Origin of the sequence: Paraburkholderia sp. CI2 (genome assembly GCF_014201055.1) — a bacterium.
Classification (GTDB): Bacteria; Pseudomonadota; Gammaproteobacteria; order Burkholderiales; family Burkholderiaceae; genus Paraburkholderia; species Paraburkholderia tuberum.
The window spans coordinates 1-115,343 of the sequence record NZ_JACHDL010000026.1 but is presented as its reverse complement, the minus strand read 5'-3'; the positions used below and the strand labels follow the sequence as shown (position 1 = coordinate 115,343).

99 protein-coding genes and 7 pseudogenes (1 of these 106 running past the window's edge) are annotated in these 115,343 nt (G+C 63.0%); 64 read left to right on the top strand and 42 right to left on the bottom strand.

Translation table 11 applies throughout. The annotated features are described in order from the left end of the window. The 4 genes in view from HDG32_RS28980 to HDG32_RS28965 are tightly spaced (at most 54 nt apart) and all read left to right on the top strand, a layout consistent with a single transcriptional unit that may run on beyond the window. A protein-coding gene (locus HDG32_RS28980; RefSeq protein WP_184072564.1) for a thiamine pyrophosphate-binding protein crosses the window boundary here: on the top strand, positions 1-745 show its end. The gene continues 1,019 nt to the left of window position 1, outside the view; 745 of the gene's 1,764 nt are visible here — the last part of the coding sequence; its start codon lies beyond the left edge, outside the window; the stop codon is at positions 743-745. Between the two features lie 24 nt (positions 746-769). Next, positions 770-2,017 (top strand): formyl-CoA transferase, encoded by a 1,248-nt coding sequence (gene frc / locus HDG32_RS28975; RefSeq protein ID WP_184072562.1) that lies wholly within the window; start codon positions 770-772, stop codon positions 2,015-2,017. A gap of 9 nt (positions 2,018-2,026) precedes the next feature. After that, on the top strand, positions 2,027-2,842 hold the full coding sequence (locus HDG32_RS28970) for a fumarylacetoacetate hydrolase family protein (RefSeq protein WP_184072560.1): 816 nt from the start codon (positions 2,027-2,029) through the stop codon (positions 2,840-2,842). A gap of 54 nt (positions 2,843-2,896) precedes the next feature. Further along, positions 2,897-3,742, top strand: a complete 846-nt coding sequence (locus tag HDG32_RS28965; protein ID WP_260336635.1) for an NAD(P)(+) transhydrogenase (Re/Si-specific) subunit beta — start codon at positions 2,897-2,899, stop codon at positions 3,740-3,742. 90 nt (positions 3,743-3,832) lie between these two features. Here HDG32_RS28965 and HDG32_RS28960 read toward each other — a convergent pair whose 3' ends face one another. Next, on the bottom strand, positions 3,833-4,153 hold the full coding sequence (locus tag HDG32_RS28960; RefSeq protein ID WP_184072558.1) for a hypothetical protein: 321 nt from the start codon (positions 4,151-4,153) through the stop codon (positions 3,833-3,835). A 96-nt stretch (positions 4,154-4,249) separates the two neighbouring features. Then, entirely contained in the window at positions 4,250-5,197 is a 948-nt protein-coding gene (locus HDG32_RS28955; protein WP_018424728.1) for a LysR family transcriptional regulator, read from the bottom strand. 368 nt (positions 5,198-5,565) lie between these two features. Between HDG32_RS28955 and oxlT the strand changes: the two genes are divergently transcribed. From oxlT to HDG32_RS28940, 3 genes are all read left to right on the top strand, one after another. Next, positions 5,566-6,918, top strand: coding sequence for an oxalate/formate MFS antiporter (gene oxlT / locus HDG32_RS28950; protein ID WP_184072556.1), 1,353 nt, complete (start codon positions 5,566-5,568; stop codon positions 6,916-6,918). A gap of 30 nt (positions 6,919-6,948) precedes the next feature. Then, complete coding sequence (locus tag HDG32_RS28945; RefSeq protein ID WP_184072554.1) at positions 6,949-7,932, top strand: LysR family transcriptional regulator; 984 nt, start codon at positions 6,949-6,951, stop codon at positions 7,930-7,932. Positions 7,933-8,024: 92 nt separating this feature from the next. Beyond that, positions 8,025-9,476 carry an aldehyde dehydrogenase family protein gene (locus tag HDG32_RS28940; protein ID WP_184072595.1) on the top strand — a complete coding sequence of 484 codons (1,452 nt, stop codon included), beginning with the start codon at positions 8,025-8,027 and terminating at the stop codon, positions 9,474-9,476. An 85-nt stretch (positions 9,477-9,561) separates the two neighbouring features. Here the strand turns inward: HDG32_RS28940 and HDG32_RS28935 are convergent, their stop codons facing one another. From HDG32_RS28935 to HDG32_RS28920, 4 genes are all read right to left on the bottom strand, one after another. After that, positions 9,562-10,539: a 2-dehydropantoate 2-reductase gene (locus HDG32_RS28935; protein ID WP_184037253.1), complete on the bottom strand. Its 978-nt coding sequence runs from the start codon at positions 10,537-10,539 to the stop codon at positions 9,562-9,564. 272 nt (positions 10,540-10,811) lie between these two features. Beyond that, positions 10,812-11,432 (bottom strand): LysE family translocator, encoded by a 621-nt coding sequence (locus HDG32_RS28930; RefSeq protein ID WP_026226576.1) that lies wholly within the window; start codon positions 11,430-11,432, stop codon positions 10,812-10,814. 97 nt (positions 11,433-11,529) lie between these two features. Next, a complete protein-coding gene (locus HDG32_RS28925) occupies positions 11,530-12,111 on the bottom strand; it encodes a hypothetical protein (RefSeq protein WP_184072593.1) in 582 nt (193 codons plus the stop codon). 268 nt (positions 12,112-12,379) lie between these two features. Next, positions 12,380-13,021: a YigZ family protein gene (locus tag HDG32_RS28920; protein ID WP_184072552.1), complete on the bottom strand. Its 642-nt coding sequence runs from the start codon at positions 13,019-13,021 to the stop codon at positions 12,380-12,382. 113 nt (positions 13,022-13,134) lie between these two features. On the opposite strand from HDG32_RS28920, the gene HDG32_RS28915 reads away from it, so the two are divergent. Beyond that, positions 13,135-13,761 (top strand): LysE family translocator, encoded by a 627-nt coding sequence (locus HDG32_RS28915; RefSeq protein ID WP_184072550.1) that lies wholly within the window; start codon positions 13,135-13,137, stop codon positions 13,759-13,761. 111 nt (positions 13,762-13,872) lie between these two features. Next, positions 13,873-14,502, top strand: a complete 630-nt coding sequence (locus tag HDG32_RS28910) for a 2-hydroxychromene-2-carboxylate isomerase (RefSeq protein ID WP_184037244.1) — start codon at positions 13,873-13,875, stop codon at positions 14,500-14,502. Positions 14,503-14,518: 16 nt separating this feature from the next. Here HDG32_RS28910 and HDG32_RS28905 read toward each other — a convergent pair whose 3' ends face one another. Further along, a complete protein-coding gene (locus tag HDG32_RS28905) occupies positions 14,519-14,773 on the bottom strand; it encodes a DUF2866 domain-containing protein (RefSeq protein ID WP_184072548.1) in 255 nt (84 codons plus the stop codon). Between the two features lie 342 nt (positions 14,774-15,115). Here HDG32_RS28905 and HDG32_RS28900 point away from each other — a divergent pair, with 342 nt between their 5' ends. Continuing rightward, entirely contained in the window at positions 15,116-16,231 is a 1,116-nt protein-coding gene (locus HDG32_RS28900) for a diguanylate cyclase (RefSeq protein WP_184072546.1), read from the top strand. 27 nt (positions 16,232-16,258) lie between these two features. Here HDG32_RS28900 and HDG32_RS28895 read toward each other — a convergent pair whose 3' ends face one another. After that, positions 16,259-17,998, bottom strand: a complete 1,740-nt coding sequence (locus tag HDG32_RS28895) for a penicillin-binding protein 2 (RefSeq protein ID WP_184072544.1) — start codon at positions 17,996-17,998, stop codon at positions 16,259-16,261. A 321-nt stretch (positions 17,999-18,319) separates the two neighbouring features. Further along, the gene (locus tag HDG32_RS28890; RefSeq protein WP_184072542.1) at positions 18,320-19,861 is read right to left on the bottom strand and encodes a methyl-accepting chemotaxis protein; all 1,542 of its coding nucleotides are present in this window, start codon (positions 19,859-19,861) and stop codon (positions 18,320-18,322) included. A gap of 551 nt (positions 19,862-20,412) precedes the next feature. Between HDG32_RS28890 and aepX the strand changes: the two genes are divergently transcribed. From aepX to HDG32_RS28875, 3 genes are read left to right on the top strand one after another with little or no spacing between them, the layout of a single operon-like run. Beyond that, complete coding sequence (aepX, locus tag HDG32_RS28885; protein ID WP_184072540.1) at positions 20,413-22,143, top strand: phosphoenolpyruvate mutase; 1,731 nt, start codon at positions 20,413-20,415, stop codon at positions 22,141-22,143. After that, positions 22,140-23,303, top strand: a complete 1,164-nt coding sequence (gene aepY, locus HDG32_RS28880) for a phosphonopyruvate decarboxylase (RefSeq protein ID WP_184072538.1) — start codon at positions 22,140-22,142, stop codon at positions 23,301-23,303. Before aepX ends, aepY begins: the two co-directional genes overlap by 4 nt. Before the next feature lie 23 nt (positions 23,304-23,326). After that, on the top strand, positions 23,327-24,394 hold the full coding sequence (locus HDG32_RS28875) for a 2-aminoethylphosphonate aminotransferase (protein WP_184072535.1): 1,068 nt from the start codon (positions 23,327-23,329) through the stop codon (positions 24,392-24,394). A gap of 45 nt (positions 24,395-24,439) precedes the next feature. Here the strand turns inward: HDG32_RS28875 and HDG32_RS28870 are convergent, their stop codons facing one another. The 9 genes and pseudogenes from HDG32_RS28870 to HDG32_RS36770 all read right to left on the bottom strand — a co-directional run. Then, positions 24,440-24,592 (bottom strand): hypothetical protein, encoded by a 153-nt coding sequence (locus tag HDG32_RS28870; RefSeq protein WP_184072533.1) that lies wholly within the window; start codon positions 24,590-24,592, stop codon positions 24,440-24,442. Between the two features lie 129 nt (positions 24,593-24,721). Then, positions 24,722-25,429: a PIG-L deacetylase family protein gene (locus HDG32_RS28865; protein WP_184072531.1), complete on the bottom strand. Its 708-nt coding sequence runs from the start codon at positions 25,427-25,429 to the stop codon at positions 24,722-24,724. A 289-nt stretch (positions 25,430-25,718) separates the two neighbouring features. Further along, entirely contained in the window at positions 25,719-26,444 is a 726-nt protein-coding gene (locus HDG32_RS28860) for an alpha/beta fold hydrolase (protein WP_184072529.1), read from the bottom strand. 143 nt (positions 26,445-26,587) lie between these two features. Continuing rightward, positions 26,588-27,511 carry a LysR family transcriptional regulator gene (locus HDG32_RS28855; RefSeq protein ID WP_184072527.1) on the bottom strand — a complete coding sequence of 308 codons (924 nt, stop codon included), beginning with the start codon at positions 27,509-27,511 and terminating at the stop codon, positions 26,588-26,590. Positions 27,512-27,600: 89 nt separating this feature from the next. Beyond that, positions 27,601-28,188, bottom strand: a complete 588-nt coding sequence (locus HDG32_RS28850) for an NTP transferase domain-containing protein (protein ID WP_184072525.1) — start codon at positions 28,186-28,188, stop codon at positions 27,601-27,603. 131 nt (positions 28,189-28,319) lie between these two features. After that, positions 28,320-30,533, bottom strand: coding sequence for a xanthine dehydrogenase family protein molybdopterin-binding subunit (locus HDG32_RS28845; protein ID WP_184072523.1), 2,214 nt, complete (start codon positions 30,531-30,533; stop codon positions 28,320-28,322). After that, the gene (locus HDG32_RS28840) at positions 30,530-31,531 is read right to left on the bottom strand and encodes a xanthine dehydrogenase family protein subunit M (protein ID WP_184072521.1); all 1,002 of its coding nucleotides are present in this window, start codon (positions 31,529-31,531) and stop codon (positions 30,530-30,532) included. The genes HDG32_RS28845 and HDG32_RS28840 overlap by 4 nt, the downstream gene beginning before the upstream one ends. Positions 31,532-31,542: 11 nt before the next feature. After that, a complete protein-coding gene (locus HDG32_RS28835; protein WP_184072519.1) occupies positions 31,543-32,265 on the bottom strand; it encodes a (2Fe-2S)-binding protein in 723 nt (240 codons plus the stop codon). A gap of 269 nt (positions 32,266-32,534) precedes the next feature. Beyond that, a pseudogene (locus HDG32_RS36770) lies at positions 32,535-32,621 on the bottom strand (formate hydrogenlyase); the annotation flags it as partial. A 200-nt stretch (positions 32,622-32,821) separates the two neighbouring features. Between HDG32_RS36770 and xth the strand changes: the two are divergent. Continuing rightward, positions 32,822-33,630, top strand: a pseudogene (gene xth, locus HDG32_RS28830) (exodeoxyribonuclease III). Between the two features lie 96 nt (positions 33,631-33,726). Here xth and HDG32_RS28825 read toward each other — a convergent pair. Both HDG32_RS28825 and HDG32_RS28820 read right to left on the bottom strand, forming a co-directional pair. Next, positions 33,727-33,993 carry a CsbD family protein gene (locus HDG32_RS28825; RefSeq protein WP_013091250.1) on the bottom strand — a complete coding sequence of 89 codons (267 nt, stop codon included), beginning with the start codon at positions 33,991-33,993 and terminating at the stop codon, positions 33,727-33,729. 181 nt (positions 33,994-34,174) lie between these two features. After that, entirely contained in the window at positions 34,175-34,858 is a 684-nt protein-coding gene (locus HDG32_RS28820; RefSeq protein ID WP_184072517.1) for a Pr6Pr family membrane protein, read from the bottom strand. Positions 34,859-35,154: 296 nt separating this feature from the next. Here HDG32_RS28820 and HDG32_RS28815 point away from each other — a divergent pair, with 296 nt between their 5' ends. Then, complete coding sequence (locus HDG32_RS28815; protein ID WP_184072515.1) at positions 35,155-36,567, top strand: DUF2252 domain-containing protein; 1,413 nt, start codon at positions 35,155-35,157, stop codon at positions 36,565-36,567. Between the two features lie 35 nt (positions 36,568-36,602). On the opposite strand, the gene HDG32_RS28810 is transcribed toward HDG32_RS28815, so the two are convergent. Next, a complete protein-coding gene (locus HDG32_RS28810; protein ID WP_184072513.1) occupies positions 36,603-37,436 on the bottom strand; it encodes a polysaccharide deacetylase family protein in 834 nt (277 codons plus the stop codon). Positions 37,437-37,710: 274 nt separating this feature from the next. On the opposite strand from HDG32_RS28810, the gene HDG32_RS28805 reads away from it, so the two are divergent. The 6 genes from HDG32_RS28805 (at position 37,711) to HDG32_RS28780 (ending at position 42,729) form a co-directional block, all read left to right on the top strand. Further along, a complete protein-coding gene (locus tag HDG32_RS28805) occupies positions 37,711-38,475 on the top strand; it encodes an SDR family oxidoreductase (protein ID WP_184072511.1) in 765 nt (254 codons plus the stop codon). A 102-nt stretch (positions 38,476-38,577) separates the two neighbouring features. Further along, positions 38,578-38,853, top strand: a complete 276-nt coding sequence (locus HDG32_RS28800) for an oxidoreductase-like domain-containing protein (RefSeq protein WP_090809369.1) — start codon at positions 38,578-38,580, stop codon at positions 38,851-38,853. A 41-nt stretch (positions 38,854-38,894) separates the two neighbouring features. Continuing rightward, the gene (locus HDG32_RS28795; RefSeq protein ID WP_184072509.1) at positions 38,895-39,764 is read left to right on the top strand and encodes an NAD-dependent protein deacetylase; all 870 of its coding nucleotides are present in this window, start codon (positions 38,895-38,897) and stop codon (positions 39,762-39,764) included. A gap of 56 nt (positions 39,765-39,820) precedes the next feature. After that, positions 39,821-40,429, top strand: coding sequence for a DUF938 domain-containing protein (locus tag HDG32_RS28790; RefSeq protein ID WP_184072508.1), 609 nt, complete (start codon positions 39,821-39,823; stop codon positions 40,427-40,429). A gap of 278 nt (positions 40,430-40,707) precedes the next feature. Continuing rightward, positions 40,708-42,117, top strand: coding sequence for an NADP-dependent phosphogluconate dehydrogenase (gene gndA, locus HDG32_RS28785; RefSeq protein WP_184072506.1), 1,410 nt, complete (start codon positions 40,708-40,710; stop codon positions 42,115-42,117). A gap of 276 nt (positions 42,118-42,393) precedes the next feature. Then, positions 42,394-42,729, top strand: coding sequence for a DUF4148 domain-containing protein (locus HDG32_RS28780; protein ID WP_184072504.1), 336 nt, complete (start codon positions 42,394-42,396; stop codon positions 42,727-42,729). A gap of 154 nt (positions 42,730-42,883) precedes the next feature. Here HDG32_RS28780 and HDG32_RS28775 read toward each other — a convergent pair whose 3' ends face one another. Next, complete coding sequence (locus tag HDG32_RS28775; protein WP_184037119.1) at positions 42,884-43,204, bottom strand: hypothetical protein; 321 nt, start codon at positions 43,202-43,204, stop codon at positions 42,884-42,886. Positions 43,205-43,434: 230 nt separating this feature from the next. Between HDG32_RS28775 and HDG32_RS28770 the strand changes: the two genes are divergently transcribed. The 3 genes from HDG32_RS28770 to ltaE all read left to right on the top strand — a co-directional run bounded on the left by HDG32_RS28770 (position 43,435) and on the right by ltaE (position 45,893). Beyond that, a complete protein-coding gene (locus HDG32_RS28770) occupies positions 43,435-43,746 on the top strand; it encodes a cupin domain-containing protein (protein WP_184037116.1) in 312 nt (103 codons plus the stop codon). Between the two features lie 149 nt (positions 43,747-43,895). Continuing rightward, a complete protein-coding gene (locus tag HDG32_RS28765; RefSeq protein WP_184072502.1) occupies positions 43,896-44,699 on the top strand; it encodes a peptidoglycan DD-metalloendopeptidase family protein in 804 nt (267 codons plus the stop codon). A 186-nt stretch (positions 44,700-44,885) separates the two neighbouring features. Further along, positions 44,886-45,893 (top strand): low-specificity L-threonine aldolase, encoded by a 1,008-nt coding sequence (gene ltaE, locus HDG32_RS28760; protein WP_090809383.1) that lies wholly within the window; start codon positions 44,886-44,888, stop codon positions 45,891-45,893. Positions 45,894-46,034: 141 nt separating this feature from the next. Here the strand turns inward: ltaE and HDG32_RS28755 are convergent, their stop codons facing one another. Continuing rightward, the gene (locus HDG32_RS28755; protein WP_184072591.1) at positions 46,035-47,405 is read right to left on the bottom strand and encodes an MFS transporter; all 1,371 of its coding nucleotides are present in this window, start codon (positions 47,403-47,405) and stop codon (positions 46,035-46,037) included. Between the two features lie 778 nt (positions 47,406-48,183). On the opposite strand from HDG32_RS28755, the gene HDG32_RS28750 reads away from it, so the two are divergent. Further along, complete coding sequence (locus tag HDG32_RS28750; RefSeq protein ID WP_184072500.1) at positions 48,184-50,637, top strand: glycogen/starch/alpha-glucan phosphorylase; 2,454 nt, start codon at positions 48,184-48,186, stop codon at positions 50,635-50,637. Between the two features lie 113 nt (positions 50,638-50,750). Here the strand turns inward: HDG32_RS28750 and HDG32_RS28745 are convergent, their stop codons facing one another. Next, positions 50,751-51,140, bottom strand: coding sequence for a DUF6232 family protein (locus HDG32_RS28745; protein ID WP_184072498.1), 390 nt, complete (start codon positions 51,138-51,140; stop codon positions 50,751-50,753). Positions 51,141-51,389: 249 nt separating this feature from the next. Between HDG32_RS28745 and HDG32_RS28740 the strand changes: the two genes are divergently transcribed. The 4 genes from HDG32_RS28740 (at position 51,390) to HDG32_RS28725 (ending at position 57,639) form a co-directional block, all read left to right on the top strand. Next, positions 51,390-51,713, top strand: a complete 324-nt coding sequence (locus HDG32_RS28740; protein WP_184072496.1) for a type II toxin-antitoxin system RelE/ParE family toxin — start codon at positions 51,390-51,392, stop codon at positions 51,711-51,713. A gap of 830 nt (positions 51,714-52,543) precedes the next feature. Next, positions 52,544-54,916 (top strand): type VI secretion system Vgr family protein, encoded by a 2,373-nt coding sequence (locus HDG32_RS28735; RefSeq protein WP_184072494.1) that lies wholly within the window; start codon positions 52,544-52,546, stop codon positions 54,914-54,916. Between the two features lie 6 nt (positions 54,917-54,922). Next, positions 54,923-57,166, top strand: a complete 2,244-nt coding sequence (locus tag HDG32_RS28730; RefSeq protein WP_184072492.1) for a M23 family metallopeptidase — start codon at positions 54,923-54,925, stop codon at positions 57,164-57,166. Then, positions 57,163-57,639, top strand: a complete 477-nt coding sequence (locus tag HDG32_RS28725; RefSeq protein ID WP_184072490.1) for a hypothetical protein — start codon at positions 57,163-57,165, stop codon at positions 57,637-57,639. Before HDG32_RS28730 ends, HDG32_RS28725 begins: the two co-directional genes overlap by 4 nt. A 93-nt stretch (positions 57,640-57,732) precedes the next feature. Here HDG32_RS28725 and HDG32_RS28720 read toward each other — a convergent pair whose 3' ends face one another. Then, positions 57,733-59,085 (bottom strand): IS4 family transposase, encoded by a 1,353-nt coding sequence (locus HDG32_RS28720; protein ID WP_184072589.1) that lies wholly within the window; start codon positions 59,083-59,085, stop codon positions 57,733-57,735. 120 nt (positions 59,086-59,205) lie between these two features. On the opposite strand from HDG32_RS28720, the gene HDG32_RS28715 reads away from it, so the two are divergent. The 9 genes from HDG32_RS28715 to HDG32_RS28675 all read left to right on the top strand — a co-directional run bounded on the left by HDG32_RS28715 (position 59,206) and on the right by HDG32_RS28675 (position 69,043). Then, positions 59,206-59,697, top strand: a complete 492-nt coding sequence (locus tag HDG32_RS28715; RefSeq protein ID WP_184072488.1) for a hypothetical protein — start codon at positions 59,206-59,208, stop codon at positions 59,695-59,697. Continuing rightward, entirely contained in the window at positions 59,694-60,317 is a 624-nt protein-coding gene (locus HDG32_RS28710) for a hypothetical protein (RefSeq protein ID WP_184072486.1), read from the top strand. Before HDG32_RS28715 ends, HDG32_RS28710 begins: the two co-directional genes overlap by 4 nt. Beyond that, a complete protein-coding gene (locus HDG32_RS28705; protein ID WP_184072484.1) occupies positions 60,314-60,718 on the top strand; it encodes a hypothetical protein in 405 nt (134 codons plus the stop codon). Before HDG32_RS28710 ends, HDG32_RS28705 begins: the two co-directional genes overlap by 4 nt. Positions 60,719-61,361: 643 nt before the next feature. Beyond that, positions 61,362-61,622 carry a PAAR domain-containing protein gene (locus HDG32_RS28700; protein ID WP_184072482.1) on the top strand — a complete coding sequence of 87 codons (261 nt, stop codon included), beginning with the start codon at positions 61,362-61,364 and terminating at the stop codon, positions 61,620-61,622. After that, positions 61,622-62,938, top strand: coding sequence for a hypothetical protein (locus HDG32_RS28695; RefSeq protein ID WP_184072480.1), 1,317 nt, complete (start codon positions 61,622-61,624; stop codon positions 62,936-62,938). The genes HDG32_RS28700 and HDG32_RS28695 overlap by 1 nt, the downstream gene beginning before the upstream one ends. After that, on the top strand, positions 62,904-66,467 hold the full coding sequence (locus HDG32_RS28690) for an ImcF-related family protein (protein WP_184072478.1): 3,564 nt from the start codon (positions 62,904-62,906) through the stop codon (positions 66,465-66,467). Before HDG32_RS28695 ends, HDG32_RS28690 begins: the two co-directional genes overlap by 35 nt. Continuing rightward, positions 66,464-68,323 carry a type VI secretion system baseplate subunit TssF gene (tssF, locus tag HDG32_RS28685; RefSeq protein WP_184072476.1) on the top strand — a complete coding sequence of 620 codons (1,860 nt, stop codon included), beginning with the start codon at positions 66,464-66,466 and terminating at the stop codon, positions 68,321-68,323. Before HDG32_RS28690 ends, tssF begins: the two co-directional genes overlap by 4 nt. Beyond that, positions 68,323-68,838, top strand: a complete 516-nt coding sequence (tssJ, locus tag HDG32_RS28680) for a type VI secretion system lipoprotein TssJ (protein ID WP_184072474.1) — start codon at positions 68,323-68,325, stop codon at positions 68,836-68,838. Before tssF ends, tssJ begins: the two co-directional genes overlap by 1 nt. A gap of 58 nt (positions 68,839-68,896) precedes the next feature. Then, positions 68,897-69,043 carry a hypothetical protein gene (locus HDG32_RS28675; protein ID WP_184072472.1) on the top strand — a complete coding sequence of 49 codons (147 nt, stop codon included), beginning with the start codon at positions 68,897-68,899 and terminating at the stop codon, positions 69,041-69,043. A 270-nt stretch (positions 69,044-69,313) separates the two neighbouring features. Here HDG32_RS28675 and HDG32_RS28670 read toward each other — a convergent pair whose 3' ends face one another. The 6 genes from HDG32_RS28670 to HDG32_RS28645 all read right to left on the bottom strand — a co-directional run bounded on the left by HDG32_RS28670 (position 69,314) and on the right by HDG32_RS28645 (position 74,176). Next, entirely contained in the window at positions 69,314-69,913 is a 600-nt protein-coding gene (locus HDG32_RS28670; RefSeq protein WP_184072470.1) for an LUD domain-containing protein, read from the bottom strand. Continuing rightward, positions 69,910-71,283, bottom strand: coding sequence for a lactate utilization protein B (locus HDG32_RS28665; RefSeq protein ID WP_184072468.1), 1,374 nt, complete (start codon positions 71,281-71,283; stop codon positions 69,910-69,912). Before HDG32_RS28665 ends, HDG32_RS28670 begins: the two co-directional genes overlap by 4 nt. Further along, positions 71,280-72,023 carry a (Fe-S)-binding protein gene (locus tag HDG32_RS28660; protein WP_184072466.1) on the bottom strand — a complete coding sequence of 248 codons (744 nt, stop codon included), beginning with the start codon at positions 72,021-72,023 and terminating at the stop codon, positions 71,280-71,282. The genes HDG32_RS28665 and HDG32_RS28660 overlap by 4 nt, the downstream gene beginning before the upstream one ends. 38 nt (positions 72,024-72,061) lie before the next feature. After that, positions 72,062-73,051 (bottom strand): cytochrome d ubiquinol oxidase subunit II, encoded by a 990-nt coding sequence (cydB, locus tag HDG32_RS28655; RefSeq protein ID WP_184072464.1) that lies wholly within the window; start codon positions 73,049-73,051, stop codon positions 72,062-72,064. A gap of 14 nt (positions 73,052-73,065) precedes the next feature. Further along, the gene (locus HDG32_RS28650) at positions 73,066-73,461 is read right to left on the bottom strand and encodes a cytochrome ubiquinol oxidase subunit I (RefSeq protein WP_260336634.1); all 396 of its coding nucleotides are present in this window, start codon (positions 73,459-73,461) and stop codon (positions 73,066-73,068) included. A 199-nt stretch (positions 73,462-73,660) separates the two neighbouring features. Beyond that, positions 73,661-74,176 carry a hypothetical protein gene (locus tag HDG32_RS28645; RefSeq protein WP_184072462.1) on the bottom strand — a complete coding sequence of 172 codons (516 nt, stop codon included), beginning with the start codon at positions 74,174-74,176 and terminating at the stop codon, positions 73,661-73,663. Between the two features lie 475 nt (positions 74,177-74,651). Between HDG32_RS28645 and HDG32_RS28640 the strand changes: the two genes are divergently transcribed. Next, positions 74,652-75,131 carry a response regulator gene (locus tag HDG32_RS28640; protein ID WP_184072460.1) on the top strand — a complete coding sequence of 160 codons (480 nt, stop codon included), beginning with the start codon at positions 74,652-74,654 and terminating at the stop codon, positions 75,129-75,131. Positions 75,132-75,220: 89 nt separating this feature from the next. On the opposite strand, the gene HDG32_RS28635 is transcribed toward HDG32_RS28640, so the two are convergent. Next, the gene (locus tag HDG32_RS28635) at positions 75,221-75,892 is read right to left on the bottom strand and encodes a response regulator transcription factor (RefSeq protein WP_184072458.1); all 672 of its coding nucleotides are present in this window, start codon (positions 75,890-75,892) and stop codon (positions 75,221-75,223) included. Positions 75,893-76,454: 562 nt separating this feature from the next. Here HDG32_RS28635 and HDG32_RS28630 point away from each other — a divergent pair. Next, entirely contained in the window at positions 76,455-76,841 is a 387-nt protein-coding gene (locus HDG32_RS28630; RefSeq protein ID WP_184072456.1) for a DUF3331 domain-containing protein, read from the top strand. Here the strand turns inward: HDG32_RS28630 and HDG32_RS28625 are convergent. Continuing rightward, positions 76,757-77,725 carry a PAS domain S-box protein gene (locus tag HDG32_RS28625; RefSeq protein ID WP_184072454.1) on the bottom strand — a complete coding sequence of 323 codons (969 nt, stop codon included), beginning with the start codon at positions 77,723-77,725 and terminating at the stop codon, positions 76,757-76,759. The two genes, HDG32_RS28630 and HDG32_RS28625, sit on opposite strands and share 85 nt — an antisense overlap. 511 nt (positions 77,726-78,236) lie before the next feature. Here HDG32_RS28625 and HDG32_RS28620 point away from each other — a divergent pair. Further along, the gene (locus HDG32_RS28620; RefSeq protein WP_184072452.1) at positions 78,237-78,617 is read left to right on the top strand and encodes a hypothetical protein; all 381 of its coding nucleotides are present in this window, start codon (positions 78,237-78,239) and stop codon (positions 78,615-78,617) included. A gap of 212 nt (positions 78,618-78,829) precedes the next feature. Here HDG32_RS28620 and HDG32_RS28615 read toward each other — a convergent pair whose 3' ends face one another. Together HDG32_RS28615 and HDG32_RS28610 are read right to left on the bottom strand one after the other, a co-directional pair. Next, complete coding sequence (locus HDG32_RS28615) at positions 78,830-80,962, bottom strand: ATP-binding protein (RefSeq protein ID WP_184072451.1); 2,133 nt, start codon at positions 80,960-80,962, stop codon at positions 78,830-78,832. After that, complete coding sequence (locus HDG32_RS28610) at positions 80,959-82,110, bottom strand: substrate-binding domain-containing protein (protein ID WP_184072449.1); 1,152 nt, start codon at positions 82,108-82,110, stop codon at positions 80,959-80,961. Before HDG32_RS28610 ends, HDG32_RS28615 begins: the two co-directional genes overlap by 4 nt. A 496-nt stretch (positions 82,111-82,606) precedes the next feature. Between HDG32_RS28610 and HDG32_RS28605 the strand changes: the two genes are divergently transcribed. Further along, positions 82,607-82,990 carry an ATP-binding protein gene (locus HDG32_RS28605; protein ID WP_260336633.1) on the top strand — a complete coding sequence of 128 codons (384 nt, stop codon included), beginning with the start codon at positions 82,607-82,609 and terminating at the stop codon, positions 82,988-82,990. Positions 82,991-83,689: 699 nt separating this feature from the next. Here the strand turns inward: HDG32_RS28605 and HDG32_RS28600 are convergent. Beyond that, positions 83,690-84,166, bottom strand: a complete 477-nt coding sequence (locus tag HDG32_RS28600) for a hypothetical protein (RefSeq protein ID WP_184072447.1) — start codon at positions 84,164-84,166, stop codon at positions 83,690-83,692. Between the two features lie 696 nt (positions 84,167-84,862). Between HDG32_RS28600 and HDG32_RS28595 the strand changes: the two genes are divergently transcribed. Further along, positions 84,863-85,273 carry a response regulator transcription factor gene (locus tag HDG32_RS28595; protein WP_184037318.1) on the top strand — a complete coding sequence of 137 codons (411 nt, stop codon included), beginning with the start codon at positions 84,863-84,865 and terminating at the stop codon, positions 85,271-85,273. A 60-nt stretch (positions 85,274-85,333) separates the two neighbouring features. Here the strand turns inward: HDG32_RS28595 and HDG32_RS28590 are convergent, their stop codons facing one another. Together HDG32_RS28590 and HDG32_RS37315 are read right to left on the bottom strand one after the other, a co-directional pair. Next, positions 85,334-86,005, bottom strand: coding sequence for a response regulator transcription factor (locus HDG32_RS28590; protein WP_184072444.1), 672 nt, complete (start codon positions 86,003-86,005; stop codon positions 85,334-85,336). Positions 86,006-86,472: 467 nt separating this feature from the next. Then, on the bottom strand, positions 86,473-86,691 hold the full coding sequence (locus tag HDG32_RS37315) for a hypothetical protein (protein WP_409340058.1): 219 nt from the start codon (positions 86,689-86,691) through the stop codon (positions 86,473-86,475). Positions 86,692-87,204: 513 nt separating this feature from the next. On the opposite strand from HDG32_RS37315, the gene HDG32_RS28585 reads away from it, so the two are divergent. The 12 genes and pseudogenes from HDG32_RS28585 to HDG32_RS28530 form a co-directional block, all read left to right on the top strand. Continuing rightward, positions 87,205-87,630, top strand: a complete 426-nt coding sequence (locus HDG32_RS28585; RefSeq protein ID WP_184072442.1) for a hypothetical protein — start codon at positions 87,205-87,207, stop codon at positions 87,628-87,630. 17 nt (positions 87,631-87,647) lie between these two features. After that, the gene (locus HDG32_RS28580; protein ID WP_184072440.1) at positions 87,648-88,007 is read left to right on the top strand and encodes a hypothetical protein; all 360 of its coding nucleotides are present in this window, start codon (positions 87,648-87,650) and stop codon (positions 88,005-88,007) included. A 690-nt stretch (positions 88,008-88,697) separates the two neighbouring features. After that, positions 88,698-88,979 carry a hypothetical protein gene (locus HDG32_RS28575; protein WP_184072438.1) on the top strand — a complete coding sequence of 94 codons (282 nt, stop codon included), beginning with the start codon at positions 88,698-88,700 and terminating at the stop codon, positions 88,977-88,979. A 424-nt stretch (positions 88,980-89,403) separates the two neighbouring features. Beyond that, the gene (locus HDG32_RS28570; RefSeq protein WP_184072436.1) at positions 89,404-90,768 is read left to right on the top strand and encodes a lyase family protein; all 1,365 of its coding nucleotides are present in this window, start codon (positions 89,404-89,406) and stop codon (positions 90,766-90,768) included. 319 nt (positions 90,769-91,087) lie between these two features. Beyond that, positions 91,088-92,173 (top strand): efflux RND transporter periplasmic adaptor subunit, encoded by a 1,086-nt coding sequence (locus HDG32_RS28565; protein WP_184072585.1) that lies wholly within the window; start codon positions 91,088-91,090, stop codon positions 92,171-92,173. Continuing rightward, positions 92,170-95,343, top strand: a complete 3,174-nt coding sequence (locus HDG32_RS28560) for an efflux RND transporter permease subunit (protein ID WP_184072434.1) — start codon at positions 92,170-92,172, stop codon at positions 95,341-95,343. Before HDG32_RS28565 ends, HDG32_RS28560 begins: the two co-directional genes overlap by 4 nt. 2 nt (positions 95,344-95,345) lie before the next feature. After that, positions 95,346-96,809: an efflux transporter outer membrane subunit gene (locus HDG32_RS28555; protein WP_184072583.1), complete on the top strand. Its 1,464-nt coding sequence runs from the start codon at positions 95,346-95,348 to the stop codon at positions 96,807-96,809. A gap of 380 nt (positions 96,810-97,189) precedes the next feature. Beyond that, on the top strand, positions 97,190-97,636 hold the full coding sequence (locus tag HDG32_RS28550; RefSeq protein WP_184072432.1) for a hypothetical protein: 447 nt from the start codon (positions 97,190-97,192) through the stop codon (positions 97,634-97,636). Between the two features lie 431 nt (positions 97,637-98,067). Beyond that, the gene (locus HDG32_RS28545; protein WP_184072430.1) at positions 98,068-99,255 is read left to right on the top strand and encodes a PAS domain-containing sensor histidine kinase; all 1,188 of its coding nucleotides are present in this window, start codon (positions 98,068-98,070) and stop codon (positions 99,253-99,255) included. Next, positions 99,243-99,698 (top strand): response regulator, encoded by a 456-nt coding sequence (locus HDG32_RS28540; protein WP_184072428.1) that lies wholly within the window; start codon positions 99,243-99,245, stop codon positions 99,696-99,698. The genes HDG32_RS28545 and HDG32_RS28540 overlap by 13 nt, the downstream gene beginning before the upstream one ends. Beyond that, the gene (locus HDG32_RS37095; protein ID WP_184072426.1) at positions 99,698-101,611 is read left to right on the top strand and encodes an ATP-binding protein; all 1,914 of its coding nucleotides are present in this window, start codon (positions 99,698-99,700) and stop codon (positions 101,609-101,611) included. Before HDG32_RS28540 ends, HDG32_RS37095 begins: the two co-directional genes overlap by 1 nt. 168 nt (positions 101,612-101,779) lie before the next feature. Then, positions 101,780-102,036 (top strand): annotated as a pseudogene (locus HDG32_RS28530) (IS5/IS1182 family transposase); the annotation flags it as partial. A gap of 242 nt (positions 102,037-102,278) precedes the next feature. Here the strand turns inward: HDG32_RS28530 and poxB are convergent. Together poxB and HDG32_RS28520 are read right to left on the bottom strand one after the other, a co-directional pair. After that, a complete protein-coding gene (gene poxB, locus HDG32_RS28525) occupies positions 102,279-104,000 on the bottom strand; it encodes a ubiquinone-dependent pyruvate dehydrogenase (protein WP_184072424.1) in 1,722 nt (573 codons plus the stop codon). A 497-nt stretch (positions 104,001-104,497) separates the two neighbouring features. Next, positions 104,498-105,187 (bottom strand): annotated as a pseudogene (locus tag HDG32_RS28520) (alpha/beta fold hydrolase); the annotation flags it as partial. Positions 105,188-105,331: 144 nt separating this feature from the next. Here HDG32_RS28520 and HDG32_RS28515 point away from each other — a divergent pair. Continuing rightward, a complete protein-coding gene (locus HDG32_RS28515; RefSeq protein WP_184072422.1) occupies positions 105,332-106,279 on the top strand; it encodes a GlxA family transcriptional regulator in 948 nt (315 codons plus the stop codon). A 29-nt stretch (positions 106,280-106,308) separates the two neighbouring features. Here the strand turns inward: HDG32_RS28515 and HDG32_RS36750 are convergent. After that, positions 106,309-106,497: pseudogene (locus HDG32_RS36750) on the bottom strand (PLP-dependent aminotransferase family protein); the annotation flags it as partial. Between HDG32_RS36750 and HDG32_RS28510 the strand changes: the two are divergent. Next, a pseudogene (locus HDG32_RS28510) lies at positions 106,462-106,947 on the top strand (sodium:solute symporter family transporter); the annotation flags it as partial. The pseudogenes HDG32_RS36750 and HDG32_RS28510 sit on opposite strands and share 36 nt — an antisense overlap. 150 nt (positions 106,948-107,097) lie before the next feature. Then, positions 107,098-108,282: an acetyl-CoA C-acyltransferase gene (locus tag HDG32_RS28505; RefSeq protein WP_184072420.1), complete on the top strand. Its 1,185-nt coding sequence runs from the start codon at positions 107,098-107,100 to the stop codon at positions 108,280-108,282. A gap of 129 nt (positions 108,283-108,411) precedes the next feature. Here the strand turns inward: HDG32_RS28505 and HDG32_RS28500 are convergent, their stop codons facing one another. Beyond that, positions 108,412-108,930, bottom strand: a complete 519-nt coding sequence (locus HDG32_RS28500; protein WP_260336632.1) for a glutathione binding-like protein — start codon at positions 108,928-108,930, stop codon at positions 108,412-108,414. A 402-nt stretch (positions 108,931-109,332) separates the two neighbouring features. Between HDG32_RS28500 and gltS the strand changes: the two genes are divergently transcribed. From gltS to HDG32_RS28470, 6 genes and pseudogenes are all read left to right on the top strand, one after another. Then, on the top strand, positions 109,333-110,535 hold the full coding sequence (gltS, locus tag HDG32_RS28495; RefSeq protein ID WP_184072418.1) for a sodium/glutamate symporter: 1,203 nt from the start codon (positions 109,333-109,335) through the stop codon (positions 110,533-110,535). Between the two features lie 42 nt (positions 110,536-110,577). After that, positions 110,578-111,447 carry a class I SAM-dependent methyltransferase gene (locus HDG32_RS28490; protein WP_184072416.1) on the top strand — a complete coding sequence of 290 codons (870 nt, stop codon included), beginning with the start codon at positions 110,578-110,580 and terminating at the stop codon, positions 111,445-111,447. Between the two features lie 101 nt (positions 111,448-111,548). Next, entirely contained in the window at positions 111,549-112,010 is a 462-nt protein-coding gene (locus HDG32_RS28485; protein WP_184072414.1) for a hypothetical protein, read from the top strand. Positions 112,011-112,132: 122 nt separating this feature from the next. After that, entirely contained in the window at positions 112,133-113,137 is a 1,005-nt protein-coding gene (locus HDG32_RS28480) for an AraC family transcriptional regulator (protein ID WP_184072412.1), read from the top strand. A 212-nt stretch (positions 113,138-113,349) separates the two neighbouring features. Then, entirely contained in the window at positions 113,350-115,152 is a 1,803-nt protein-coding gene (locus HDG32_RS28475; protein WP_184072410.1) for an acyl-CoA dehydrogenase, read from the top strand. Positions 115,153-115,223: 71 nt separating this feature from the next. After that, positions 115,224-115,343: pseudogene (locus tag HDG32_RS28470) on the top strand (electron transfer flavoprotein subunit beta/FixA family protein); the annotation flags it as partial.

The window sequence follows — 115,343 nt, the reverse complement described above, 5'->3', positions numbered from 1 at the left end:
CGATCCGGGCGCGATTCTCGCCGCGGTGCTGCAGGCCGCGAGCGGTCGTATCAAGGACGACAAGCGTCAGGCGCGCCGCAAATGGATGGCGCAGTTGCGCGACGCCGAAGCGAGCGCAACCGAAAAACTGATGCCGCTGTTCCGCTCGAACAGCACGCCGATTTATCCGTATCGTGTCGCGTACGAACTCAACGAGTTCCTGTCCGACGACACCGTCTATATCGGCGACGGCGGCGACGTCGTGACGATCTCCGCGCAAGCGGTGCGCCCGCGCCGCCCCGGCCAGTGGATGGACCCCGGCGCGCTCGGCTCGCTCGGCGTCGGCACCGGCTTCGCGCTCGCGGCGAAGCTCGCGCACCCGCACAAGGAAGTGCTCTGCTATTACGGCGACGGCTCGTTCGGCATGACCGCGTTCGACATGGAAACCGCGAACCGCTTCGGCGCACCGTATCTCGCGGTGATCGGCAACAACTCGGCGATGAACCAGATCCGCTACGGCCAGCTTGCCAAATACGGCGAAGAACGCGGCAACGTCGGCAATCTGCTCGGCGACGTGCCGTTCAGCAAATTCGCCGAAATGCTCGGCGGTTATGGCGAGGAAGTGCGCGATCCCGCGCAGATCGCGAGCGCGCTACAGCGTGCGCGCGAAGCGATTCATCGCACCGGCCGCTCGGCGGTGGTCAACATCTGGGTCGACCCGCGCGAGTACGCACCGGGCACGAAGAACCAGACCATGTACAAATAACCCTCATCGTTCAGGAGATACGACATGGCCAAGGCACTCGACGGTGTGCGCATCCTCGATTTCACGCATGTGCAATCGGGGCCGACCTGCACGCAATTGCTCGCATGGTTCGGCGCGGACGTGATCAAGGTGGAACGGGCAGGCGCGGGCGACATCACGCGCGAGCAGCTGCGCGATATTCCCGACGTGGATAGCCTGTACTTCACGATGCTCAATCACAACAAGCGCTCGGTCACGATCGACACCAAGCATCCGGAAGGCAAGCAGGTGCTCGAAGCGCTGATCCAGAAATGCGACGTACTGGTCGAAAACTTCGCACCGGGCGCGCTCGACCGGATGGGCTTTACGTGGGAGCGGATTCAGGAATTGAATCCGCGCATGATCGTCGCCTCGGTGAAGGGCTTCGGTCCCGGTCCTTACGAGGACTGCAAAGTCTATGAAAACGTCGCGCAATGCGCGGGCGGCGCTGCGTCGACCACCGGCTTCGACGACGGGCCGCCGGTCGTGACCGGCGCGCAGATCGGCGACAGCGGCACGGGGCTGCATCTCGCGCTCGGCATCGTCACTGCGCTCTATCAACGCACGCATACCGGACGCGGCCAGCGCGTGCTCGCGGCCATGCAGGACGGCGTGCTCAATCTGTGCCGCGTCAAACTGCGAGACCAGCAGCGGCTCGACCGTACCGGCGTGATGAAGGAGTATCCGCAATATCCGAACGGCACGTTCGGCGAAGCGGTGCCGCGCGCGGGCAATGCGTCGGGCGGCGGCCAGCCGGGCTGGATTCTGAAATGCAAAGGGTGGGAGACCGACCCCAACGCCTATATCTACTTCATCACGCAGGCGCCCGTGTGGGCGAAGATCTGCAACGTGATCGGCAAGGAGGAGTGGGCCACGGACCCCGACTACGCGACGGCGCCCGCGCGCCTGCCGCGCTTGAAGGAGATCTTCGCCGAAATCGAACGCTGGACGATGACGAAGACCAAGTTCGAGGCGATGCAGATTCTGAACGAATACGACATTCCGTGCGGCCCGATCCTGTCGATGAAGGAAATTGCCGAGGAGCCGTCGCTGCGCAAAACCGGCACGATCGTCGAAGTCGATCATCCGAAGCGCGGCAAGTATCTGACAGTGGGCAATCCCATCAAGCTGTCCGACAGCCCGACCGACGTCGAACGCTCGCCGCTGCTTGGCGAACATACCGATGAAGTGATGGCCGAGCTCGGTTATTCGGCCGAGCAGATCACGGCGCTGCGCACGGCGGGCGCAATCTAGGAGCGAGGCATGCAGACGTGGATGCGGTTCATGTCGGGCGACAGCGGCATCGTGTTCGGCCGTGTCGAAGGCGCCTATCTGCACGAGTACGAAAGTCTCGCGCAGCCGGTGCCGACCGGCGCAGTACTGTCGCTGCGCGCATTGACGCCGTTGGCGCCGTGCTCGCCCGGCAAGATCGTCGCGCTGTGGAATAACTATCACGCGCTCGCGGCGAAGCTCGACAAACCCGTGCCCACGCATCCGCTGTTTCTGCTGAAGCCGGCGGCGTCGGTGATCGGCGCGGGCGAGCCGATCCGCCGGCCGCGTCACTACGCGGGCAAGATCGTCTACGAAGGCGAACTCGGCATCGTGATCGGCCAGCGTTGCCGCGACGTGGATGCGCAGCAGGCGGAGGCGGCGATCTTCGGCTACACGCTCGTCAACGACGTCACCGCCGCCGATCTGCTTAACGAGAATCCGCATTTTCCGCAGTGGTGTCGCGCGAAGAGCTTCGATACCTTCTGTTGCCTGGGTCCGGCCATCGTCTCCGGTTTCGACTGGCGGGCGGCGCGCCTCCTGACCACGCTCGACGGCGCCGAGCGTCAGAACTATCCGCTCGCCGATATGGTCTTTTCGCCGGCCGAGCAGGTGAGTCTGATATCGCAGGATGTGACGCTCGAACCCGGCGACGTGATTGCGTGCGGCACCTCGGTGGGCGTGGGGTCGATCAAGGACGGCGCAACGGTCTCGATCACGATCGATGGGATAGGCACGCTGACCAATACCTTGAGCGCGGCGCAGCGCGACGAGCCACGGCGATCGGGCGATACCGCGAACGTCGGTTGACGAGGGCCGGACCTCGCGGCTCTTGCCTTTTCATCGCATCACGGAGAATCACGCATGCCGCAAGCCTGTGGAAGTGCCGTGTGGATGGACCTGTTGTTGCTGCTCGCCGTGACTGTCATCGCTGCGTTGGTTGCGGTGCTGATGGTGGCGTTGGCCGCGCTCTCGCGACGACAGTTCGGCCGACGTTCGGCGCAGCGGCATTCATGCGTGCGCGAACGCGATCTGACACGCAGGCCCCGGATGCTTGCATTGCTTGGCGGCGGGATCGGTTTGGCGGTCGCGTCGACAGGCTTTACGCGCTACCTGTTGGCAGCGGCGCGCGAGAACAGCGAACGCATCGAACTGTTTGCCGCCGTGTTGATCGGCGCGCTGCTCTTTGCGATCTCGGCGATTGCGTTCTGCAAGCTGCGCGGCGCATTGCAACTCGAGGCGGTCGCGCGGCCGGGACATCACGTCGTCAATCTGTTTGCGCTGTTTTTATGCGGATGGCTCGGTTACGGCTTCGTCACTGAACAGGCACAGCCATTCGGACTCGCGGCATTGCTCGCGACGGGCGCGCTGGCGTTGGCAATGGGCGTGCATCTGATGCTGAGCCGCGAGTACTCGGCCGATCCCGCTCACGCGGCGAATCGCGTCAGTTGCGCAGCGCGCATGTATGCCTTCGCCGCGCGCAGCGATGGCCTGGCGATCGGCAAGCCGGGCCTGCTCGCGAACATCGAGTGGCATGGCGGGGAAGAGCAGACGTGGGCGCTTCGCGATGTCACGCCGGCGATGATGCGCGTGAGCGCCTGTGCAGATAGTCGGGATGGGCGTGATGGCAGACGCGGCAACGGCCGCCAGCGCGACTGTGCACGCCAATGCGTGCACGAGCGGCCGGTTCATTTCACTACACGTCGCTGATCAATGATGCATGCGCCGCCAGGAGAGCTGATTGCCAATAGCGAAGACGGCGGGACGATGATCCCGCCGCCCGAGTCTTTTTCGATGCTTCTAGTCGCCCACGGCCGCGGCGAATTCGCTGTAGTACTGCGTCTTCCTATGCAGAATCAGTTGCGCGAGAAAATCGGCATCGTACGCCCGATGCAGGTGGCTGTGATAGCGCTCGATATAAGCGGTGATTCGCGCCAGCTCGCCATTGAACTCTTTCAGCATGTCGAGCGTCGCACGGTCCCAGCGAAACCGCAGCCCAAGATCGCTGAACGCGGCATTGTAGGCGCTCAGATGCGCATCGTCGGGTTGGTCTTCGTGATCCGCCGCCGCTGTGCGAGCGTTGCGTGTACTGATACGGGATTCAACCGGAGCGTGGTTCATGATCGGCCTCCTCGGCGCGCAAGTGAAAGAACTCGCTTGCAGCATAGAAGTCGCGATCGATTTGCAATAGTTAAAGTTTTATTGGCTTTCCATAGCCTACGGCTTATGCACGCTCAGTTCCTTCACGCGGGTGATCTTTTCGATCAGATTGGCGCCTTCCTCCATCAGGAAGCGTTTGAAGGCGACGGCAACCGGTGGCAGACGCTTGTTCTTCCGATGCACGACATACCAATTGAGCATGACCGGAAAGGTTTCGACGTCGAGCACGACCAGATGACCCAGTTGCAATTCGAGGCTGATCGTATGGGCGGACAGAAACGCGATGCCCATGCCGGCGATGACCGCCTGCTTGATCGTCTCGGTGCTCTTGATCTCCATCGCAATCTTCAGATTGGACAGCCGGCCGGCAAAACCTTCTTCCATCGAATTCCACGTGTCCGAGCCGCGTTCGCGCACGATGAACGCTTCGTTCGCGAGTTGACTGAAGCGGATATTGCGCTTGTGCGCAAGCGGATGAGTGGGCGCCGCGACGATCACGTACGGGTGCGGCGCGAACGGTTCATTGGTCGCGTCGGTTTCGTGTGGCGGACGCACCATGACCGCGAGGTCGGTCTGATTGGTCGCCAGTTGATGAAGCAGTTCTTCGCGGTTGTGTACCGCGAGATTGAGATCCACACCCGAATAGCGACGCGTGAATTCGGCGAGAAGGCGCGGAAAGAAATAGTCGCCCGCGCTAATCACCGCAACATTCAGTTTGCCGCCGGAGACGCCCTTCAACTGGCTCATCGCTTCGTCGACTTCATGGAACTGCTGCATGATCGCGCGGCTGTAGTGGAGCATTTCCGTGCCGGCCGGCGTCAGATAGATCTTCTTGCCGAGTTGCTCGAACAGAGGCAGCCCCGCATGTTCCTCGAGTTGCCGGACCTGGGTGGAAACGGCCGGCTGAGTCAGATGCAATTCCTCCGCGGCGCGCGAAAAACTCAGGTGGCGCGCTACCGTTTCAAAGACCTTCAGTTGCCGCAGAGTTGCATTGCGCATCGTCATGGTCGATGTATAAGGAAACGTGAATCAACATAATAACAAACTTTAATTATGAGTAATTCAGCAATGACCCTAGCATGAAACCTATAACAAGCCGAATAGCCGCTGTAATACGCGGGTTAACGCATAGATATGTGGTGTGGGGGACTCAATGGCGAGAATAAGCTGTAATGCTTACCGGCTGAAACGTGGTTCTGGTCGGAATAAAGCAAGAATTATAGAAGACGAGTTCGGGGGATCTGCGGAAACACAAAAGCGTCAATTGAGATTTTTCCCGAATAGCGGAGTTCTCGGGCCATAACGATAAGGCGGGACACATCCAGCGCGGCGCGTAAGCCGGCTGCACTAAATAAATAGTGGAGACAAGGCTCATGAACGATATCACCCAGCAATCGACGACCCGTATGTCCTGGCGCAACCGATGGTGGCAACTCGTCATCGGCATGGTATGCATGGCGCTGGTGGCGAATCTGCAATATGCGTGGACGTTATTCGTGGCCCCTATGCATGCGCGGCATCACTGGAGCGAGGCGTCGATCCAGCTCGCGTTCTCGATCTTCATTCTGACCGAGACGTGGCTCGTGCCGTTCGAGGGCTGGCTCGTCGATCGATTCGGGCCGCGCCCGGTGGTGGCAGCCGGCGCGGTATGCGCGGGTTTGTCGTGGATTCTCAATTCGCATGCGACCACGCTCGGCATGTTGTATTTCGCGGCGGTGATTGGCGGGATAGGCGCGGGCGGTGTGTATGGAACATGCGTCGGCAATGCGCTCAAATGGTTTCCCGACCGGCGCGGTCTCGCTGCGGGTTTGACGGCAGCGGGCTTTGGCGCAGGCGCGGCGCTGACGGTGATTCCGATTGCGAACATGATTACGCGCCGCGGCTATGAAGAGACGTTCCTGTTCTTCGGCATCGTGCAAGGCGTCAGCATTCTGCTGCTCGCGATGCTCCTGACGCGGCCGATCTTGCGTCAGCCAGGGGTACGCAAGAGCCGCTTCGCGGTGTCGAAGGTCGATTTCACCTCGCGCCAGATGATCAGAACGCCAGTGTTCTGGGTGATCTACGCGTCGTTCGTCGCGGTCGCGGCGGGCGGCTTGATGGCGACCGCGCAGATCGGCCCGATCGCGAAAGACTGGGGCATAGCGCGCATTCCGATGACGGTCTTCGGCGCGACGTTGCCGCTGCTGACCCTCACGCTGTCGATCGACAATATCTTCAACGGCTTGACGCGTCCGCTGTCCGGCTTCATCTCCGACAAGATCGGCCGTGAAAACACGATGTTCGTGATCTTCATCGGCGAGGGGCTCGCGTTGCTCGGCATGATGCAGTTCGGCAGCAATCCGTATGCGTTCATGGTCTTTGCCGCGCTGATCTTCCTGTTCTGGGGCGAGATCTTCTCGATCTTCCCGGCGACTTGCGCCGATACGTTCGGCAGCAAGTACGCGGCCGCCAATGCCGGCACGTTGTACACCGCGAAGGGCACGGCCTCGTTGCTGGTGCCGATCGCGTCCGTACTCGCGGCGACGGGCGGCTGGAGCCTTGTCTTCGTCTTTGCCGCCGTCATCACGATCGCAGCCGGCATTTCCGCGAAGTTCATCCTCGAGCCGATGCGCACGCGTTGGATCGAATCGCACAACGAACCACCTCAGGGCGCGCTGGCCGTCGCGGGTCATGGCAATGGCAATGCGTCGCGAATGAGTCACTGGCCCGAACAGTCTGGCGAATAACGTGAGCGTCGCGCGCCCGGAACCGATGCCATGAATGTTTCGCTGCAGCAGCTCAAGGTATTCGTCGCGGTCGCGCGCGAGCGCAGTTTCACGCGCGCGACGCGCGAGTTCGATCTGACGCAGTCGGCCGTGAGCCGTTGCGTGCGTGAACTGGAAGACGCGGTCGAATTGAAGCTGTTCGATCGCACGACACGCCAGGTCGAACTGACGAATGCGGGTGCGAGTCTCGAGAGAAGAATTGGCCGGCTGCTCGACGAAATCGAGTTGACGCTGCTCGAAGAGCGCGCTGCTTATGACGGACACACGGGCGTCGTCTTATTCGCGAGTAATCCGGTGTTGTCATCGGGCTGGGTGCCGCAGGCTTTGGCGCAGTGCGCGTCGGTTTTTCCCGAACTGGTCGTATCGGTCAAGGATCAGCCTCAAAGCAGCGTACTGGCCGGTGTCGAGCAGGGCGAGGTGGATTTCGGCGCGGTCTGTGTGACTGCACCTGTCGATAGTCCTCTACTGCACGCGCAGGTACTTTTCACTACGCCACTGCATGCGGTGCTTCCATCCGCGCATCCGCTAGCGCGGCAAGACAGCATCGGATGGCACGCGTTGCGCGAATGTCCGCTGATAACGCTGAATGCCGATACTGGCGTGCGTGCCGCGCTCGCCCCGGTACTCGCCGCGAACGGATCGAAGCGCCGGCCGTTGCAGGAACTCGGACACGTTGCGACGGTAGCGCGCATGGTCGAATTGGGACTGGGTGTCGGCGTATTGCCTGTCGATGCGCATTGGCCTTCGCCGGGCGCTTCGTTGGTGAGTCGTCCGCTGGTCCCCGAAACGGCATTGACGACGGTACTCGTGCACCGCAGAAATCGCTCGCTTCGTCCCAATGCGGCTGCTGCGTGGGCGCAGTTTGTCGCGTCGACGACTGATCATTCGCCGATCGCGAACGAAGCGCCTGCCGCAGCCGCGACGCAAAGCTTCAACTGGCGGTCTGTGCGGCAAAGCCTGTTGCCGGAACCTTAGACAGGGGTCGACCAAAAAGCTTGCGCGACGCGCGGCATTCGATCGATGCGCCGTCAGTCAACCACATAACGTCCTACTCAAGGAGCTTCATGATGGAAATCCAGACCGATCTCAGGCACCATGATCTGCTGATCGACGGCAAGCGCATGCCGCCGGGCAGCGGGGAATATTCCGTCGACATCAACCCCGCGACCGAAGAGCCGATCGCACTGGTGGCGCAAGGCAGCGCCGCCGACGTCGATGCCGCGGTGCGCGCCGCGCGCGGCGCATTGAAAGTATGGAATTCGATTCGGGCCGCCGAACGCGGGCGCATCCTGCAACGTCTCGCGGGCCTGATGCGCGAGAACATGGAAGAACTCGCCGCGCTCGAAAGCCTCGACGGCGGCAAGCCGATTGCCGCGGTGATGCGTCAGGACGTGCCCGCCGCGATCGATACCGTCGAATACTACGCAGGCTGGTGCGACAAGATCAACGGCCAGGTGGTGCCGACGCGTCCCGATGCATTGACCTATACGCTGCGCGAACCTGTCGGCGTGGTCGCCGCAATCGTGCCGTGGAATTTTCCGCTGATGATCGGCATGTGGAAGATCGCGCCCGCGCTCGCATGCGGTTGCACGCTGATCGTCAAGCCCGCCGAGATCACGCCGCTCACCGCGTTGCGCATCGGCGAGCTGGCGCTCGAAGCGGGCGTGCCGCCGGGCGTGCTCAACATCGTCACCGGCAAAGGCAGCGTGGTGGGCGACGCGATGGTCTCGCATCCCGGTATCGACAAGGTCACGTTCACCGGTTCGCCTTCGGTCGGACGAGGCATCCTGCAGGGCGCGGCGGGCAACTTCAAACGCGTGACGCTGGAACTCGGCGGCAAGTCGGCCAACGTGATTTTTGCCGACGCGAATCTCGACAATGCGGTGCGAGCCGCGGCGTCGGGCGTGTTCTTCAATACGGGGCAAGTGTGCTCCGCCGGGTCGCGGATACTCGCGCATCGCGACGTGTATGACGAAGTGGTCGAGCGTCTGGCCACGCGCGCGAAGTCGATCAAGGTCGGCGACCCGTCGCTGCGCGAAACGTCGATGGGACCGCTGATTTCGGCCGCGCAGATGAAGACCGTATTGAGCTATGTCGACACGGGACGCTCGGAAGGCGCATCGCTCGTGACGGGTGGCGCGCGCGTCGGCGATCGCGGCTTTTTCGTCGAGCCAACCGTGTTCGCGAATGTCGAACACGAAATGCGCATTTCGCAGGAAGAAATCTTCGGGCCCGTGGCGAGCGTGATCCGTTTCAACGACGAAGCGGACGCGATCCGAATCGCCAATGGCACGTCGTACAGTCTCGCGGCAGGCGTGTGGAGCGCTGACTTGAGCCGCGTGCATCGCGTGGCGCGCGACCTGAAGGCGGGCACGGTGTGGATCAACACCTACGGTTATACGGACGTGCGTTTGCCGTGGGGCGGTGCTGGCGATTCGGGCTTCGGTCGCGAGCATGGCGATGTCGCGATCGAGAACTTCACGGAACCGAAAGCGGTGTGGGTGGCGATCGATCAATAGCGGCAAATGCGAAAAAGGATCGGATGCATGGCATCCGATCCTTCAGGTCGTGTTGCAAGACGAAAAGGAATTGACGAGTACTCGGTCAATTGCCCTGCAAAGCCATCTTCTCGCGCAATTTGATCAGTGCGAGCACGACGTCGATAGTGGGTGTCGGTTCGGCAACGAGTCGCCCCATTTCCTGCACGACGGTCAATAAAGGATCGATTTCCATCGGCCTGCGGTGCTCGAGATCGACGAGCGTTGATGTCTTGTGCGCACCGACCGCACCCGCGCCATCAATACGCCTTTCCACATCGACGCGAAAGTGCACGCCGAACTGATCCGCGATTCGCTTCGCTTCGAGCATCATCGTGCGTGAGACCGCGCGCGTGCCCGGGTCACTCGTGAGCACATCGAGCGTTGCATGCGTCAATGCGCTAATCGGGTTGAAGCACAGATTACCCCATAGCTTGAGCCAGATTTCGTCACGAATGTTGTCGCGAATCGGCGCTTCGAAGCCGGCCGCCTGCATGATCTCGTGCAATTGCTGAATGCGCGGGGTGCGCTCGCCACTGGGTTCGCCGATGGGAAACTTCTTGCCGTACACGTGTTTGATCACCCCCGGTTCGACGATCTCCGCCGCCGGATAGAGTACGCAGCCAATCGCGCGCTCGGGTCCGAGCCTGGTCCATTGCGAACCGTCGGGGTCGACGCTCGTCAGCCGAGTGCCGGCAAAGCGCCCGCCGTGCTGATAGAAGTACCAATATGGAATGCCGTTGACGCCGGTAACGATCGCCGTGTGCTTGCCGAGTAGCGGTTGCATGGAATCGACCACGCCAGGCAGCGAATGCGCCTTCAGCGTCACGATGACGAAGTCCTGGACGCCGAGTTCGCGTGGATCGGACGTGCAGCGCACCGGCGCGCTGAACGTTTCGCCATCCATGATGAGGCGCGCGCCGTGTTCACGCATCGCGGCCAGATGCGGGCCGCGCGCAATGAAGCTGACGTCCGCGCCGGCGCGTGCCAATTGCACGCCCATCAAACCGCCAATCGCTCCCGCTCCGAAGATGCAGATCTTCATGATGTCGCTCCGTGACGATGAAAAAGCCGTTCGCCCAATGCCGCATTGCAGTCATTCGCGGCCGGTCACGGTTCGAGCATAAGGTGGCGCGACGAATGCTGATAGTTAAAGTTTCTCCGTCGATGTATTAGTTATTCGTTATGAAAAGACCGCGACGTGAATGCTGCTTCGACTGTCGGAGAGCCTAGGGCCTGTTCACGCTCCCCTGTTTTAAAAAAACCTTCTGGCGGCCAGCGCAAGCCCGTTATTAGCGTGAACAGGCCCTAGATACCTCAGCCGCGCCGAACCAGCAGAAAACTCACGCCGATTGCCGCGAGAAATCCGCCGCAGCAGCGATTGAACCAGCGGCGGATCTGCGCGCGCATCAGCCATTTGCCGAGATACATGCCGGCCCACGAATACAATGCAATCGCCACCCATTCGAGTACCAGAAAGCTCGCGCCGAGCGCGGCGAATTGCGGCAGTATCGGCTGCGCGACGTCGACGAATTGCGGCAGGAATGCGGTAAAAACCAGAATCGCCTTCGGATTGCCCGCCGCCACGAAAAACTCGTGCCGGGCGATGCGCGAGAGCGCGGCCTCCTGGGGTTGCGATGTATCGATTGCGGGTGCGTCGCTGCGCCACAACTGGATCGCGAGCCAGATCAGATAAGCGGCGCCCGCGAGTTTGATCGCCAGAAAGATCCACTCGGACGCATGCAGCACGACCGCGAGACCGGTCGCGGCGAGTGCGAGCATCATCGCGAAGGCGAGCAGCCGGCCGCTGCCGCCGACGAACGCTTTCATGAAGCCATGACGCGCGGCCACGTTGATCGAAAGCAGGTTGTTGGGCCCGGGTGCGAGGTTAATGGCGAAGCAGGCGGGTAAAAAGAATAGCCAGGCGGTAAGGGACATGACGGCTTGCATTCCGAACGGGAGATCACGATGCACCGCGCGCGATGCGTTACCGGGATTGTAGCGAAACCGCGCCGCGCCTCGGCTGGCCGCGTGCTCAGTTCACCGCCTTGATAAAGCCTGGATCGCCAATCAATGTATCGACGCTGAGCTTGACCGTGTCTTCGATCGCGATCGTGTTGCTGGTGAATTTCGGCGACTTCTGCTTCACGGTGCGCGTGGTCGTGTACATGACTTTTTTGGTCGCCGCATCGATAACCACGTAGTGCATCTTCAGCGTCCACAGCGCCGGCGAGCGCGTATCGTCCACCGTGAAGGTTTCGATGCTGCCGCTGAGCACGCGTTTGTTGTCGTCGATACGAAAACCGGCCACTCGCAGACTATTCGCTACGCCATTGCGCACCACGAGGCTGACGTCGTCCTTCAGCACGAGCCCGGTCATCCCGGTATTTTCGATGCGGTTCGGCGAGATATGACCGTCGCGCGTGGGCAGATACGCGAAGTCGCGTGCAGGGGCGACGCTGAGCGAGCCGGTGCCGTGGGTCCTCGTGTGCGTTGCGCTGGCGCTGCTGTTCAGGCCGAACCATGACCAAGAGCACGCGGACAGCAGCGTGGGCAGCAGTATGGCGCCGCAGCCCTTGAGCACGACGGCTCTCAACGGCGAACGCGCAGCAGCCATGCGGGAGAAAGCGGCGATCGAAGTCAGAGGAGTTGCCCTTTTCAGTGGAGTCATCCCGGTGAAGAACAGCATGGTAGCAGCGAACCGGACCGTCGAACCTTCAAACGGGCTCCGGGCGCTCCTTGCCGATCCGGGCAGCAAGCCTCGCATCGGGGCTGGCAGCCCGCCCATCATAACGGGCCGCGTTAGCGATGGACGTCGAGGCCACGCCCGAAGCGCTTTCGAGATGTTTTCGGAATTGCCCGCGTCAGGCCCGGACCTGAGCCGTTCAGAAAAAGCCCGCCTTTCCTTGCGTGATATCGATCAGCGTTGCCTTGGCGTCGTCGAGTGCGTTGGCGGGCACGCGCATCGTCATCTTCACCAGCATGCCGTAGGCGCTGTCCACGAGCGCATAGCCTTCGGCGTCCATCCATCGACGGACTTTGGCTTCGTCGGCATAACTCACTTCGACGCCCAGCAACACCTGGGCGATCCTCTCGACGCGCGGCGCGTCGAGCAGCGCGGACGCGATCGCATCGGTGTACGCGCGCACCAGACCGCCCGCGCCGAGCTTCACACCGCCGTAATAGCGCACGACCGCCGCAAGCACGCCATCCAGATCGTGATGCCGCAGTACTTCGAGAATCGGCCGACCGGCGGTACCGGACGGTTCGCCGTCGTCGGACATGCCGGACTGGCCGCCCGCGAGCAGCGCCCAGCACACATGCGTCGCGGCAGGATGTTCGTCGCGCAGACGCTGCAATTCGGCCATCGCGGCATCGCGATCGGCGACCGGGATCGCATGCGCGATGAAGCGGCTCTTGCGAATCTCGAGTTCCGCGCTCAGCGGCGCGGGCAGGGTATAGGTGGGCAAGGCGGAAACGTCGGTGGATGAAATGAAGCACGCGGTAGGCGGCGCGATGTCCGTCATGGTAACGGATCGTCGGTGCCAGCGAGGCGCAAGGGCCGCTTCGCGGGTTCGTCTACAATGGTCCGCTGAACGCGCGCCCGTCATATCGACCCCGCGCGTCGCAAGGAGACGACATGCTTGACCTATCCACGTTGGGGACGTTCGTTGCCGTCGTGCTCGGGCTCTTTCTGATTCCAGGCCCGGCCGTGCTGCTAGTTTTGACGCGCACCATGCACGGCGGACGTAAAGCCGGCATTCTGACCGGTCTCGGTATCGCAGCGGGTGATTTCGTGCATACGCTGGGCGCCGCGGTTGGCCTCTCCGCGCTGCTGATGACGTCCGCGCTGGCCTTCAATGCGGTGAAATTCGTCGGTGCCGCGTATCTCGTCTATCTGGGCATTCGCGCGTTGCGCGAAAAGCAGGCGAGTGCGCACCTGCCGGTCGTCGCGCCGGTGTCGGGTTCGAAGGCGTTCTTGCAGGCGATTCCCGCCGAAGTGCTGAACCCGAAGACCGCGCTGTTTTTCCTTGCGTTTCTGCCGCAATTCGTGCGCCCCGAACATGGCTCGACGTTTCTGCAGTTCGCGACACTCGGGCTGATTTTCGTTGCCATGAGCGCGCTTTACACGACGCTGATCGTCCTGACGATGCGGCCGCTGGGCAAACTCGTGAAGCGTTTGACGTGGTTGACGCGCTGGCGGAACAAGCTCATCGGTGTGCTGTTCATTTCGCTCGGCCTGCGCGTGGCAGTGCAAACACGCTGAGTCCGGAAGCGCGAGTTCAGGACGACGCCTGCAGGATCAGCCACCCAACGACGCGACGGTTAAGCATTGCAAGGCCACGATGCCATGGCACGCGCGATTCAGGAGACAGCGATGAATGAAGACGCAACTTCGACGGCGCGCGCGATCGAGTTCTGGTTCGACTTCGGCAGCAACTACAGCTATCTGAGCATGATGCGGATCGAAGCGTTGGCGGCCGCGCGCAACGTGACGATCGTCTGGCGGCCGTTTCTGCTCGGTCCGGTATTTCGCCAGCTCGGTTTCGACAACTCGCCCTTCGTACTGCAGAAAGAAAAAGGCGCGTACGTGTGGAAAGACATGGAGCGTCAATGCCGCAAATACGGCATTGCGCTCACGCGCCCCAGCAGTTTTCCGCGCGCGGCGCTTCTCGCGATGCGTGTTGCGCTGCTGGGTGCGAACGAGCCGTGGATCGGTGCCTGGTGCCGCAAGATCATGCAGTTGAATTTCGTCGACGACCGCGACATCGGTTCAATCGATGTCGTCAGTCACGCGCTCGACTCGCTTGGCTTACCGGCGCAGAGCGTGATCGACGCCGCGCAAAGCGACGCGAACAAGCTCCGCTTGCGCGAGCAGACCGAACGGGCCATCAATAAGGGGATTTTCGGTGCGCCGACGTTTTTTGTCGGCGGGGAGATGTTCTGGGGCAATGACAGGCTGGAGGACGCGTTGGACCACTGCGACGCGATCGCGGCGCGTCATTGAACGTCAGCGGGAGCGCTTAATCAGCCTGCTGGCAGAAGCGCCGACCCGGCACGTGAGAGACCACGGCCTGGGCGATTTCGAGCGGAGTACTTTCGGCGGGAACGACGCGACGGCTCGGTTCGGGCGCGTGCTTCATCGTCCATTCGACGAGCCGGTATGAACGGCCCCAGGGCGGTTGCAGCGGATCGGAGACCTTGCAGGAATGAATCTGGCGAGTCCATTGATGGCCGGGCATCGCACGCAGGTGTTCGACTACCATCTCTTCAACCATGATTTACCTCCTTCTTGTGCGCGTAACCGTTTTCGGTCGCGCTTCTGGCACCCCTCAAGAAAAAGCGCCGCCGATGTTCTGGCGGCTCAACAGGGGATGTGCCACATACTTGCAGGGAACAATTAAGCGAAACTTAAGAACCGCAATCATTACGCAAACGGATCTCACTGCGTGTAAGCGAATGCAAGTGAATGCAAGCCAGAGCTGACAACAGTGGGCACGAACGCCCGCAGGCCGGCCGACACGTCGCGAGCCTGCCCTCAAGACCCCGGCGGATCGGCCGTTATCAGTAGAGTTGGGGCGTCGACCCCGCTTCGCCTTCAGGGCCGCCCTACTGATACCGTGACGAATCTCGCCCAAACGCCGCTTTCCGAGCGCCTTCGCTCGCTCGTCGACACCGTGCAGCACAACGAGCGCACGTTGCGCCGCTTCCAGAACGTCGAGTTGCGGTTGATCGGCGCGCAGGATTTCGGATCGTTTCTCAATACGTTGTTCAGCCATCTGCCGCGGGAGTTCTCGCTCGCGAGCGTGGTGCTGTGGCTCGACGAGCGCGCGCCAATGCTGCTCGAACTGCTCGAGCCGGGCAACCTGCGCGCGCTCGATCATGCGCAGTTGAAGACGTCGCGCGAGGGCGGTCTCGTCGCGCAATCCTTGTGCGAAGACGATCGGCCGTGGCTCGGCCGCCCTGGCGAACTCGACGACGACACGCGCCGCGCGTTCTTCGGTGCCGCGCCAGCTCACGTGCCGGCCAGCGCGATCCTGCTGCCGCTCGCCGCGGGCACGAGCGTCAGCGGCTATCTATGCCTCGGCAGCGACGACCCCGCGCGCTTCGGCGCGGGCATGGCCACCGACATTCTCGAGCGCTTCGCGAGCATCGTCACCGCGAGTCTCGACAACGTCGCGCATCGCGAGCGGCTCAGGCAGCTCGGCATGACCGACTCGCTGACCGGCCTCGCGAATCGCCGCTATTTCGACGAACGGCTGCGCGAGGAGTTGATGCGCGCGGCCCGTTATCGCGTGCCGGTCGCGTGTCTTTTCATCGATATCGACGGTTTCAAGCGCATCAACGATAACCACGGCCATCAGACCGGCGACCGCGCGCTCGCGGCGGTGGCCGCCTGCGTGCGACAGCAGGTGCGGCTTGGCGACACCGTCGCGCGCTATGGCGGCGAGGAGTTCGCCGCGCTGCTGCAAGGCGATCGCAGCGACGCGTTGACCGTCGCGGAACGCGTGCGGCGTGCGGTCGAGAATCTCGACGTGCGCGACGAGCACGGCGAGCCCATTGCATTGACCGTGTCGATCGGCGTGGCCGGGCGTGTGGTCGCCGTCAGCCCGGCCGAGGCGATGTCGCTCGGTCAGGCGATGATGGACGAGGCCGATCGCGCGATGTATCAGGCCAAGCGCAACGGCCGCAATCGTATCGAGGCGCAGGTCGATGCGCTCGATGAGCAGGGCTGATCGATCGCAACTAACACTAACTACGCGTCACACTCCTGCCGCATCCGGCGGCACCCCGAGCAGCTGCAACGCGCCGCCCATCACGCCGCTGAACACCGGTCCAGCGACCGTGCCGCCATAGAACGCCTTGCCAGCCGGATCGTCGATCATCACGGCGACGATCAGGCGCGGATCGCTCATCGGCGCCATGCCGACGAACAGCGCGCGGTAGCGGTTCTTCGCGTAGCCCGCGCCGATCTGCTTGCGCGCGGTGCCGGTCTTGCCGCCGACGCGATAACCCGCCACGGTCGCGGCGCGTCCGGTGCCGCCGTCGCCCGTGGCCATTTCGAGCATGTTGCGAATCGCGCGCGCGGTGCCGGGCGTCGTGACCGATTCGCCGCGGTCGGCGAACGACGCGGGGCCCTCCGCGTCGAGCGGCTCGCGCAGCAGGCTCACGCGCCTCAGCGCGCCGTCGCCCGCATAGGCGGTGTAGACCTGCGCGATTTGCAGCAGCGATACCGACAGCCCGTAGCCGTACGCCATCGTGGCCTGTTCGATCGGGCGCCAGCGCTTATATGGCCGCAGCTTGCCGGCGGCCACGCCAGGGAAGGGCAGCTCGGGCTTCAGACCGAGCCCGTATTGCCGATACTTGGTCCAGATCGTCTCGGCCGGCAGATTCAGCGCGAGCTTTGCCAGCGCGATATTGCTCGACTTCTGCACCGCCTCGGCGACCGTCATCGCGCCATGATTCGACGTGTCGTGAATCACGGCCGGGCCGATCCGATACCAGCCGGGCGCGGTATCGATGATGCTCTGCGGCCGCACCTTGCCTTCGTCGATCGACAGTGCGACGACCAGCGGCTTGATCGTCGAACCCGGTTCGAACGTGTCGATCACCGCGCGGTTGCGCAACTGCCGGCCGGACAGGTGCGTGCGGTCGTTCGGATCGAAGCTCGGGTAGTTGGCGAGCGCGAGGATCTCGCCGTTGCGCGCATCGAGCACGACCACGCTGCCCGCTTCGGCGCGGTGCTGCGCGATCGCCGCTTTGAGCTGTGTGTACGCGAGTTGCTGGATGCGCCGGTCGATCGTCAGCTGGATCGTGGCGCCGTTGCGCGCGGGCACGAGCGGCCGCGTCTCCGAGATCACGCGGCCGAGCCGGTCGCGGATCACCTCGCGGTGGCCGGGCACGCCTTGCAACTGCGCATTGGCGGCGAGTTCGACGCCTTCCTGGCCGTTGTCCTCGATGTCGGTGAAGCCGACCACGTGCGCGGCCGACTCGCCCTCGGGATAAAAGCGTTTGGTGTCGGCGATCTGCGTGATCCCGGCGAGCCCGAGGCGCGACAGATGCCCGGCAGTGTCGGCATCGACCTGGCGCTTGAGCAGCACGAAGCTGCGCTCGCCGTTCAGACGCCGACGCAGTTCCGCGAGCGGCAGATCGAGCAGCTTTGCCAGCGGCGCGAACGCGCTTTCGTCGACGAGCTTCGGCGTGGCCCAGATTTCGTAGGTCGCGAGACTGACCGCGAGCATCGAACCATTGCGATCGACGATCCGGCCGCGCGTCGCGTCGAGTTCGAGCAGGCGCTGATAGCGCTTCTGCCCTTGGTCGACGTAGAAGTCCTGATTCACGACCTGCACCCAGAACGCGCGGAGCGCGAGCGTCGCGAACGCGCCGGACACGAGCAGCACGACGAACTTCGAGCGCCACGCGGGTAGTCGCGCATCGAGCAGCGGGTTCTTCGCGGCTAAGGCATAGGGATCGGGCGACGGTGGTTTTTTCTGGCGGTTCATGGCGGCGGGCAGCGGACCTCACGTACTTTCGATTGAACGAGGCCGCCAAAGCCATGAGGCCTGGCGGCAAGGACTGTCGCCGGGCCGATTGTAAATAAAACGTAATTTAAATGCGAGGAGTGTGAAAGGAGGCGTGTTCGAGCTGGAGCAAAGGCGAGCCGAGCCGAAGCTTGATAACGAAAAGCCGCGCGGACTTGCAAAATCCGCGCGGCTGATTCGTTCGATTGATGCGTCGACTCCGACGCGGCGTGTTGAATAGGCGCTCCCTGCCTGTGGGGCGCCTTCTTTTTTCGCGCCCGTTGCGGGCGCGGCGGGGCAAGCTCAAGCCGGCAACGCGAAACTCGCAATCGCGTCGCGCAACACGCCGACCTGGTCCTTCAGCGAATGCGCGGCGGCCGCGGCCTGTTCGACCAGTGCCGCATTCTGCTGCGTGACCTGATCCATCTCGCCGACCGCGCGATTGACCTGTTCGATGCCCGCGCTCTGCTCGCGCGACGCGTGGCTGATTTCTTCAAGGATCTCGTTGACCCGCCGCACCGACTGCACGATCTCGCCCATCGTCGCGCCCGCGTTGGCGACCAGTGACGAGCCGGTCTCGACGGTATCGGTCGAGGTTTCGATCAGCGCCTTGATCTCCTTGGCGGCCGTCGCCGAGCGCTGCGCGAGGCTGCGCACTTCGGCCGCGACCACCGCGAAGCCACGGCCCTGTTCGCCGGCGCGAGCCGCCTCGACGGCGGCATTCAGCGCGAGGATATTGGTTTGGAACGCGATGCCGTCGATCACGCCGATGATGTCGCCGATCTGCCGCGAGCTCGCGGTGATCTCGCCCATCGTGCGCACCACGTCGTCGACCACGCGGCTGCCGCGCGTCGCGACGTTCGCTGCGTCGCTCGCGAGTTGCGCAGCCTGGGTCGCGCTGTCCGCGTTCTGCTTCACGTTCACCGTCATCTGATCCATGCTCGACGCGGTTTGCACGAGCGCCGCCGCCTGCTCCTCGGTGCGCTGCGACAGGTCGGTGTTGCCCGCTGCGATTTCGTTCGCGCCGACGTTGATGTTCTCGGTGCCCTGGCGCACGCGCGAGACCGTGTCGACGAGTCCCGCCTGCATCGTGCGCAGCGCATGCAGCAGGCTGCCGCTGTCGTGCGGCTCGATCGGCACCGGCGTCGCGAGGTTGCCTTGCGCCATCAACCGTGCGTGCTCGACGGCCACTTCGAGTTCGCCGCCGAGCGAGCGGCGGATGCTGCGCAGCACGATCAGCATCACGGCCGTTGAGAGCGCACCGAGCGTGACCGTGATCGCGAGCCAGCGCAGCAGGCTGCGGTAGAACGCGCTTTGCACGTCGTCCATGTACATGCCGGTCACGAGGTACCAGTCCCACGGCGCGAAGTGCATCGAGTAGCTGGTCTTCGCGACGGGCTGCTCGCTGCCGGGCTTGGCCCACAAATAATCGACGAAGCCGCCGCCGTCGTGATTGCCCGAGTTGACGATATCGACGAACAGATGATTGCCGGCCGGATCGGTGAACTGCGCTAGGTTCTTGCCGATCAGTTCGGGCTTGATCGGATGCATCAGCATGACCGGCTGCGAGTCGTTGATCGACAAATAGCCGTCCTTGCCGTAGCGCATCGCGCCGAGCGTCGCGAGCGCCTGCTTTTTCGCGTCGTCCTCGGACAGCGCATGCTGCTGGGAGAGCGAGTAGTAGTGGCCGACGACGTGGTTTGCCTCTTCGATCAACGAGCGCAATTGCTCGCGTCGGTCCGAGATCATCGATGCGCGGTTCTGCCACGCGCCGAACGCGCCGATCAGGATCAGGCCGACCCACAGAACGGCGATCATGGACGCCAGTTTTCGGTTCAGAGTCATAGCGATGGGAATAGGCGTTTTGGCCAGTAGGGTCCATTGAATTGCGGTCGGATGCCGCTCGCTGTGTTTACGGCGGGAAATGGCGTTGATCGAGGCAGGGAAAACCCGCTGTTCGACATCGCTATTCGTCCGATTGATAGGCGAATTTATTGAGCGTTTTAAGCGGCGTTCCATGCGCACAATTCGAAAAAGACTTTTGTGCATCATTCGCGAATCTGAATTAACTGGCGATTATCGGTAAATCTCAGCGATTGAAAAATGCGCGAGAAAATCGATATGAAAAATGCCTGCGCTGGCCTGCGTAAAACCTGCTGAACCCAATCCAGGAAGGCTCGCACCAACATCCCACAAAACGCCAATCAAATCCAAAAAATCCCGTTAAATGGTCACACATGCAAAAAACAACACATTTTTCCACTTAAGCGCAACCACGAAAGACCGCTGAGACCTTCAAAGACTCGTCATAAAAAATTCCGCTATAGTCGCCCTTTTCCGATTGCCAGCCTGGCATCGAAGAACGCCAATAAGCCCGCCACCAGGAGTCCCGAAGAGTGAATGCACGCGATCCCGCTTTCGTTTCCCAGTCCCGCAGCGCGCGCCTGCGCCAGATGCTCGTCAGCAGCGAACTCGAATTCATGATGGAGGCGCATAACGGCCTGTCCGCGCGCATCGTTCGCGAAGCTGGGTTCAAGGCGATCTGGGGCTCGGGCCTCGCGATCTCCGCGCAGTTCGGCGTGCGCGACAACAACGAGGCGAGCTGGACGCAGGTGGTCGATACGCTCGAATTCATGGCCGACGCGAGCGATCTGCCGATCCTGCTCGACGGCGACACCGGCTACGGCAACTTCAACAACGTGCGCCGCCTCGTGCGCAAGCTCGAACAGCGCGGCATCGCCGGCGTGTGCATCGAGGACAAGCAGTTTCCGAAGACCAACAGCTTCATCAACGGCGAGGCGCAGCCGCTTGCCGATATCGACGAATTCTGCGGCAAGATCAAGGCGGGCAAGGACTCGCAGAACGACGAGCATTTTTCGATCGTCGCACGCGTCGAGGCGCTGATCGCGGGCTGGGGCATGGACGAAGCGCTGCGCCGCGCGCAAGCGTACGCCCAAGCTGGTGCCGATGCGATCCTGATTCACAGCAAGCTGTCGCGCCCCGACGAGATTCTCGAATTCGCGCGCGAATGGGCCGGGCGCGCGCCGCTCGTGATCGTGCCGACCAAGTACTACAGCACGCCGACCGAGGTGTTCCGCGAAGCGGGCATCAGCACCGTGATCTGGGCGAACCATCTGATCCGCGCGGCGACCTCGGCGATGCAGGCCGTCGCGAAGGAAATCCATTCGAGCGAGACGCTCGTCAACGTCGAGGACAGCATCGCGGCCGTCAACGAAATCTTCCGTTTGCAGAACGCCGACGAATATTCGGAAGCCGAAGACCGCTATCTGTCGAGCGGCCGCGCGGCCGGCTCGGCCGTCGTGCTCGCCGCGAGCCGCGGCAAAGGCCTTGAAGCGGTGACCGGGGACCGTCCGAAGGTGATGCTGCCGATCGCCGGCAAACCGCTGCTGCGCGGGCTTGTCGACGCGTTCAAGAAGCAGGGCGTCAACGACATCACCGTGGTCGGCGGCTATCGCGCCGACGCGATCGATACCGCGGGCATCCGCCTCGTGGTCAACGAGCAGCACGCGCAGACCGGCGAGCTTGCCTCGCTCGCGTGCGCACTCGACCACCTGACCGGCGACACGGTCATTTCGTACGGCGACCTGCTGTTTCGCAGCTACATCCTGCGCGATCTGGTGGAAAGCGAGGCCGCGTTCAGCGTGGTCGTCGATTCGTCGCTGATCGATGCGGAGAACGCGAGCGTGCGCGATTTCGCGTGGTGCTCGGCCGCCGACGACCGCGGTCTGTTCGGCAACAAGATCGTGCTGCGGCATGTCGCGAGCGGGCGGGAGCAGTCGTCGGCGGCGGGCGTCGCCCCAGTGCCGCATGGCCGCTGGGTGGGTCTGCTGAACGTGCGCGGCGCGGGTCGCGAGCGCCTGCGGGCGGTCATGCGCGAGTTGCGCACGCGCGACGATTTCGCGTCGCTCGACATGCCCGCGCTGCTGAACGCGTTGATCGAAGCGGGCGAGTCGATCGAGGTGCAATACGTGCACGGCCACTGGCGCGGCGTCAACGATCTCGACGATTTCCGCCTCGCGGGCGACTTCGCGCACGCGCAGGCGCCGTTCGCGACGGCCGTCGGCGGCGGGGCGACGACGAACGATGCACACGGAGGCGCGCAATGATCGAAGCAGCACAGTTCGTCGAGGCGGCGCGCGAGCGCGGTTTCGACTGGTACGCGGGCGTGCCGTGCTCGTATCTGACGCCGTTCATCAACTACGTGCTGCAGGACGAATCGCTGCGCTATGTGTCGGCTGCCAACGAGGGCGACGCGGTCGCGCTGATCGCCGGCGTTACGCTCGGCGCGAAAAACGGCCGGCGCGGCATCACGATGATGCAGAACTCCGGGCTCGGCAACGCGGTAAGCCCGCTGACGTCGCTGACGTGGACCTTCCGCCTGCCGCAACTGCTGATCGTCACGTGGCGCGGCCAGCCCGGCGTCGCCGACGAGCCGCAGCACGCGCTGATGGGCCCGATCACGCCGGCGATGCTCGACACGATGGAAATTCCGTGGGAGACGTTCCCGACCGAGGCCGACGCGATCGGTCCGGCGCTCGATCGCGCGATCGCGCACATGGATGCAACCGGCCGTCCGTACGCGCTCGTGATGCAGAAGGGCAGCGTTGCGCCGTACGAACTGAGGGACGGCGGCGCGCCCAGGCGGCGCACGCCGGTCGAGCCTCGCGCGCGGTTCCGCGACAGCGCCGCGAACGAACTCGCGACGCGCCACGACGCGCTGCAAAAGGTGATCGCGCATACGCCGCTCGACTCGACGGTGGTGCTCGCGTCGACCGGCTTTTGCGGCCGCGAACTCTATGCGATCGACGATCGCGCGAACCAGCTATACATGGTCGGCTCGATGGGCTGCGTGACGCCGTTCGCGCTCGGCCTCGCGCTCGCGCGCCCCGATCTGCGCGTGGTCGCGCTCGACGGCGACGGCGCCGCACTGATGCGCATGGGCGTGTTCGCGACGCTCGGCGCGTACGGCCCGTCGAACCTCACGCACGTGCTGCTCGATAACGGCGCGCACGACTCGACCGGCGGCCAGGCGACGGTATCGTCGCAGGTGTCGTTCGCGGGCGTGGCGGCCGCGTGCGGTTACGCGTCGGCGGTGGAGAGCGACGATCCTGCGATCATCGACGAGCTGTTCTCGGCGCCGCCGCTCGACGGGCCGCGCTTCGCGCGCCTGACGATCCGCCGCGGCACGCCCGACGGCCTGCCGCGCCCGACCATTACGCCGCCCGATGTGAAGACGCGCCTGATGCGCCACATCGGCGCGATCTGAACCCAACGCCAACAGGAGCGCCCATGCTGCTGCTCAACCCCGGCCCGGTGACGCTCACCGAACGTGTCCGCAACAGCCTGTTGCAGACGGATCTGTGCCATCGCGAGAGCGAGTTTTTCGATCTCCAGGAAGAGGCGCGCACGCGTCTCGTCGACGTGTACGAGCTCGACCCGAACGAATGGCAGGCAGTACTGATGACCGGCTCCGGCACGGCCGCGGTCGAAAGCATGACGGCCGCGCTGGTGCCGCACAACGGCAAACTGCTGGTCGTCGAAAACGGTGTGTACGGCGAGCGTATCGCGCAGATCGCCGCGCAATACGGCATCGCGCACGAAGCGCTGAAGCACGACTGGATGGACGCGCCCGATCTGGCGAAGATCGCCGAACGGCTCGACGCCGACAAGTCGTTCACGCACGTCGCGGTGATTCATCATGAAACGACCACCGGCCGTCTGAACGACATCGCGGCGCTCGGCGCCTTGTGTCGCGAGCGCGGCCTGCGTCTGCTGGTGGACGGTGTCAGCAGCTTCGGCGCCGAAACGATCGATTTCGCGGACGCGAGCCTCGACGCGCTCGCCGCGACCGCCAACAAGTGCCTGCATGGCGTGCCGGGCGCGTCGTTCGTGCTGGTGCGGCGCGCGGCGCTCGCACGCGCGGCGAGCCGCACCTACTACCTCGATCTCGCGCGGCTCGCGCGTTTGCAGGATCAGCGCAACACGCCGTTTACGCCGTCGGTGCACGCATATTACGCGCTGGTCGAGGCGCTGCGTGAGCTCGCCGACGAAGGCGGCTGGCGCGCGCGTCACGCGCGCTATGCGGCGCTTGCCGAGCAGGTGCGCGCTGGGCTGGCGGCGCGCGGCATCGACAGTGTGTTGCCGGCCGGGCAGTCGTCGGTGGTGTTGCGCGCGTACCGCTTGCCCAACGGTATCGCGTATCCGCAACTGCACGACGCGCTGAAGGCGCGCGGCTTCGTGATCTATGCAGGACAGGGCGGGCTGTCGGCGGAGCTGTTCCGCATCTCGACGATGGGCAACATTCACGCGGCCGATATCGACCGCCTGCTGCAGGGCTTCAGCGACTTGATGCGCTGACGCTGCGCCGAGCGGCGCGCCGCGACCGCGCCGCTCGCGGCTCCCTTACACCGGATCCTTGTCCGGCGGCCCGTCAGGCCGCTGCGGCTCCTCGACATGATGCCCCGGCGACGGCGGCACGAGCGGGTCGGCTTCCGGGTCGCGGTTCGGATCGGCGTTCGGGTCGGGAATCGGGCTGGTGTGCATGTCGTCGCTCATTGCGTCACCCTTGCGGTTGAAATGCGCGGGTCCGGCGCAAGCGGCTTGATACCGCCGATGTGTGCCGCCGCGTCGGCTATCTGTCTTCAAGCGTAGGCGCTCGCCGCGCTTCCTGCTCGCTCCTTTTTGCTATTTCTTCGCGCGTTTGCGGCCGACGCTGAGCTGCCAGTAGCGCTCGGTCGCGAACACGTCGTCGTAGTTGCCGGCGCCGAACGCCCGCAACTGGCTCGCGTACGCGTTGACCGCTTCGCGTTTCAGATGCGCGCGGCGCTGCACGTCGATCGTGTGGCCCGCGCTCGGCGTTGCCGGCGTCGCGACGATGCCGCGCTGCGCGAGATCGGCGAGTCGCGCCTGCACCGCGCCCGGCGTGAGCCGGTGAATCGCTTCTTCGTAACCGAACCAGTCCAGATGCGTGAGCCGCGGCAGGATCTCGCAGCACGCTTCGAATACCCGCGCGTGATCGTCGTGATGCAGGCCAAGCGGCATCAGCAGCGTGTTCACGGTCGTGCGGTAAATCGTTTCCTCCAGCGCCGCGGCCATCTGGCTGATCGACGGCGAGTCGGCGTACTGGCTGTCGCGAAACGGCATACGCAGCGGGATCGCGTCGAGCACTTCGAGCGCGCGGTTGTCTTCGATCGTGCGTTCACGGACCGCTTCATGGGCGTTCGCGAAGCCCGCTTTTTCGTCCCACTCCGTGTGCATGTCGTGTTCGGGCGGCGCGGCGAACACGGTGCAGACAGCGGCATCGGGATGGGCGGCGAGCAAGGCGCCGCAACTGAAGACGGCGTCGTCGAAATGGGGCGAGACGATGAAAAGGCGTGGAGTGGTTTCGCTCATGGGCTTGCGTGTGGGGATTCGAGGCGTGACGGATGAGGCATCGAGGCTGCCGGTCGTCAAGGCGCCGCGTGCGCAAAAAACGTGACGTCACCTCAGCTTAGGCGCAATTGGCGCGGCTTGCGCGCGAAACTTGCGGGGCGCAAAGCGCGTGCCTGAAAGACCGCGGATCGAACTTTCGATCCGTCCATCCAGTGACGGTCGTGGCTTTCCGGCTCGTCGCGCGCCGCCGGCAGGGGCCCTTGAAGCGCACGTTTTTTGTGTACTTCGCGAATTCTCCGAACACGAGTCCTTATAGCGACGCTCGCTCCAGAAACTTTCTGATCTCGAGAGAATAGGCGCCTGGGTGCGAAAACCTGAACATGTGACCGGTGCGCGGCATGACGACTTCCTGCGAACCCTTGATGCCGTTCAGCAGGACCCCCGCGGCTTCTTTGCCGATCAGCCTGTCTTCCTCGGGAGTCAGGATCAGCGTGGGGACGTCGATCCTCTTCAGCAAGGCCGTATAGTCCGTCTTCTCGATCGAGCGGATGCGATTGACGTAGGCCTTATGCGACGTCTCCCTGATGAAGAAGTCGCGGCTCTTTCTGGTTGACCAGGGTATCTCTCCCTCCGCGTCAAACGACGAAGCCAACTGCGCTGCGTGGAAGGAAAGAGTTAGCTGTCGATAAAAGAGTCCGGGGAAGAACGGTGCAAGCGCCGCCAGCGTCTTGAGCAAGGGCGAAGCGATCGGGCTCCTGGCAAAACCACCAGAGAGCACGAGGCCTTTCAGGCCCTTCGGCTGCCGCGTCGCAACCGCGATCGAGCAGACCGCGCCATACGAATCGCCAACCAACACATAGCTCTCGAGGTCCTTCACCTGGTCAGCGATGAAGTCAGCCAACGTTTCCAGCTCGCACACGTCATCCGGCAAACGAAGTGTACGCATCGGGCGACCCTGCAAGCAGGTCAACTGGTTGAGCTGCCACGGAGCTCCTGCGAAGCAAGGGATCATGACCAGGGTGGGGTCTGTTCTCATGGGGTACTCCGAGCGGTTGAATAATCGACAACCGAACTCTATGTGGCCCGAGGTATTCGATCCAATGGCATTTACACAGCATGTCGATGCACGAGATTCATGGCCTCCATGTCGCTGCAACCGCGGCAAGCCCCTGCCGATGTTCAGTGGGCGATCATCATGTTGGTAATCCACTGAACGGCGGGTTCGTTGGCGCGCCCTCGGGCTCGAATCACAAGCACCTCCCAGCTCGGTAACGCCAGGGGGAGCTCGAAAAGACTCAGTTGCGCGGGATCCTGCATCCGGAGTGCGACCCGCTCGGCGATAACCGCAATCGATTGCGAAGCGCCGACCATGAAAGGAGCAGCCAGAAAGCTGGGGCAAGTCGCGCTCACCTTGCGGGTACGACCGACGGCCTCCAGCGCATCGTCGACAGCGCCTCGCGTATCGCCGCGCGGCGAGACCAGAATGTGCGGCAGCCGAGCGAAGTCATCCAGTTCCATGTGCAGCTTCTTGCCTCGCTTGACCAGAGCCGGGTGCCCCTTGCGCGCAATGCCGACGAAACGCTCCGTGTGGACAAGCTGGCAATCGAAACGCTGCGGGATCTGGGCAAAGGAGCCGGACCCTAGCACGATGTCGAGATCGCCGGCGTCCAACATGCGCAGCGCGGATTCGCTATCGGCCGGCCTGAGCCTCAGCACGACACCCGGCGCAGCGGCCTGGACCCCGGCCAGAACGGGGGCGATGACGGTCAATATGGCGTGATCAGTGGCTGCCACCGAGAGCATCGCTTGCACGCGAGCTGGATCGAACGGGCCACGTGGACTGGCGACGAGCCTGACCGACTCGAGCACCGCCGCCACTCGCGGCATTAATTCGATGGCCAGCGGCGTCGGCTCGATCCCGCGGGGGTGACGAATGAACAGCTGATCAGCAAAGGCAGTACGCAGCCTCGATAAGGCGTGGCTGGTGGCGGACTGGGACAAATGCAGTCGTTCGGCGGCGCGGCCGACGTGCCTTTCGGTCCAAAGTGCCTCAAGTACAACGAGCAGGTTGAGATCGAAACGCGTCAAATCCAGGGGCTTCATGCCGTATCAGTGTTCCTTTCCTTGTCCGGCAAGATTCTCGATGTCGACCGGCTGCGGGCAGCCAGTCTCGGCGAGGCTGATGTTGGCGGCTAGAGCGTGCGCAAATCGTCCGGCGTGTCCACGTCGCGCAGAATGCCGGGATCGTCGACGTCGATGCGCGTCAGCGCGTGTGACCTGAGCAGTGCTTTCGCGCCGGTGTCGCCGTCCAGCGCGAGTAGCGCGTCGCGATGCTCGTTGCCGAAGCCGACCGGATGGCCGCGCTGGCCGTCGTAGAACGGCGCGACGAGCGGCGCGCCGTTGTCGAGCGCGCGGGCTACCGCTTCGATCGTCGGAACCGCAATGCGCGGCATATCGGCGAGCGCGACGATCCAGCCCTCGGCGTCGTCGCTCGCTTCGATACCGGCGGCGAGGCTCGCGCCCATGCCGCGCTCGGCGCTCGCCGCAAACACGACATCACAGCCGGCATCGTTCAGCGCGCGGGCGAGCGCGTCGGAGCCCGGCCGCACGACAGCGAGCACCCGCGTCACGACCCGCAGCAGCCGATGCGCGGCTTCATGCGCAACCGGCTTGCCGTCGGGCATACGTGCGAGCAGTTTGTTGTGCAGCCCGTGCGGATCGAAGCGCGAGCCGAGACCGGCGGCGAGCAACACACCAGTGGCGAGCGAGGCGTAGGCCATCGGCGGATACCGGTAGACAGGAATGCCCCCGATTGTGCGATGCAACGGGGCGCGAAGCAAGCGGCAAGGCACGCCCGATGGAAGCCGCCCGCCGCTTTCGCTTTCACTCCAATTCCGGCACTGCCGCCGGTTCAGGTCCGCACCACCTTGTCCAGCGTGATCGGCAGATCGCGCACCCGCACCCCGGTCGCGTTGTACACCGCGTTCGCGATCGCGGCCACCACGGCCGTGATGCCGATCTCGCCGATACCGCGCACGCCGAGCGAGTTGATATAAGGATCGGGCCGGTCGATGAAGGTGATGTCGAGCGTGCCGATATCGGCATTCGCCGGCACGTGATACTCGGCGAGGTTCGCGTTCGTGAAGCGTCCGAAGCGCGCATCGAGCGTGCTTTCCTCCTGCAGCGCCGCGCCGATGCCCCATACGATGCCGCCCATCATCTGGCTGCGCGCGGTCTTCTGGTTCAGCACGCGGCCGACGTCGTACACCGCGACCACGCGCGGCACGCGGATCGTGCCGAGCTCGGCATCGACGTGGACCTCGACGAACACCGCGCCGAACGAGTGGAACGAGTACTTCTGCTTCTCGTCGCCGGGCTTCACGGTCGCGCTCGCCTCGATCGGCTTGCCGCCCGCGCGCGCGATGATCGCCGCGGCCGGATCGCGCTTGCCCGGTTGCGAGCGGCTCACGACCCAGCCGCTTGCGACGGTGACGTCATCGAGCGGCAGGCCATGCACGGGCGACGCCGCATCGGCAAGCGCCAGCGCGATCAGCTGGCTGCGCGCCTGGCTCGCCGCGTCGCGCACCGCAGGCGATACGCTCGCCGCCGACTGCGAACCGCCCGAGCCCGGCGCGCGCGGCAGCGACGAATCGCCGAGCGCGAAGTGGATCTGCTCGGGCGCGAAGCCGAGCGCATCGGCGGCGACCTGGGTCATCACCGTATAGGTGCCGGTGCCGATGTCCTGCGTGCCCGATGCGACCACCGCGGTGCCGTCCGGCAGAATCTGCGCAAGCGCCGACGCCTCGCTGCGGTTGGCCGGATAGGTCGCGGTCGCCATGCCCATGCCGATCAGCGTGTTGCCGTCGCGTCTCGAACGGGGCGCGTGCGGGCGGCGCGACCAGCCGAACTTCTCGGCGCCGACCTGATAGCACTCGCGCAGCGACTTGCCCGACCACGGCTTGTGCTCCTGCGGATCGCTGTCCGCGTAGTTCTTCAGGCGCAGCGCGAGCGGGTCCATCTTCAGCGCGACGGCGAGTTCGTCCATCGCCGATTCGAGCGCGAACGAGCCGGTGGTTTCTCCGGGTGCGCGCATGAAGGTCGGCGTGCCGACATTGAGTTGCACGAGCCGGTGCGTCGTTATCTGGTTGGGCACCGCGTACAGCATGCGCGTGACCATGCAGCAGGTCTCGGTCCAGTCTTCGATCATCGACGTGTTCGAGATGCTGTCGTGACGCATCGCGCTCAGCGTGCCGTCATGCCGCGCGGCGATCACGAAGTGCTGCTCGGTGCGCGGCCGCGCGCCGACCGGGCCGAACATCTGCGGGCGGTCGAGCGCGAGCCGCACGGGCCGCCCGGTTTGCCGCGCGGCCATCGCGCACAGCGACACGTGCGACCACGACGAGCCCTTGCAGCCGAAGCCGCCGCCGATCAGCGGCGAGATCACGCGCACGTCGGACACAGGGATGGCGAACGTCTTCGCGAGCACCTGCGCGGCGCCGCTCACGCCCTGCGTCGAGTCGTAGACCGTCAACTGCGGGCCGTCCCATTGCGCCATCGTTGCGTGGGGCTCCATCGGGTTGTGGTGCTCGATCGGCGTCGTATAGGTCGCTTCGATATGCACGTCGCCGCTTTGCATGCCGTCTTCGAAGCTGCCGCGCTGCGTGTCGGTCTGGCGGCCCTGCGGCTTGTCCGGCGCATGCGCGTGCGCCTTCGCCTGCTCGAAGTCGAGCGCCGCGGCGCCCGGCTGATAGGCGATGCGCAGCTGGCGAGCGGCATCGGCCGCATGTTCGAGCGTATCGGCGACGACCACCGCGACCGGCTCGTTGCTGTAGTGCACTTCGTTATCCTGCAGAAGCGACAGATGCCGGCCGGCCGGCGGCGCGAGCGCGGGCCGGCCGCCATTCGGCAGGCGCGGCGCGTTCTGGTAGGTCATCACGAGCAGCACGCCGGGCACGGCCTCGGCGCGGCTCGCATCGATCGACGCGATCGTGCCGGCCGCGATCGTGCTCGTCACGAGCACCGCATGCGCGAGGCGCGCCCCGGGGAATTCGGCTGCATAACGCGCGTCGCCGGTCACCTTCAGCAGTCCGTCGACGCGATCGAGCGGTTGTCCGATCAGATTCATGCGATACCTCCGGCGTTGCCGGCTGCCTGATTGACCGCACGCACGATCGCGCGCTGCGCGAGCTGCACCTTGAAGGCGTTGTCGTGGCGCGGCTGCGCGCCGCTCAACGCGGCCGCGGCGGCGTTCTTCAGCGTGGCCTGGCTGAGCGGCTGGCCGCTCAGCATCTGCTCGGCCACGTTCGCGCGCCATGGTTTATGCGCGACGCCGCCGAGCGCGATGCGCGCGCTCTGAACACGCTCGCCGTCCATCTGCAACGCGGCCGCGACCGATACGAGCGCGAACGCGTAGCTCGCGCGGTCACGCACCTTCAGATAGTGCGAATGCGCGCTGAACAGCGGCGGCGGCAGATCGACCGCGGTGATCAGCTCACCGGCCTGCAAGGTGGTATCGACATCGGGCCGCTCGCCCGGCAGCCGATGGAAATCGGCGAACGCGATCGTGCGCTCGCCCTTGGGACCGCTCACGCGCACCAGCGCATCGAGCGCGGCCAGCGCGACGCTCATATCCGACGGGTTGACCGCAATGCATTGCGGGCTCGCGCCGAGGATCGCATGCGCGCGGTTATGGCCGTCGAGCGCCGCGCAGCCGCTGCCGGGCAGGCGCTTGTTGCACTGCGTGAACGCGGTGTCGTAGAAGTAGCCGCAGCGGGTGCGTTGCAGCAGATTGCCGCCGACCGTCGCCATGTTGCGCAACTGCGCCGACGCGCCCGCGAGCAGCGCTTGCGACAGCAGCGGGTACTGCTCGCGCACCAGCGCGTGATTGGCCGCGTCGCTGTTGCGCACCAGCGCGCCGATGCGGATGCCGCCGCCGGCCAGCGTCGTCACCGAGTCGAGGCCGCCGATGTGCGTGATATCGATGAGCCGCACCGGCCGCGCGACGCCGCCCTTCATCAGATCGAGCAGGTTCGTGCCGCCGCCGATGAATACCGCGCCCGGCTGTTGCGCGGCGCGCACCGCGCTGGCGACGTCGCCGGCGCGTTCGTAGGAGATCGCATCCATGTCGGTCTCCGTCAGGCGTTGTCGTGCGCGGCGCGGACCGCGGCGACGATGTTCACGTACGCCCCGCAGCGGCAGATGTTGCCGCTCATGCGTTCGCGGATTTCGTCGTCGGTGAGCGCGGCGGGACGCGCGCGCACGTCGGCGGTCACGGTGCTCGCCGTGCCGTTGCGGAATTCGCCGAGCAGGGCGGTCGCCGAGCACAACTGCCCGGGCGTACAGTAGCCGCACTGGAACGCATCGTGTTCGATGAACGCGGCCTGCACCGGACTCAACGCGCCGTTGCTCGCGAGTCCTTCGACGGTCGTGATGTTCTCGCCTTCGTGCATGACCGCGAGCGTCAGACACGAGTTGATGCGGCGGCCGTCGACGAGCACCGTGCAGGCGCCGCATTGACCGCGGTCGCAGCCTTTCTTCGTGCCCATCAGACCCGCGTATTCGCGCAACGCGTCGAGGAGCGTCACGCGCGGTTCGAGCTGCAGCGTGTACGCGCGGCCGTTGACGGTCAACGTGACGGGGCGCGGCGGCACCACGGGGTTGCTTGGCGGCGCGGGTGAGGCGGGCGCCGGCGCTTGCGTTTGCGCGCGCAGATGCGGCGCCGCACCGATCGTCGCGGCGGCCGCCGCCGATTGCAGGAAGCGACGTCGTGACAGTTGGGAAGGCGTGGTGGTGGGCTCGGCGGTGGACTCTGATGCGGGGGCGTCCCCGCAATGCTGACATTCTGCAGGCATGGTCATGACGATCTGTTGACTCCACTGAAAGGTCAATGCAGGCCGACGACGCGTCGATGTCCAACGCATCGCGTTGAAACAAAACTATTGCGCAGCAATTTGAATGCCGTTGCAGCTAACACGGTATTAAAAACTCGCTGCAAGCGCAAAGCCGATCTGCGCAATAAAGGCAGGCCAATATGCGCAATGACCGCGATGGAGCCCGGCTGGAGCCGCGCAAACACGGGCAAAAGTTGCACGTTGCAACGGGGAAAATGCGAAATCGACCTCCGGGCTCAACGCGCCCGGCAGGCTGCGAGGATGCCTCGCAGCAAATCGATCGGCGGCGGCGGACATCCGGGGATCGTCAGACTTACGGGTAGCTTCACCGCAGATGTCGACAGGTTTGAACTGGATGGAAAATGTCCGCTTTGCGGGTGATAAATTTGGAACTGGCCAACCGGGCCAAAATGGAGTCGATGCTATGAGCAAAACCGATCGGGGATAACACCCTGATTGCCGCGTGTTCGCGGGCGACCGAGTATCGCGACGTCGCGGAGCAATAGGCGAGGGAGGGATGATCATGGCGAAGCTGCGCATTGCGACGTTCAACATCAACGGTATCCGCTCGCGGCAGGCGGCGCTATTGCACTGGCTCGAGCGCGAGGCGCCGGACGTCGTGTGCCTGCAGGAACTGAAGGCGGTGGATAGCGCATTTCCAGTCGACGCATTGCGCGACGCCGGTTATGGCGCCGTGTGGCAAGGCCAGAGCGCATGGAACGGTGTGGCGATTCTGGCCAAAGGCGACGCACCGCTCGAACGTCGGCGCGGTCTGCCCGGTTTCGAAGACGACACGCATAGCCGTTACATCGAGGCCGCGGTCGGCGGCGTGCTGATCGTGTGTTTGTACCTGCCGAACGGCAATCCGCAGCCCGGCCCCAAGTTCGACACAAGCTCGCGTGGTTCGATCATCTGATCGCGCATGCGGCGCAGCTCTACCAGAGCGGCCACCCGGTCGTGATCGCTGGGGACTTCAACGTCGTGCCGACCGACGAAGACATCTACAACCCGCGCTCGTGGCTAAAGGACGCGCTGCTGCAGCCGGAGAGCCGCGAGCGTTATCGCAGGCTGCTCGCGCAAGGCTGGACCGATGCGCTGCGCACGCATTTCGGCGACGAACGCGTGTACACGTTCTGGGATTATTTCCGCCGTCATTGGGATACGAATTCGGGGCTGCGCATCGATCATCTGCTGCTGAGCGCCGACCTCGCGCCGCGCCTGCGCGATGCGGGCGTCGACCGTTGGGTGCGCGGCGAACCGCATGCCAGCGACCACGCGCCGACGTGGATCGAACTGGAAATGGGCGCCGGCCGCAAGAAGAAGAGCGGCTAGTGAAGCGGCGGGCGATCCGCTTGCGGCGGATCGCCCGCTTTGGCGCGACTGCTGCGCCCTGTTGATCGGCGCCTATGATCCGGCGCCGTGCCTGCTTCAGTCGTAGTCGCGACCGCCGCGCGACCACAGCGCGCCCATCACGAACCCGGCGAGAGCAACCACGGCCAGCGTCGTGAACGGGTTTTCGGCCGTCGTATCGCGCACGAGGCTCGTCGTATTCGCGCATAACTGCTGCGCCTTGCCGCTCAATTCGCGCGCCTTGCCCGCCACCTGCGCGCTGGTGTCGCCGACGGCATCGCCGACCGCGCTTTGCACCTTGCCCGCGACTTCCTTTACCGCGCCTGCCGCTGAATTCGTATCCATATGCATCGCTCCTGTTGTCATATTTACGTGCGGACCCGCTGCAATTGCAACGCGCTCGCACAAGGGCGCCGCGCAAGCCGTGCCAGTGCGGCGTGAGCCTGCGTCAGTGACGAAAGGCGCGCAAGAAGTGCGCCCGGCGACGGGACGCCATGCATCCGGCCAAACGGGACGTGCTCGAACATCATCGTCGACGCCCGAAATTGATGCCGACGAACACGGCCAGCAGCATCAGAAAACCGCCGAACAGCAGCGCGGCATTGACGAGCACCTGGCGCAGCCCGAGCGTTTCGACGTCGATGAACGGATACGGATAAAAATCCGACAGGCTGCCGCGCCAGAACGTGATGCCGAGATAGGCGAGCGGATAGACGAGCCACAGCGGAGCGTGGCGCAACCGCAGATGAAAACGCGGCACGAACAGCACCCAGTAGAGCGCGGCGAGCATCGGCAGCACGCTGTGCAGCGACTCGTTGAGCAGGCGCCGGTACGGCGACAGCGGCCACAGTCCGCGCAACAGCAGGTTGTACGCGAGGCCGACGAACACGATGTACGCGACCACCGCGGTCACGACCGTGGGCTGCCGGAAAAAGCGCACGAGCGGCGAGCGATGCTTCCACAGCACGATGCAGGTGAAGCAGAGCGCACTGGCGAGCACCGTCAGATTGGTCAGGTAGCTGCTCATGCGCGCGAGCGCGTCGAACACGGTGAGCCCGCGCGCGAGCGAGCGATCGATCGTGAGGTCGGCTTGCGCGAGGATCGCCATCCACGCGATCAGCGCAATGACCGCCGCCAACGTCAGCGACGACACACTGGGCGTATGCAGCGGCAGCTCGGGCTCGCGCTGCGGAGCGAGGGTAGGGCGCATGCGCTCGATTCTACGCGCGGTGCGCGCGCGGCTGCATGGGCTTTCGCGCCCACGCGCGCCGGCGTTGGCAAAATACTACGGCGTACTACGCGAGCTACTGGCTGGCTGTACTGGCTGGCTGTCAAGCGGGTTGCAAGCTCGCCGCCACGGCTGCAAGCGCCGCGCTCACTGGCGGCGATTCATCGTGTGTTTCGACCCGTTATGATCGCGGCTGCAGCCCTCGATGTTAACGACGCCGTGCGCGGCAAGCAGTCTCTGTCAGCGCCGGCTCAAGACTCGCCAAACGGAGAGAAAGCATGAAAGCCAGCACCATTGCCGAACGGGAAGCTCGCGGCCGCGCCGCGCGCGAGCATTCGAAACGCTCGAGTCACCGGGCGGTCGGCGAGTTGCACCGCGATCCGATCGAGCTGCTGAAACAGAGCAGCGCGGAGCGCGTCGAGAATCTGGTGCCGCTGCGCTATGGGCGCATGGCTGCCTCGCCGTTCTCGTTCTTTCGAGGCAGCGCGATTCTGCAGGCGCACGATCTGAGCAAGGTGCACGACACCGGCCTCACCATGCCGATCTGCGGCGACGGCCATCTGATGAATTTCGGCGGCTTCGCAACGCCCGAGCGGCAACTGGTCTTCGACCTGAGCGACTTCGACGAAGTCTCGATCGGCCCGTTCGAATGGGACCTGAAACGCCTGTGCGCGAGCCTCGTCGTGGCCGCGCGCCAGATGCGCCTGAGCCGCGGCACCGCCGAGAGTCTGGTGATGACCGCGGTCGGCTCGTATCGCGATCGTGTCGCGCAATATGCGCAGTTCGGCGCGCTCGACCTGTGGTACGACCGCATCACGTTCGACCGCATGGCCGAGATCGCACTGACGCCCGAGCGTCGGCGCGCGGTGCGGCGCGGCATGGAGAAGGCCGCGAGCCGCACGCATGAAAGCCTGCTCGAAAAAATGGCCTCGTTCGACGGCAATCGTTGGACCATCCACGATGCGCCGCCCGCGCTGTTTCACGTGCACGGTGCGAACACGTTGTTGACGGCCGAGGAAACCGAAACCTACCGGACCGGCAACGTCGACAAGATGGTCGAGCAAGTATGGGACGAGTACCGCAAGACGATGTCGCACGATCGGCGCGAACTGCTGGATCAGTTCACGAGGCACGACGTCGTGTTCAAGGCGGTCGGCGTCGGCAGCGTCGGCACGCGTTGTCTGGTCGTGCTGCTCGTCGATCACATGGGCAAGCCGTTGTTCCTGCAATTGAAGGAGGCGCGGCCGTCGGTCATCGCGCAGTTCTACAGGTCGCCGGCGGTCAAGCATCAGGGCGAGCGCGTCGTGCAAGGACAGCGGCTGCTGCAGGCCGCGAGCGACGTCTTCCTCGGCTGGGGGACCGGGCCGCTCGGGCGGCATTTCTATTTCCGCCAACTGCGCGACATGAAGCTGTCCGCGAATATCGAGCTGTTCGACAGCGATCTGCTCGACGGCTATGCGCGGCTATGCGGCTGGATCATGGCGCGCGCGCATGCGAAGGCGAGCGGCGAGGCGATCGAGATCAGCGCGTACATCGGCCGCGGCGACCAATTCGGCGAAGCGCTGAGCGGCTACGCGAGCGCCTACGCGGATCAGGTCGAGCGCGACTACGACGTGTTCATCAAAGCGTGCCGCGACGGCAAGCTCGAAGCGCGCACCGACGAGGACATGGCGGCGGATTTCCGTGTGTAGCGCTGCGTGCGCGTGGTGTCGCTTCGCGCGCACCGTCACGCATCGGCGCGCGCTTCGCGCAGCGTGACGAAACGCAGATGGCGCTCGCGCGCCGCTTCGATCACGCTCGGCAGCACCGCGAGAATCAGCGGCTGGCCTTCGATCGTCAGCGCGGCGTTGCCATCGTGCAGCAACAGGATGTCGCGCGCGGCGAGACCATCGAGCAGCCGCCGCGCAACCACGTGAGGGTCACGCTCGCGCGTATCGTAGCCGCGCCGTGTCCAGGCCGCGAGACGCAGGTCGAGCTTGCGCAGCACCGGCTCCAGGAAGAGGTTGCGCAGGCCGGCGGGCGCGCGGAAAAACATCGGCCGCGCGCCGCTGACGGTTTCGAGCGTGCGTTGCGCGGCGGCGATCTCGCGCGTCAACGCGCGCGGAAACGTGACCGAAAACGTATGCACGTGCACCTGCGAGTGATTTTCGAGCCCATGCCCACGCGCGACGATCTCGCGCGCGAGTTGCGGATAACGCTCCACCTTCGCGCCGATGCAGAAGAACGTCGCGCGCACGTCGAACGCGTCGAGCAGATCGAGCACTTGCGGCGTGACGGCGGGATCGGGACCGTCGTCGATGGTCAGCGCGATTGCATCCGCGTTGCGCGGGTTCGCGGGCAGGCGGGTCCAGTTGGGCCCGAGCAGGGTGGTGCGCGGCAATAGTCCGGCGATCGTGAACAGCGCGTGGTTCGCGACGATCGTGGCGAGCCACCATGGCCACGCGGCCGGTGCGACAGCCACGCCGATCAGCACGATCACGTGCCAGCCGATCGTGCCGTTCAGCAGTGCGGAGTTGCGGCTACGCGGCCAGCGGCGCGGCGGATTCGGGCATTCATTCATCGAAGGTGCTTCCAGTACGCCTTCCTCCGTCCCGGGAAGGACGTGAGTCTTGCGCGATGCGCAACCGCGAACGATACCACTGTTGCGCTCGTCGACGAGCCGCGTTCGGCGGCCACGTACCCCGGTGAAAGCGCCGTGAAAGACGTCGCGCGGTTTGCGATCGCCGATTCGCTGTTGTATGGTGCGGGGCGAAAAGAGTCGCGCGTGTCGATGGCGATCGGACCGATCGCCGCAACAAGCTCGCGTCGCTACCCAACACAACAGGAGATGCGTGATGTCGGAAACAGGAAACGGGAAAGTGGTGCTGGTGACGGGCGCGGGCAGCGGCATCGGCCGCGCGTGCGCACTGACGCTCGCGCAGCACGGCTATAGCGTGGTGCTCGCCGGCCGCCGCCAGGCCGCGCTCGACGCGGTCGCGCAGGAAGCGCGGGCGCTGCGCGGCGACGCGCTCGCGGTTGCGTGCGACGTGACCGACGCCGACAGCGTCGCCGCGCTTTTCGACACGATCCGCGCGCGCTTCGGCCGGCTCGACCTGCTGTTCAACAACGCGGGACGCAACGGCTCGCCCGTCGATCTCGACGAAGTGAGCATCGACGAATGGCGTTCCATCGTCGATACCAATCTGAACGGCGTGTTCCTGTGCACGCGCGCGGCGTTCGGCCTGATGAAGACGCAGAATCCGCGCGGTGGCCGCATCATCAACAACGGCTCGATCTCCGCGCATGCGCCGCGTCCGAACAGCGCCGCGTACACGGCGACCAAGCACGCGATTACCGGACTCACGAAGGCGGTGTCGCTCGACGGCCGCAAATACGACATCGTGTGCGGTCAGATCGACATCGGCAACGCAGGGACCGAGATGGCCGCGCGAATGGCGCGCGGCGTGCCGCAAGCGAACGGCGAGATCGCGGTCGAGCCGCTGATGGACGTGCAGCACGTCGCCGACGCGGTGCTGCATATGGCGAGCCTGCCGCTGTCGGCGAACGTGCAGTTCATGACGATCATGGCGAGCAAGATGCCGTTCGTCGGGCGCGGCTGAGCGGCGCGCAGCACCGGCTCACAACGCCGGGGCGGGGAGCGGGGCGCGCGCGTTCAACTTATACTGGGCGCTCCGCCGTCTTTCCACGCAAAGCAAGCCGCCGTGCCCCGCGCCACACCCAGCGACGACCCGCCGCCGCAGCCGCCCGTGCGGCCCGATCTCGACGACTGCTGTCATAGCGGCTGCACGCAGTGTGTGTTCGATCTCTACGATGAAGCGCTGGAGCGCTACGAGCTCGCGCTGGCTGCGTGGCACAAGCGGCAGGCGCAGAAGGCGCGGCCAGCGCGGCGACCGGACACGCAGGGCGCGAAGTCGAAACCGCAAGCCGACGCGCGTCGCTCGACACCCACGCGCGGCAAACCGAGCCCTCGCCGCTGATTCGCGCACGAATTCGCGCCCGATCGTCCACCGTCTCCGTTATGACCGACCTTCAGCTCACGCCGACCGAATCTCTCACCGATCCGCACACGCTCGACGATCTGCATCGCTTCGTGCAGCGTCATCCGCGCCTGTTCGTGCTGACCGGCGCGGGCATCAGCACTGACTCCGGCATCCCCGGCTACCGGGACGACAACGGCGCATGGAAGCGCTCGCCGCCGATCACGCTGCAGGAGTTCCTTGGCACGCCGGCGATGCGTCAGCGCTACTGGGCGCGCAGCATGGTCGGCTGGCCGCTCGTCGCGCGCGCGCAGCCGAATGCCGCGCATGTCGCGCTCGCGCGGCTCGAAGCGGCCGGTCACGTGCCGACGCTGGTCACGCAGAACGTCGACGGCTTGCATCAGCGCGCGGGCAGCCGCGACGTGATCGAGCTGCATGGCGGCATCGACGGCGTCAGTTGTCTCGACTGCGGCATGCAGCACTCGCGCGCGGCGATCCAGCAGACGCTCGAAGCCGACAACCCCGCTCTGCTCGACGTCACGGCCGAAGCCGCCGCCGATGGCGACGCGCATCTCGAGTGGCACGATCTCGGCGGTTTTCGCGTGCCGGCATGCGTGAACTGCGGCGGGTTGCTGAAGCCGTCGGTGGTGTTCTTCGGCGAGAACGTGCCGAAGGCGCGCGTCGAAGCGGCGTCGCATGCGCTCGATGCGGCCGACGCCGTGCTCGTGGCCGGCTCGTCGCTGATGGTGTATTCCGGCTACCGCTTCTGCGTGTGGGCGCAGCGCCAGGGCAAGCCGATCGCGGCGATCAACCTCGGCCGCACGCGCGCCGATCCGCTGCTGTCGCTGAAGGTGGCCGCGCCGTGCGGCGATACCTTGAGCGCGCTCGCCGGTCTGCTGGCTGGCGATTGAGAATGAGTAGATCCCGTGGATCACCGTCAAAACCTGAGGAACACCCAGAGCCGACCATGACCGACTCCCGGCAACATTCGCCATCCGCCGAACGCAATCGCGAACCGATCCTCGCCGTGCTGCGCGAGGCCCTGCCGGCGAGCGGCCGCGTGCTCGAAATCGCGAGCGGCACCGGTGAGCACGCGATCTGCTTCGCCGGCGCGCTGCCCGGTCTCGACTGGCAGCCGAGCGATGCCGATGAGGAGGCGCGCGAGTCGATTGCGGCGTGGACCGCGCACGCGGGGCTCGCGAACGTGCGCGAGCCGCTCGCGCTCGACGTGCATCAGCCGGACTGGGGCGTCGATGCGCTCGACGCCGTCGTCTGCATCAACATGATCCACATCTCGCCGTGGAGCGCGGCGCAGGCACTTTTCGACGGCGCGGGGCGGCGCCTCGTCGACGGCGGCGTGCTCTATCTATACGGTCCTTACCGGCGCGGCGGCGCGCACACGGCGCCGAGCAACGCAGCGTTCGATCAATGGTTGAAGAGCCGCGATCCCGAATGGGGCGTGCGCGATATGGAAGCGGTCGTCGCGCTCGGCGACACGGCGGGGCTCACCTGCGAACGGGTGGTCGCGATGCCCGCGAACAACTTCAGCCTGGTGTTCACGAAGCGGGCAGGGTAGCGGGTGCACCGACGGGCCGGGCATTCGTCCACGCCTTGCGCCAAACCTCGGTCCGATCCCAAACCGAACCCGCCGCGCAAACGCCGACGCGCGCACAATACCTGTCGTCACGCGCAAACATGAGCACGACATGAGCACGACATGAGCACGAGCAACTGGCGTGCTTGCCCCCTCCCAAGCGGCAAGCGCGCATTTCTTTTATCCTTTTACCCTCGACGCCGCGCCGCCGTTCTCATGGCGCGGCGCCACGACATTTTTTTGGACTCTGGAGAATTCAAATGGGCAAACAGGCAATCGGCGTGGTGGGGCTGGCGGTCATGGGCCGCAATCTGGCGCTCAACATCGAGAGCCGCGGCCACGCGGTGTCGGTCTACAACCGTAGCCGCGCGAAAACCGACGAACTCATCGCCGAATTTCCGGACCGCAAACTGGTGCCGGCTTTCACGCTGGAAGAGTTCGTCGACTCGCTCGAAAAGCCGCGCCGCATTCTGATGATGGTCAAGGCCGGCGAGCCGACCGACGCGACCATTGCCTCGCTCAAGCCGCTGCTCGAAAAAGGCGACATCCTGATCGACGGCGGCAACACGCCTTTCACCGACACGATCCGCCGCAACCAGGAACTCGCGAAGGCGGGTCTGCATTTCATCGGCACCGGCGTGTCGGGCGGCGAGGAAGGCGCGCTGAAAGGCCCGTCGATCATGCCGGGCGGTCCGCGCGACGCGTACGACCTCGTCGCGCCGATCCTCACCGAGATCGCCGCGAAGGCGCCGGACGGCGAGCCCTGCGTCGCGTACATGGGACCGGACGGCGCGGGCCACTTCGTGAAGATGGTGCACAACGGCATCGAGTACGGCGACATGCAGCTGATCGCCGAAAGCTACGCGGTGTTGAAGCAGGTCGTCGGATTGTCGAACGAGGAACTCGGCAAGGTCTACACCGAGTGGAACCAGGGCGAGCTCGACAGCTATCTGATCGAAATCACGTCGAAGATCTTCGGCAAGAAGGACGACGAAACCGGCAAGGACCTCGTCGACGTGATTCTCGACCGTGCCGCGCAGAAGGGCACCGGCAAGTGGACCAGCCAGAACGCGCTCGATCTCGGCGCGCCGTTGCCGCTGATCACCGAGGCGGTGTTCGCGCGCGTGCTGTCGTCGCTGAAGACGCAGCGCGTGGCCGCGAGCAAGGTGCTGGAAGGTCCGCAGGCGAGGCCGCTCGAAGGCGCGAAGGACGCGTTCATCGAATCGGTGCGTCGCGCGTTGTACTTCAGCAAGGTGATCTCGTACGCGCAGGGCTTCGCGCAGTTGCGCGCCGCGTCGGAAGAGTACAACTGGGATCTCGACTACGGGACGATCGCGAAGATTTTCCGCGCGGGCTGCATCATCCGCGCGCGCTTCCTGCAGAAGATCACCGACGCCTATTCGAAGGACAAGGCGCTCGCGAACCTGCTGCTCGACCCGTACTTCCGCGACATCGCGAAGAACTACCAGGCGGGGCTGCGCGAAGTCGTGGTGGCCGCGGTCAACGCGGGTGTGCCGGTGCCGGCCTTCGCGTCGGCGATCGCGTATTTCGACGCCTACCGCTCGGAGCGTCTGCCCGCGAACCTCGTGCAAGCGCAGCGCGACTTCTTCGGCGCGCATACGTTCGAACGCATCGACAAGCCGGGCAGCTTCCACGCGCAGTGGAGCTGAGCGGTTGAAAAAACGGCCCGACGCGCCATGGTGACAGGGCGCGCGGGGCCGTTGCTCCGTTTGGATCGGCAAGGAAACGCCGCATTATTACCAAATGTCTTGCGGGTTAAACGCGGACTCAAAGAATGCCCAAATGATTATTGCGACGGCAGCAATAGAGTTTCACTGGTTTAAGGGTTTGCCCTAGATCGAGACACCTCTAAACTTGTTTTCGATCGCTGAGGGATAAGCAGAAACCCGAAGCGCACCACACAACAAGTCCTTTGGAGGTTAATCATGAAGACCCTGATTTCCGCTGTTGCTATCGCCACCGCCCTCTTTGTTCCGGTCGCGTCGTTCGCTCAAGCGAGTCAGCCGGCGACCCGTGCTCAGGTTCGCGCTGAACTGATTCAACTCGAAAAGGCCGGCTACAACCCGAGCGCCAGCGACGTGAACTACCCGGCCGACATCCAGGCAGCGCAAGCACGCGTCGATGCGCAACGCGGCACGGCCATCGCGGCCAACCCCGCAGACACCAGCGGCTACGGCGCTCCGGCCGCCGGCACGTCGCAAGCTGGCCACGCTGTCATTCCGGCGAAGGCCAACCGTGACTCGGTGTACTTCGGCAACTGATCGCAGTAGAAGTCCGCAGATGTAGTGGGTAGTTGTAGTGCGCTGTAGACGCCGCTTCGTGGAATAGCGCGAACGCGGCGGGCAAGAAAAAACGCCATCCAGTTCGATCGGATGGCGTTTTGTCGTTTACGGCGCCGTGCTGCGACGGTTCCCGTCAATGCAGCGTTCGCTGCCGCCGGCCGATGTCATCGAACAGCGCGCGGCTCGGCTCCAGCGCGAGCAGCCACGATTCGTCGTAGTCGCTCAGGTTGTCGAGCGCCTCGCGCAGCCGTTCGAGCGCCACCGCAGGCAGCTCGACGCTCGCCTCGACCCCGCTCGACAGTCCCGCGATGCTCGCCAGTTGCACGAGCGCATCGGCGGCCTCGGCGACGTCGGCGGCGAAGATCAGATGCGTGTTCAGCAGTTCGACGAGGCCGGCAGACGCCGCCACATCGTCGACGTTGAGTTGCACGGCCAGAAAGGTGGCTTTGTTCATCCTCGATTCCTCCCAGAATCCCAACGTTGTCGTGAGCTGCTCCGCGCGGCTTGACTGAGTATAGGCGATGGTCGATCACCTGCAATGATCGGACGGAACGGCCGTGGCGGCTTGCTCGCCCAGACGGGCGGGCCACGCGACCTATAATAGGGCCAGCCGCGCGAGCACCGACGCCGTGGGCGCACGGCGCCGCCCGCCGGCCTTGCGCGCTTGCCAATTGCTCATCGACCATGAAGATCATCCGCAGCAGAAGCTTCACCGCGTCGCGTGCCTGGGGCGCGCTCGACATCGCGAACATGAACGGCGTCACCACGCGTCTGCATTGGACCGACCAGCCGTACAAGTGGCACGTGAACGACGGCGAGGAGGTATTCGCCGTGCTCGACGGCCGCGTCGAAATGCGCTATCGCGAAGACGGCGTCGAACGCACGACAGTGCTCGAAACCGGCGACGTGTTCCATGCGTCGGTCGGCACCGAGCATGTCGCGCATCCGCTCGGCGCGGCACGCGTGCTCGTCGTCGAAAAGCAGGGCAGCGTCTGAAGAACACGGCAGTTTGACGGCGCGCGTGTGGCGGTCGCGCACGATATCCAGGCGGCAGCGGACAACCGCGACCGTGTGCAAGCGTGACGGCACGGCAATTGCTACGGCGTCGATTGAATTGGATTGAGACACACGTCGAGGAAAATCAGATGACACGACAATGGCAACCGACGGCGATCCGCCTGCTGATGGCGGCGGCGCTCGGCGTGGCGATCGCCGGCTGCACGACGATGCCGTGGGAAAGCACGCCGTTCTACAGTAACGCGCCGTCGAGCACAACCAGCCTCGCGACCGTCCCGGTGCCCGCCGGCTACTATCGCGTCAATCCGGGCGATACGCTGTCCGGCATCGCTTCGGCCTATGGGCGAAGGCCGCAGGAAATCGCGACCTGGAACGGCTTGCCGGTCAACGCGGCGGTCGCGCCCGGCCAGGTGCTGCGCGTTTCACCGCCGATGGCCTCGGGCAGCGTGGTCACGCCGCCGGTCGCGGTGGCGCCGGGTGCGCCAGCCGCGCCGGGCGCGACGGCGAACGTGCCGCCGGGCGCCGTACCCGGTGCGCCGGCCCCTGCCGCCGTGCCCCAGCAGGGCGTGCTGCAATGGCCGTTGCGCGGACCGATCCTGCGCGCGTTCGCGCCGGGCAAATCCAACGGCATCGTGATCGGCGGCCAACCCGGCGATCCGGTCAAGGCCGCGGCGACCGGCCGCGTGGTTTACGCGGGCACCGGCATCGAAGCCTACGGCCCGCTCATCATCATCAAGCACAACGATTCGCTGATCACCGCGTACGGCCAGAACAGCCAGCTACTCGTCAAGGAAGGCGATGCGGTGGCGCAAGGGCAGACGATCGGCGAGGTCGGTGTCGATAGCCGCGGCGTCGCGTCGATCCAGTTCGAAGTGCGCGAGAACGGCCAGCCGGTCGATCCGCTCCAGTGGTTGCCGAAGCCTGGCGGCTGAGCGTCCCCGTCGCGACTGTTGGCTCATCGCAGCCGGATCGGCGCGCTTCTCGGGGATGCGCCGATTTTCAGCGTCGTCTGAATTGAATACACTGTATGGCTCGTTTGCCGGCGCGCGCGTTCCTTCCGGAATGCACGGGCGGCCGGTTGCCGTAGGCTGTCATTCATGGACGCACAGGGACACACAATGATCGATTTACGCAGCGATACCGTTACCCGTCCGACTCCGCCGATGCTCGCGGCGATGTCGGCGGCCGAAGTCGGCGACGACGTCTGGGGCGACGACCCCACCGTCCTGCGTCTGCAGGCCACGCTGGCCGAGCGCACCGGCAAGGAAGCGGGGCTGTTCTTCCCGAGCGGCACGCAAAGCAACCTCGCCGCGTTGATGGCGCACTGCGCGCGCGGCGACGAATACATCGTCGGCCAGCTCGCGCACACCTATAAATACGAGGGCGGTGGCGCGGCCGTGCTCGGCAGCATCCAGCCCCAACCGCTCGAAAACGCCGCCGACGGCTCGATCCCGCTCGACAAGATCGCCGCCGCAATCAAGCCGATCGACGATCACTTCGCGCGCACGCGGTTGCTCGCGCTGGAAAACACGATCGGCGGCAAGGTGCTGCCGGCGCAGTACGTCGCCGATGCGACGCGGCTCGCGCGCGAGCGCGGCCTCGCGACCCACCTCGACGGCGCGCGCGTGTTCAACGCGGCGGTCGCGGCGGGCAAGCCGGTCGCGGCGCTCGCCGAGCCGTTCGATTCGGTGTCGATCTGTTTTTCGAAGGGACTGGGCGCGCCGGTCGGCTCGGTGCTGGTCGGCAGCCGCGCGCTGATCGACGTCGCGCATCGCTGGCGCAAGGTGCTCGGCGGCGGCATGCGCCAGGCTGGCGTGCTCGCGGCGGCGTGCCTGTACGCGCTCGATCACAACGTCGAGCGGCTCGCCGACGACCACGCAAATGCCGCGCATCTGGCGGCGGGGCTGGAGACGATCGAGCAGGTGAAGGTGCAGTCGGTCGCGACGAACATGGTGTTCGCGCAGTTTCCGCAGCAGCATTGCGCGCCGCTCGAGGCGTGGCTCAAGGAGCGCGGCATCCTCACGCAGATGCTGTATGCGTCGCGCTTCGTCACGCACATGGATGTGTCGCGCGACGATATCGACACGTTCATTGCCGCGGTGAAGGGGTATTTCGCGGCACGTTGATCGCGCCGCATGGGTCGCAAGCGAGGCGGCTCGCGTGGTTGCCGCCTCGTCTTCCCGCACTGGCCCCGACTCGTGCGCGCTCGTTCGAGGCGCGCTTCATTCAGGCTTCATCCCCGCCTCACGCGCCGTCCGGCGCATATCTCACTTGACCGCCGCCTTCGCCTGCACGCCCGCGCGATGCGACGGCGCGAGCAGCCGCAAGCCGCTCGCCAGGCTCGCCGCGCCGGCGAAGAACGCGCCGAGGCCGAGCGCGAGCGTCGGCCCATGCTGGCGGCCGGCAATGCCGAAGCACAGCGCGACCAGCGCCGCGCCGGTCGCCTGTCCGAGCAGCCGCGCGGTCGCCACGATGCCGCTCGCGCCGCCGCTGCGCTCCGGCGGCGCGCTCGCCATCAGCGCCTTCAGGTTCGGCGACTGGAAAAAGCCGAAACCCGCGCCGCAGATCGCCATACGGATGCCGATGTCGAGCACGTGCGGATGGGCGGGCAGCATCGCCAGCGAGGCCATCCCCGCCGACAGCACCGCGAGCCCGATCGCGCCGAGCAGCCCCGGCGGGTAGCGGTCCGACAGGCCGCCCGCGAGCGGCGCGGCGAGCGCGACCACGACGGGCCACGGCGTCATCAGGAAGCCGGTTTCGACCTGGCTGCGCAGCAGCACGTCCTCGAAATAGAACGGCAGCGACACGAACGCGAGGCCCTGCGCGGCGAACGAGCACACGGCCGTCACCGCCGACAGCGCGAACACCGGCCGCTTGAACAGATCGACAGGCAGCATCGGCGCGGGGTGGCCCGCCTCGCGGCGGATCAGCAGCAGCCCGAACACGCCGGCGAGCGCCGCGGCGCTGAGCACGATCTGCAGCGACGCGCGTTGCGCCGCCTCGCCGAGCGCGAAGATCAGCGCGGCGAACGTGACCACGTTGAGCAGCGCCGCCACCGGATCGAGCGGGTGCCGGCTCTGCGCGGTATGCGGCAGCGCCGGCATCGCGAAGCTCAGCGCGAGTACGCCGAGCGGCACGTTGACCGCGAACAGCCACGGCCAGGTCGCGACCGACAGAATCAGCGACGCCACCGTCGGCCCGACCGCGAACGACACGCCGACGATCAGCGCATTGGTGCCAAGCCCGCGACCGAGCCGATGCGGCGGGTACAGATAGCGGATCAGCGCGGTGTTGACGCTCATGATCGCGCTGGCGCCCAAGCCCTGCACGATGCGCGCGGCGGCGAGCAGCGGCAGCGTCGGCGCCATCGCGCAGCCGAGCGAACTCAGCGTGAACAGCGCGATGCCGCCGATATAGATGCGCCGATGTCCGACGATATCGCCGAGCGCGGCGAGCGGCAGCAGCGTCGCGACCATCGCGAGCTGATATGCGTTGATGATCCAGACCGAGGCGGCCGGCGCCGCGTGCAGGTCGCCGGCGATCGCGGGCAGCGCGGTGTTGGCGATCGCGGTATCCAGCGTGGCGAGCGCGACGGCGAGCATGATCGCGGCCATCGCGCGGCGGTTGGCGGCCGACATCGGGCCGTCGGCGGGGAGAGTCGGCGTGGGGACGCCGACGGTGGGGCTGAGCTTATCGGACAAGGCGTGGCTCGCGGGGTTGGGCATGCCGGTGTCGATCGCTTCCGGAGAGGCGACGCGCTCGGGCGGCGGTTTCGTCGTGGGTGAGGTGCGCGCTGTCGGTCCACGGGGGATCGGCGTGGCGGCTTGTGCGGCGCAACGTCGCGATTGTTGCAGAGACGGCACGATCGTGCAGGGAGGCGGGCAGGGCCCGGGAGGCGGCTAGAAGATGAGGCGCTTTAATCTCAATGAAACGCAACTAACCGCCAATCCCGCCCGCCATTTCCAAATCGGCGCGCGCCCCGCGTCAAATCCAACACACATACGACAAAACCGCCCGGCAGAACGGGCTGCCCGATTCGATCACAAAATCAGGCTATTCGGGGCTTCATCCGCTCGTCACGCATCGGAAAAATAATCGATGTGCGGCTCGCAGATGCTTCGGGCGTATGCCTTCCCAACCCGCTTTCGTGACCCGACTCACGCGCGCCGATGCCCACCCCGAGTGCCGCTGCCACGCGGCTTTGCACCGCGTCCGGGCGCCCGCCGCGGCTCGGTCGCGCGGCAGCGGGCGAGTTCGCCGGGCACGCCGTATGCGTTCACCGTCCGTTCGCGCGCCAGTATGCGCGATCCCTAAAATGTCCTACTCTGTTTTTTTAAACCGCTCCGACAGGCACGCGCCTCCCGTCCGTCTCCCGTGCGGTTCGCGTCTGCCATGTCGAACTTCCCGGAGGCTTCGATGACAGCCGTCGATCTGGAATTCGACCAGCTCAACAGTACCGTCGACGCGCTACGGCGCTCAATTTCGAATCGCATGATGTACGGCGTCGGCAAGGACGCTGTCACCGCTCACCCGCACGACTGGCTGCACGCGGCCGCGCTGGCCGTGCGCGACCGGCTCGTCGCACGCTGGATGAAGACCACCCGCCTGCAATACGAGCAGGACGTGAAGCGGGTCTACTACCTGTCGATGGAGTTTCTGATCGGCAGGACCTTTACCAACGCGCTACTCGCGCTCGGCATTCACGATCAGATGAAGGAGGCGCTCGCGAGCCTCGGCGTCGACATGGACGCGCTGATCGATCTCGAACCCGACGCAGCGCTCGGCAACGGCGGTCTCGGCCGGCTCGCGGCGTGCTTTCTCGACTCGATGGCGACGCTCGGCATTCCGGGCTTCGGCTACGGCATCCGTTACCAGTACGGCATGTTTCGTCAGGAAATCGTCAACGGCGAGCAGGTCGAGGCGCCCGACTATTGGCTGCGCGCCGGCAACCCATGGGAATTTCCGCGACCCGAAATCAAGTACATGGTGCACTTCGGCGGCCGCACCGTGCAGCGCGGCGACAAGACCGAATGGATCGACACCGAGCATGTGAACGCGACCGCGTACGACACCGTGATCCCCGGCTACGCGACCGACGCGACCAACACGCTGCGCCTATGGTCCGCGCGCGCGACCGAGGAACTCGACCTCGGCGCATTCAATCGTGGCGACTACCGCAACGCGGTCGACACCAAGAACATGTCGGAGAACGTGTCGCGGCTGCTCTATCCGGACGATTCGACGCCGGCCGGCCGCGAGTTGCGGCTGCGCCAGGAGTACTTCTTCGTGTCGGCGACGATGCAGGATCTGATCCGCCGCTATCAGCGCACGCACAGCACGTTCGGACGCTTCTCGGAGAAGGTCGCGGTGCATCTGAACGACACGCACCCGGTGCTCGCGATTCCCGAGCTGATGCGCCTGCTCGTCGACGAGCATCATGTGCCGTGGGACAAGGCGTGGAAACACTTGACGCAGATCTTCTCGTACACGAATCACACGCTGATGCCCGAGGCGCTCGAAACATGGGATGTCGAAATGTTGTCACGCCTGCTGCCGCGGCATCTCGAGATCATCTTCGAAATCAACGCGCAGTTTCTGAAGCACGTCAGCGAGCACTCGGGCCACGACGCCGAGATGATCCGCCGCATTTCGCTCGTCGACGAATATGGGCAGCGGCGCGTGCGCATGGCGTATCTGGCGATCGTCGCGAGTCACAAGGTGAACGGCGTGTCGAAGCTGCATTCGCAACTGATGACGCGCGACATCTTCGCCGACTTCGCGCGCATCTATCCGGACCGCTTCACCAACGTGACCAACGGCATCACGCCGCGCCGCTGGCTCGCGCAGGCGAGTCCGTCGCTGTCGTCGCTGATCGACGCGCGCATCGGCACACACTGGCGCAGCAATCTGTTCGAGCTCGAGCAGCTGCGTAATCTGCGCAAGGACGACGAGTTCGTCGAAGCGTTCCGCGAGGCCAAACGACAGAGCAAGCTGCGGCTCGTGCACCGGCTCGCGCATCACACGAAGCTGCGCTTCGATCCGGACGCGCTGTTCGATCTGCAGGTCAAGCGCATTCACGAATACAAGCGCCAGTTGCTGAACTTGCTGCACGTGATCGTACGCTACAACGAGATTCGCGCGAATCCGGAGCGCGACTGGGTGCCGCGCGTCGTGCTGTTCGCGGGCAAAGCCGCGTCCGCGTACCGGATGGCCAAGACGATCATCAAGCTGATCGGCGACGTCAGCGAGAAGGTCAATCATGATCCGCTGATCGGCGACAGGCTGAAGGTCGTGTTCGTGCCGAACTACGGCGTCAGCGTGGCCGAGCTGATCATTCCGGCGGCCGATCTGTCGGAGCAGATCTCGATGGCCGGCACCGAGGCGTCGGGCACCGGCAACATGAAGCTCGCGCTCAATGGCGCATTGACGATCGGCACGATGGACGGCGCGAACATCGAGATCTGCGACGCGGTGGGGCGCGAGAACATCTTCATCTTCGGTCACTCCGCCGACGAGGTGGACGACTTGCGCGCAAGCGGCTATCGGCCGCGGCAGATTTACGAGGAAAACGAAGCACTGCGCACCGCGCTCGATCAGATTCGCACGGGCTTCTTTTCGCCGGACGATCCGCTGCGCTTCTCGGATATCTTTCACACGCTGGTCGACTGGGGCGATCACTATATGGTGCTCGCCGATTTCGACGCGTTCGCGAAGGCGCAGAACGAAGTGGATGCGCGTTTCGTCGACAAGCACGCGTGGGCCGAAAGCGCGATCGAGAACGTCGCGGGGATGGGGCAGTTCTCGTCGGATCGAACGATCGGCGAGTATGCGCGCAATATCTGGCGCGTGAGTCCGCTCAGTCTCGACTGAGCGCGAGATGACGGCAACGTAGTCGTTGCTTGCGGGCAAGCAGATCGAAAGCCGTGCGAGGCTGGTGCTGATCCGTCGCGCACGGCTTCGTCATGTTCGATCGTCGCCCCGCGTCAAGCCTTCGGCGCGGCAGCCGCGGCCTTCGCCCGATGCACTGCCTCGCCGACGCGTTCGACGAACTCGCGATCCGTACTCATCAGCGCTTCGCGCTCGCCGTCGGCCGTCTTGACCATCAGCCGATGCGTGATGTCCTGGGTCACCCAGGTAAGCCAACCGACCACGATCAGCATCACCCCGCATACGAGTCCCGACGCCGAGTGGAGCACGCCCCCGACGATTGCGCCGATCAGCCCGGCCACCGAGATCACGAGCGGCACGACCTTGTTCTTCTGCACGGTCACGACCTGCACGTCGACGATATCGCGCAGCGGGAAGACCTGACCTGCGGATGAGAGGGCGTTGCGCGTGACCGACACGCCGCGATCGTTGAAAGGGCTTTCCATCGTTTCAATGCGAGGGTGGTGAAGCGCGCAGCGTAGCAGACTTCCTTCAAATTCCTAAAGTTACGGACTTTTCCATCCCCTCTCAGGCCCGTGTTGCAAGGGAGAGCGATTCCAATGACTAAAAAAACAGTTGAGGGATTTGACTAAAATATGGCGGCGCGAGTCAAAGACTGGTTGCGGCAGCCTCGCGGGTCCGGCCGATGCCGCCTACTTCGAATCGCTGCGCGCCCGAGTGCGTACTTCGCGCAAATGACGGCCAAGCCCGTCATCCCAACGCGACTGGCCAAGCAAGACGTAGAAGACGAGCTGACCCACCACCTCGTAGACGAAGGCTCGGAACAGGCAGCGCTCGCGTTCATTGCGGAGATCGAGCAAGCATACGCGCATCTCGCTAACCGCTCCAACATCGGGTCTCCTCGTTACGGGTATGAGCTGGACATACCGGGCCTGCGGGCGTGGCCGCTTGCTCGCTACGCGCATCTGATCTTCTACATTGAGCGCAAGGATCACGTCGAGATATGGCGCGTGCTCAACGGAAAGCGGGATATCCCGGCGTGGCTCGCTGAGCGATGACAGCGAGTTCCATTGACGCCATTTGCACGGCACAGATCCCGCGAGCAGCCACTCGGCATTGACCTGGACACAATCGTCGCCTTCACGATCCCTTCATTTCAAGGTGCCTTGGGCGGCCGCTTACACAGGCTGTTGAAAAGCGCCCCTTCATAAATACCGAAGAGGTGTTCGGGACGTTTGCGCAGGCGAAGGGTATTCCGGACCGTCGTCTTACTCCCCGCGATGCGGCGGACCTGCTGGCCGATGCGGCGCAAAGCGTTCAGGACAGACTTGCGACTCCTGGCACGACCACGACGAAGCACTAACTGGCTCTGTCAGCAATCCAATGAAGGCGGCTTGATGCCGCCTTTTTCAATTGCACGGCGAGAAGCAGACGTTTATTCGTTTTGCATATTGTGTCTGCATATGTTGTCACGCGCGTCCATCAGATAAATCATGTGCCTCCCGACCCGACCCGAACGAAACGCGCGAGGAGATGCTGACCATGATTGAGCGCATCGCCGAACTTCTGGAGGCGCGCGCTCGCGGCGACGCCACGCTTCTCTCTACCACACTGCGCTATCACGAGCAGCAGGGCTGACCGTTTCCCGCGCGCGATCGACTCGCATGCGTCGTTCGCCATTAGGTGTTGCTGCACCCGTTTATCACGCATTTCCATCTCGAAAAAGCAAAGGATTCCGATTTAACGATCATTCACAAAATCGTTGGCAATTTCGCACAGGGTGAGTGGAGTGATTGACGGGCGGCGGGTACCGCCCTAGATTTTTTCGGTTGAAGGTTGCAGACGCAACAGTTGTGCCTCGTTTCTTTAACCATACAGGGATGTGTGGATGAATGCTGTCACGAAAAATTTTACCGCCGCGCTCAGCCATCCGAGCGCGCGCCTGACCCAGCACCTCAGGATCTGGATCGGCTCCCAGCCCCATGACCTCGACGTGCTCGATTTCAAGGCCAGCGGTGGCTTCTGCAAGGACTACCGCGTCGACGTCACGGTTACGTCGCCACGGCTGGAGATCGACGGCAAGCAGTATGTGGGCCGTCGCGCGGGCCTGCAGATCGACGAGCAGGCGGCGGTGCCCTCGGTGAGCTACGTGCAGCCCGTCAGTCACGACGCCGCCACCTTCAACGGCGTGGTGACGAGCTGGAGGCGCATCCGCACGAGCCGCGACGAGTCGGCTTACCAGATGCGCATCGAGCCGCGCTTTGTGGCCCTCTGCAAACGCATCATCAAAAGCGACACATTTAAAGATGTGACTTTGCAGGAGCTGATCACCCAGGCGCTGGTCGACCGCAAGAATTTCGATGCCTTCGATGTCGAATTCCAGATCGAAGGGCTGCAGGAGAAGATGGAGCAGGTGGTGATGCTGGAGGAGTCGCTCTGGAATTTCATCGCCCGCCATTGCCGCCGCCTCGGCGTTTTCTGGTTCTACAAGCAGGGACGCGGCAAGGATGGCAAGCTCGACACCATCGTGTTCGCCAACAATCCGCGCGCCTATATCCGCTCGGTCGACGTGCCGCTGCTGGATGCCTCGGGCCTGCACGCGAGCTGGCGCGAAGCGGCGCAGGCGGTCCACGCGCAGCGCACGCTGGTGCCGGCCACGATCGAGCTGTGGGAGCGCAACTACCGCACGCCGGAGGACCCGCTGCGGGCCACGGCGAACGTTTCTGCCGAGGCGGATGACCGCTCGGTGTTTGGCCAGATCAGCCGCAGCGCGGAAGGGCATCTGACACCAGCGCAGGGCGAAGCATTCGCGCAGACGCGGCGCGATGAGCAGATCGCGCGTCAGGTCACGCTTGCCGGCGAGAGCGATGCGAAAGCCATCGCGGCGGGTGTTGTGATCAAGCTCACCAACACGAAGCTGGCCGCCGCCGAGTACGGCTTCGTGGTCACGTCGTTCCAGATGAAGGGCAGCCGTACCCAGCCGGCCTATACACACTTCAAGGCGATGCCTGCGCATCTGGCCTACCGGCCATCGTTTGACTATCAGCGGGACTGGAGATTTTTAAGTGGCCCGGTCGTTGGCGTCGTCACAACGCTGGACACTGCGCCCTATGCATGTCTTGACGAGCACGGACGCTACCCCGTTCTGCCGAAGTTCCTGCAGGGCTCGGGCAACACCGACAACAAGCTGCTGAACCTGCGCCTGCTGCGTCCGTCATCGTCCTACCAGGGCGGCTTCCACTCGCCCCTGCTGCCGGGGACCGAGGTCCTGCTCGACGCCGAAAATCGCGACGTGGACCGCATCTACATAGCGGGGGCCATGCACGACTACGCCCACCCGGACCTGGTGCGCGGAGACCAGTCGCTGTTTAGCTATGCCATCTGGCGTTCCCCGCTGCTCGGTGCGGAGGTGGTGTTCAACGATCTGCAAGGAAAGGAGAGCGCCCGCATAGCGACGGTCTACAGCCAGACGGCCTTCAACCAGGGCTACCTGCTCAACAGCAAAAAGCTCCTGCGGGGTGAAGGGTCCGAAATGACGACTCAGGGCTGGGGCACGATGCGTGCGGCGAAGGGACTGTTCCTCTCGGCGGATGCGGCGGCCGCAGCCGATACGCCGCACCTCGACATGCCCACCGCCGTCGCGCAGCTCAAGGCGGCATTGCAGCGCGTGACGGACCTTGCGGCGGCGACGGCGCAGGCTGGGGCCGACCCTGCCGACCGGGCCACGCAGGCGGCGCTGCTCGATGGGCTGAACCAGTTGCGCGACGCGGGGCTACTCGCCAGCGCCCCCGGCGGCATGGCGTTCGTGACGCCGAAATCGGCGCAGCACTCGGCGGGCCAGAACGTGATCGTCACGGCGGGCCAGGACATGGACGTCAGCATCGTGAAGCGACTGCGCATGGTGGCGGGTGAGCTGATTTCCTTGTGCGCGCACAAGCTTGGTCTCAGCCTCACGGCGGCGAAGGGGAAGTTTACGGCGGCGGCGCTCACTGACGGCATGGATCTGTTCGCGCAGAAGCAGTTGCGTGTCGCCAGCGAAAGTGCGGATGTGCAGGTGTCGGCGAAGTCGAAGATCACGCTCAACTGCGGCGGGGCCTCGGTTGTCATGGAGGGCGGCAACATCACGTTCCACTGCCCCGGCGCATACACCATCAAGGCCGCCTCGTTCACGTTTGTCGGCCCCGACAACGTGCCGGCCAAGCTGCCCCTCCTGCCGAATAGCGACCTGCAGCTTAACGACCGGTATACCCACACGGACTAATACGCGATGATCATCAGCCCTCCCTTTCTGCCCGAAGCGGGCATGACCTCCACCGATGGCTCGAAGCCGGATCCCATGATGGACGCCGTCGACCAGTTCGAACTGGCGCGCGGCATCTACCCGGTCGCGTCTGACCGGCGCTGGCATTGCGGCAGTCATCTGGCACCGGACACGCACGGCGAGGTTTACGCCATTGCCGATGGCGAGGTGGTGGCCTACCGGGTCTGCCAGCACGCGGTGGATCCCTATAGCTGCAATGTAGGCTTCGTCCTGCTCAGGCATTCGACCGAAACGGGTGACGGTCGCAAGCTGACGTTCTATTCGCTCTACATGCATCTGCTGCCGCTCGCGGAGTACCAGTCATTCGGGCACGACGGGACACGGTTGCCGGAGTTCCTGCAAAAATCCTCCGGCGTGGACAAGAAAGGGCAGGTCACGCCTGCGACGAAGGGCAGTGGCCAGAAGGTCAGGCGCAAGGATGTCCTTGGGTTTGTCGGACGCTACCAGGGCGTGACGCACCTGCACCTCGAAATCTTCATGGTGCCAGACGATTTCACGGCGTATTTCGGGCATACACAGCTCGGCGTGGCATCGCCAGCCACGGCGACAACGCCGGACTGCTGGGGCCACACCTATTACACGATTCCGGCCGGGCAGCAGTTCTTCGCGCAGCCGCCTGGAACCGGGGCGGACAACAAGCTGCACGGGATCAAGTTCACGCCGGGGCAGACGGACAAAAACGCGCTGCAACTCGTCGTCGAGATGTACTTCAGCAAGGGGGCGAAGTACACCAACGTCTGGAGCATCGCGACGGACGGTTCGCGCACGCTTCTGACGCCGGAGCTCGTCGAGGAAAAGGACTACGAATACGATCTCTACCATCGCGCGACGGCGCTCTACGATGCCTGCCCGAGCGACGGGTACGAGATGCAGCGCTTCGGGCGTGTCCTGTCCTCGGCCGTGACCCCGCCTCCAAACCCGCAGACCTGGGTGCAGGTGACCTACGCTGCGGGGAAGCAGGGGTATATCGATATCAGCAAGGCGGAGATCAGGAAGTTATCCGATGCGGATTTCCCGTCGTTCATGGGCTGGCAGAAGATCAGCGACGCCAACACGCCATTCGATAGTAACGGGATGTGCGATATCAACGCACTGAAGAAACTTGTCAAGGATGCGGAGGATACCGGCGAGCTACCGGTGATAGAGGACATTACGGAGGCACAGAGGGCGCAAGCGCTGTCAACCTACGTGAGGATGAACGATCCGGTGCGTCAGGCACTACGCGGATTTATCTGCAACGCGCCGAGCGAATGGGATAGCAAGAACAACGGGACGCGCTACGCGAAGCTGCTCGATGAGGGCGGGTTCTACCACGGCAACCAAACGGGTTACGACGATTTTCTCAAGTACCTCAAGGAAGTCCAGTTTTGGGATGTGACCGGGTTGCCCGCCGGGGAGAAGCTCTGGTTCTTCCATCCGCTCGCGTTTATCCGGCACTTCAGGAAGTGCGGGTGGCTGAGCAAGGGGGAATTGTCTCAAATCTATGATGAGTCAACATATACAGCGTTGGGGAAGACGGGGGAGGAATATCGAGAACTTTATCGCAGCGCCATTAATGCCGTTTTTAGAAAATATAGAATTTGCGCCCCGATCCGCAGCGCTCATTTTTTTGGGCAATGTGCGATCGAGTCATATCATATGATGGTAGTTCGCGAGAGTTCTATTGCTATTGGTAAGGCGGTTAAGTCAAATCATCCATCAATTATGCCTGAATTGGATGGATATTTTCGCTCGCCTGCTGCGGCCCCAGTGGATGTTACATATTTTGGCCAATATGATGGCAACATAAATTTGGGGAATACCGATCCGGGAGATGGTATTAAATTTCGAGGAAGGGGGTTTAAGCAGCTTACTGGTCTATATAATTATTCGGAATATTGGGTATATAGAGGTTGGCTTGATCGAAAATCATATGATCACGCATGGTTTAAGAAAAAAGAAGGCGATCGTTTCAAGGCTGGTCCCAAAGTAGATAACCCAGAATTTATCGGTAACGATACCTATTCCTGCGTAGACATAGCAGGTTTTTTCTGCGTGCGGACTCCGCTTGAAAAGGCTGCAGATCAGGGGGTTTCTGAGACTGCGTCGCGCGCGGTAACCAAGATAGTCAACCCGTACGATGTAAAAAGTCCGCCCTTGCGTTGGCGCGAGACGCAAAATTCATATCGAGTATTGGGGGATCAGCCGTGAAAAAGTATTTGTTTTTATTTTTCTTGATAATTTTTCTTGGTAATGCGTGCGCAGCTGTTGTCAGTTCCTGCGATGGAAATTATTTGGCAATGGACGATGTCCGCGGCCACGTAACAATAAAACATGATGGGCGAAATATCGGGTTGGCGAAAATCGATCACGCTATTCGTGGGGGAGTTTTTAGCCTCGATGGTTCGATGTTGGTTGTATTTGGGTTGCCTACAAAAATTGATGCGAATTATCCGCAAGTCACACATCTATCTATATTTTTGGTAAGGCCAAAAATGCAACTCATTGAAAGAGAGGTGTATGGTGGTGGAGTATACGATGCTGCCTTCAGTGTTGATCAAAATTTTATCGTTGTTGAGAATCAATTCGGGGTTGATGTGATAAACCTCAAGAAAAAAAAGGCTCAGTCATTCGATGCGGCGTATATTCCGCAATTCAAGACTCAGCAATGTTCAAAAAATTAATTTCCTAAAAATGCAATCTCCTGTCCGTAAAGGCGACAAACTCGAACACGGCGGCGAAGTGACCGGTGGTTCGCCCTGGTTCGAGGCATCGGCTTATACACAATTTCCAGCGTGACCGCCGACACGTAACTTCTGCAATGTCTTGGCAGCGATATGAACCTCTTTGAGTCCCAGCCAAATAGCTTTCGCGCCGGGTTCGCCATCGCCCTTGCGGCCGAGGAATCCGCCCAGGCGCGCGATCAAGCGCAGCACCTCGTTGAGCTTGGGCTTGGCCGGCTGCTTGACGTCAGTCAGCAAATACGCGCCGCGAATTTCATCGACATCGAAGAACAGTTCGGCATCCAGATCGGGGCAACTGCGGCCCATGTGCATCAGATGGACGATTCGCCAAGCCACGACCAGAAACAGCGCCAGCGCGCGTTCGAGCCGTTCGATCGCGCCCAGTTGCAGCGCCTCGACTCGGCAACCGTTCTTCAGCACGTTGAACAGGATCTCGATTTTCCAGCGCGCCCGATACCAGTCGATCAGTTCAATCGCTTCCTGCAGCGTCGTGGCTTCGCGGTTGGTCAGCAAGCGCCATTCGATCGGCTTGACGCCGTCTGGTGCATCAAACTCACGCGCCACCAGACACGTGGCCGCTACGCTTTGACCAACGCCTGCCGGCAGTTCGATGCGCCGCAACCATACGTGCTGGCGCACCTGGCGCACCTGGCGCGCCTTCACGCCGTGACGCGAGCCCATCGTGAAGGCAATCTCGCCGAGCGGTGCGCCTTCTGTCGTCGCCGTCCAAAGCTTGGCTCCCTCGGGCAGCGAGCGGTCGTGGGTCGAGCGAATCAGCCAATCCGCCGGCGTGCCCAACTCCTGCGCCCGCGCCATCAGCGCGGGCATGTCTGCCTCGCGATCAGCGACGTACACCAGTCGCGTGTGCGGCAGGCTCGATGCCGTTTCCGCTACCCGCTCGTAACCCTCGATCCAGCGCAGGCTTTCCTTGAGCCCGCCGCGCTTGCCCTGCGCGTCCTTGGGCTCACGCGCCCACATCCAAGCGTCGAGTACACCCAGCGGCACCCGCTCAGGCGTCACCGCATAGGTCGGATGCAAATACATTCCGCGCTGTATCTCGTAAGACAGTGGCCCAAGGCCCACGGCCTGCCGGCCGTTGAAATCCAGTTCCGTGGTGTCCTGCAGGCACAACACGACCGACTGGGCGGCCATTCGTTGCTCGGTCTGCCGCCAGTGCGGCTCCAGAATCGCACTCCACTGGACCTCGCCGTTGTCGAAGAAGCGGTACGCCGCCATCGTCTCGCCCCAGCCCCGACACGCCTGCGGCACGCCGGCCGTCGGCTTGGCCGCCAATCGTTCCATCAATGTCCTTGCTCGCCTGTTCAAGCGCGCGTCGCCAAGGTCGAGGTCAGCAAATTCGGTTTCCGTCCAGCACGGTGCTTCCAGGGCCAAGGCGTTCACGCAAAAAGCAAGAGTAAACGCGACGCGCCGAAAGTTTACAAGCCCCGGTTGATCTCATTGCTCGACGACGGTTTGTTCCGGCCTACGGTTGCGGAGGGCAGACTTGTGTATAAGACGATGGGTTTAATCACCTCATCATATGACTGGAGAGGTGGGAACTGCGACCGAGAGGATGCCCAAAAATTTCGCGGTCGCGGGTTTAAGCAGCTCACCTTCAGAAGTAATTACGCGGACTATTGGTTATATCGAGCATGGATTGAGCAATCGAGTTTTACTGCATCGTGGTGGAGCGATCCACAATATCACGCGAAACATCGCGCACTGATGACGAAAATTCCTGCGCGCGTTGATAATCCTGAAGTTATCGCGACAGTGCCAGAGAATTGCTTGGACTCTGGGGCGTGGTACATAACCTGCCTCAGGCCGAAGGTTGTTCGTGCCATTGATAGTGACAGTTTTAACATACCGAAAACTGCAGCTGAACTCGCAAAAGAAGAGCAGATAATAAAAGATGTCACAAGGAGTATCAATGGTGCGCTTATCGGGCTTGATAAGAGAATTAAGTTTACTCGCATGATCAAGGGGCTTCTTCTGTGAAAACAAATTTTTTCGTATTTGTAGGTCTGCTCGCTGCATCAGTCCAAGCCTACTGCAATACTACTAACTCCACGAACACGGCAGCATCTTTTAATTTGTCTGTGCAGACCAAGGCCGGTGACTTTCACTGCTTGATAGACGAAGAACCCATTGACGTTGCACTGAGTTCGGATGGTGAGGCAGTTATCGTCTCGGGTACCGGCTACGTCCCCATAGGCGAGTTAAGTCATTGCAAGACTGACACGCCTGTTCACGTGAGGCGCGCAGCCCCGCACGTGGGGTTTCTATCGGACATAAATATCAAGGCGGGTATTTACGCATCAATGGTCCCAGTTAGCGTTTCACCTTTGAGTTTTTTAGCGGTTGTTGGAAAAATCGGGAGCGACAGGAATTTGGTTGAAAAACCGGGATTCTATAGAACCACTGTGAGAAAGTCTAAGTTGGAAGAAGAGGCATCTTCGGATATGGATCCAGTCATATCACTTGATGGAAAATATATATCAGTAGACCGGCGTCAGTGCGGATCAGATCCTGATATTGACGTGATTGTAATTAAAACAGGAAAGACGATCGTAATCGACAACAAAGCCTGCAGCAGGTTGTTCAATTGGATTAAGTGATTGGTTTCAAGCAGCTTACTGGGCGAAGCAATTATGCAGATTACTGGACGTTCAAGGGGTGGATTTTGAGTACGTCGTTTACCGCATCATGGTGGACCGACCCAGCGTATATTGCGCACAATCGCAGCGGTATGACAAAAACTCCCGCGATGATTGATGCCCCTCAGAGAGTTGCCCTTCCTGAGAATAGTCTGGATAGCGGGGGATTTTATTTGCGATTCGAAAGGCCAAAAGTAACCAGACATATCGACATGGATTCTTCGCAACCGGCTATCTCTGATTCGGACAAGCAAAAAGAACGGCAAATCTCGCGCGACGTTACATATGCGATTAATGGTGGTTATATTGACTGGGAGCGACGGCTTGATTTCACTCGTTTTGCTAAAGAAATTATTTCATGAGAGTTCGGAAATGCCTAGAATCGGATGGGGTTTGGTTGTACTGGCATCAGTCTTTCTCGCAGGAGCCGCGCACGCAGATGATACCTATGAGGTAGCTGGTTCCTCAATTACAATCGACAACTCTAGAAAGTGCTCACTTGACAAGCCTCCGCTTTATGCAATCGAGAGTTTCGACAAATCGGCGGTAATGGTCTCAGAAACTGGCTATATCCCAAAACAGGATCTAGCCACTTGTCAAGCTGGGCGGGTAGTCCGCGTCCTCTCGATCCCGTCAAATGTGGGGGTGCTGTCCGACATAAATCTCTCAAAGGATATTTATGTTGCCCTTGATTTTGTTAGTGTGCGGCCATTCACATATCTGGCTACTGTTGCACGTATCGGAACATCGCGAAACCTTGTGTCGATAAGGGGGGCGTATATTCCGGGCCGGAGACTTAGTGAACTGAGGGAATCCGCTTTTGGTGGTAGCGGCGAGGCGGGGACTGCGATTATCTCTCCCAATGGACGCTATGTCGCGCCAAGCGGCGAAATGGACTGTTCACAAGACGCCTATCCGGGCGTGTGGGACGTTCGGGGCAACCGACGTGTCGTAGCGACGGACGACGCCTGCGCGGCGCTCTTTAAATAAAACGAATCCCTCGAAATGAAATCTCCGATCCGAAAGGGCGACGAACTCGAACACGGCGGCGAAGTGACGGGCGGCTCGCCCTGGACCAACTTCATGGGCCGCCCGCTCGCCCGAAAGGGTGACACGGCTATATGCAACCAGCACGGCCCGACCGTCATAGACGAAGGTTACGCGCGGTTTCCCGACCGTGATGGCAGGGAGGTCGCCTTCCATCATTACCGCTGCGCGTGCGGTTGCCGGCTGATCTCGTCGTTGCAGAACGTCAACATCGCGTAATGCCGGTCGATCTTTCTCCAGCCGGACGCCCGAGCGCCTATCCGCGCCGCCCCAGGTTCTGGCCGTGGTGGTTCTGCATCTGGCTCGCCTGCAATGTATTCGGCGTTGCCATCGCGATGCTGCTTTGGCCGAAGGGAGAACCGGCGCGCGGCGCATGGTTCTGGCTCTGTTTCGTTGGCTTTCCTAACGGTGCGTTCGTGTTCCTGTTTGCCATTGAGCGTGCTGGCTTCGAGGCGCTCTGGTATCGCGCGCGCTGGCGCAACCATCATCGTAGCCGGTGGCTGGCGGATCGGCTGCGCATCGCGCAGAAGACACTCCAAGTGCTCGGCGTTGGCTATTGCCTGCCGCTTGGTGGAGAACCCGAACGGACGCTGGCCGGCGTGATAGCCGCCAAGCAACGTCTGCCCGCCTCGCAGGTGCCGCGCGCCGGCTCGAAGCCCATCGAACATGCCCGCTTCGAGGAGGCCGACTGGCTGGTCGACGAACCGGTTGTCGTCGATCGCCTTACTGACGACCAAGCGATCGCTGCTCTCGGTCCAGCGAAACAGGTCTCGCTGCTCGCGCTCAAGATGGCCAAGTCGCTTGAGTCTCTGGCGACGAGCCTGCGAGCGCTTACGTGCTATGAGCGGGTCTGGTGGCCGCAGGTCCGCGTGCTGGCCGCGCCGGGCAAGGAGAAGGCGGATGTCGCGCGGGTCATCGATGCCCTGCGCATCGCGGGCCTGCCGCCGCTGGTGGTCCAGGCGGCACCGGCGACGGACGGGTTGATGGTCGCCGACGCATGGCTCGATGCGAAGGAGCGGCGCCCGCTACTCGTCGTGGCAACGGCGTGGCATGAGGACGGGCCACCCGAAGGCAGCACGGAGGGATGTGTCGCCGTGCTGCTCGCGCCGGGCTACTTCCATATGCCCGAGGAGGTCAGGGTGGCCGCATTGCTGCACCGGCCCGTTCAGGGTCTTCCGGGCGAAGCCAAATACGGCTTTGCCAATGCGGCCATATGGGGCAACGCGGCTTACACCTCGCTCGTGCGTGCCTGGATCACCCGGCCCGCCGACGGCGGCGACAAGGCGCTCAGTGCTGCCCATATGGACGCGATTGCGAAGGACGACGCGCAGCGTCGGCCCGACCGTATCGTCGGCGACCTTGGCGACGGCAACGGCTGGCTCTCCATTGCAGCGGCCATCGAATCAGGCGCGGCAGACGGCCCGCAACTCATCATCGACGGCCTGCAGTCCGCAGTCCTGCGCGTCACGCCCGCAACAACCGATAACAACCGGATTACCGATGACAGACCCCAGCCTTTCCCTGCAACCGCTTGAGTCAGCAACCACAACGGAGGAACCGGCACCCCCGGGCCGTCTCGCGATCTGGGGGCTGCCCGTTGCGGCCCTGGTCGTCGCCCTGCTTGCGATCGGCATCGTCTCGATGCGCGGCGACATGGTGGGCGTCGCTTCCGGCGAGCCGAAGCTGAAGGCGATCATTGCCATCCTCGTCACCTTCGCCATCGTCGTCGTGATCCATCTCGTCCTGTTCGCAACCGGCGCTTACGCCTTCGCGGGACGCCTCTTTCACCGGGAAACCGGCGATTACACGAAGGCAGCCAAGCCGCTCAGGCGCGATGCGCGGCTGCAGCGCGTGTACGAGGAACTGCGTGTCTCGCACGGCTGGTTCTGGCGCGGCCGCCAGCGCTGGCTGCTGGTGAACGGTACGGATGAACGCGTCGATCAGGTCGCGCCCGGTCTCAGGCAGGCGGGAGCCATGCACGTGGCCGAAACCATTCTCGTGCACGCGTCGCCGGACGGCATCGAGGCGGCGAAGTGGCTCGGCCAGATCCGGCAGTTGCGCCGCCGCCGTCCGGTCGATGGCGTCGTGCATGTCGCCCGCGCGGACGATAGGGATACCGAACTGCCCCGCAAACTCTCGGGCATCGCTACCGCGTTCGGCTGGGCCGCGCCCGTCACGTTTCTGCACCCGGTTGAGGCGAAGGGTAGCCCGTCCGAATGCTTCGATGCGGTCGGCACCTTCATGCCGAACGATTCGCGCAGACAGGCACAGGAAGCCGCCGCCAGGTTGCCGGAACTGCTGAACGAGGTCGAGCAGCGGTCTGCGGACGCGGGCGTACACCTTTGCAGCCGGAATAACCTTCGGGTGACCTGGCTGATGGAAGTCTCGAAGTATGTCGGCGACCATTGCGAGCGCATCGTCGAAGGCCTGCGGGGACTGGCTGCGTCGCACTGGCTGCGCGCGCCGCTCGCGGGCGTCATGTTCGCGCCGGTTTTTCCAGGGCCGACCGTCGTGCCGGTGCCGGCAGCCAACGGCGACGGGACGCCCGGCGAGCCCGCCGACGCGCCACCGGCAGTAACCGTCATGCGCGTGAAGCCCGCCGCGTTGCTGCCGGTATGGCGCGAGATCGCGGCGGGGGCGCCCAACTACCGGGGCCGGCGCGTCGGCTTCTACTGGCCCAACGCGCTCGCCACGCTCGTCACGGCTGCGGCGATCCTGTGGTGCGTATGGATGACGGTGTCCTTCATCGGCAACCGGCAGCTGATGCGTGAGGCCAGTCAGACAGCGCAGGCCGCTGTCGATGCAAAACCGCAAACCGCCGAGGCCTGGCGAGCCCAGCTCGCGCTCCAGCAACTGATGGAAAAGCTTGAGTACCGTCGGCAGCATGGCGCGCCCTGGTATCTACGCGCGGGCGTTTCTTCGAACGACGCCCTTCTCGCTGCGATGTGGCCGCCATACCGCATCGCCGCGACCCGCAATCTGCAGGCGCCGGTCGTTCAAACCATCACCGACCTGCTGAAGGCTGCGGGCAAAGCGCGGGCCGACGCGCTGCAGTCGCAGGAGGCGCGCGGCAGCACCTACAACGCGCTCAAAACGTACCTGATGCTTGGAGACCCCGCCCGCGCCGACGCCGCATTTCTCCGCCGCTCGCTTGTCGCGTTGTGGCGACGCCCGGTCGACATGCCGGAAGGTGAGCGCGACGATACCGGCGGCCGGCTCGCCGCGTTTTACGCCGACTACCTGAAGGCCCACCCCGAATGGCGCATCACACCCGACCAGAGCCTCGTGAGCATGACCCGCAACATGCTGGTGACTCAGATGGGTCTCGCATCGGCCGACGACACGGTGTACCAGAGCATCCTCGACGAGGTCAGAGGCAAATACGCGGATGCGTCGCTCCAGACGCTGCTTAACGGTGCGGACGCGCAGGGGCTATTCAATACGTCCCAGACGGTGCCAGGCATCTACACGCGGGCCGCATGGGACGGCATGATTGCGGACGCGATCGACAGGGCGGCACGCGAGCGACGCGTCAGCGGCGACTGGGTGCTGACCGGCGCGCAGCCATCGCAGACCATCGGCAACACCCTCGCACAGGGTGCGATCCGCACCGGTGCCGCCATCGACGAAAAGCGCGCGGCGGAGCAACTGAAGCAGCGACTGACAGCACGCTACTTCGCGGAGTACACCGCCGCCTGGCAGACCATGCTCAACAGTCTCCAGTGGCAACCGGCATCGAACCTGAACGGCGCGATCGATCAACTCACCCGTCTCGCCGACGCGCAGACCTCGCCGCTGATCGCGCTGATGAAGTCGGTGCAGTATCAGGCGCAGGCGGGACGACCCTCACAGGCGCTGACCGACACGCTGGTCCGCAAGGCGCAAAGTCTGATCGGCAACGACGACGACGCGAATGCCCCGACCGTCAATCCGCTGGACAAGTCATTCGGTCCGCTGCTTGCATTGATGGGAGAGAGCGGCGGTGCAGCGACGAACAGCGGAAACGGCAAGGCCGGTGCATCGACGAACGTCGCGCTGAGTGGCGTCAGCCTGTCGCGCTATCTGACGGCGGTCACCACGATGCGACTGAAGCTTCAGCAGATCGCAGGCAGTCCCGACGCACAGGCGATGGCGCGCTCGCTCGCGCAGGCGGTCTTCCAGGGCAAGCTCTCGGAGCTGTCTCAGGCGCGTGACGACGCGGCGCTGACCGCCGCAAGTCTCGGCTCCGCGTGGGCGGGCTTTGGCAACGCGGTGTTCGCCCAGCCGCTCGAAGCCGCGTGGCAGACCATTTTGCAACCGGCGGCGGCGAGCCTGAACGAAGCATGGCGCGCAAGCGTGGCTGCACCATTCAACGCGGCGATGAACGGCCGCTATCCGTTCTTTGACACGCAGGCCGATGCATCCTTCGCCGAACTCGGCCGCTTCGTGCGTCCCGACACCGGCCTGGTCGCCCGTTTCATCTCGACGCAACTCGCGGGCGTACTCAAGCTCGAAGGCGATCACTGGACACCGAACGAAATGGCACCACAGGCACTCCAGTTCGATCCGAAGTTCCTTGCCGGCCTGCGCCAGCTATCGACAGTGGGCGCGCAGCTCTACATGAAGGGCGATGCGAACGAGCGCTTCGAGATGATGGCCTTGCCGACGCCGAACGTCACGCGCTCGGAACTGTCGGTCGACGGCAAGCAGATCGTCTATTTCAACCAGCAGGAAAGCTGGACGCCGCTCGTCTGGCCCGGCGATGGCCTGAACGGGCACGCGGGTCTGACGTGGCAGACACTCAACGCGGGCCTGAGGCAGGCGTTCGATTCGACGGGCGACTGGGCATTCCTGCGCCTGCTCGCAAAAGCCGATGTGAAGCAGTTGGACAGTACCCGCTACCAGCTCACGTGGAACGACGCAAATGGCGACCCGTTGCGCTACGTGCTGCGCACCCAGGTCGGAGCCGGTCCGCTCGAACTGCTGAAGCTGCGCGGCTTCCAGATGCCCGAAAGGATTTTTGTTGTCGGCAAGGCTGGTGCCGCACCGATGCTTCCTCCCGTGCCACCGGAATTGCAACCATGACCGCACCCTGGAAGAAAAACCCGACTGAGCACGAGAATCCGTTCCTCAGGTACTACGACGAAGAGATGCGCTACCTGCGCGAGGCAGGCCGCGAGTTTGCGCAGGCGCAGCCTGACGCCGCGCGTCGCATGGGGATGCTCAACGGCGAACCTGAGAGGGCTGTGCGCGCGGTGAACGAAGCCTTTGCATTTCTCTCGGCGCGGCTACGCATGAAGCTCGACGACGGGATGCCCGAGGTGACCGACGCGCTGCTCGATAACCTCTATGAGCACGCGGCGCGCGCCATTCCGTCGCTTTCGATCATCGAATGCACGCCGCTGAACCGAACGGGCGCAACTGCGGTGCCGATCCCCGCCGGAGCCGTCGTACGCTCAACGCCCGTCGGTCCCGATAAGGTTCAGTGCGTGTACCGGACGACGCAGCCCGTCGAGCTGTTACCGCTCTCGGTAGAGGATGCGGTCGTCGCCGTACGTGCCGACGGGCGTACGGTGATCCGCCTGACGTTTGGTCTCTGGCTCGGGGGCCAGCGCGAGCGCATGGACCTGTCGCGTATCCGCCTGTACCTGCATGGCGACCGGCCCGCTGCGGCTACGCTATACGCGGCGCTGACGCGGCAGGTTGCGTCAATCGGGCTGCGTCTGCCGTCAGTACGGGACGGCGCCTTGCAGCCGCTGGACGGGGGGCATTTCGAGGCGGCAGGCTTCGGCCCGTCGACGCGGCTATGGCCAGTCACAGACGCGAAGCGCGACGGGCAACTGGACCGCGAGCAGACGATGCTGGAGTATTTTGTGTTCCCGCAAAAGTTTCACTTCGTCGACCTGTGCGGGTTCGATGCTGCGGCGCTGCCGGCGGGTGAAGCGCAGATGACCTTCGAGATTGAACTCGATGCCCGGATGCCTGGCGACTATCCCGTCAGCCGCGAGAATTTCCGCCTGTTCTGCACGCCTGTCATCAACCTGTTTGAGGTCGATGCGTTGCCGTTGGAACCTGTCGGCTGGCACGACAGGGAGCACTGCATCCGCGTACAGCCTGGCATCGCCTCTCATGTCGAGCCGTACGATGTACTCGCGGTGATCGCCGCCGACCCGGAGGACAGCGCACGGCACGACTACCGGGCGTTTACGAGTTTCCGGCATCGTGGCTGGGCGTTGCGTTACGAAAAGCCTGAGCGCTACTTCCATACGTCGACGCGTTTCGGTCCGCTTGGGCGGGAACTCTGGGTCACGCTGGCGGGGCAGCTATGGGCCGGAACGTACCGGCACGCAGAGAACGACGAGGACCGTCCCGATCCGGACCGCTACCTGACGGTACGCGCGCTCGCCAATAACGGGCGTCTCCCGCGCATGGCGCTGGCCGAGGCGACGATCACTGAAACCGTATCGGACTTCACCGGGATTGCATCGGTGCGCAACCTCACGGCACCGTCCATGCCGCTCTATCCGCCGCGCTATTACCCGGGCTACGACTGGCGCGTATTGGGGCACTTTACGGCGGGTGGCGCGAACGAACTGAACCGGATCCATATGGAGGGCGCACCGGCGCTGCGTGAGACGCTGGAACTCTACGACTGGACGCCAGACGACGGGGTCTCGCGTCGTATCGACGCGATCAGGGACGTGCGTTTCTCCGAGAAGCAGAAGGTGGAGCGGGCATACGTACAACGTATTGCGTGCGCATATGTCGAACTCGATCCGACCGCGTTCGACGGGCCGGGCGATGCTGCGCTATTCGGCGAAGTGCTCAATCACTTTCTGGGGCGCTACGCGAGCCTTCATGTTTCCATACAACTGGTACTGAGCATCGGTGGCAAGGAGACTGTCTATCCTCGCATCGACTGCGAGGGAGCACCTTTGTGATGAGTGTCTGGATTTTGCAGGGTGCGCTCGGCGTGGGCCTCGCGCTGGCCGTCTCGGCATGCGGGACCTGGCAGTCGGTGAAGGACGGCACCGCGGATGTCACACGCGCGGTGTTCGAGACGAAAGTCAAACAGATGAACCTCGTGGTGACGGCACGCGGCGCACTGAACGAGGATGTGCGTGGCGCGTCGCTTCCGGTTGTGCTGCGCATCTACCAGTTGAAGGACGACAAGCCTTTCGTAACAGCGACCTACGCGCAACTGCTCGCGGGCAACGAGGCGCTGAAGGCCGCGACGCTCTGGAGCCGGGACGTGACGCTGGGACCGGGGCAGACATTGAAGATCTCGGAGCCGATCGGCGACGCAGCGAACTACGTAGGCGTGGCGGCGTTCTTCCTCGATACGGCCAACACCGAATGGTCCGTGCTCGTGCCGAAATCACAGTGGAAGAAGACCGATCCAGTGAGGCTGCTGGCAGTGGACTGCACACTGCAAATTGACGCGGAGCATCGATGAGGCTTCTGTACAGCTGGATGGTGGCCGTTACCGCTATCTCGCGCCGGGTGGTAACAGCGTGACCTACGTCGAATACAACGGCAAGGTCTATGTTGGTGACTTGCTTCAGTCCGGCGATATCCATGACGTGCGGCCTGCCGCGTACAACCGCATTGCCGCCGATTTCATCTCCCAGGAGCAGCAGCGGATCGGACTATCGCAGTAGCCCGCCTGAGGGTATTGCTGGAAGCTGAAACGCAATGGGTCGAAACGCGCAATCGCCTGCGGTTCGTCGCCCTGTCATGCCCGGCACGGCAGCGCCTCTCCCCCGGCGCTGCGTTCTTTTACGCCCGCGTCTGAGCAATCCCCAGCGGGCGCGGCACAGATGAGGCCGGCCTTGAAGGCCTCGGACAGGGCAGGCGATGCCGTCCATGGCCCAGGAACCGTATCATCGCGTTGCGGCTGGCGGCTAAACCGTTCGTGGAGGTCTCCGGCCCTAGCGCGCGGTAGCCGGCCTCGCGACCGGTATGACCGTCAGCGACCGGATACCCTGCGCACCGCGAACCAGTACGCCCTCGATGTCCGCGGTCGCCGACGGGCCGCTCATCAGCACCGCGTAGTTGGCCTCGAAGAACTCCTTGCGGTGATACGCCTGATGCAGATTGCCCACGATATCCGCGGGATCCAGCAACGCGATCAGATGCTGCGACAGGTAGCCGAGTGCATTGACGTTGTATTGCGCTTCGCTCAGCCAGATGGACCCTGTCTCGGCGACAGCAAACGCCGGGCGCACGATCCCGACATCCACGTCATTGAGCGCACGGGGATCGTCAACCAACGCGATGTCACGCGTGCCCGTGAACTCGGGCGTCGCTGAACAGAACACCGTGGCATCGCGGAAACGCGAGCGGACAAATTGCTCGAGGCTGGTGTCCTCGGGCAGTAGGCACCAGACGCCGCCAAGCCGGTCGAGCGATTTGCGGAAGCTCGTCACCACCGGTGGCAATGCGCTATCGAACATCGGCACCTCCGGCAAGCGGCGCGGCACGGGTGAGACCTCGCGCAAACGGGACAAAATCATATTGCGGCTGTTCATTTACTGCTCCTCTTGAGATACCAATCGCGAAATGTTTCCTTGGGCGCATCAGGCACCTCACGGTGCCTGCCCCACGCATTAAGCGGGTTGTAGAGCACGGCGCGCGGCAACACGGAAACGGCCGTCCCGGCTGTCTTGACGGCCGCCCGGTACAGCGCCGGGTGCGACAGCACCTGGCCGGCCACCTTCATGGCCTCCTGCTTGACGAACGGAAGCTCGTGCTGCTCGGCGACGATCTGCCTCCACTTGTAGATCTGCTCGTGTATGTTGATCCTGACGGGGCACACGCTCGTGCAGCTGCCGTTCATCGTCGAGGCAAAGGGCAACGAGCTGTACTTCTTCAGGTTGAAAGTCGGATTGATGATCGCGCCGATCGGACCCGAATAGACACCGCCATAGCTCAGGCCGCTGCTGCGCCGGTAGACAGGGCATGTGTTCATGCACGCTCCGCAGCGGATGCACTTGAGCGAATACCAGAAGTCGTCCATGCCGAGCCGTTCTGAACGGCCGTTGTCGACCAGCACGAAATGCATTTCGCTATCCTTGCGTGGACCGCGAAAGTGCGACGTGTACTGGGTGATCGGCGAGCCGATGGCGTTGCGCGAGAGCATGCGGATAAAGACGCCGAGATGTTCGAGCTTCGGAATCAGCTTCTCGATGCCGATCGACGCTATATGCAGCGGCGGCACGTTCGCGCTCAGGTCTGCGGTGCCCTCGTTGGTACAGACGGTAATGCCGCCCGTTTCCGCAACCGCGAAGTTGCAGCCGGTCATGCCCGCATCGGCGTTGAGGATAAGCGGACGCGTGGCTTTTCTCTGCGCTTCGGCAAGCTTAGGGATGTTGCTCTCGTTCGGGTCGGTGCCAATCTTCTCCGAGAAGATCTTCGCTACGTCCGTGGCGAGCTTGTGCACGGCCGGGACCACGATATGCGAGGGAAGCTCGTCATCGAACTGCTGGATTTGTTCACCCAGATCCGTTTCCACGACGGTGATGCCGCGCTCCTCAAGGTACGGGCGCATCTCGCACTCTTCGGTCAGCATCGACTTGCTCTTGACGAGCAGCCTCGCGTGACGCTGACTCAGGATCTCGTAGACGATGCGGTTGTGCTCTTCGGCATCTTTGGCCCAGTGCACAGTTACGCCGTTGGCCGTCGCATTACGCTCGAACTGCTCCAGATAGTCCGCGAGGTGCGTGAGCGTATGCTCCTTGATCCCCGAGGCGAGCGAGCGCAACTCCTCCCACTCGGCGATGCCATGCACCTCTGCGTCGCGTTTGGTGCGCAGCTCCCACAGGCGTTTGTCGTGGAACTGGATGTGCTTTTCGTCAGCGATGAACTTCTCCGAAAAGCCGACATGGTCAACACCTGTCATGCTTGTGCTCCATTGAGAATCTGCGCGATATGGATGAACTTCAGGCCCAGCTCGAGACGGTCCGAGCAACCTTTCTGGTGCATGAGGCACGACGAATCGGCCGACACGATGTACTCGGCGCCATTGCGCTTGTGATCGCGGACCTTGTCGGCGCCCATGCGCGCCGACACCGGCTCCTCCGACACGCAGAACGTGCCGCCGAACCCGCAGCACTCGTCGGGACGGTCAGGCTGGATGAACTCGATGCCCCTGACACCCCTGAGCAGGGTCAATGGCTTCGAGAAAAACGGCTCATCGATCTCTGACATCTTCGCGGTGCGCAGCGAACGCAGCGTGCCGCAACTGTTGTGCAGGCCGACCTTGTGCGGAAATTCGGCCCACGGGAACTCTCGTACCTGCAGCACGTCGTGCAGGAACTCCACCAGTTCGTAGGTGTTGGACCGCACTGCCAGCGCATCGGGCGTCTGGTCTGCCGCGCTCAAATGGTCACGCACGTGGTGCACGCAACTGCCGCTGGGCGCGACGATGTAGTCGTAGCCGGCGAAGTTGCGCACGAAGAGGTTTTCGGTGGCGACGGCTTCCTTCTCGCAGCCGCTGTTGCCCATCGGCTGCCCGCAGCACGTCTGATCCAGTGGATAGTCGACGTCGCAGCCGAGGCGTTCCAGCAATTGCAGTGTCGCAATGCCCACATCAGGAAAGAACGCGTCAATGAAACAGGGAATGAAGAGTGCGACTTTCATGGTCAGCCCTTGAACAAGTTGAGTGGGGAGCGGGCACGTCAGTGATAGGCCTGGTCTTTCGAGACCTCGCCCCGGAACACCGAATACGCGACACACGTGTACAGCACGATGAGCGGTAGCACGAAGAGCCCTGCGCCCCAGAACATGAATGCCTGCGACGCCGGCGGCGCAGCGGCATCAGACAACGTGACCTGAAAAGGAATGATGTAGGGCAGGTAGGACCCCACCAAAGCGAGAAGCAGCAGTACGAAGCTTGCTGCTGTGTAAAGATAAGGAAGCTTCGGTGAGCCATGCCGCGCAGCCCAACCCGCCGCACAGAAAGCCAGCAATGCGAGTACTGGCAAGAAGAAAAGCACCGGGTGAGCAAACCACCGTGCGCGCACACCGCCGTGCATTACAAGCGTCAGCACGACCACCGAAGTGGCCGCGACGATAACAAGCGGCATGAGCCGACGCGCCGCAGCGCGGCCGAACTCCTGCAACGTGCGGTCACCCTTGAGCACGAGCCAACCCGCGCCGAGCGTGGCATATCCAAGGCTGAGCGCCACACCGCACCACAACGGGAACGCATCGCACCACTCCAAACTACTGCCTGTGTATCGCAGGTTCATAACAGGAATACCCTGAGCGTACGTTCCGACAGAGACGCCCTGCATGAACGCCGCAAGTAGCGAACCCGCAAACAGCATCGCATCCCAGACCCATCGCGATCGTTCTGCTTTGTGACTGAACTCGATCGCCACGCCGCGCATGATCAGGCCAGTGAGCATGCCGGCCAGAGGACCATACAGCGCCGGTAGCATGATGGAATACACGGCTGGAAACGCGCCGAACAGGGTCGTGCCGGCAATAACGAGCCACGTCCCATTGCCGTCCCATACCGGCGCGATGGACGCGAGCATCTGGTCTCTCAACGCCCGTTTTTTTGCGAACCCGCTCAATACGCCGACCCCGAGATCGAAGCCGTCAAGTGAGACATAGGCGACAAGCGCGAAGATGAATGCTAGTAACCAGAGCCATTCAAGCATGATTGTTCCCCTAGTCAGAAGCCGATCACCTCACCTGTCGTCACACCGCTCATCACGATCCGAAGGATGTAGTAGATGCCGAAGCAGAAGATAAACCCATAGACCGCAACATAAAGCGTCAGCGTCGCAGCTGCGAAGTGCGCGGAGAGGCCGGGCGTCAATGCGTTCGCGGTACGCTGAACGCCCCATACGGCCCACGGTTGCCGGCCAACCTCAGCAGTAAACCAGCCTGCCAGGATCTCAATGAAGCCAAGCGGGAAACTCCAGGCTACCGGCCAAAGAAGCCATCGCTGCTTCTGCAGCCTGCGACCTGGCGCCGCGGCGGTACCGATCCACGGTGGGTGGAGGACTGCTTGAACAGATGAACAGCAGTTTCCGTCGCAACATGGCAAAGACAGGCGGCCGGACATGCGGCACGACGATCTCCGAACCATGTGCAGCTAGTGAGATCAGACAGCCGGAGAGAAACAGATAAGCGGTTACTGGATGCAGACTCGACACAGGTCGACCGTTCTCCGGTAAACGTTGCGGTTAAGCCAAGGGACAAACGTATATTCGTCATATGCGTTTGCGCCGATGTAGATCCAGTGGTGTAAGGAGTTGGCCATGTCAGTCACCTTGGCATGAAGTCTGGCGAAAAGTGTTGTCTACGCTTGGGATGCGCGGTGACAGCACGGATAGTGGGCACGCGTGATTACCGGTGCGGTGGCCGCGGCCATGGCTTCTCTCCGCGGACACAAAGGCGCAGGTGAGAAAGAGCGCTTTTGTTGCGCAGCCGATGAAAGACACGGCCGGTTGGAGCAGCGAGTCGTTGAACTGGAGGGCAATCGTCGGTGCGACCGCCAGTATGCTCATCGCGCAGAGAAAGCAGAAAAAGGGACGTGCGATTCGTGCTTCGAGTACGACCGCGAGCCCGGACACGGTCACGATCAACCGTGTGCCTATCGTCGTGGCGAGCGCGGTGTCGCCGTCTGTCATTGCGAAGTCCAGAGCTGTCTCGATCAGTGCCCACCAGCAGACGACGAGCGCTGCAATGATCACCGCGCGCCCGGTCGGCTGACTGCAGGCGCTCGCGTGCGGTTCCGCCTGCGGAGAAAAGCGATGACCTGTATGTTTGCTGAGCATGGTTCAACCTTCGCGCGGGCATGCTGAGACGAGAATGCGCGTTCGAAAGCAATTTGCGAATTGCTGTCGACGCGTGAACAGCTTGCGACGCATTGCTTCCGACAGACGGGACGCGGGACCTGTCATAACTTCGAAGTAGTCACTGTTCCAGCCGCACCGCCTATGGTTGCCAAGATAGGACGAAGATTGGTATCGAATCCATTCTCCGAATGTTTCGACTTCTGCCAACCGTTGTTTGCCGCAGCTATACGCCGGTATCGCTCGCGCTACCGGCGGTCTCGAGGAGAGGTGCCGCAGGTGCAGGGTTCTTTCCCAGTCGCTACAGACGTGGGGTGGCGTCATACGGCCCGATGGCATGTCCACGACATAACTGCTTGTTGGTCAGCAACGGTGGCGTTTCGGGATTGAGGACGACGCGGCCCGCCCGGCATAGGGCGGCTACAACCTCGAACGGACATGGGCAGCGTTTCGAGCGATGGCGCGCACCACAAGCCGCAATGTCGTGCCGAGCTTCGGGCTATACATTCCGGAAGGGATAGCGGAACATACGCCGGTACATGGACAGGTCGATGCTTGCCCTCACGAAGTCCATCCAGACAGCATCTGCCGACTCCCGTCTTTTGGGACGGTCTGGATCATCGACGACGATGAATCGTCGCGCCTCGCAATCGAAAGCCTTGTGCAGTCGATTGGCTATTCGACGCAGGTTTTTCCGCTGGCGACCGACTACCTGGCGGCGCGCACCTCTCACCTGCGCACTCAGAACGGAGTTCTGATTTCCGACATCCGCATGCCCGGGATGTCGGGCCTGGAGTTGCTCGATCGTCTTGTCGCGCTGGGCGCGGCGCCGCCGACAATCTTTGTGAGCGCGTTCCCCAGCGACGGTTGCATTTGCGGGGGCAGGCGAGCCCGGCTGTCGCGCTCCTCGACAAACCGGTGGACGCGGCAGCCTTGAAGCGCGAGCTCGCCAATATCCGGATCTGAATGGTGACGCGCAAGGCCGGAGCTGTGCCGAACTCTTCGGTCACGGTCTCCAGATAGTGCTCAGGGGCGCGGACCTCCCTGCTGGGGGCCGATGTCGAGTGCGGCCGCCTTGAACACGAGGTCCGCGAGTGAGTGCGCGCCCATCTTCTTCATCAACTGACCGCGATGGATCTTGACGGTGATTTCGCTTACGTTGAGCTGGACGGCAATCTGCTTGTTCAGCATTCCGCTGACGACTAGCGCCAGGATGTCGCGCTCGCGCGGCGTGAGCGACTTATGGGCCTCGCGTAGAACATTCAGGCGGAGTTCCTTTTCGAGGCGCTGCGCGTCTTTCGATATTGCCTCGGAGATCGCATCGAGCATGTCCTGGTCGCGGAAAGGCTTCGGGAAAAAATGGAACGCGCCGGCTTTCATTGCACGCACCGACATTTCCATGTCCCCGTGACCGGTCATAAAAAGCACCGGCATATGTAATGCCTCGCGCGCCATCGCCTGCTGGAAGGCCAGCCCGCTCTCGCCTTTCAGCCTGACATCGAGGATGAGACAGCTAGGACCGCCGGGTTTGCGAAACTCCAGGAATTCGCGGACGGAACCGAACGGCTCGACGCAATACCCCCCTGATTCCAGCAAGTCACGCAACGCCAGACGCATGGACTCTTCGTCGTCCACAACGAAAACTGTGGAGCCGGGGATTCCGCTCGTGGACGGCGGCGCATGCCTATCGATAGCCATAACAGATTCCTTGAAGAGCGCGCCCGAAGGTTCAGACACTTCGCTTGCCCGATCGGGACGCGTCGCGGCCGATCCAGGCAACGAGACGCCAGGAAGTATGACACGGCATAGCCCCAGGTATGAGGTGAATGTCCAAACGCAGCTTTGCAGCCGCCTGCGGGCATCCGTATGCTGGAATCGACGTCGGAAGAGTCGCACGAGCGGTTGAGCATAAAAACCGGACTGGCTTGCAACATATGGAGAGAAATATGTCGTTCGCATCGCAGGAGTGCTTCAGACCATATCTCTATGCCCGCGGCCAGGCGCGGCCCGCACGGCCCGACCTGGCGCGCGCAATGGCGCGCAGCAGACGATGCAGAACAACCTTCGCGCCTGGCCGATGCATGCTTGGCATCACGAAGGCCGCGGCCAGCCGCTGTTACCGACTGACGAGACGCGGACTGTGAATGGTGGATAAGTCGCCAGCATGCCCGTCGCGGGAGGAGAACGGCGCGCTGCCCTTCGCCGCGTCCCAAAGTCCAGAAGCAATGCTAACCCGATCGCTTTCGCAAGGAGTTTCGACATGCTGGCAAACGCAAACGTGATGGATCCGTGGGAGCAGACCATCTGTCTGCTGGGGACGCCTTCGCGCCGGTTGGCCGCTGTGGAAGGGGCCGAGCAGCGCCGTCAGAAGGCGCACTGTGCCGATGGATGCTTTACCGCCGCAGTGACGCTGATCGACCGGCCGACGTCGTCGACGGCCACGATTGCCTGGCGCGATGCGACGCGCGGCTGTTTCGGCGACCAGGCCTGGCGCATGGCGCGCGCCCGCATGCCGGGCTTCTGCGCGATGAGCGGGCAAGCGATCAATCCCGGCGACGCCGTCTACAAGCCGATCTCACGCCCAACGCCCATCAATGCGGAAGCGATGATCCTGGCCTGCGTGGTGCACGACGCGGCGACTCTCTGAACCGCGCACATCGTTTTTTGCCGCAGCGAACGATGCCTGCTGCAATTTTGGCCGCGCGGCGTGGATAGCGTGTCCGCGGCTTGCGTACGATGGATTCGGCAGTAGAAGTGTTTGGGGGAAACCCTTGACCGCGTGGGGGGGCAAGCCATATGCGCGATCGACGCCGTCAACTCGCCCAGGACGAGCACCCGATTCATTCGAACCAGGTCGGACCGCGCCTGCTCCAGCGCGTCCTCGAGCCGTACGCGCTCGGTGATGTCATTGTTGGTCTCGAGGACCATGGAAGCGCGCCCGGCCGCATCCCGCTGCAAAGTGAGACGGCAACTCACGATGCGCGGGGCGCCGTCGGCGCGACGCCTGGCGAACTGGCCTTCCCAGCTATCGTGCTGATGAAGCCGGTCAACGATCTGCTCGAGCGGTACGACGAATTGAGTGTTGAGCAATGTGTGCACGACCTTGCCTATGGCCGCTGCCCGGTCGAAGCCGTTCAGTGCTTCGGCGCCACGGTTCCAGTAGAGGACCTTCCCGCTCATGTCCCACGTAAAGAAAGCATCGCGCGTCAGTTCGAGCAGGCTGGCCTGATATCGGTGCCGCTGTTCTGTGCGAAGGCTGCGGATAGTGAGAACGGTCACCAGTGCAATCGTGAGATTGCTGATCACCTCATTTACGATGCCCTCCAGGATGGGGCCGGCAGGGCGCGTGAGCCCCCAACTGATCACCGCGAGCGCGATGCACCCTGCGCCCACCAGCATGACCGTGCGCGTCGATCCGAATCTCGCCGACAGCAGCACAACAAGCACGTACAACGTGGCGACGGCGATGTCGAGAACCGTGACGGTATCGGCGAAGAAGATCAGCAACGCCAGTATCGACATCGCGATCATCGCCCGTCCGTTAGGGAAACGAAGGACATTCATTTTCGTCTGGTCTCTGATGGACGCGCGAAGCACCGACGGACGTAAAGCCGCGTTAGTTCACCGCTCAATCGACGGTTCAGGAGGGCGCACGAATGAATCTGTCTTGTCGCGACAGTATAGATCGCGCGGCATGTGACCGGATAGGTCACGGTCGCTCGCTCCGTGTTTCCGCGGATCGCTTTGCGCCGCAAAGACAACGGTCGCCGACAGCGCGGAGAACATCGCATCTGCCGGTAATGGCAGCTTGTAACGAGGCGCATAATTAATCCGTCGGCAGTAGTCTGGTCGTCCACAGTGGCCAAAAGACCGCGACCTGGTGCACGTCGCGATGGCTGCACCTGTTGGTGACTTGTGCACCGCGGTAGGTCGTTAGCTACCAGCTAAGGCACCGATACAGCGGGTTCAGGCCGCGTGCCGGCTGGCTTCAACGAACTCGGCGGACTCTAGCCTTTGTTGGGCTTGCAGCAAGCGCGGCGTGGTGCCTGCATGCCCGAGTCTGGATCGCCTGTCGATCTTCGCACACGACGTGGTCGACGCCTGGCGGGTGCTCGAACCGATGGCCGCGTTCGACGCGCTCGACGGATACGCCGCGTACGTTGCGCCGCGAGGGTGGCCACCTGAACGGTTGCGCGTCGCGCTTCCGGATGCGCTCGAATTCTTCGGCGACGATCAAGTGGCAACGGCGTTCGCGGCGCCGCTCGATACGGTCACATCGCGTCTCAGCTTCGAGCCCGCGACGTTCTGGTTCGCGCCGATGCAGCACGTCGCGTCGCGGCTGTACGACGGCCTCTGCGTCGCAGAACGCCGCGCCGCGCTCAGCGCATTCTTCGATGCGCACCGTGAGTCGATCAGCCTCTAGCCGGCAACGGTGGATCAGGCAGCTCCATGAACGCAACGGCTATCACAAAACGCTGACCGCCATTGCCAACAAGCATGCCCGCATGCTGTGGGTGCTGGTCGCGAAGGACTTCGTTGCCTCCATAGCTGCGCCGTTTGCTTCCGGCGGGAGCGGTTGTCGGGCGGCGCTTGCACCCGCTAGAAAGCGCCGCCCTTTCACGGCGCACACCCATTTCAGTCGATGGCACCGCGTGAACGAACGTCTGCACCCGTCGTGACACCGGACGGGCATGGTGACACGGCCAGGGTGAACTGAAACGCGGCGCCGCGGGGCTCGTTCGAGCTCGCCGACAGACGTCCTCCGTGCGCTTCTATAATCGAACGACAAATCGAGAGCCCCATCCCCATGCCGCCAGCCTTCGTCGTGTAAAACGGCTCAAAGAGACGCTCCACGTTGTCGACCGCGAACCCCGGTCCCGAATCGCGCACGGAAACGAGGACGCGGCCCGATTTGTCGTTGGCGGTGCTGATGATCAGTTCCCGCCGGCCGTCTTCAACGACGCTCATCGCCTCCACGGCGTTGATGATGAGGTTCAGCATGACCTGTTGGAGTTCGACGCGATCGCCTTCAACGGGCGGCAAGTCCTCCGTAAGCTGCATCCGCGTGGATACGCCGCTTTTCGCAACCTCACTGGACGTGAGGGCAATGACCTCATGGATCACCTCGTTCATCTGCAGGCTTTGCTTGAACGGCGGGACGTTCCGGACGAGACCGTGAACCCGGTTCGTGACCTCGCTGGCGCGCTTCGCGTCCTTGATGATTCGATCGAACGCTTGCCGGGCTTGCTCGAGAACCGGCGGATTGGCACCTAACCAAAGCAGCCCGGCCTGAGCATTGGCGACGGTCGCCGCGACCGGCTGCTTGATTTCATGGCTGATCGAGGCCGCGAGGTGCTCCATCGTCGTCACGCGATTCGCGTGCGCCAGCGCCGTCTGAACTTCGCGGTAGCGCCGCTCGCTCTCCCGTAGCTCGGCTTCCGCGCGCTTTTGCTCCGTGATGTCGCGTGAGATGCCGAGCAGGAACTGCGGCTCGCCGCGGGCATCGAAGATCGGGATCTTCATCGTGTGTACGAGGCGCGGCCCATTACGCGTTAGAACCCGTTCCTCCGGCACCTCGACCATCCGCCGCGACTCCAGCACGGCACGATCCTTTAGCGCAAAGAAATCGGCCTCCTGGACCGGAAACAGGTCATGGACGGATTTGCCGATGAGTTCCTCGCGCCGGTAGCCGAGCAGTTGCTCTCCTGCCTTGTTAAAGCGCACGAACTGCAGGGTCACTGCATCCTTGACGAAGACTACATCCGGGATGTTTTCGATGATGCTGTCCAGGAAATGTTCGCTCGCTTGCGCTGCCTCTTCGGCGCGCTGTCGTTCGGCGATCTCGGCCGTCCGGCCCGCAAGCGCCGTGGTGAGTTCGGCCGTGCGCTGCGTGACGCGTGCCTCGAGTTCGGCGTTGAGTTCCTTCAGCGCATCCTCGGCCTGCCTGCGCTGGCGCCGGTCTTCGAGGAACTGCTCGACTGCGCGCGCCATATCGGCAATCTCGTCGCCGCCGTGAACGGGGACGCCGGCGTGCACGCTGTCGACGTCACCGTGCCGCAGGAAGTGACTGACTCGGCGCAGCCGTGCCACGACGTGGCGACCGAGGAATGCGCGGGCGATCAGCCAGGCAAGCAGCAGGCTCACCGCAACTTCGCCGATGACCCACCTGCGCGTGCGGTCCGAGTCTTCGGCCAGAGACTGGACCGCTTTGCGGTAGGCGCGCGTAAAATAATCCGACTGCTGGCGCGCCGCGGCCGCCAAGGCGTCGGCCTGGCGGCGCAGATCGTCGTCCAGGCTGGCCAATGACGCGCCGGGCCGCGACGAGGACGCCGGCGCGGCTGCGGCGCGCAGCGCGGTTTCGCGCACCTGCGCCTCGATGTTGACTGTGTTGCGGAAGCGCTGGCTGGACCGATGCAGCGCCAGCGCATCGACGGTGACGGCGTCACTCGCCGCGGATGCCAGACGGTCTACCAGGCGGTCAAAGGATGCCAGCTGTTCGATGACATGCCGATGCGTCTCGCGCACAGCGTCCGCCGTATCGTCACTGGACAACTGTAATGCCAGGCGTTCGATCATCAGCGTGCGCTGCGCCAGGTCCTGTGCATCTTCCTGGCGCGCCAACCGCTCTTCGGCCAACTGGCGGATCGCGTGGGCCGAACCGGCCAACGAGTAAATGGTCGTGACACCGACCGCGACCACCAGGGCGGCCAGGCACGAAGCGACGAGCGCAAACTGCGCGGTGAGCGACTGGGGGCGCGGTAGTTTCATGGGCGTTGCCAGATGCGGCGATAAATATCGCGGTAGCCGTTGGCGGGGTCGTAAATCAGACGATCACCACCGTCCGCGGCGATGTTGTCCGCCGTCACGAGATGCACAGGAAACACGTAACCCGTGACGTCTCCGCCGGCGAAGAGCCGGTTCATCTCGTCGACCAACTGCCAGCCGTGCAGATTCAGGGGTTCGGCCACGGTGCCGGTCTGGAACGTGCCCGTCCGGATACGCAGGAAGGCGGACTCGCTGCCGTCGCCAGCCGACAGCATGGCCATGGCGGCGTTCGGCATTCCGGCCTGGGTCAGCACCGGGGCGGCGTAGTCGAAGTAGATGTCGTTGACGGCCAGCGCATACGTCCAGCGCTTGCCATACCGCGCGAGCAAGGCGCGTGTCGCGCCCGGCATCAGTTCCTGGCTGCGCGAGATCGCCACGTCGCGCACATCGAGCAAGGTGCAGCCGCTGCACGCGCGCACGACGGCAGCCATTTCATCCGCCTTGCCTTGCGCAATTCGGAAATTGGAATCGGTGAAGATGACGACTCCCGCATGCCCGCCGGACTGCACGATGGCCGCCAGCGCGGTCACGCGCGCGACCTCGAGCGGATCCGTCGCCACGTTCATCGCCACGGGCGTGCCGGGCACCGGTCCGGCCCGGGCCGCGACATGCCAGCCGACGATCGGAATGCTCCGCTCGGCAAACGGCCGTAGCCCGGGCAGCAGGGCGCGTGCGTCGCCACCGACGATGATCAGGCCGTCTGGACGACTTGCCAGCGCATTCGCCAGCATCTTCAGCCGCAGGTCCGGCGTGCCGCTGGAGTCGAATATCTGTACGCTCCAGCCGATGACCTTGGCCGCCTCCAGTACACCGTCGACCACGCCGACGATGCCGCCGTTGCGCAAATCCTCGGCGACGATGGCGACGCGTTTCCCGGGTTGCGCCCGCGGCCCGTTGCGCGGCCCGTTCCAGGGTGCAGCGGGTTGCGCCGCCGCATCGACCACACGCTTCGCTTCCGCCAGGTAGTTACTCGCGGCGGCGACAATCGCGGTGACCGAGGCGGAAGAGGCGGTGGACACGGGGGGAGTCAACAAACCCTGCGCCGCGATAACCGACGGCATGCATACGCATGCCAGAATCAACGCCCTCATGCTGCTCCCTAACGGTCCGCTCGGGGTCGATCGACCCAATTGAAGACGTACCCAAATGCCGCTCGGAGTGCCATCCAAACAAGATACAGCCCAGGCCGCCGCGAGTCATCGCCGCGCTGGGGCAGCGGACTTGCGGGTCGCCGCAAGGAGCCCGCGCGGTGGCGTATCACCACTTGTGCAGTGCATTGACGATCGCGGACCATCTGCCTATGCCGGGATAGCCGAGTCGCTGGCGCTGTCCGGCGCAAAGGCCGCCAGTCATGAAGACAAGTCTGCCACACACGTGACGCAACGATGATGCTTATCGCAGGCCGGCAATGAAGGGGGATAACTTTGGTAAAACGGGGTCCCGTAGCATACCGGCCTCTGCTATTGCAACAGAACCGCAACTCCTCGATGTCGCGCAGGCTTAACTGGAGTCGATAGTACCAACGCGCCGCGCAACTGACCACGACGGCGAGGAATCGCTCTGGTAAAGACACAACTGGCCGACGGCTTGCCCTTCATCGAGGGAAACCGTATCGAATTGCAACAGGTCCTCCTTCACCTGGTGATCAACGCGATCGAGGCCATCAGCGGCGCTAGCGACGGCGCGCGGGAAGTGCTGGTCAGCACGGGGAAGGCCGACGCTGGCTGCGTGCTTGTGGCAGTGTGCGATTCGGGGCCAGGCTTTTCCCCGGAAAGCGCCGAGCGCCTTTTCGCCCCCTTCTACACGACGAAATCCACCGGCTTGGGGATGGGGCTGTCGATCTCCCGTTCGATCATCGAAGCACATGGCTCCGCGGGGCGGGTTCGCGCTTGCCGACAATCGTCCGCCATACCGATGGCTTGGTTTGCCTGCGTCTTTCATCTGCCCCTTGGCGATGCTGTGTCGCAATAAGGCGCTCCGGTAAATTCTGCGGCCCGACGCCGATGCCGGACACGATGGCCACGACGCAGAAACCGCCCCGCAAAACACTTCCCGCGGACATTGACCGGGCGCTCAGACGTCTACACTTCGGCCACAATGCTCAACGGCAGTAGTACCGGCGCACCGGTCTCGGGATTTGAGGCTGCAGCCCCATGCTCAGGACGTGGTGTGTCGAATATGCCTTGAAGATGCGGGCGTCGTCACCTGAATAGCAGATTTGTGCTGTTCGGGCGGGCAATCAGCGATACCGAAGCTCCCCGTTATAAGGTCTGCTCGACCAGGTGCCGCGTCGTTTCGACAGGAAAGTTCGGTTGTTTGCTCTTCGGGCTACGACTCAATATCTCGTCCACTTTAGTTCCCACCAGGTCGTTTATTGGGAACTAAACACTCCTGCGCAAACTGAACAAGACGAGCACTCGGACCTCAGAAACGCCGACTTGACGTCGAGTGCTACCGGTGAAATGAGGGAAGTCGGATAGAAGTGTATTGACTACTATTGGATACAAACTCTGCAAAGGTCGACGGTTCTCCGGTAGACGTTCCGCTTAAGCCACGGGACATAGGTGTATTCGTCGTAAGCGTTTGCGCCGACGTAGATCCAGTTATGCAAACAGTTGGACATGAAAGTCACCTCAAAATGAAGGTTGGGGAAAAAGCGTTGTCGGCGCGTCAGTCGCGTGGCGGCAGTACGGCTACTTCAAAAACGTGACTGTGGTTGCGCTTGTCACGACCATTCCTGCCAGACGAGGAGAACGCGCAAGCGAGAAACAATGTTTTCGTTACGCAGTCGACGAACGAGACGGCTGGTATCAGGAGCGAGTCTGTGAGCTCAAGCGGGATGGCCGGACCGACTGCAAGCACGCTCATCGCGCACAGAAAACAGAAAACGGGCCGCGCGAAGGGGGCGTCGCCTACGACCGCGAGTCCAGACACCACCACGATCAGTCTTGTGCCTACTGTCGCGCCGAGTGCCGCGTCGCTGTCGGTCAATGCGAAGTCCAAAGATATCTCGATCAATTCCCACCAGCAGACAACAAGCGCCGAAATGGTGACTGCGAGCCCGGCCGATCCGCCGATGCGGTTGCCGTTGGACGCCTTTGTTTCCGCCCGCGGAAAACAGCGATGACCTATGCGTTTGCTAAACATGGCTAACCTTTGACGGGCATGCCGAGACGAAAACGTGTGTCTCCAACACGTAACGCATCTGAGCCTGTCGACGCACAGAACGACTTGCAGGTCAACGCTCACCGATAGGCGGGGGCGGGACCTGTCGTGCCTTTAAAGGGAGTCGACTTGTAAGCAGCACCGCCTATGATTGCCAAGATAGACGGCCGGGTGGTATCGAATCCATTCTGCGAGCGTTTGGACTTTCGCCCACCGTTGTTTGTCGAGCTCATACGTCGGTATGGCTCGGCTTACCGTCGCTCTGAAAGATCCGAAGCGTAGGTTTTTGCGTTTGAAGACAACGTCGACGCGGGCCGCCGTGGAGCAGTTCAGTCGCGATAATCGGTAATGGAACTTGCCGGACTGCGCGTCTCGCTCTGCAGAAGACTCTAGCAACCGTAAGGAAAAGATATGGGGACAGTCAGAAGAGGTTCGGGGGCAACATTCCGAGGCAGCACCGCGGCGGTAAGATTAGCCACGAGAGGCGTACTCAAGGTTCCTTGGACGGCGTTCGTAGGATGAAACCTTGAGCGAGGGCGCGCCCGGCAAGTCTCGATGCGGGGGCCGACGCACTGCGTCTCATCATTCCGGAAGGGATAGTCAGACATACGCCGGTATGATGGACAAGTCGACGCTCCAGGGTCTAGATTGAATAAGCAATCATTGGCAAGCGACCTTATGTCCTCCCGAAGCCCCTCGCAACGACAGCCGCGGGCTTCCGTTTCCGGAATCGTCTGGATTGTCGACGACGACGAATCATCCCGCCTGGCGCTCGAAAGCCTGGTGCAATCGCTTGGCTATTCGACCGAAACTTACTCGCTGCCTTCCGACTATCTGGCGGCGCGGGCGTCGCACCTTCGCACCGAAAACGGAGTCCTGCTTTCCGACGTCCGCATGCCCGGCATGTCAGGACTGGAGTTGCTTGACCGTCTTGTCGCACTGGGCGCCGCGCCGCCGACGATCTTCGTGAGCGCGTTTCCCAGCGACGCGTTGCGAGCGCAGGTGCAGTCCAGCACAGCCATCACGCTGCTCGACAAGCCCGTGGACGCGGCGCTCCTGAAGCGAGCACTTGGCAACGTCGGGATTTAGGCAGGGGCGCTCAAAACAGCGTTTTCGGACCTCTTTCCATCAATGGCGGCTGGCGCGAGCCTAAGGGCGCGGCTTTGTTTGTTGCCGCCCAATTTCGAGTGCGGCGGCCTTGAAGACGAGATCCGGGAGTGAGCGCGCGCCCATTTTTTTCATCAACTGGCCGCGATGGATTTTCACCGTGATTTCGCTCAGGTTGAGTTGCGCGGCGATCTGCTTGTTGAGCATTCCGCTGACCACTAGCGCCAGGATCTCGCGTTCGCGCGGCGTCAGCGAGGCGTACGCGGCGCGTACAGCCGCGAGGCTGTGTTCCTTTTCGAGGCGTTGCGAGTCTTTCGAAATTGCCTCGGAAATCGCGTCGAGCATATCCTGGTCACGAAACGGCTTCGGGAAAAAATGGAATGCACCAGCTCTCATTGCTCGCACCGACATTTCCATGTCGCCATGCCCCGTCATGAAGAGAACCGGCATTTGCAGTCCCTCGCGTGCCATCGCCTGCTGGAACGCCAGACCGCTTTCGCCTTTGAGCCTGACATCGAGGATGAGACAGCTCGGGCCAGCGGGTTTGCGAAACGTCACGAATTCCTGCACGGAACAGAACGTCTGGACGGAATACCCGACGGACTCCAGTAGATCGCACAGCGCGAGGCGGATGGACTCTTCGTCGTCGACGACGAAGACAGTCGAGCCGCGGATTCCACCCGTGGACGACGGTATATGCCGATCGGTAGCCATAAACGAGTCCTCAACACGCCACAATGCGGCGGACTAATGAGACATTTTCGCCCGCTTGACAGAGACGCATCCGCGCCGTTTTGCGCCCGTAAGACGCGTTTCAAGTATGACACGGTAAAACGGGAGTAGGGTAAATGTCCGAATGGAGGTTTGCCGCCGCCCAAGCGGCCCGCTACCCTTGCATCTACGTCTGCAACGCGTCGCACGAAGCGGCTGGAACATGAACCGCGGCATGGGGCGAGGGATACACCCTCTGTTCGGAGCTTACTATGTCGTCGATGCCAGAGGCGTGCTGCAGATTTACCTCTGCGCGCCTTGGCAAGCGCAGCCACCCGGCCCCGCTTGACGCGGGGGCAGCACAAGAGCAGGAGATACCGGAAAACAGCTGCTGTTGGCCGCTGCATGCCCCGGCAGCACAAACGCAGCCGCAGACCGCCCCTGCCGCCGCGGGCTTTAAACCTGCGGTTTTAGGCGCGCTGAGTTGCTGCACGCGGACAATCGTGCCGTTCGACAGGGATCGCGGAGCGAAACACCGCACTGCCAGGCTCGTTCGGCGCCTGCGTCGATGCGCTCGCCATGAGTCTCGGCATGGACCTGCAAATGGCAAGGCCCATGCCCTTGCCTCCCGCTTTCGTCATATAAAACGATTCAAAAAGGTGTTCCAGCTCTCCGTCGCGCAGCCCCACGCCGGTGTCTCATGCTTCGAGCGATGGTGTCCGGCGCCCGCGGGCAACGATCACGCTCACCATATCGCGGCGTAGAGCCCCCGCTTTGGCGCGGTGACCCGGAAGAACTGCTCGAGCAGCATTCGGCTACGGCCCCACAGTCGCCCACTCGCGTCGCGTACGCAATCGTTATCGAAATCTCGGGGGCAGAGCCTATACGCCCGTATCTTCACGCAACACTGAACACTGTGCCGGTGCATCCCAACGTAGAGGCGTTCCTTCCTTCCGTGTGATAGCCCAATTTCGGTCGCGGCTATACCGTAAACCCATGCCCGATGCAGCCGCGCTTTGCGCCTACAACGGCCTCCGGTCTGACTAGCGCAGGCGGCTTCGAGCCAAATCGAGGTTCCGTCAAAACTTCGCGTCGCTTGTATTCGCAGCAGCCCCTTTGCCCCGGCGGGGACGTTTGATACTTAGAGCGCAGGCTGCCCGTTGTCAACGACTGGCCGATGCGAAAGACGCAAAGAGGTGGACATGAAAAGCCGGAGCTTCCTGACACATCAGGAGATTTTCAACCACGCTGTAGAGCATTTATTCGGCCAGGCGCGAGCCTCCCTACTGCCTCGCGGCGGCGGCGCCTATCGAGGCTACTGCGGCAGCTGTCCGGTCGGCAGCTTCATTAAGCCGCGCGACTATATGACGGCAATGGAAGGCGTGCCCATCCGCTACGTCGCAAAACCGCCAAAGGACGTGCCGGCTTATATGGATATCGGTGTCGCGGCGCTCAAGCGCGCGCTGCTTCGCTCGCGCATCGATGTATCCGATCCGGTGACTGTCGAATTGCTTAGTTGTCTGCAGAACGTCCACGATGTATTTGGCACATGGGAATGGAGTGAGCGGCTGGCATCAATTGCTCGACAATTTGCCCTGTCGGCCACGTTTCTGAAAGCCGCTGCTTGAGGGTTGCAGGTGTCGTGATGCAGTGCGCAAGAGAGATCTACGAGCGCGTCAGCGCTCATCTGCTTAACCAGGAGGCCGTCTCGGAGGACGAGAACGGCTCATGCCGGCTGCGCGGCGACAACGACCGCGAGTGCGCGGTCGGATCGCTCGTTAGCGACGAGTTCTATCACCCGGACATCGAAGGGATCGGCATTTCGTACTATCGACACGCCCGGGACGGCAAGCTACTGCAGGCGCTGTATGCATCCAACGTCAATGCCTACGATCCGGGCATTGCCGATCTGCTGTGCGAACTTGAGGAGATTCACGATGGCGCCAGCGTCGATCAGTGGCCAGATCTTCTCGCCGCTCTCGGTAAGCGGTACGGGTTCGTCTGATGCGAGGGTTCGCGAGTCGTAGCGGCCGGTGGCATGCTGATTGATCAGCCACAGGATAGTGAAGCGTGCGTCGCGACCAGATTCCGTCGTTTGCGAGGAAAACCGACGTCCGTTTTCGCCACGACCGTCGTCGCGCACTTCCAGGAGGCAGTCGCGGCCGCTTCGCTCCAGTGTATTGGTCACGGTCTATGTTGATACCTCGACGGACGCGCCAAACGTTTGGCTCGTCACCGATATCTCGGTAAAACGATAGCTGCTGCGGTGCAGGCGCGAGCGAATGAGATGGCGAAAAAAACGAATCGCATTATCGCGGCCACCGGAACAACACGCATGGGTACACGCCGGCTTTCCGCACGCTGCTGAACGACGGTATCGGACCCTACACCTGAGCGGATTGGTCTTATCCCTGTCGCCGCGTGCGCTATACCGCCGTATAGGCTTTGGACGGGCAGGTAGACGCGCCATAACCGACGGTACGATATCTTCCTGGGTCGCTAGCGTCTATCGTGGGAAATGTGGACAGCGCCTTTGCACAGGGGCGATCGACGGAGTCTGATTCATCCGGCGGCCTCCGAAACGTGATCGTCCAGTGGCATTCGCGCGGCTCGGATGCACGGTAGCGTGCGAGCCAGACCTCGATACGCATACTGATAATTGAGATCCCGTCACACCCTACTGGAGAAGTAATCCATGTTTGACGAACGAGCACGAGTGAAGGCATTGCAGTTTGCGCAAGCACATCCTTGGCGTCGGGACGTCAAGCGGCGAAATACCGGATTCGCTGTCACCGCTGCGACGCATGTCGTCTCCTGGCGATCGCTCATCCAGACAGTATCTGACTTCCTGTTGAACATCGGTGACGCTGCGTTCACCTCGGCGGTGTCGACAAGACCGGTGTTGTTGGCCCAGGCATTGCCGCGCTACTCGGCGCTCGCCATGCCGCTAAAGTTTTCTCTTTCCTGTGCGCGATGAGTCTTTTTTGCGTTGCCCTATCGACCCCAATGGCGCTTTGGCGTCCGCGCGCCTTGGCTTCGCGATAGTCATCGACTGCGAAACCGGGGTATTTCCTCGGCCCGTTTCTGCGCCGAGTCGGTGCACTCCGATTAGCCGTCAGAAATTACCCGCATTGGGCGCCGGAAATAAACATGCGGCTATACACCGGCTTCACGAGATCGTGGTCTCACCAACGGCTGCTAAGGAAGTGACATGTCAAACATTTTGCGTAACTGGTTCTATGTAGGCGCCAATGCCTACCGCGAATATAGCTTCTCGCCTCGTTCGACCGGAATGCATACCGACGAACCCCGTCCGAACCAGCTCCGCCTTTGATAAGCAGAGCGGCCGCTATTGGCTATTGCGTGTGTTATGCAAGCACTCATCCTTGGCAGGAGTGAATATGGAGATCGGCAGATCAGGTTTCCGGGTCGAATACGATTCGCTGGGCAAGCGGGAAATACCCGAGGAAGCGCGATATGGCATTCACACGCCTGGCGCCGTCGAGCACTGTCCCATATCGGGGACGCCGGTAGGCGCATACCCAGACCGGCTGAATGCGCTGGCGGCAGCCAAGCAGGCTGTCGCAGAAGTGAATGCCAAGTTGCGTCTACTTGAACCCCCACTTGGTGACGCAATCGTCGCCTCTTGCGTGGAGGCACAGAAAGGACGCTTGTGTGACCAGTGCTTCGTCGACGTGACTCAGGGCCGCGCTGACACTGAGAACGACATGAACGCCGACGAGGTGATATGCAACCGCGCTCTTGAAATTCTGGGTCGTCCGCGCGGCGACTATGTTCATCTGGATCCAGGTGCGCGCATGTGTCCCGGAGGCGGCAATGTCTATTCGACCGTACTTAGGATCTCGATCTGCGCTGCGATTGAACACCTATGTGACGGGTGCGATGCGTTGCGGTCCGCCTTCGTCAGAAAGGCGCAGGAATTCCGCGATTTGCTGCAACTCGACCGAACCACCCAGTTATACGATGCAGTTCACACCACGCTGGCTTTCAAGTTTTTGACGCATGCGCTTATGCTGGACGAACAGATGGTCAGGTTGCGAGAGTCATCCGCGCAGCTTCGTGAAATCTATCTTCGCGCGACGATTGACGCGGGCGCTACGGCCCATTCCGGATATGAAGTCGAAGCGGTTGAAGTTGAAGCGGTTGATGCAGTAAACGCAATGACCGCGCTCGGTTTGCCTATGGCGTCAACTCCGATTGAAAGAACCCAGGAGTGTGCCGCGTATTTGCGGATTTCCGGCATTTTGACCGACATCGCCGTCGAGCTTTCGAACGCGAGCAGCGACCTCCATCTGATATCCATCCGGGCACTATTCGACGTGCCCGAAATCGATCTCGCGTGGATGCGGACCGACTGCTTTGTCACGCCTGGCAGACCGAATGCGGTGATTTCCGATGTCGTCCGTCAGATGGCACTCCGGATTTTGGCGAGCGACGTCGCGGTCACGTTCGCGGCTGAATCGGTTCAGGTGCATCCATGCAAGACGCTGGCCGAGCACTGCATCAGGGAGATCGCGGCCGCTTCCGAACAGATCCGGGAGATGCCCGAGTGTCGTTGCGCGATGGCGACTGCGGCAAATCCCTATATTGGCGGCAAGAGTGCTCGCATACCCGGCGCGCATTCCAGATACAGCATGCTAAGAGAGGCGGTGCTGCACCGGCAACTGATAGCCGAGGAGGAACTCGACCGGGCCCTTTGCGCTGGCGCAGGCGATTTATCGGTAGTTTTGTCGATGCCGGGGTAGAGAGCAAAAGACCCGTGAGGCAAGTGTGCATGTAAGCGCGCGAATCAGACGCTGAGTGCGCGCGTCCCATCGGGAGGGCACATGTTGCCGGCATGCCATGGCGATACGTAGGAGTCCAGCGTATTGAGAGATTGTTTGCGCACCCATGCTGACGGCGAACCGTGCTTCATTGCATGGCGGGTCTACAGCATCGGGAAATTTTTTACCTGGATCAATCCTCTGCCTTGTGAACATCGTGAAACATTCCGTTCCTGTCGCGCCTAAAATTGCACGTATCTTCTTATCTTCGTTCATACGCTTGCCCAAGCGGACGCACGTGATGGTCGCGGCTTGCAGCGCAATCCTGCTGTCGGCATGCCAGCCACGCGAAGCCGCCGCTCCTGAGCCGAAGCCCGTGGTCGCCCTGGCCGTTCACGCTGACGGGCGCGCGGTAGGTGCGTCGCTGCCGGCTCAGGTGCAGGCGCGCTACTCGACGGCGCTTTCGTTCCGGGTGGGCGGCAAGATCATCGAACGGCGGGTTCATCTCGGCGATGCCGTCAAGGCGGGACAGGTTGTTGCACTGCTCGACCCGACCGACCTGCGCAATAACCTGGCCAATGCACGAGCCCAGCTCGATGCCGCCGAACATCGACTTGTCTACGCGAAGCAGCAGCTCGACCGCGATCAGGCGCAGGCGCAGGCGAACCTGATCGCGCCGGCGCAACTTGAACAGACGCAGGACGCCTACTCCACCGCGCTCGCCCAGCGTGATTCGGCGCTCGCCCAGATGGCGCTCGCCTCGGACAATCTGCGCTATGCGACGCTGACAGCGGACCACGACGGCGTGATTGCCTCGGAGGACGCCGACACGGGCCAGAACGTTCAGGGAAGCCAATCGATCTATCATCTCGACTGGACGGGCGACGTGGATATCGTCTGCGACGCGCCCGAGCGGACGCTGAACTCGCTGACAGTTGGCAGCATGGCGCGCGTGACGCTGCCGGCGCTACCCGGCAAGACCTTCGAGGCGCGCGTGCGCGAGGTATCGGCTGCTGCCGATCGAGAAAGCCGCACCTGGCGCGTCAAGCTGACGCTGGCCGCCCCGAGCCGCGACGTGCGCCTCGGCATGACGGCGATTGTGGGGTTCGATGCCGTCGGCGACGCGCACGTGGGGCAGATTTTTACGCTGCCTGTGACGGCGCTCTTTCACGAGGGTGAGCACCCCGCTGTCTGGGTGGTGCGCGCCGGCAGCGACACACTCGAACTGCGCCCGGTCACTATCCAGCGATATGACGAGCGCACCGTCTCGATCGGATCGGGCCTCCGCGACGGCGACCGCGTCATGCTCCAAGGCGCACACGCCGTGAGCGCAGGCCAGCATGTGCAGGTGGTGCCCCCGCTGGATCCCGAGGGCTTCCCGTCATGAGGACGCGCGACAGTGAATCCGCAGGCAACAGCGCGCCCGTCCCGCGTTCCGACGCCGAAACGCCGGGTGAAGGTGGCTTTAACCTGTCTGCCTGGGCGTTGCGTCATCAGCAACTGGTGATCTTTCTGATCGGGCTCGCCACGCTTTTCGGCGTGATCGGTTATACGCAACTCGCGCAGTCGGAAGATCCGCCGTTCACCTTCCGGACGATGGTGATCAAGACCTACTGGCCTGGTGCGACTGCGCGCGAGGTGCAGGAACAGATCACGGACCGGATCGGCCGCCAGCTACAGGCCGCGCCGCACATCGACTACATCAAGAGCTACTCGCGGCCTGGCGAGTCGATGATCTTCTTCGCCATGAAGGACTCCGCGCCCGTCAAGGCAGTGCCGGAAACCTGGTATCAGGTGCGCAAGAAGGTCGGCGACATTGCCGCAACGCTGCCGAAGGGAACCGTCGGCCCGTTTTTCAACGACGAATTCGGCGACGTCTACACCAACATCTATGCGCTTGAAGGCGACGGCTTTTCGCCGGCGCAACTGCACGACTACGCTGACAAGCTGCGCACAGTCCTGCTGCGCATACCCGGTGTGGCGAAGGTCGACTATTTTGGCGACCCCGATCAGCACGTCTTCGTCGAGATATCGAATGCGCAGCTCACGCGGCTTTCGATCACGCCGCAACAGCTCGCGCAGGCGATCGACGCACAGAATGCCGTGGCGCCCGTCGGCACCATCACGACCGCGGACGACCGCGTGTTCGTGCGGCCGAGCGGCGCATTCAAAGACGTGCAGGCACTCGCGGACATGCTGATCACCATCAACAAGCGCACGTTCCGGCTGGGCGACATCGCGAAGGTCACACGCGGCTATGACGATCCGCCGGTGACGCAGATGCGCGTCGGCGGCCAGGCGGTGCTCGGCATCGGCGTGACGATGCAAAAGGGCGGCGACGTGATCGACCTCGGCAAGGCGCTCGACGCAAAAGCCGCCGAACTGCAGGCCACGCTGCCGGCGGGTCTGAAACTCGCGCCGGTTTTGAGCATGCCGCACGCGGTCAAGCACTCGGTGGATGAGTTCGTGAGATCGGTTGGCGAAGCGGTGGCGATCGTGCTGGTCGTGAGCCTCGTCTCGCTCGGCCTGCGCACGGGCATGATCGTCGTGATCACGATTCCGATCGTGCTGGCGGTGACGGCACTGTGCATGCACGTGTTCAATATCGGGCTCGATAAGGTTTCGCTCGGCACGCTCGTGCTCGCGCTGGGGCTGCTCGTCGACGACGCGATCATCGCTGTCGAAATGATGGCGGTGAAGCTGGAACAGGGCTGGAGCCGCATGCGCGCAGCGGCCTTCGCCTATACAAGCACGGCATTCCCGATGCTGACAGGCACGCTCGTCACCGTATGCGGCTTCCTGCCGATTGCGCTCGCCAAATCGAGCACGGGCGAATACACGCGTTCGATCTTCGAAGTGTCGGCCATTTCGCTGATCGTTTCGTGGTTCGCGGCAGTCGTGCTGGTTCCTTTGCTGGGCTTCCACATGTTGCCGGAGCGCAAGGGCCATGAGGGCAGCGGCCATGGTCACGATCACGACGTCTATAGCACCGGCTTTTACCGGCGCCTGGGGGGCTGGGTGTCATGGTGTGTCGAGCGTCGCTGGGTCGTACTCGGCGTCACCGCGGTGCTCTTCGCGATTTCCATGCTGGCCTTCACGCGCGTGCCGCAGCAGTTCTTCCCGAACTCGGAGAGGCCAGAGCTGCTCGTCGACCTGCGGCTGCCGGAAGGCGCCTCCTTCGAGGCGACGCTGCGTGAAGCGAAGCGCCTGGAAAAGGTGCTCGACGGCAAAGCCGGGATCGAGCGCTTCGTCGACTTTGTCGGCACCGGTGCGCCGCGCTTTTACCTGCCGCTCGACCAGCAGTTGCAGCAGCTCAACTTCGCGCAGTTCGTGATTTCCGCTAAGAGCGTTGAGAAGCGCGAGGAACTGATGCGTTGGCTCGACGGCATGCTCGAGAAGGACTTCTCCGGCATGCGCACGCGTGTCGCTCGGCTCGAGAATGGTCCGCCGGTCGGGTTCCCGATCCAGTTCCGCGTGAGCGGCGACGATATCGCGACCGTGCGATCGCTTGCTCAAGAAGTGTCGGACAAGGTCCGCGCCGATCCCCGCACGCGCAACGTCCAGTTCGACTGGGACGAGCCGGCGGAGCGCTCGATCTCGTTCGAGATCGATCAGAACCGCGCGCGCCAGCTTGGCGTCACGTCGGAAGATGTGTCGAACTTCCTCGCGATGACGCTATCGGGCTACACGGTGACGCAGTACCGCGAGCGCGACAAGCTGATCAACGTCGATCTGCGTGCGCCAAAGAGCGAACGTGTCAATCCGGCGCAGCTCATGAGCCTCGCGATTCCGACGCCCCACGGCCCGGTGCCGCTCGGTTCGCTCGGACACGTGCGCGATACGCAAGAGTACGGCGTCATCTGGCAACGCGACCGTCAGCCGACCATCACGGTGCAGGCGGACGTGCGCGGCGACGCGCAGGGGATGGACGTGACCCACGACATCGAACATGCGCTTGCCACGCAACGCGCCAAGCTGCCGGTCGGCTATCGCATTGAGGTGGGCGGCGCGGTCGAAGAAAGCGTGAAGGGCCAGACGTCGATCAATGCCGAAATGCCGTTGATGATCATCGCCGTGCTGCTGTTGTTGATGATCCAGCTCAAGAACTTCGCGCGGACCTTCATCGTCGTGCTGACGGCGCCGCTCGGCCTGATTGGCGTCGTGGCCGCGCTGCTGCTGTTCGGCAAGCCCTTCGGCTTCGTCGCGTTGCTGGGCGTGATTGCCATGTTCGGCATCATCATGCGCAACTCCGTGATTCTGGTCGACCAGATCGATCAGGACATCGCGGCGGGGCATGGACGCTTCGACGCGATTATCGGTGCAACGGTGAGGCGTTTCAGGCCGATCATGCTGACGGCCGCCGCCGCCGTCCTTGCGCTGATTCCGCTGCTGCGCTCGGGCTTCTTCGGCCCGATGGCGACCGCACTGATGGGCGGCATCACGATCGCCACAGTACTGACCGTGTTCTTCCTGCCCGCGCTGTACGCGGCGTGCTTCAGGGTCCGGCACGACGACCGCGGGATGCAACAGGTCGTGGACGAGCAGACGGAGGTTTGATGATGAGCGTCGCCTACAAGACATCCGTGATGGCCGTGGCTGTGGCCATCGCACTGACGGCCTGCACGTTCGGCCCGAACGGCGCACCCCCGGCGATGCCTTCGCCCGTGCACTACGGTGCCGAGGCACAGCCGGCGAAGACCGTCGCAGCGGGCGGCGTGGCGCAGCAGTTCGATATCGGCGCAGTGGGCGTTCCGCAATGGTGGCACCTTTATCGGTCGGACGCGCTGAGTGCACTGGTCGAGGAAGGCTTGCGCAACAGCCCCACGCTCGGGGCTGCGCAGCGGACGCTCGCAGCCGCGCAGCAGGAGCTGCGCGCCCAGGTCGGCGCATCGACGCTGCCTTCAATCGATGCTGCCGCACAAGTCGATCGCGGGCGTTCACCGCTTGTGCCCGGCATTGGCCCCAGCGAGGTTCGCTATAACTTTTTTGCCGGACAGGTTCTCGCGTCCTACACCTTTGACCTGTTCGGTGCGACGCGTTCGGCGAACGCGGCCAGCGCCGCTCGCGTAGACGTGCAGGCGTATCAACTGGAGGCGGCGCGGCGCGCGCTGGCGGCAAACATCGTCGGTACGACGATCAGCGTGGCGGCACTCGATCGCCAGATCGCGCTCACCGAACGGCTCGTCGCCGTGGCCAGGACGGTCGCGAACGAGGACCAGCAGCGGTACGCACTCGGGTCAGTTTCCCGTGCGCAGGCGCTCGCATCGACGCAGGATGCGGCTACGGCTGCGGCGAGTCTTCCTGCATTGCGCCAGCAGCGCGCCACAGCCATCCATGCGCTCGCGGTGCTGATGGGCCGCACGCCGGACAACGCCCCGGCCGTTCCCGATCTCGACAGCCTGGTGTTGCCCGAACACGTGCCTGTCGAGGTGCCGTCGGTCCTGCTGCGTTCGCGCCCCGACGTTCAGGCAGCCGACGCCGCCCTGAAGGCCGCAGCCGCCGATGTCGGCGCTGCGACCGCGCAGCTCTTTCCGAGCCTGTCACTGACGGGCTCGATGGGCCGTGGCGGCTTTAGCTGGCCCGCGCTTCTCTCGGGAGCGGGCGGACTCTGGGCCATTGGTGCGAGCCTGACGCAACCGATTTTCCATGGCGGCGCGCTGTTCGCGCACCGCAAGGCGTCGATCGATGCTTACGATGCGGCCGTGCTGAACTACAAGTCCACCGTTCTGTCGGCGTTCCAGAATGTCGCGGATTCGCTTGCCGCGCTGGATAACGACGCACAGACACTCGCGTCGACGGAAGCGGCGGCGGAGGCCGCGAGGGCGGCATTCGATGATACGGCGTCGCGCCATCGCATGGGCTCCCTGCCTTCTACGGCACAGTATGCCAGTGAGCAGCGGTTTCTAAGTGCACAGCTCACCTCGATTCGCGCAGCAAGCCAGCGTATGAGCGATACTGCGGCGCTGTTCCAGTCGATGGGCGAACTGCCGGCCGGTCAGTCGGTAGCCGCGTCAAGAGAATGATCGTCCCTCGATGAGTTCGGGATGAGCGGCCCTTGACCGGGTCGCCATCCATCGAGAGTAGCTGTGGTGCCAGGCGCTAGTTAGGCACCCACAACATAAATGAGCCGGCATTTCTGCCGCGTCGAATGACACCAGAAAATTCATCCTGGTCGGTCCGTATGGAGCATCAGAAACTGATTGCCTGCCACGAATGCGATCTACTATTTCGCAAACCTACGCGTCTGAAAGGGCAGGTTGCCAGCTGTTCGCGCTGCGGTGCGAGCCTGAAAGGGATGCATGGCACCGGGCTGCTACACGCACACGCGGACGGCGAAAATCCGCGAGACTACAGGCTGGCTCGTGTTTTGCCTGTCGACCCTCGCGGTTCGGGCAAGTTCACCATGGCAATCCGTCTTCTAAAAGTACTCGTCATACTGCTGATTTCAGGCGCAGGCTTCTGCCCAGTCGCGGCGCACGCGTACGCGCTTGATGGGCAATTCGACTGCAGGGCGAGTCCACACGCGTTTATCGGGCAGCTCATCAACAACCAGTACATCGACCCGAATCCGATGCACGTTGAGGCGAATTCGGTCAACGCGTTTCGCCCAGCGCAAGGCAGCGACATAACGGCCTTCGGCTTTCGTGTCTACGCCGTGCTTGGGTACGAGCAGGACAACGGGACGTTCAAGAAGGGCCGCGGCAATGCGTTCGCGGGCCCGCTGTACGGCGCTGTGCTGTCCGCTCCCAGCGACGCGGTCGAATCGCGCGTGCGCGATGCTGGCAGCAACGCTACCGTGCGCGTGGTGATTCCGTTGTTGCTGACCGCGGTGGTCTGCAGCCCGTCTTGACGTGCGACGTCCGTACCCCCAGGGTGCAAGGCTTCCTGCCTGCCACGCCTCTTCGGCGCCGAAGTCAGGCTGGGAGCCTGCCAATGACCGCTTCTCAAGAGAGCCGAATGAGTACTTCCGACCCATTGAACCTGGCACCCCATCTGCGGCAGCTACTGAACCCCTGAGCTGCCATTCGCCGATTTGCTTATCCATGTTTGTCAAGCGGTGTTGAGCGGTTTAACGGAAGACTTCCGGCGGTCTATTTGGCAGACGAATCGTTGGTGGACCACACCCGCACCATCGCGATGATCGAGGTGGACAACGGGCACAAGCATGAGCCGGCTCGCCAACGCATCCGCGTTGGGGCGTCCCCGCCTGCTCAACGATCGGAACTGGGACGACTATAATTTTTAGTTCAGGGGTCCGCACCATTGGCAACGAGGCGAAGCTTGGCGCACTTGCACCTGGACTTGCAAAGTCGCTCACCGATTCTGCGCTACGGCTTATCCGTCGTCTGCGTTGGGGCTGCACTTGGGCTGGCGCTCGTGTTCCGGTCTTTCGGGATCCACGACGTCTACGGGTCCCCCTTTAACTTCGCCATCGGCGTTGTTTGCTGGTATTTAGGGGCAGGACCTTCCGTGCTGGCAGTCGTGCTATCGGTGGCATCCTACGATTATTTTCTTTCTGAGCCGCTGTACACCATCGGTCTTCCAAGCAAGGATTTTCCGCGTTTTTTAGTTTTCACGGCATGGGCCTTGATCTTTGTCGCTTTCGTCGCTGCGCGACGGCGAATCGAAACTGAGCTTCGTCACACCAGCGATCGCCTTCAGGCCGAATTGCAACAGAGTCAGCATAAAGAAAGCGAGATTCACAGGCTCAATCAGGAAGTCACCGCGCGGGCTGAGCAGCTTGAAACGAGTAACAAGGAACTGCAATCCTTCGCCTATTCCGTCTCGCACGATCTACGCGCGCCACTTCGCCATGTGATCGGATACTCCGAGCTACTACAAAAACAGGCGGCTTCTTCGCTCGATGATAAAAGTCGTCGCTACATACAAACGATTGTCGAGGCGGCAAAAAGAATGAGTAACCTGATCGACGATTTGCTGGCCTTTTCCAGGGTCGGACAGGTGGGGACCACAAAGATGCCGGTGAGCCTCGACCAGCTCGTCAAGGAGGTCGTTGCGGAGATCGGGCAAGACACGAGAGGGCGAGACATTGTATGGACAATCAAGGCTCTTCCGGTCTGCTACGGGGATCGTCCCATGCTCCGGTTGGCTATCACCAACCTCGTCGCCAATGCGGTCAAATTCACACGCATGCGAACGCGGGCCGAAATCGAGATTGGTTGCGTGGACCCGAATAAAGACGTGGTAGAGGTGTTCGTCAAAGATAATGGTGCAGGCTTTGACATGCGGTATGCGCATAAGCTGTTCGGCATTTTTCAACGACTGCATCTCCCGGAGCAGTTTGAAGGTACTGGCATCGGACTAGCTATCGTTCAACGCATCATCGTCCGCCACGGAGGCAAGGTCCGTGCAGAGGGGGTGGTGGATCAGGGCGCTACTTTCTATTTCTCACTGCCTAAAGCACACGGTGCAACGGCAAAGACTGCGAGGACACCATGGACCAACTAGGACGCATTCTGCTCGTCGAGGATGACCCGAGAGATGTCGAACTCACTCTGACCGCGCTGTCAGACTGTAACTTGGTAAACGAGGTAGTGGTTACCCGAGACGGAAAGCAAGCCTTGGATTACCTCTATTGCAGGGAGGAATTTGTCGATCGCTTCAACGAGAACCCTTCAGTCATGTTACTGGATCTGAAACTCCCCAAGGTCGATGGCCTGGAAGTCCTGGACACAGTGAAGTCGGACGAACGTTTGAAGCTCATTCCCGTGGTGGTGCTCACATCGTCGCACGAAGAGGAAGATATGATACGAAGCTATAAACTCGGGGTAAACGCGTACGTCGTAAAGCCGATCGACTTTCATGAATTTGTAAAGGCCATCAAGCAGATGGGTGTCTTCTGGGCAGTCGTCAATGAGCCACCGCCGGGCAGCATGCGGAAGGGGCAATAATGTCGGGGCTTCGCATTGTGTTGCTGGAAGATAACGCGAATGACGCCGAACTCATTCAAGAGCTCCTTCAAGCCGATCATCTCTGCTGCGAAATCGTTCGCGTGCAATCGCGTGCGGACTTCGACGCTGCGTTGAAAACCGTTGGAATCGACCTGATTCTCGCGGATTACAAACTTCCGGCGTTCGACGGCCTCTCGGCATTGGAGGTCACTCTGCGCGAACGTCCCGAGGTGCCCTTTATCCTGGTTTCCGGCACGCTTGGCGAAGAACTGGCGGTAGAGGCGCTAAAGAGTGGCGCTACCGATTTTGTTCTGAAGACGCGGCTGTCGAGGCTCGTGCCCGCAGTGCGGCGCGCGCTGCGCGAAGCAAGTGAGCGCGCCGAACGCAAGAACGTCGAGCAGGCGCTACACCGGAGCGAGATGTATCTGGCGGAAGCCCAACGACTGAGCCACACAGGGAGTTTTGGCTGGCACCTATCGAGCGGCGAGATCTATTGGTCAGATGAGACTTATCGAATATTCGAGCTCGACGCTGCCATCAAGCCCACCGTGCAGGCCATCATCGACCGGACGCATCCGGACGATCGTGTCCGTCTGCAGCAAATCATTGACCGCGCCGCAAGCGAAAGGAAGGCATTTACGGTCGAGCATCGTCTGCTGATGGCTGATGCTTCTATCAAGTATGTTCGAGCTGTGGCGCATGGCGTGAGCGGCTGTGGTCCGGATCGCTTCCGTTTCGTGGGCGCGGTCATGGATATCACCGAGCGCAAACGCACCGAACAAACACTGCTCGAACGCGAGTCGAAGATCCGGCGCCTCGTGGATGCCAACATCATCGGGATCATCGTCTGGAATTTCGATGGTGAGATTCTCGAGGCCAATGACGCATTTCTGCGCATCGTGGGATACGAGCGTGAAGATATAGGCTCAGGTCGCGTAGGCTGGAGGGATCTGACGCCGCAGGAATGGCTCCCGCGCAGCGAACGGGCCCTGGTGGAGGCCGGGCAGACGGGGCGCGCCCAGCCTTACGAGAAGGAGTACATCAGGAGGGACGGTAGCCGTGTGCCCGTTATGGTCGGTTTGGCCACGTTTGACGCAAGCGGGACGGAAGGTGTGGCATTCGTCGTGGATCTGACCGAGCGCAAGCGTGCCGAAACCGAAGCCCACGAGAGCGATCGGCGTTACCAGGAGGTGCAAAGGGAGCTGGCGCACGCGAATCGTGTCGCAACCATGGGCCAACTCACGGCCTCGATCGCTCATGAAGTCAACCAGCCGATCGCCGCGACGGTCACCAACGCCCAGGCGGCGCTGCGATGGCTCGCCGGCCAGCCTCCCGAAGTCGAGAAGGCCCGGCAGGCGCTCGGCCGGATCGTCGACGACGGTAACCGAGCGGGGAACGTAATCGGCCGCATCCATGAACTGATCAGGAAGACGCCGCCACGGAAGGAACCGGTGGACATCAACGAGGCAATCCGCGAGGTGATTGAGCTCACCCGTGGCGAAGCGTGGAAGCACGGCGCCTCGGTGCAGACGCATCTCGCGGACCGGTTACCGCCAGTTGAAGGAGATCGGGTCCAGTTGCAACAAGTCCTCCTTAACTTGCTCATCAACGCGATGGAGGTGATGAGCGGTGTCAGCGATGGCGTGCGGGAATTGCTCATCAGCACGGCAAGAGCCGACTCGGGCTGTGTACTCGTGACGGTGCTCGATTCGGGGCCTGGCTTTGCCGCGGACAGTGCCGAGCGCCTTTTCGCTCCTTTCTACACCACCAAGCCGACCGGCTTGGGGATGGGGCTGCCGATCTGCCGTTCGATCGTCGAGGCACACGGCGGCCGATTGTGGGCAAGCGCGAACGTGCCGCACGGCGCGATCTTTCAATTCACGGTGCCCGCCCATCCAGACGCTTCATCGTAACTGCGAGCAGCACGAGAACTTCCTCGCGCTGCTGTCCGTCCGTTGGCCAAGGCAGAGATGCTATGTGGGACTACCCACGCCAGACCCGTGTAGGGCAACGCTAATTAAGTCCACCGAACCGGTACGTCAAGCGTCAGAGATCGGATCGAACGAGGAAGGCGAAACAGGATGAAGCAGCAGACGCTGGCGATGGCAGCCGATCAAGGAACGGGTTTCGAGACGCACCGCAAACGCACGCGGCGCGACGAGTTTCTCGAACCATGAACGCGATCGTGCCATGGGCGCAACTGTGCGCGGTGATCGAGCCGCATTATCCGAAGCGCGGCAATGGCCTCCCGCCTATTGGTCTTGAGCGCATGCTGCGGATCCACTTCGTGCAGCACTGGTTCAATCTGGCCGACTTCGCCTGTGAAGAGGCGCTGTACGGCAGCGCCAGCCGCCGCGTGCTGCCGGATGAGTCAGGTTCATGTCGACCGTGAAGAGACCCTCGCTAGCTGATGCCGCGAGGCCGTTGGTCCCGCGTCGGCTGCCATTCGCGCGATCGAGGAAGGGACCAAAACTGGCCTATTCTGTTGAATCGCCGCGCAGCGCCTTCGACCTGCCCGTAAAAACGGTCGACCACTCTGATCGGTCATCTCCGCGGCGTGCTTTCTGCGATGCGCGTGCACTAGCGCAAGTTCGTTTTGGCAAGCTCGATGATTTCATCGCCTCGCCCGCTGAGGATCGCGCGCAGCATGAACAGGCTAAACCCCTTCGCATGCGCGAGCTCGACCTTGGGCGGCATCGCAAGTTCGTACTTCGATGTCACCACATCGACGAGCGCCGGCCCCGAATGTGAAAAAGCGGCTTTCAGCGCGTCCGGAAGACTTTCCGACTCCTCAACCCTGATACTGAAAATCTCGGCGCCTTTCGCAATCGCCGCAAAATCGGTCTTGCTCAGATCCACGTTGGTATCCACGAATCCGGCAGCCTTCAACTCCATCGAAACGAAGCCAAGCAGACTGTTGTTGAACACGACAACCTTGATCGGCAGATCCAATTGTCGCGCCGATAGAAGATCGCCGAGTAGCATCGACAATCCGCCGTCGCCGGAAAGCGAGACGACCTGGCGCCCAGGATTCGCGCCCTGCGCGCCGAGCGCCTGCGGCATGGCATTCGCCATCGATCCGTGATTGAACGAGCCATGCAACTGCCGCTTGCCGTTCATCGTCAGATAGCGGGCCGCCCAGAGTGTCGGCGTGCCGACATCCGCGGTAAAAATGGCATCTTCGTCGGCCGCTTCGTCGATGAGCCTGGTCAGGTATTGCGGATGAATTGGCCTGCCTGGAGCGGACGCGACGGCGAGGTCGTCCAGCCCTTTTCTTGCCGAAGCGTAGTGCTTGCGCGCGTTCTCGAGAAACCCACGATCGGTCTTTCTGGGCAAACGCGGCAGTACTGCCTTGATCGTATCCTTGACCGTTCCCACCAGTCCAAGTGCAAGCGGCGCACGATGGCCGAGTTGCGAGCCCTTCCAATCGATCTGGACAACCTTTGCGCTGCTCGGATAAAACGGGCGATACGGAAAATCCGTGCCCAACATGAGCAGCGTGTCGCATGATTGCATCGCGTGATAGCCCGAGCTGAAACCAATCAGGCCCGTCATGCCCACGTCGAAAGGATTGTCCCATTCGACAAACTGCTTGCCGCGCAAAGCGTGAACCACGGGCGCAGCCAGCGTGTCCGCCAATGCTACGACTTCGTCATGGGCGCCTTGCGTGCCGCTGCCGCAGAGCAACGTCACAGCCGCGGACGTGTTGAGAAGATCCGCCAGTCGGTCGAGGTCGTTATCTGCCGGAACGATGGACGGCGGAGCCGATTCGGTCCAACTCGCGGTTTCCACGGGCCCATCGCTCAACGCTACGTCGCCCGGTAACACGATGACGGCGACTCCGCGCTGCTCGACGGCAGTGTGCATTGCGCGCGCGAGGACGCGAGGAAACTGCTGCGCGTTCGACACCAACTCGGCGAAATAGCTGCATTCCCTGAACAACTCCTGAGGATGTGTCTCCTGAAAGTAGCCGAGGCCGATTTCCGTCGACGGAATATGCGCTGCAATCGCGAGCACGGGCTGGTGATTGCGATGACAGTCGAACAGTCCATTAATCAGGTGAAGATTGCCCGGACCGCAGCTGCCCGCGCACACGGCGAGCCGCCCTGTCGATGCAGCATCGGCACCGGCCGCAAAAGCGGCACTCTCCTCATGACGTGTGTGCATCCAGCGGATCGAGCCGAGTCGGCTCAGGCTAAACGCCAGTCCATTCAGACTGTCGCCCGTCACGCCCCAGATGCGCTCGACCCCTGCGGCCTCGAGCGTTTTTGCCAGATATTCAGCGATCGTCTGCTTTGCCATGGTCAACTCCTCACTGAAAAAGGAATGCCGGCACCCGCCAAGCCGGGCTGTGGCCAGCCGTAACGTGCAAGAAGGCGGTTAGCGGCGCGTCGGAATGCAGTTCCATCGGGTCGTGCGACTCGCCGCTCAACTGATACCTTAGTGCATATCAGGCATGTCGGCACTTCGAAAGGAGGCGGGCGAAAATCATGCGGGCTGCGGTTGGATTGGCCCGCGCGCTTGACGCCGACAACGACCAGGAAGCGGTGCAGATCTGCTTGCCCTGCACGACTCACCCGCCACGCAGCGCGCCCTGGGAGCCATTGGCTTCATGCGGTGGCGAAATGGAGCGTGGCTGCGGCTTTATCCGGCGGTAGACATCCTTGCGGCGAATGGGCTTTGCTTGTTCATGCTCGCTCGGCGTCGCCGGGTGCAAGTCCCTGGGAAAATGAGTTCGATCGAGTGCATGTTCGTGCGCCGCATACTGAGGTGCGCGAACATGCACATTGGCTTCGACGCTAGTAGCGCGCCACTTCGATTATCGCCTCCGCAAACGCCTGCGGTGCTTCTTGCGGCAAATTGTGACCGATCCCGCTTCCGATCGTACGTTGCGTGTATCTGCCGACGAATTTCTTCGCATACGACGCGGGATCCGGATGAGTGGCGCCGTTCGCGTCGCCTTCCAGCGCGATCGTCGGCACATTGATGACAGGCGCTGCCGCGAGACGCTTCTCCAGCGCCTCGTATTGGGGCTCCCCATTCGACAGACCTAGACGCCAACGGTAATTGTCGATCACGACGGCAACGTGGTCCGGGTTGTCGAACGCGCTCGCCGAGCGCTCGAACGTTGCATTGTCGAAGCTCCATTTCGGCGACGCGAGTTGCCAGATCAGCTTCGCAAAGTCATTCCGGTTCGCTTCATAGCCTTTCCTGCCGCGCTCGGTGGCGAAGTAGAACTGATACCACCACGCGAGCTCCGCCTTCGGCGCCAACGGCCGGGTGCCGACGCCCTGGCTGCCGATCAGATACCCGCTCACCGACACCAGCGCCGTGCACCGTTGCGGCCACAGCGCCGCGACGATATTTGCCGTGCGCGCTCCCCAGTCGAAGCCGCCGAGAATCGCGTGCTGGATCTTTAACGCGTCCATCAGCGCGATGACGTCGACAGCGAGCACCGACTGCTGAGCGTTGCGGATCGTCGCGGACGAACCGCTGGTGCGGAAGGATCGTCGAGGGCCGCTTATTCGCGTTCAATCAAATCCGCGCATCCATAGCGCATTTATATGGGCGGCCGCCGAGATCGCAAAGGACGTAGAAACTACGGTTTCAGGACACCACTCAAAGGAATCGCCGTGCCGTCAGTCGCGTTCGTCGTGTTCGATGGGTTTCACGCCATGTCGCTCGTCGCGCAGCCGGTGTTTTCGTTTGCCAATCAGAAATTCGGTGAATCGTTCTACGAAGTACTCACGCTGTCGGAACATGGCGCGCCGGTCAGACCGATCGGTGGTCCCACGGTGATGACCGAGCCCTTCGAAGAGCGAACGTTCGACACGGTCCTTTTCACGGGCGGCGATCCGGGCGCGGCGCGGCCGTCCCATGGGCTGCTCGCCTACGCACGTCACAGCGCGGCGACGGCCCGGCGCGTCGCCGCTATTTGCACGGGCGCCTTCGTGCTGGCCGAAGCGGGCCTTCTCGACGGCAAGCGCGCTACCACGCACTGGGTCTATGCGTCCGCGCTGCGGAAGCAGTTTCCGCGCATCCGCGTGGAGGAAGACCGGATTTACGCGGTCGACGGTTCGATTTGGACGTCGGCGGGCATGACGGCGGGAATCGATCTCGCGTTGGCGCTGGTCGAGGCCGATCTGGGGGTGGACGTTGCGAGATCGGTCGCGCAAACGCTCGTCGTTTCTCATCGACGCGCCGGTGGTCAGTCCCAGCATTCGGCGTTGCTGGAACTCGATGCGAAATCGGATCGCATTCAGTCCGCGCTGACGTACGCGCGGAAGAATCTCGCGCAACCGCTGCTGGTGGAACAACTGGCCGAAGTGGCGCGGCTCAGCCCGCGTCAGTTCAGCCGCGCGTTCCGGGCGGAGACGGGGCAATCGCCCGCCAAGGCCGTCGAGAGACTGCGTCTCGAAGCCGCGCGACTCATGCTGGAAAGGAGCCGCCATACGGTCGAACAGATCGCCCAGCAGACCGGATTTTCCGACCCGCGCCGCATGCGCGATGCGTTCACTCGAGCGTTTGGACAACCGCCACAGGCGATACGTCGCAATGCGCGCTGGGCCGCGCCGGGATGATGGGGGCGGCCCAGCGCAGTCTTCGATCGGTAGGTCTGGTCGGCAATGACCCGCGCGACCGTTTGCAGCGACTGCTCGAGCGTCGTCAAGCTGACCGAGCCGAGCGCGAGCCGGATCGCGTGCGGTACGTGCGCCGACGCCGCGAACGGATGCGCGGTCGAAACGGCGATCTTCTCGCGCCTCAGGGCCATGGCGATCGCGTCCGCGCGCACTTCCCGATCGCCGGCCGTTTGCGCGCGGCAACGTTGATGCTGAGCGTCGTCGCGATCGGATTCGGCATTCTCTTCGAGCATGTCAATGTGGCGTTTCTCGTCGGTCTGGTCGCCGCGGTCGCGGCCAGCGCGGATTTTCCGGTGCTGGTATCGTCTATTTTCTGGCGCGGCATGACGACTCGCGGTGCTGTCGTGGGCGGCGGCCTCGGACTCGTGTCCGCGGTGTTTCTGACGCTGTTTTCCAGGTCGGTATGGGTCGACGTGCTGCATCAGGCGCATGCGCTCGTGCCGCTCGACAACCCGGCGGTGATTTCAGTGCCGCTTGCGTTCGCGGGCATATGGATCTTCTCGATGCTGGATCGCGGCGCGGGCGCCCAGCGGGAGCGCGAAGCTTTCGCCATGCAGGAGTTCTATGGCCAGACGGGTCTCTTGCCCATGAAGGCGGTCGATCATTGATCGTGGATCGGTGCTCGTGAAATCGACAGGATGCGACGACTTCCTCATCGGCGGCGGAGTCGGCTGGCTCGCCGCGAATTTCGACTACCGAAACTCCACTTGCCTCCGACGGAGGCACATCCGTGCAGCACATCATTCAAAGGAATAGCGATGAATACCCGTGAAGTTGTCATTGCCCATGCCGTTCGCACGCCGATCGGCGCATTCGGCGGATCGTTGAAGGACGTCCCCGCAACTGCACTCGGCGCGCTCGCTGTGAGGGAAACGTTGCGGCGCGCCGCGCTCGATCCGAAAGCGCTGTCGTCCGTTGTAATGGGCAACGTCGTCCAGGCCGGCAACAGGATGAATCCGGCACGACAGGCCGCCATCGGCGGCGGCGTGCCCGTATCGGTACCCGCGTTCACCGTCAACCGTGTCTGCGGCTCGGGCGCGCAGGCGATCGTCTCGGCGGCTCAGGAAATCGCGCTTGGCTACGGTGAGGTGGCGGTTGCCGGCGGCATGGAAAGCATGGAGCGCGCGCCGTATCTGCTGGACACGGCACGGTGGGGCAGCCGCATGGGTAATGCGCAAATGCACGACAGCATGCTACGCGATGGTCTTGTAGATGCATTCTCGGGTGAGCACTCGGGCTGGCACACGGAAGATCTGGTGACGAAAGCCGACCTGACGCGGCGTGCCCAGGACGAGTGGGCGGCGCGTTCGCAGCAGCGGTTCGCGGCTGCGCAGGAACGCGGCGCATTCGATGCCGAACTCGTCGCCGTCGAAATAGAAGGGCGCAAGGGCAGCATCCAGTTCACGCGCGACGAGCAGCCGCGTCCGGAAACGACCGTGGAAACGCTGGCAAAGCTGCGTCCCGCGTTCCGTCCCGATGGCACGATCACGGCGGGCAATGCGCCCGGCCTGAACAGCGGTGCGGCGGCAATGGTCGTGGCCGAGCGCAGTTATGCCGACGCCAGGGGCATCGAACCGAGTGCGCGTCTTGCGGCTTTCGGCATCGCCGCCGTCGAGCCCGGCATGTTCGGTCTCGGTCCCGTGCCGGCCGTGCATATCGCGTTGGAGCGAGCGGGCTGGAAGCTCACCGATGTCGAACGCATCGAGATCAACGAGGCATTCGCCGCCGTGCCACTCGCGGTTGCCCAGCAGCTCGGACTCGCGCACGACATCGTCAATGTCGAAGGCGGCGCGATCGCGCACGGTCATCCGATCGGAGCAACGGGCGCGGTCCTGACCACGCGTCTCGTCCATTCGATGCGCCGCGACGGCCTGAAGCGCGGCATCGTCACGCTATGCATCGGCGGCGGTCAGGGTATCGCGCTCGCGCTGGAGATGCTGTAACGGCGGTCTGAGATTGCGCGGGAGTGGCGAGTTAGAGGGGGCAAAAGGGACATTCGGTTAGCGGACTGCGGTCCAGGAACACAACTGGCAAGACTGCAGGTGGCGCTGCACTCATGCATTGCTCACCGCTCAACTTCCGTCAAGCTTGATCTCGAAGCCCCGTCTCACCGCGGGGCGCTCGAACAAGGCCTCGTACCATCGCGTCACGTTCGGGTAGTCGGCAAGATCGACTTTGTGCCGCTCGTGTCGCCACGCCCAGCCGAGGATCGCGAAGTCCGCGACAGAAAGCTCGCCGGCAACGTACACATGGTTTGCGAGCCTTTTGTCCAGCACCGAATAGAGCCGGCGCGTTTCATCGGAGAAGCGCTTCAGTCCATAGCGTTTGTCGACTTCTGAAGCGAGCGCGGCGAAGTGATGCACCTGCCCGGGCATCGGACCGAATCCACCCATCTGCCACATCAGCCATTCAATCGCCGGCACCCGGTCGCGCAGGCTTGCCGGGAGGAATTTGCCGGTCTTCTCTCCAAGATAGAGCAGGACCGCGCCAGACTCGAATACGCTGATGGGCCGCCCGTCCGGGCCCTGTGGATCGACGATGACGGGAATCCTGTTGTTCGGGCTGATGGCGGTTTTAAGGTCGAAGCGCAACGGCGTTCTGAATGTTACGCCAAGGTCTGTAAGCAGTGCGCGACCCCACGCCCAACCCACGCCGGATTCGCGAACGCAGATACGGTGGATAGAGGTCTGCGTCGCGGTCCCACTCCATAATGGTTCGAGAGTAGGGTCCCCATGACGAAAAAAATCCAGAGATTTGGCAAAAAATCCCACAATTTTAGGAAACCGACGACTTCGTCGCCAGGCAGCGGCGCGACGTCATGGGCCGATTGCATTTCGTCAAGGAAAATCATACTTTGCCTGGACGGATTGGCTAAGATGTCGGAGGTTCGCGCGCGCTCCGGATGACGACAAAGCCTTGCCGCATCCCGATGCGCCGCGGCGTCGCACCGGGAAAACAGAAAACGTTGTCACGCTCCCGCTCGGAGGCCATTCATGACTATTGGCGTATATGCCACGCTGGTCGCGACGTCGCTCGTGCTGCTGCTCGGCGAAAAGCTCGTGCAGTGGATCGGCGTGCTAAGGACCTATTCGATTCCGGCGCCGGTGGCAGGCGGGCTCATCGTCGCGATCTGCGTGCTGATCACGCGCCTCACCACCCACGTGCAGGTCAGGTTCGATTCGACGATGCAGGCGCCGCTGATGCTCGCGTTCTTCTCGACGATCGGTCTGAATGCGCAGCTATCAAGTTTGAAGGCGGGCGGCCCGGTGTTGATCCGCTTTCTCGCGCTGGTCTGCGGGCTGCTGATCCTGCAGAACGTGGTCGGCTTGCTGCTCGCGTTCGCCCTCGGCGTCGATCCGCTGCTTGGGATTCTCGGCGGCTCGGTCACGTTGTCGGGCGGCCACGGTACTGGCGCCGCGTGGAGCCAGATCTTTGCCGAGCGTCACGGACTGGAGTCGGCGACCGAGATCGCGATCGGCTGCGCGACGTTTGGACTCGTGATGGGCGGCGTGCTCGGCGGTCCGGTCGCACGGCTGCTGATGCGGCGGATCAGCGCCGACGAGTTGCTGCGCGTCAAACAGCTAGAGGACAAAACGCTGGTCTTCGAAGAACCGAAGGCGCAGCAGGCCACCACGCCCGCCGCGATCATCACGACGCTCGCGCTGATCTCGATCTGCCTCGCGGGCGGCGAAATGTTTGCCGACCGGATCGCGGACACCGCGTTCGAATTGCCGACGTTCGTCTGCACGCTGTTCATCGGCGTGATCCTGAACAACGTGCTCGCGCTCGTGCGTGTGCGGATCGACCAGCACGCGGTCGCGCTTGTCGGCAACGTCGCGCTCGCGCTCTTTCTCGCGATGGCGCTGATGCGGCTCGACCTATGGGGGCTTGCCGCGCTCGCGGTGCCGATCATCTCGATCCTCGCGGCACAGACGCTGCTGATGGCGCTCTACGTGGTATTCATCACGTTCCCCGCGATGGGCCGCAACTACGACGCGGTCGTGTTGTGCGCGGCGCAATGCGGCCTCGGACTTGGCGCCACGCCGACCGCGATCGCGAACATGCAGGCGATCACGAACCGCTTCGGCCATTCTCATCTCGCGTTCCTGATCGTGCCCTTGACGGGCGCGTTTTTCATGGACATCGTCAACGCGATCGTCATCAAACTGTTTCTCGCGCTGCCGTTTTTCCATTGAGCAGCGGTGGCATTGGCACATCAACCCAAGCGGGCAAATACCATGAGCGATCCACGACACATCGCACCCGACAGCACCGCCGCGCGCGTCGCGTTATGGCGTGCGCTGCACGTGCAGGCCGACGCGCCGCCGCACGTGCTCGAAGACGAAGTCGGCTTGCAGTTGCTGGCACCCGCCGAAGACTGGCGCAGCCGTGGCGATATGGATCCGCGGTTCACGCGGCCGTTTCGCGCGTCGATCGTCGCGCGCGCACGCTTTATCGAGGATCTGGTCGTCGAGCAGGCCGGGCGCGGTGTGGATCAATACGTGATTCTGGGCGCCGGTCTCGACAGCTTCGCCCAACGCCGGCCCGACATTGCGTCGCGGCTCACCGTGTTCGAGGTCGACCCGCCGGGACCGCAAACGTGGAAGCGTCAGCGGCTCGGCGAGCTTGGTTTCGGCCTGCCGGACTGGCTGCGTTTCGTGCCGGTCGACTTCGAAGCGGGCGATAGCTGGCGGCAGCGTCTCGTCGCCGAAGGCTTCGACGAAAGCAGGCCGGCCGTCGTCGTGTCGACCGGCGTCAGCATGTATCTGACGAAAGAGGCGAATGCGGCGACGCTGCGCGAAGTGGCCGGGCTGGCGCGCGGCTCGACGTTCGCGATGACGTTCCTGTTGCCGCTGGAGATGGCGGACCCGGACGTGCGCCCCGGACTCGAAATGGCAGAGAAGGGCGCGCGTGCGAGCGGTACACCGTTCGTCAGCTTCTTCATGCCGCAGCAGATGATCGCCATGGCGCACGAAGCGGGTTTTGACGACGCGCGGCACGTGTCCGCGGCCGATCTGACGCAGCGCTACTTCGCGGCTCGGACGGATGGGCTGCGACCGCCGGGCAATGCGGAGGAATTGCTGGTGGCGAACACCTATGGGCGATGACGCCAACCGAAGTTACCAACCCGGCATGTGAGTCGTGAATACGCAATCGCTTTCCCCGCACCGCTATAATCGCGCTCGACCATGGCCTCCGAAGTCTACTCATGAAAAAGATCGCTGCTTTCGCACTCGTCGCCTGCGCACTCGCCGCCTGCTCGTCCCCGGAAAAGCAGGCGCAGCGCGCCCAGCAGGAGATCCTTCATAGCGAGCCGAACCTTCGCGCCGCGCAACGCGACGCGGTGATCGACTGCACACCGGCGAATTGCGATGCCGCGTGGGCGGCGACGAAACGCTATATCGAGCAGCATTCCGACACGCACGTGATCCGCGCGGACGCGGTCGCGATCGATACCGACGTGCCCGACGATTCGGGCAAAGCCGCTTTCTCAGCGACCCGCGCGAACAAGAGCACGGGCGGCGCGACGCTGTCGCTGTTCGCGCAGTGCCGCGGCATGTATGGGCCCGACAACGCGAAGGGCGACGACTATGACGAGTGCGCCGAGAAGATCCTGAAGATTCAGAACGGCTACGTGCCATATCTGCGCTCGCACGCATCGGCGCAATAGGCGGCAAGCTACCGGAACCACGGGGCCCCGAACGCGGCACTCGCGGAGCGATTCGCCGAACCCTCGCCACGATGCGGCGGGAGGCGCTATGCTGATGCCTCTTCGCCTCGCGGAACCTTCTCATGCAAGCTCCTGGCGCAACCGTACCGATCTCGCTCGTCAACGGGTTCCTCGGCAGCGTCGGGACGCGGCCGGATATCGTCGACCGGCATCTGTCGGGCGCGAACATTCCGCGCGCGCTTCTGGACCAGCCTGGAGCGCGCGTCACCGAGGAACAGTTCTCCACGCTCTACCGCTCGCTCGCGATCGAACTCGACGATGAGATGCCCGGCGTTTTCTCGCGCCCGCTGCGCAGCGGCGCGCTCAAGTTTCTCTGCCTGAGCCTGCTGGATGCGCCGAATCTCGAATCCGCGATGCACCGGTTCGGCCAGTTCTTCCATCTCGTGCTGGACGACTTCCGCTTCGAGTCGCGCCGCGGCGACCTCGTCGCGAGCCTGGCGCTGCGTCCGGGAAGCACGGGAGCGCTACCCGGCATGCTGGGCCAGGAACTGATGCTGAAGCTCGCGCATGGGATCGCGTCCTGGCTGATCGGTCAACGGATTGCGTTGTTGCAGGTGCAGTTCGCCTTTCCCCGTCCCGCTCACGCGCTCGAGTATCTTTATCTGTTTCCCGGACCGGCGAAGTTCGACTGCAATCAGACCTCGATGCAGTTCAGCAGTAGCTATTTCGACCTGCCCGTGCGTCAGCGCAAGGCGAACCTGCGCAGGTTTCTCGCTCGCGCGCCGGAAGACTGGATCTTCGTTTCGTTCAACGAGCAGCTGTTCAGTCATCGCGTGCGGGAACATCTCGCGTCCCGGTTGCCCGACGTCCCGTCCATCGAAGAGGCGGCGGAAGCCCTCCACTGCTCGGTCAGAACGCTGTGCCGTCATCTTGCCGCCGAGGGCACGGCGTTCCAGGTGCTCAAGGACGAATTGCGCCGCGACATCGCGATCCAGCGCCTGACGGGCACGCACGAGCCCATCGCCATCATCGCGGGCGACGTCGGCTTCGGCGACCCCACCGCATTCCACAGAGCGTTCCGTCACTGGACCGGCAGCACCCCGGCGGCCTATCGCCGGGGTGGCTGATCGCGTCATATCGATGCGTCGGCAACACCCGCCGACGCAGTTCCCACGGGGCGCTTACTCCCTCCGACGTGGCCAGAGATGTCAATAGATCGTCCGGTTTGGACAACCGGGCAGGGCCTGTCCGACGCTACGATTCAGCCATACGTTACCCCGGCCGCATCGGTGCCAGACGGGTGACTTTCCCTACGGACTATCTGATCGGAAGAATGGTAATGAGCTACGTCGCGCCTCTCAAAGAGATGTTGTTTGCACTCACGGAACTGGCCGGAATCGACCAACTGGCGGGCTTGCCCGGCTGCGAGGACGCAACCGCCGACACCGCTCGCGCGGTGCTCGAAGAGGCCGCGCGGCTGCACGAAGGCGTGCTCGCGCCGCTGAACGTCGACGGCGACCGCAGCCCGAGCACCTGGAAGGACGGCGTGGTGACCGCCACGGCCGGTTTCAAGGACGCGTTTCGCCAGTTCAGCGAAGGCGGCTGGCAGGGTTTGCAACATCCGACTGAATACGGCGGTCAGGATCTGCCCAAGCTGCTGTCGACGCCCTGCATCGAAATGCTCAACGCCGCCAACCTGTCGCTGGGGCTGTGCCCGCTCCTGACCGACGGCGCGATCGAAGCGCTGCTGACGGCAGGTAGCGAGGAGCTGAAGCAGCGCTACGTGCCGAAGATGATCGCAGGTGTTTGGACCGGCACGATGAATCTGACCGAGCCGCAAGCCGGCTCCGACCTCTCGCTCGTGCGCAGCCGCGCCGAGCCGCAGGGCGACGGCTCGTACCGGATCTTCGGCACGAAGATTTTCATCACCTGGGGCGAGCACGACATGACGGAAAACATCGTGCATCTGGTGCTCGCACGCACGCCGGGCGCGCCTGAAGGCGTGAGAGGCATTTCGCTGTTCGTCGTGCCGAAGGTCCTCGTCAACGAAGACGGCTCGCTCGGCGAGCGCAACGACGTTCACTGCGTATCGATCGAACACAAGCTCGGCATCAAGGCGAGCCCGACCGCCGTGCTGCAGTTCGGCGATCACGGCGGCGCGATCGGGCAGCTCGTCGGCGAGGAGAACCGCGGTCTGGAGTACATGTTCATCATGATGAACGCCGCGCGCTTCGCCGTGGGGGTACAGGGCGTGGCGATCTCGGATCGCGCGTACCAGCAGGCCGTCGCGTATGCGAAGGAGCGCGTGCAGAGCCGTCCCGTGGATGGCTCCGCGAAGCAGTCGGTCGCGATCATCCAGCATCCCGACGTGCGGCGCATGCTCTCGACGATGCGCGCGCTGACCGAAGGCGCACGCGCTCTGGCCTATGTGTCGGCGTCGCATTGCGATCTCGCGCATCGTCATCCGGACGGCGCGACGCGCGCGAATCATCAGGCGATCTACGAATACCTGGTGCCGATCGTGAAGGGCTGGAGCACGGAGATGTCGCTGGAGGTGACGAGTCTCGGCGTGCAGGTGCACGGCGGCATGGGCTTCATCGAGGAAACCGGCGCCGCGCAGTACTACCGCGATGCGCGCATTCTGCCGATCTACGAAGGCACGACGGCGATCCAGGCCAACGACCTCGTCGGCCGCAAGACCATGCGCGACAACGGCGAGGTGGCCGGGATGCTGCTCGCGCAGATCGACGCGACCCTGGCCGCAGTGCAAGCGCACCCCTCGTATGGTTCGAGCGCGGCTTTTCAGGCGATGCATCGTCATCTGTCCGCCGGCCGCGAGGCGTTGTACAGCGCGGTGCGCTACGTGGTCGAGAACGTCAAAAGCGATCCGAATGCGGTGTTCGCCGGCAGTGTGTCCTATCTGATGCTCGCGGGTATCGTGCTCGCGGGTTGGCAAGTCGCACGGTCGCTCGTGCTGGCGGCCGACAAGCGCGACGAAGATCCGTCCTTCCATGACGCGAAGATCGCGACCGCGCATAGCTACGCGACGCAGGTGCTGCCTCGTGCAATCGCGCTCGAAGCGGCGGTTCGCGGTGCTCGCGATGGCGAAGGCGCGCTGGCGCTGCGCGAAGACCAGTTCTGAACGATCAACGGACGTAATGTGTCATTCAAAGCGGTAGGGCCCGGCCCTATCGGTGTGGGAAGGAGAGTGTCGTGAGAGTTCTTGTAGCAGTCAAGCGAGTGGTCGACTACAACGTGAAGGTCCGCGTGAAATCGGACGGTACGGGCGTCGATATCGCGAACGTGAAAATGTCGATGAACCCGTTCGACGAA

Bases quoted from the DNA above. Each gene is read 5' to 3' on its own strand.
- HDG32_RS28915 (WP_184072550.1), top strand. From the start codon at position 13,135: ATGCTTGACCTATCCACGTTGGGGACGTTCGTTGCCGTCGTGCTCGGG.
- poxB (WP_184072424.1), bottom strand. From the start codon at position 104,000: ATGGCAAAGCAGACGATCGCTGAATATCTGGCAAAAACGCTCGAGGCC.
- HDG32_RS28735 (WP_184072494.1), top strand. From the start codon at position 52,544: ATGAATGCTGTCACGAAAAATTTTACCGCCGCGCTCAGCCATCCGAGC.
- HDG32_RS28955 (WP_018424728.1), bottom strand. From the start codon at position 5,197: ATGACGATGCGCAATGCAACTCTGCGGCAACTGAAGGTCTTTGAAACG.
- HDG32_RS28855 (WP_184072527.1), bottom strand. From the start codon at position 27,511: ATGAAGCCCCTGGATTTGACGCGTTTCGATCTCAACCTGCTCGTTGTA.
- HDG32_RS28780 (WP_184072504.1), top strand. From the start codon at position 42,394: ATGAAGACCCTGATTTCCGCTGTTGCTATCGCCACCGCCCTCTTTGTT.
- HDG32_RS28825 (WP_013091250.1), bottom strand. From the start codon at position 33,993: ATGGATACGAATTCAGCGGCAGGCGCGGTAAAGGAAGTCGCGGGCAAG.
- HDG32_RS28610 (WP_184072449.1), bottom strand. From the start codon at position 82,110: ATGAGGGCGTTGATTCTGGCATGCGTATGCATGCCGTCGGTTATCGCG.
- HDG32_RS28550 (WP_184072432.1), top strand. From the start codon at position 97,190: ATGGCAATCCGTCTTCTAAAAGTACTCGTCATACTGCTGATTTCAGGC.
- HDG32_RS28765 (WP_184072502.1), top strand. From the start codon at position 43,896: ATGACACGACAATGGCAACCGACGGCGATCCGCCTGCTGATGGCGGCG.
- HDG32_RS28565 (WP_184072585.1), top strand. From the start codon at position 91,088: ATGGTCGCGGCTTGCAGCGCAATCCTGCTGTCGGCATGCCAGCCACGC.
- HDG32_RS28850 (WP_184072525.1), bottom strand. From the start codon at position 28,188: ATGGCCTACGCCTCGCTCGCCACTGGTGTGTTGCTCGCCGCCGGTCTC.
- HDG32_RS28770 (WP_184037116.1), top strand. From the start codon at position 43,435: ATGAAGATCATCCGCAGCAGAAGCTTCACCGCGTCGCGTGCCTGGGGC.
- HDG32_RS28890 (WP_184072542.1), bottom strand. From the start codon at position 19,861: ATGACTCTGAACCGAAAACTGGCGTCCATGATCGCCGTTCTGTGGGTC.
- HDG32_RS28540 (WP_184072428.1), top strand. From the start codon at position 99,243: ATGGACCAACTAGGACGCATTCTGCTCGTCGAGGATGACCCGAGAGAT.
- HDG32_RS28730 (WP_184072492.1), top strand. From the start codon at position 54,923: ATGATCATCAGCCCTCCCTTTCTGCCCGAAGCGGGCATGACCTCCACC.
- HDG32_RS28845 (WP_184072523.1), bottom strand. From the start codon at position 30,533: ATGAATCTGATCGGACAACCGCTCGATCGCGTCGACGGACTGCTGAAG.
- HDG32_RS28600 (WP_184072447.1), bottom strand. From the start codon at position 84,166: ATGTTTAGCAAACGCATAGGTCATCGCTGTTTTCCGCGGGCGGAAACA.
- HDG32_RS28740 (WP_184072496.1), top strand. From the start codon at position 51,390: ATGACGGCCAAGCCCGTCATCCCAACGCGACTGGCCAAGCAAGACGTA.
- HDG32_RS28795 (WP_184072509.1), top strand. From the start codon at position 38,895: ATGACCGACCTTCAGCTCACGCCGACCGAATCTCTCACCGATCCGCAC.
- HDG32_RS28935 (WP_184037253.1), bottom strand. From the start codon at position 10,539: ATGAAGATCTGCATCTTCGGAGCGGGAGCGATTGGCGGTTTGATGGGC.
- HDG32_RS28965 (WP_260336635.1), top strand. From the start codon at position 2,897: ATGCCGCAAGCCTGTGGAAGTGCCGTGTGGATGGACCTGTTGTTGCTG.
- HDG32_RS28690 (WP_184072478.1), top strand. From the start codon at position 62,904: ATGACAGACCCCAGCCTTTCCCTGCAACCGCTTGAGTCAGCAACCACA.
- HDG32_RS28875 (WP_184072535.1), top strand. From the start codon at position 23,327: ATGCTGCTGCTCAACCCCGGCCCGGTGACGCTCACCGAACGTGTCCGC.
- HDG32_RS28925 (WP_184072593.1), bottom strand. From the start codon at position 12,111: ATGGCTGCTGCGCGTTCGCCGTTGAGAGCCGTCGTGCTCAAGGGCTGC.
- HDG32_RS28970 (WP_184072560.1), top strand. From the start codon at position 2,027: ATGCAGACGTGGATGCGGTTCATGTCGGGCGACAGCGGCATCGTGTTC.
- HDG32_RS28640 (WP_184072460.1), top strand. From the start codon at position 74,652: ATGGCGCGCACCACAAGCCGCAATGTCGTGCCGAGCTTCGGGCTATAC.
- HDG32_RS28835 (WP_184072519.1), bottom strand. From the start codon at position 32,265: ATGACCATGCCTGCAGAATGTCAGCATTGCGGGGACGCCCCCGCATCA.
- HDG32_RS28485 (WP_184072414.1), top strand. From the start codon at position 111,549: ATGAAAAAGATCGCTGCTTTCGCACTCGTCGCCTGCGCACTCGCCGCC.
- HDG32_RS28615 (WP_184072451.1), bottom strand. From the start codon at position 80,962: ATGAAACTACCGCGCCCCCAGTCGCTCACCGCGCAGTTTGCGCTCGTC.
- gltS (WP_184072418.1), top strand. From the start codon at position 109,333: ATGACTATTGGCGTATATGCCACGCTGGTCGCGACGTCGCTCGTGCTG.
- HDG32_RS28815 (WP_184072515.1), top strand. From the start codon at position 35,155: ATGAAAGCCAGCACCATTGCCGAACGGGAAGCTCGCGGCCGCGCCGCG.
- HDG32_RS28940 (WP_184072595.1), top strand. From the start codon at position 8,025: ATGGAAATCCAGACCGATCTCAGGCACCATGATCTGCTGATCGACGGC.
- tssF (WP_184072476.1), top strand. From the start codon at position 66,464: ATGACCGCACCCTGGAAGAAAAACCCGACTGAGCACGAGAATCCGTTC.
- HDG32_RS28805 (WP_184072511.1), top strand. From the start codon at position 37,711: ATGTCGGAAACAGGAAACGGGAAAGTGGTGCTGGTGACGGGCGCGGGC.
- HDG32_RS28575 (WP_184072438.1), top strand. From the start codon at position 88,698: ATGTTTGACGAACGAGCACGAGTGAAGGCATTGCAGTTTGCGCAAGCA.
- HDG32_RS28570 (WP_184072436.1), top strand. From the start codon at position 89,404: ATGGAGATCGGCAGATCAGGTTTCCGGGTCGAATACGATTCGCTGGGC.
- HDG32_RS28700 (WP_184072482.1), top strand. From the start codon at position 61,362: ATGAAATCTCCGATCCGAAAGGGCGACGAACTCGAACACGGCGGCGAA.
- HDG32_RS28860 (WP_184072529.1), bottom strand. From the start codon at position 26,444: ATGAGAACAGACCCCACCCTGGTCATGATCCCTTGCTTCGCAGGAGCT.
- cydB (WP_184072464.1), bottom strand. From the start codon at position 73,051: ATGCTTGAATGGCTCTGGTTACTAGCATTCATCTTCGCGCTTGTCGCC.
- HDG32_RS28590 (WP_184072444.1), bottom strand. From the start codon at position 86,005: ATGGCTACCGATCGGCATATACCGTCGTCCACGGGTGGAATCCGCGGC.
- HDG32_RS28920 (WP_184072552.1), bottom strand. From the start codon at position 13,021: ATGACGGACATCGCGCCGCCTACCGCGTGCTTCATTTCATCCACCGAC.
- HDG32_RS28560 (WP_184072434.1), top strand. From the start codon at position 92,170: ATGAGGACGCGCGACAGTGAATCCGCAGGCAACAGCGCGCCCGTCCCG.
- frc (WP_184072562.1), top strand. From the start codon at position 770: ATGGCCAAGGCACTCGACGGTGTGCGCATCCTCGATTTCACGCATGTG.
- HDG32_RS28930 (WP_026226576.1), bottom strand. From the start codon at position 11,432: ATGTCCCTTACCGCCTGGCTATTCTTTTTACCCGCCTGCTTCGCCATT.
- HDG32_RS28840 (WP_184072521.1), bottom strand. From the start codon at position 31,531: ATGGATGCGATCTCCTACGAACGCGCCGGCGACGTCGCCAGCGCGGTG.
- HDG32_RS28775 (WP_184037119.1), bottom strand. From the start codon at position 43,204: ATGAACAAAGCCACCTTTCTGGCCGTGCAACTCAACGTCGACGATGTG.
- HDG32_RS28910 (WP_184037244.1), top strand. From the start codon at position 13,873: ATGAATGAAGACGCAACTTCGACGGCGCGCGCGATCGAGTTCTGGTTC.
- HDG32_RS28745 (WP_184072498.1), bottom strand. From the start codon at position 51,140: ATGGAAAGCCCTTTCAACGATCGCGGCGTGTCGGTCACGCGCAACGCC.
- HDG32_RS28480 (WP_184072412.1), top strand. From the start codon at position 112,133: ATGCAAGCTCCTGGCGCAACCGTACCGATCTCGCTCGTCAACGGGTTC.
- HDG32_RS28595 (WP_184037318.1), top strand. From the start codon at position 84,863: ATGTCCTCCCGAAGCCCCTCGCAACGACAGCCGCGGGCTTCCGTTTCC.
- HDG32_RS28475 (WP_184072410.1), top strand. From the start codon at position 113,350: ATGAGCTACGTCGCGCCTCTCAAAGAGATGTTGTTTGCACTCACGGAA.
- HDG32_RS28790 (WP_184072508.1), top strand. From the start codon at position 39,821: ATGACCGACTCCCGGCAACATTCGCCATCCGCCGAACGCAATCGCGAA.
- HDG32_RS28820 (WP_184072517.1), bottom strand. From the start codon at position 34,858: ATGCGCCCTACCCTCGCTCCGCAGCGCGAGCCCGAGCTGCCGCTGCAT.
- oxlT (WP_184072556.1), top strand. From the start codon at position 5,566: ATGAACGATATCACCCAGCAATCGACGACCCGTATGTCCTGGCGCAAC.
- HDG32_RS37095 (WP_184072426.1), top strand. From the start codon at position 99,698: ATGTCGGGGCTTCGCATTGTGTTGCTGGAAGATAACGCGAATGACGCC.
- HDG32_RS28695 (WP_184072480.1), top strand. From the start codon at position 61,622: ATGCCGGTCGATCTTTCTCCAGCCGGACGCCCGAGCGCCTATCCGCGC.
- HDG32_RS28905 (WP_184072548.1), bottom strand. From the start codon at position 14,773: ATGGTTGAAGAGATGGTAGTCGAACACCTGCGTGCGATGCCCGGCCAT.
- HDG32_RS28810 (WP_184072513.1), bottom strand. From the start codon at position 37,436: ATGAATGAATGCCCGAATCCGCCGCGCCGCTGGCCGCGTAGCCGCAAC.
- HDG32_RS28960 (WP_184072558.1), bottom strand. From the start codon at position 4,153: ATGAACCACGCTCCGGTTGAATCCCGTATCAGTACACGCAACGCTCGC.
- gndA (WP_184072506.1), top strand. From the start codon at position 40,708: ATGGGCAAACAGGCAATCGGCGTGGTGGGGCTGGCGGTCATGGGCCGC.
- HDG32_RS28635 (WP_184072458.1), bottom strand. From the start codon at position 75,892: ATGGCTATCGATAGGCATGCGCCGCCGTCCACGAGCGGAATCCCCGGC.
- HDG32_RS28650 (WP_260336634.1), bottom strand. From the start codon at position 73,461: ATGTCCGGCCGCCTGTCTTTGCCATGTTGCGACGGAAACTGCTGTTCA.
- HDG32_RS28580 (WP_184072440.1), top strand. From the start codon at position 87,648: ATGCAGTGCGCAAGAGAGATCTACGAGCGCGTCAGCGCTCATCTGCTT.
- HDG32_RS28945 (WP_184072554.1), top strand. From the start codon at position 6,949: ATGAATGTTTCGCTGCAGCAGCTCAAGGTATTCGTCGCGGTCGCGCGC.
- HDG32_RS28645 (WP_184072462.1), bottom strand. From the start codon at position 74,176: ATGCTCAGCAAACATACAGGTCATCGCTTTTCTCCGCAGGCGGAACCG.
- HDG32_RS28750 (WP_184072500.1), top strand. From the start codon at position 48,184: ATGACAGCCGTCGATCTGGAATTCGACCAGCTCAACAGTACCGTCGAC.
- ltaE (WP_090809383.1), top strand. From the start codon at position 44,886: ATGATCGATTTACGCAGCGATACCGTTACCCGTCCGACTCCGCCGATG.
- HDG32_RS28865 (WP_184072531.1), bottom strand. From the start codon at position 25,429: ATGAGCGAAACCACTCCACGCCTTTTCATCGTCTCGCCCCATTTCGAC.
- HDG32_RS28755 (WP_184072591.1), bottom strand. From the start codon at position 47,405: ATGTCGGCCGCCAACCGCCGCGCGATGGCCGCGATCATGCTCGCCGTC.
- aepY (WP_184072538.1), top strand. From the start codon at position 22,140: ATGATCGAAGCAGCACAGTTCGTCGAGGCGGCGCGCGAGCGCGGTTTC.
- HDG32_RS28505 (WP_184072420.1), top strand. From the start codon at position 107,098: ATGAATACCCGTGAAGTTGTCATTGCCCATGCCGTTCGCACGCCGATC.
- HDG32_RS28895 (WP_184072544.1), bottom strand. From the start codon at position 17,998: ATGAACCGCCAGAAAAAACCACCGTCGCCCGATCCCTATGCCTTAGCC.
- HDG32_RS28670 (WP_184072470.1), bottom strand. From the start codon at position 69,913: ATGAACAGCCGCAATATGATTTTGTCCCGTTTGCGCGAGGTCTCACCC.
- HDG32_RS28585 (WP_184072442.1), top strand. From the start codon at position 87,205: ATGAAAAGCCGGAGCTTCCTGACACATCAGGAGATTTTCAACCACGCT.
- HDG32_RS28555 (WP_184072583.1), top strand. From the start codon at position 95,346: ATGAGCGTCGCCTACAAGACATCCGTGATGGCCGTGGCTGTGGCCATC.
- HDG32_RS28660 (WP_184072466.1), bottom strand. From the start codon at position 72,023: ATGAAAGTCGCACTCTTCATTCCCTGTTTCATTGACGCGTTCTTTCCT.
- HDG32_RS28630 (WP_184072456.1), top strand. From the start codon at position 76,455: ATGCTGGCAAACGCAAACGTGATGGATCCGTGGGAGCAGACCATCTGT.
- HDG32_RS28625 (WP_184072454.1), bottom strand. From the start codon at position 77,725: ATGATCGCGATGTCGATACTGGCGTTGCTGATCTTCTTCGCCGATACC.
- HDG32_RS28665 (WP_184072468.1), bottom strand. From the start codon at position 71,283: ATGACAGGTGTTGACCATGTCGGCTTTTCGGAGAAGTTCATCGCTGAC.
- HDG32_RS28870 (WP_184072533.1), bottom strand. From the start codon at position 24,592: ATGAGCGACGACATGCACACCAGCCCGATTCCCGACCCGAACGCCGAT.
- tssJ (WP_184072474.1), top strand. From the start codon at position 68,323: ATGAGTGTCTGGATTTTGCAGGGTGCGCTCGGCGTGGGCCTCGCGCTG.
- HDG32_RS28490 (WP_184072416.1), top strand. From the start codon at position 110,578: ATGAGCGATCCACGACACATCGCACCCGACAGCACCGCCGCGCGCGTC.